The organism is Nocardia sp. NPDC004123 (assembly GCF_053603795.1).
Window position 1 is genome coordinate 57672 of record NZ_JBSGGG010000015.1, and the last position, 112285, is coordinate 169956.

Genomic DNA, 112285 nt, shown 5'->3' on the forward strand with positions numbered 1-112285 from the left:
GGTACACGATCAGCCCGACGAACGCGAAGAACGCCACCGCCCCGGCCAGGTTCGCGGCGGCGAAGCCGCGGTGGCCGAAGAGGGTGAGATCCACCAGCGGATCGGCGTGCCGCCGCTCCCAGCGCACGAACACCACCGTGGCGACGGCGGCCAGCCCGAACGCGGCCAGGATCGGCGCGGAGGCCCAGCCTTGACCGCGGCCCTCGATCAATCCGAACGAGAACGCGGCGATGGCCGTCGTGATCAGGAGCGCGCCCTGCCAGTCGAACCGGCCGGTGGCCGGTGTGCGGGGCAGGCGCGGCACGACCAGCGCGGCGACCGTCGCGAACACGGCGACCAGCGGCACGTTCAGCAGGAGCACCCAGCGCCAGCCCAATCCCGTCACGACGACACCGCCCAGAATCGGCCCCACCGCCAGCGCCAGGCCGGACGAGGTCGACCAGGCCCCGATCGCGACCGCGCGCTCGCGTTCGTCCGGGAAGGCGGCGCGGACGACGGCGAGGCTGGTAGGCACCAGCAGGGCGGGGCCGATGCCCTGAATCACGCGGCCCGCCAACAGCATCGGGACGTTCGGTGCCAGGCCCGCGATCAGCGCGCCGAGTGCGAAGGTCAGCATGCCCAGGAGGAAGACGCCCTTACGGCCGAACCGGTCGCCGAGTCCGCCGCTGAGCATCAGCAGGCTGGCATAGACCAGGACGTAGGCATTGACGATCCACTCGGTGGCGGTGGCGTCCGCGTGCAGGTCACGGCCGATGGTCGGCAGCGCCACGCTCATGACGGTGGTGGACAGGACGGCCAGGAACTGACCGCCGGTGACGGCCACCAGCGTGATCCAGGGATTGGCTGCGGCCGTGGGAGCTTCGGGACGGGCGGGAACGTGCAGTGCGGTCATAGTCGAACGGTAGGACCGCCCGGTCATAGCTTCCACGACCAAAAGTGCTATACACCAATGCCTCTAGAGTTATAAGCGTGGATCTGCTGCAGCTGCGCTATTTCCGGATGGTGGCCCGCACCGAGAACATCACCCGGGTGGCGGAGGAACTCCGGGTGGCCCAGCCCTCGCTGAGCCGGACCATCACCCGGCTCGAAAACGAGCTGGGCGTACCGCTTTTCGACCGGCAGGGACGGCGGCTGCGGCTGAACCGCTTCGGCGCGGCCTTCCTCGCGCGGGTGGATCGCGCCCTGGACGAACTCGACGGTGCCCGCCGGGAGCTCGACGATCTGGCCGGGCTGGAGCGGGGTGCGATCACGATCGGGGCGGAGAATCTGCGCGTTGTCCAGAATGTGATCGCGGACTTCCTGCAGGCGCATCCCGGTGTGCGCGTTCAGCTGTTCTCGGGCACCGCCGCGCAGGTGTCGGCCCGGCTGGCGGCCGGCGACCTCGATCTCGGGGTGGTGTCGCTGACGCCGGACGCACCCGGCCTGGCCGGGCAGGAATTGCTGAACGAGGAAGTGCTGCTGGCCGTTTCGCCCAGCCACCGGCTCGCCGACCGGGATCGGGTCACGGTCGCCGAGCTGGCAACCGAACCCTTCATCACGACCTCACCCGACTACTGGCAACGCACCGTGCTGGATCGCGTCTTCGCCCGCGCCGGGCTGCGCCCCACGATCGTCTGCGAAGGCGACGAGCCGTCCGCGATCCGAGGCCTGATCGCCACCGGCTTCGGCATCGGCCTGCTCCCGGCCATGGCGCGCGATTACTCCGGCCCGGCGGTGGCCTGGCTGCATCTCGACGACGTCTACTGCCGCCGCACCCTGCACCTCGTTTGGCGCACGGACGCCTATCTGCCGCTGGCCGCCAGGCGTTTTCGCGAACTCGCGGCCGACCGCTTCGCGAAGGACCGGCCCGGCGCGCCGGAGTGAATCACCTCCGCGCGCGACCGGTGTAGTTGATCATCCACGGCACCGAGAACTTGTCGGTGACCATGGCGAACGCCTCGGCCCACTGCACCTGGCCCAGCGGCATGGACACGGATCCACCCGGCGCGAGCTCGTTGAACAGCCACTCGGCCTCGGCGGCCGACTCGACCTCGACCTGCACGGTGAAACCCGGCTTGGCGTTGTCGATCTCGCTGCCGGGCGGGCAGTCGGAGACCATGAGGATGTTGGTCTCGCTCAGCGACAGCTGGGCATTGGCGACCATCGGCTCCCGCCCAGGAAGTCCGGGTGAACCGGCAGGGAATTCGGTGGATCAGTCGGTGGCCCGGTGGCGCTGGTAGTAGCGGGCGACCCGGACGCGATTGCCGCACCGCTCGGGCGAGCACCACTGGCGGCGCGGATGCGCGGGCAGGAAGAGCATGACGCAGTCCTCCGCACCGCACTGCCGCAGGCGATCGATGGCCGGATCGGTGAGCAGGGTCGCGGCGGCATCGGCCAGGTGCGCGGCCAGCCGGGCGCCCGGATCGCCGAGACGCGCCACGGTTTCGGTGACGGCATCGCCGTTCCAGTCCAGGCGGCGAATGGCGGGCGCGGCCGATTGCGCCTCGGCGAGGCCGCGCAGTGCGGCGGCCGGCGGGCGGCGGCCGTGCAGCATCGCGTCCAGCGCTGCGGCGGTGTGGTCGCGCACCGCGTGGACGGCGGCCAGGTCGGCCCCGGTGAGGCGCGGGGGCGGCGGCTCGGGTAGGCGATCGGCCTCCAGGCGCAGCCAATCCGCCAGCTGCTCAGGGGTTTCCAGCAGGTCGGCACCGGTGGGCCGGGTGTTCACCAGGTCCAGTGCGAGGGGTTCACCGATCAACGGTTCGAGATCAGCCACGCCGCTAATGCTACCTCGAGCCGTTGACACATTAGCCGGAACCAGCGTAGAACTAATGCAACATCGCCGCCAGAAAGCATGTGAAGCCATGAACGCACCCACCCAGGTCCTGCACCCGCTCTCCACCGTCCGGCACGGCCGCGTCGAGGTCGATGGCGTCGAGGTCTTCTACCGGGAGTCGGCGCCCGCCCGCGCGGACGCCCCGGTCCTGTTGCTCCTGCATGGTTTTCCCACCGCGTCCCACCAGTTCCGCCGCCTCATCGACGCCCTGGGCGACCGCTACCGCCTGATCGCTCCCGACTATCCCGGCTTCGGAAACACCATCGCCCCCGCGGATTTCGACTACAGCTTCGACCACCTGGCCGACATCACCGAGGGTTTCGTCCAGCGGCTGGGCCTGACCAGCTTCGCCATGTACATCTTCGACTTCGGGGCGCCCATCGGCCTGCGCCTGGCCACCCGGCATCCGGAGTGGATCACCGGTCTCATCGTCCAGAACGGCAATGCCTACGAAGCCGGTTTGTCCGAGGCCGCACAGGGTTTCGTGGCCCTGCGCCCTGACCATGAGGGCGACGAGGAGGTCATCCGCGGCCTGCTCACCCTCGAAGGCACCCGCGGCCAATACGAGACCGGAGTCCCCGACCCGGCCCTGCTGGACCCCGCTGCCTGGACCCTGGACCAGCACTACCTCGATCTCCCCGGCCGCAAGGAAGCCCAGGTGGCCCTGGCCTTCGACTACAAGTCGAATGTGGCCCGCTACCCCGAATGGCAGTCCTGGCTGCGCACCTACACTCCCCCCACCCTCATCACGTGGGGCGCGAACGACCCCTTCTTCCCCGCCCCGGGCGCGCACGCCTACCTGGCCGACCTCCCCGATGCCGAACTCCACCTGTTCGATACGGGGCACTTCGCCCTGGAGACCCATGTCTCCGAAATCGCCGGGCTCATCGCCGATTTCCTCGACCGCCTACCCACGCCCGCACGGTGAGGCGAGGAACCTCGCCCCGCCACGACGACAGGCCCCGCGCGGGCGGGGCCTGTCGAATGATGGTGGCGGCGTGGATCAGTGGGCCTCGCGGGGCGCGTGCGGGAGCAGGAAGGCCAGGCAGAAGGCCGTGACGCCGAGCCCGATGCCGACGAGCGTGACGTGCTCCATGCCGATCAGCGCATTGCCGCGCGGGGTGCCGCCGAAGTGGGTGAAGCGGTTGAAGAACACGGTGCCCAGCACCGCGACGCCGAGCGCGCCGGCCAGCTGCTGCACCGATTCCAGCAGGCCCGAGGCCGAGCCGACCTCGTCGTCTTCGATCTCGCCGATGATGATGCTGAACATCGGGACGAACACCATGCCCATACCGAATCCGACCACCAGCAGCGGACCCGCCAGCTCCCAGGCGTTCAGGCCGGTGCCGACCAGGTGCAGCACCGCGTACAGGCCGGCCAGTCCGGCGGTCATGATGCCGACGCCCAGGTGCAGCACCTTGCGTCCCAGCTTCGGCGCCTCCGCGCCGATGGCGGAACCGAAGAAGGAGCCGAGGGCCCAGGCCGCCATGGCGATGCTCGCGCCGATCGGGCTGTAGCCGAAGCCGAGCTGCAGCATCAGGCCCAGGCCGAGCGAGAAGCCGATGATGCCGATGAAGAACACGGTCTCGAAAAGCACTCCGGCACTGTAGGACCGGCGCCCGAACACGCTCAGCCGTACCAGCGGGGTGCGGCCGGCGGCGGTGCGGAACCGCTGCTGCGCAACGAAGATCCCGAGCACCGCGACACCGATCACCGACATGATCAGGCTCCAGACCGGCCAGCCGTGCTCACGACCCTGCATGAGCGGATAGATCAGCAGCCCGACACCCGAACCGGCCAGGACGACACCGAGCAGATCGAGGCCACCGGTGCGGTCCCCGCCGCGCCGGGGCAGCGCCGCGATACCCGCGATCAGGGCGAAGAGCCCGAGCGGCACATTGATCCAGAAGATCGACCGCCAGCCGGTGCCGAGCAGATCCACCTTGATGAACAGCCCGGCGACGATCGGCCCGAGAATGCTGGCGACGCCGAGGGTGGTGCCGAACGCCGCCCATGCCCTGGGCTGATCAGCGATGTCCGGGAACAGATCCCGGATCATCCCCAGGCACTGCGGCACCATCACCGCGGCCGCCGCGGCCTGCGCGACCCGCCCACCGATCAGCGCCTCCGGCGACGCAGCCAGCGAGCAGGCCACCGAGGCGAGCACGAATCCGACTGTGCCGCAGAGGAACATCCGCCGGCGCCCGAACAGGTCGCCGAGCCGTCCACCGGTGAGCAGCCCGACCGCCAGCACCAGCGTGTAGGCCGCGGCGATCCACTGCATCGTGGCGTAGCTGCCGCCCAGATCGCGCCGGATCATCGGCAGCGCGACGTTCACGACATTGGTGTCGAGCATGTTCATCAGCGTCGCGCCGATGATCGCAGACAGCCCCAGCCACCGGCGGGCGGGTGCGGCGATTGGTGTGGATACGGCCGTGACGGGCGGTGTGAGGGCGGTGGCGGTGGACATTGGGGGCTCCCTTCGATGGAGCAATAGTATCTACAACACTAGTTTCCAAGCAACTAGTTTCGAGGATATGCCGAAGCGACCCGGGACCGGCAGCAGGAGGCCGGACCCGCGAGCCGGGATCACGAGGCGGTGTGGCCGATCCCGTTGTCGCTCATGGCATCAATGCTTCCGGTAAACACCGGGCCGCCACATCACGAGGATTCGCTATTCACCGGTGCACCCGGGGCCGTTGCCCGGGAACGCGAAGGGGCCCGCGGAAATCCGCGGGCCCCTTGCCTTTCCGGATGTCTCCGGAGCCGATCAGGAGTTGTAGATCGCGTCCACGTCGGCCGCGTACTGCTTCATGACGACGGCACGCTTGAGCGACAGCTTCGGAGTGAGCTCGCCGCCCTCCTGGGTCCAGTCGACCGGCAGGATGCGGACCTTCTTGATCGCCTCGGCGTGCGACACCAGCTTGTTGGTGGCCGCGACCGCGTCATTGATCTCGCCGACCAGGGCCGGGTTCTCGATGACGTGCTCGATCGGGGTGTCGGCGGGAATCCCGTTGCGCGCCTTCCACGCCGGCAGGGCTTCCGGGTCGAGGGTGACGAGCGCGCCGATGAAGGGCTGGCCGTCGCCGACCACCATGACCTGGCTGATCAGTGCGTTCTGGCGCAGCGAGTCCTCGAGCATGGCCGGGGAGACGTTCTTGCCGCCGGCGGTCACCAGGATTTCCTTCTTGCGGCCGGTGATCGAGACGAAGCCCTGCTCGTCGATGGCGCCGAGGTCGCCGGTCTTGAACCAGCCGTCGGCGTCGAAGGCGTCGGCGCTGGCCTCGGGGTTGTTCCAGTAGCCGCCGAACACGACCGGGCCGCGGATGAGCAGCTCGCCGTCCTCGGCGACCTTGGCGCCGTGGCCGGGCAGCGGGCGGCCGACCGAACCGACCTTGATGAACTTGGGGGTGTTCACGCTGACGGCGGCGGTGGACTCGGTGAGACCGTAGCCCTCGTAGATGGTGACGCCGGCGCCGCGGAAGTAGTGGCCCAGGCGCGCGCCCAGCGGGCCGCCGCCGGAGACGGCGGACTCGCACTGACCGCCCATGGCCTCGCGCAGCTTGGCGAAGACCAGCTTGTCCAACACCATGTGCTGCAGCTTGAGCACGATGTTCGGGCCGCCGTTCTCCAGCGACCGGCTGTACTGGATGGCGATCTCGGTGGCGTAGTCGAAGATCTTGCCCTTGCCGCCGTCGTGCGCCTTCTGCTTGGCGCCGTTGAACACCTTCTCGAAGACGCGCGGCACCGAGAGGATGAAGTTCGGCTTGTACTGCCCGAACTGCTCGACCAGGGTGGACCAGTCGGCGGTGTGGGCCACGGTGACACCGGCGTCGAAGGCGGCCAGCGCGACCGCGCGGGCGAAGACGTGGGCCAGCGGCAGGAACAGCAGCGACTTGCGGCCGGGCAGCAGGAACTCGCTCATGGCGGAGCGGTCGGCGGCCGACTCGGCGTACAGGTTGGCGTGCGAGAGCATGACGCCCTTGGGCCGGCCGGTGGTGCCGGAGGTGTAGATGAGGGTCGCCGGGGAGGCGGCTTTCACCTGGGCGCGGCGGTCGTGCACGACGGCGTCGTCGAGGTCGGCGCCGCGGGCGACGAGGTCGGCGATGGCGCCCTTGTCGATCTGCAGGACTTCCTTCAGATTGCCCAGTCCGCCTTCGATTTCCGCGATGGTGGCACGGTGTTTGTCGTTCTGGACCACGGTGAGCTTGGTGGCCGAGTCCTCGAGGATCCAGCGCGCCTGCTCGGCGGAGGAGGAGTCGTAGATGGCGACGGTGCAGCCGCCGGCCGCCCAGATGGCGAAGTCGAGCACGACCCACTCGTAGCTGGTCTGGGCCATGATGGCGACGCGGTCACCGAGCTCGACGCCGGAGGCCACCAGGCCCTTGGCCACCTCGGTGACGGTCTTCGCGAACGTCGCCGCCGTGACGTCGTTCCAGCCGCCCTTGCCGTCCGGGGTGTTGAAGACGACCAGGTTGGGGGTCTTCTCCGCATGCCGGAACGCGCCGTCCGACATGTTGGCGTTCTCCGGAATGGTGTAGGTAGCCGGGACTTCGAACTCTCGCATCGCTGCCCTTCCACAGTGGGTTTACTGGCGGGTAATCTACGCCACGCTCAGGGGTAACTCCCGGCGGACCGCCCGAACCGGTTATCGGACGGTCCCGCGTTATGTCTTTTCCCTATCCTATTGACCGGCTCTGCGCTGGTCGAAGGGCATGCCGGAGGAACTGCCCGAGCTCGGCGGTCACGGCCGCGGCGGGGGCCACGAGACTCGCCTGCAACTGGGCGACGTGCCACAGTCCGCGGGTCTCGGTGAACTCGGCCGGCACCCCGGCCGCCCGCAGCTGCGCGACCAGCCGCGTGCACTGGGCGTGCAGCAGTTCGTCCACGTCGGCCTGGACATAGGTGGGCGGCAGCCCGGACAGGTCGGCGAGCAGCGGCGCGTACCCGGAGTCGGTGCAGTCGCCCGCACCCAGATAGGCGGCGGCACAGGCCCGCGACCACGGCTTGTTGATGACCAGATCGCGGTCCCGGACCGGTAGCTCGTTCGGGTCGGCCCAGGGCGCGATCAGGCCGAGTGCGGCCGGAACCAGCCGGTGCCGGTCGCGCAGCCGCAGCGCCAGCGCCAGCGAGAGCCCGCCGCCGGCCGAATCACCGGCCACCGCAATGCGTTCCGGCCGGTAGCCGGCGGCCACCAGGTCCAGGAAGGCCGCCTCGGCATCATCGAGCGCCGCCGGGAACGGATGCTCGGGAGCCAGCCGGTAGTCCAGAACCTGGACGGCGCAACCGGTTTCCCGCGCCAGATAGGCCGCCAGCGACCGATGCGTGGCCGGCGAGCAGACGGTGTAACCGCCGCCGTGCAGGTACAGCACGGTGGCGTTGTCGGAGACCGGCCCGACCGTCACGCGTTCGGCCGGGCGGCCACCGAGTTCGACGTGCTCCACGTGGGTGCCCCGCGGCGCGCGCTGCGCCACCGAGCCCCAATCCATCAGCGCCCGTTGGACACCGAAGGGCAGCCGGCGGTTGAGCACGATCCGGAAGAGCGGACTCAACGCGGCGCGGACGATGGGCAACGGCAGTGTCACATCGGGCATGACCGAGCGTCCTTTATTCGTCTCTGGCTTACGGCAGGAAGCGCTTCTGCACCACGGCGGAGATGCGCTGGTAGTACGAGGCGGTGGTGCGCACGAACAGGTCGAGCGCCTTGGCCTCCCAGCCGATGAGCACCCGGCCGTGGCCCTTGCGGACGGCCTCGGTAATGGTCTGCGCGGCCATCTCGGGGGTGTGCAGGGCCAGCTTGCTGTCGAAGAGGGCGGCCACGTTCTTCTGGTTGAGGCCCTCGGCGACGGTGGCATTGCGGGCGACGGCGGTCTTGATGCCGCCGGGGTGCACGCAGGTCACCTTGACCGGGGTGCCATTGATGAGCATTTCCTGGCGCAGCGCCTCGGTGAAGCCGCGGACCGCGAATTTGGCCGAGTTGTAGGCACTCTGGCCGGGGACCGCGATCAGGCCGAAGAGGCTGGACACGTTCACCACGTGGCCGTCGCCGGATTCGATGAGGAACGGCAGGAACGCCTTGGTGCCGTTGACGACGCCCCAGAAGTCGACGTCCATGATGCGTTCGATGTCCTTGAAGGCGGTGTCGAGCACATCGCCGTGGTGGGCGATACCGGCATTGTTGTAGATCTGGTTGACCTTGCCGAAGTGCTTCTTCACCTCGTCGGCGTAGAGCAGCACGGCCTCTCGCTCGGCCACATTGAGCCGGTCGGATTTGATCTCGACGCCGTATTTCTCGCAGCGTCGCACGGTTTCGGCGAGGCCCTCGGCATCGATGTCGGACAGCGCCAGGTGCGCGCCACGCCGGGCCAGGTTCTCCGCCAGGGCGCGGCCGATGCCGGAACCCGCACCGGTGATCACGCAGACCTTGTCCTTGAAGTAAGCGTCATTGCTCACGGTTATCGCCTTCGGTTGTCTGGGTTGGGTGACTAGTCGGCCTGTGCGACAGGCTCGGTGGTCGTGTCGTACGCCGAGACATCGAAGTGCTCGAGCAGAGTGCGGAACCGGAAGGTGAAATCCGGCCACAGTGTGGTGTTGTTGCCGTGCTTGTCGAGATACCAGGAGGCGCAGCCGCCGGTGCTCCACACCGCACCTTCCAGTTTGCGCTGCAGGCCGGCGTTGTATTCGTCCTGCGCGTCCTTGCGGACCTCGACGGTACGCAGGCGCAGCTTGTCGAACTGCGCGATGGCGTCGGAGATGTAGTTGATCTGCGACTCCAGCATGAACACCATCGAGGTGTGCCCCAGGCCCACGTTCGGGCCCAGCATGAAGAACATGTTGGGGTAGTTGTTGATGGCCGAGCCCTTGTAGCCCTGCTGGCCGATGGCGTCGAAGACCTCGGAGAGCGTGCGGCCGTCGCGGCCGGTGACGGTGTCGTAGACCGGCGAGTCGGTGACGTGGAAGCCGGTGGCCACGACGATGGCGTCGACCTCGCGCTCGGCGCCGTCCTTGGTGACGATGGAGCCCGGACGGATCTCCTTGATCCCGTCGGTCACCACGTCGACATTGTCGCGGCTCAGCGCCGGGTAGTACTCGTTGGAGATCAGCATGCGCTTGCAGCCGATGCGGAAGTTCGGGGTGACCTTGCGGCGCAGCTCCGGATCGCGCACCTCGGCGAACAGCTTGGCGCGGGCGACGGCCTCGAGGCCGAGCATGGCGGGCGGGAACTTGGCCAGCCCGACCACCTGGGTCTCGCGGGCGGCGTAGATCCCGGCGCGGTAGAGGCTGCGCAGCGCGGGAATGTGCTTGAGCGCGAACTTCTCCGGGGCCAGGTACTCGCGGTCCACGCGGGGCAGCAGCCAGGGCGCGGTGCGCTGGTAGACGTCCAGGTGCGCGACCTGGCGGGCGATGCTGGGGACGATCTGGATGGCGGAGGCGCCGGTGCCGATGACGGCGACGCGCTTGCCGGTCAGGTCGGAGTCGTGGTTCCAGCGGGCGGAGTGGAAGATCTCGCCCTGGAAGTCGTTGATGCCCTTGATGTCCGGCAGGTTGGGCTCGCAGAGCGCGCCGACGGCGGAGACCAGGATGTCGGCGGTGAAGGGGCCCTGGCTGGTCTGGAGCTCCCAGCGGGCGTCTTCGGCGTTCCACCGGGCGCCGGTCATCTCGCAGTCGAAGATGTGCCGGTCGCGCACGCCGTACTTGTCGGCGACGCCCTGGATGTAGCGCTGGATCTCCGGCTGCTTGGAGAACGAGCGGGACCAGTCCGGGTTGAGCGCGAACGAGTAGGAGTACAGCTGGGAGGGCACGTCGCAGGCCGCGCCCGGGTAGGTGTTGTCGCGCCAGGTGCCGCCGACATCGCTGCCACGCTCCAGCACGAGGTAGTCGGTGCGCCCCTGCTGGCTCAGCCGGATGGCCAGGCCCAGGCCCGAGAACCCGCTGCCGACGATGATCACGCGGGAGTGCCGGACCGGCCGGTTGCCGACAGCTTTGTCTGTAACCTTGCGACTCATGTATCCGAGCGTAGGGTCTTATTGAGCGGGAGTCAACAGTATTGACTCACGTTCAGTAAGACCTGGGACATGACAAGATGGCCTGACGTTGGACCGATGACCAAGGAGCGCGCCGTGAGCAGCAGACCGGACAGCCGGGGCAAACGCGTGCGCCTGAGCCCCGCCGAACGTCGCGAGCAGTTGATCACACTCGGCGCCCGCATGCTGGGTGAGCGTGCCCTGGACGACATCTCCATCGGCGAGATCGCCGAGCAGGCCGGCATCTCGCGCGGCCTACTGTTCCACTACTTCCCCACCAAGCAGGATTTCCACCTGGCGATCATCCAGCACGCCAATGCCGAACTGCTGGAACGCACCTCGCCCGACCCGGCGCTGGCGCTGTTCGACATGCTCCGTGACTCGGTCGAGCGCTACATCGACTACGTCACCGAGAACCGCACGTCCTACCTGGCCCTGCTCCGCGGCCCGGCCAGCGCCAGCCCCGAACTGGTCGCCCTGGTCGACGCCACCCGCATGGCCCTGGTGGACCGCATCATCGCCGAGGCCCCCATCCCCGCCGAGGACCCCGACCGACCCCGTCTGGGCCTGGCCGTTCGCGGCTGGATCGCCTTCGTCGAGGAAACCACCCTGACCTGGCTCCGCGAGGAACCCATCACCCGGGAGTCCCTGGTCGACATGCTCGTCGCCTCCCTCCCGGCCCTGGCCCTCAACGCGGATCTCGCTGCGGCCCTGCGACAGTGACGCGGGAACTGACGAACTCAGACCGCGAACACGGTGGCCGGCTCGTCCCGGTCCGGCCACCGCCCCGTCACGGCAGCGACGATGAGCGCGGCCGCCACTGAGCTGTGGACAAGGGTCAGTGCGCGATAGAGCTCGTCGACCGCTGCACATCCGGACGGTATTTCGGGTGCCGACATCGGTCACACCTCCCGAGAGTTTTGCCCCAGATCCATGATGGGGAGACTCCTCGAGGGTGACACGGTGCGGGTGTACGAACGCCTGAAAAATCAGGTCTCTCAGCAGGATTTCGGAAATCACTCATCCAATTCCGCGAATCGACGCAGTTTTTCGAGGTCCCGGACGTGGACGTGCCGGTTGTTCAGGCGCACCAGGTCGGCCTCCCGCATCTCGCGCATGGCCAGCCCCACCGCGTCCACACCCGCGCCGACGAGATTGCCGAGCTCCTCGTAGGACAGTCGCACGGTGATCTCCCACCCCGCTTCCGCGGGCCGCCCACAGGATTCGACGAATTCGACCAGCAGGCGGGCGAGCCGGATGTGCACGTGGCAGCCGCCGAAGTCCAGGCGGCGCTGATCGGACCAGGCCAGCCGATCCGCCAGCGAGCGGCACAGCACCAGCGAACCGTCCGGATGAGATTCCAGGAACGCCATGAACACCGATCCCGGAATGCGGTGCGCGATGGTGGCGGTGCACACTGTCGCGGTATTGGACCGTGGCGAATCCGGTACCAGCGCACCCAGTTCGCCGATCACGTCGCCGCTGACCCGGATCGCGAAGAGCTTGCCGTCGGCCGCGGTGATCTTCACGCACGCCGACAGCGTGCGATCCCGCGAGCGCAGCAGGTACACCGTGGTGCCGGGTTCACCCTGGCGCATGAGCACGGTGCCCGGCGGGCAGTAGGTCTGCACGCCGAGCTGGAGCAGGTCCTGGCGGCTGCGCGCACACAGCCGTTCCATGAAAGTCCCCGTAGGCCAGGGCCAATCGCCCAGATGCCCGCCGCCTGGTGGGTTCACAGTCGTATCCGGTTCCGTACCGCCGTGGAAGCTGCCCCGATCCATCCACGGTAGGCGAGCGAAACCGGTTGCGACGCAGCGGACGCCGAGGTGTTACGGATTCACGACCGGACGGGGGTCACAGCGCGTGCGCGTCGAGCCAGACCCGGGCGACGGCGGCGGGGACCGCGCCCTGGTCGCGGACCTGGTGGATCATATCGGCCAGGTCGGTGGTGGTGAGTTCGCCGGCGACGTAGTTGAGTTTGCGGACTTGCTGGTCGGTCAGGGCGGATTTGCGGATGACCGGGAGGACCATGGCGGCGCGGAAGGCGTAGTCGGGGTCGGCGAGTGGGGCGAGGTCGGCGCCGCCATCGGGGAGCAAGGCGGGCGGGCCGGGCAGGACGGCCAGCTGGATTTCCCCGTCGGAGAGGGCTTTTCGCAGGTCGGTGTCGGTGTCGAAGGTGACCGGGTGGGTGATCGCGCAGTGGTAGACGGTGCGCAGCGGGTCCAGGACGTCGCGTTGCGGGTCGAGCGGGGCGCGCAGGGCGTCCAGCGGCGCGCCGGTGTCGATGCCGATGGTGAGTTCGGCGCAGCGCCCGCCCAGGTCCCGCAGCGAGGACGGCAGGCCGTCGGGGCGGGCGGCGGCGACCACGGTGGGGCGCAGGTCGGTGCCGTCGGCGGCATCGGAGTCGACGACGCCCTCCGGAAGCGCCTTGGACAGAGCAGCATTCACCTCGTCCGGTTTGGTGGCGGTCGCGGTGGAGTCCAGGGCGGTCAGCAGATCTCCGCTGATATCGCCGAACAGCGCGATCCGGTCGGCGTCGAGGGCCGCGAGCAGATCGGTGCGCTGTCCGATCCGATCCTCGACCCGGGTGCGCAGTCCGGTGCGGGCCAGCGCGCCCGCGTAGATCTCGGCGATCATCATCGATTCCGCCGAATTCCCCGCTCCCACCGTCAATACCGGTCCGGTGCCCGAGCTGCCGCAGGCCACCGCGGCCGCGGCGACCGCGACGACCAGCAGCGCCGACCCGAGGCGGGGCCGCCGCGCGAGGCGGAGCGAGCGGGCGCGACGGCCGAGGGCGCGCGGTGCGGAGGAGTCTGTGCCGGACACGCGCAACAGTCTGCCGCCCCACCCCTCCCCCGTGCGAAACCGACCCGCGCATGAGCGCACGGCGGAGTTCCGCGCAGCTCGAGCCGAGAGGTTCCGCCGCTGGAAACGACCCGGCAGGATGGCTCGACCGTATCCGCCAAATGCCCGAAACCGACCACAGGTAGGCGACGTTCGCAGGAACAGCCGGGCAATATGGACAGTTGAGTCTGTTTCAGGGGTGGAATCCGCCCCGCCCGCGCAGGCACCCCGCTCGGAAGGACGACAGTGCACTCGCTCATCACCACCCGCGCCGACGGCAGGCGCACCGCCCGGACCGTACTCCGAATTCTGGCCGCGTCGGTGGCGCTGGCCGCGGCCATGGCGCTGTCCGCCTGTGGCGGCTCCAAGTCCAATCCGCTCGGCGGTGGCGGCGACTGCGGCAGCGACGCCAACAAGGTGACGGTCGGCTCGGCCAATTTCCCGGAATCCGAGACGGTGGCCGATGTCTACGCGGAAGCCTTGCGTACCAATGGTTTCGGCATCGACACCAAGCTCAATATCGGCAGCCGCGAAGCCTACGTCCCCGCGCTGAAGCAGTGCGCCATCACTCTCATCCCGGACTACACCGGCAATCTGCTGCAGTACCTGGACAAGTCGAGCACCGCCACCACCCCGGACGAGGTGAACGCGGCACTGGCGAAGGCCCTCGGCGATCAGCTCGCCATCGGCGCCCCCGCGCCCGGTGAGGACTCCGACGCCGTCGTGGTCACCAAGGCCACCGCCGACAAGTGGAACCTGACGAGCATCGCCGACCTGGCCGCGCACTCGGCCGAGGTGAAACTGGCGGCGCCCGCGGAGTTCTCCGAGCGCCCCGGCGGCCTGCCCGGCCTGAAGAAGAACTACGGCCTGGACATCGCGGCCGCGAACTTCGTGCCGATCGCCGACGGCGGCGGCCCCGCCACCGTGAAGGCCCTGACCGAGGGCCAGGTCACCGCGGCCGACATCTTCACCACCTCCCCCGCCATCGCCGCCAACAACCTGGTGGTGCTGACCGACCCGAAGCACAACTTCCCGCCGCAGAACGTGGCGCCGCTCTACAACACCGCCAAGAAGAGCGACAAGCTGACGAAGGTGCTCGACGCGGTCTCGGCGAAACTGACCACCGCCGAACTCATCTCGCTCAATACCGCCGTCTCCGGCAGCAGCAAGACCGAACCGGCCGCCGCCGCCAAGCAGTGGGTGGCCGCGCAGGGGCTGGACAAGCCGATCGCCTAGGGAGGGCCGAACACGTTGTCCGACATCGAATTCACCGGCGTCAGCAAGACGTATCCGGACGGCACCACCGCCGTCCACGACCTCGACCTGCGCATCGAATCCGGGTCGTTCACCGTGTTCGTCGGGCCGTCCGGCTGCGGCAAGACCACCTCCATGCGCATGATCAACCGCATGATCGGCCCCACCACGGGCACCATCGCCGTTGGCGGGCAGGACATCTCGCGCAGCAATCCGGTCGAGCTGCGGCTCGGCATCGGCTACGTGATCCAGAACGCGGGCCTGCTGCCGCACCGCACCGTGGTCGACAATGTGGCCACCGTGCCGGTGCTGCGCGGGCAGTCCCGGCGCGCGGCCCGCCGGGCGGCGCTCGAGGTGATGGACCGGGTCGGCCTGGATCGCGGCCTGGCACAACGCTATCCGGCGCAGCTGTCGGGTGGCCAGCAGCAGCGTGTGGGCGTGGCCCGGGCGCTGGCCGCGGACCCGCCGATTCTGCTGATGGACGAACCCTTCAGCGCCGTCGACCCGGTGGTGCGCACCGAACTCCAGAACGAGATGCTGCGGCTGCAGGCCGAACTGCACAAGACCATCGTCTTCGTCACCCATGACATCGACGAGGCCATCAAGCTCGGCGACCACATCGCCGTCTTCGGCCCCGGCGGCCACCTCCAGCAGCACGATGTGCCGCGGACCGTACTCGCCCAGCCCGCCACCGATTTCGTGGCCGGCTTCGTGGGCCGCGACCGCGGCTACCGGGAGCTGTCCTTCCGGACCGCCGATACCGTTCCGCTGCACGAACTCTCGACGGTCACGCCGGACGAGGTGCCCGGCGTCCGGCTGGCGCTGGGCGAATGGCGGCTGGTCATCGACCGGGCCAAGCGGCCCATGGGCTGGATCGACACCACCGGCGTGGAGGGCGTGCGCGCCGGGCACGCGCTGACCGACAGCATGGCCGCGGGCGGCTCGCTCTTCCCGCAGGACGGCGATCTGCGCCAGGCGCTCGACTCCGCCATCTCCTCGCCGTCGGAAATCGGTGTGGCGGTGGATGATTCCGGGGCGGCGGTGGGCGCGATCTACGCGCGCGACGTGCTGGAGCAGCTGCACCGGCAACGCACCGCCGAGGAGGCCGAACGCAATCGGGTCTTCTTCGAGGAGCCCCGGTGAGGTACCTGATCGACAATTTCGACGAGATCGCCGGATACGCCCGCACCCATCTGTATCTGGCCCTGCTGCCGCTGCTGCTGGGCCTGGTGATCGCGATCCCGGCGGGCGCGCTGGCGCATCGGGCGCGCTGGCTGCGGCGGGTCACCACCACGGTGGCCAGTGTCGCGTACACGATTCCGTCGCTGGCGCTGTTCGTCATTCTGCCGCCGCTGCTGGGCCTCGGCGTCATCGATCCGCTGAATGTGGTTATCGCGCTGACCATCTACTCGGTGGCGCTGCTCATCACGGCGGTCCCCACCGCCCTGGATTCGGTGCCCGCCGACACCCTCGACGCCGCCGACGCCATCGGCTACCCGCGCTGGCGGCGGGTGCTCACCGTCGACTTCCCGCTCGCCCTACCGGTTTTCATGGCCAACCTGCGGGTCGTGGCCGTCACCAATATCTCGATGGTGACCGTCGGCGCGCTGATCGGCGTCGGCGGGCTCGGCAAGCTCTTCACCCAGGGCTATCAGCGCGACTATCCCGACGAGATCGTCGCGGGCATCATCGTGGTGCTGGTGCTGGCCCTGATCGTGGATCGCCTGCTGTATCTGCTCGGCCGGGTGGCGACACCGTGGCTGAAAGGGCGTGCGGCATGAGCGGTCAGGCCGCGGAGGAGGCAGCTCGTGTAGCCACGCAGCGGCCCCGCCCATGCCGAATGGAGTCAGCATGAACCTCTTCCTGGATGCCTGGCACTTCCTCACCGACGGCGCGAACTGGTCCGGCCCGGCCGGCATCGGGCGCCGCATTCTCGAACACCTCTGGTACAGCCTGCTGGCCGTGGGCCTGTCGGCCGTGATCGCGGTGCCGATCGGCCTGCTGATCGGGCACACCCGCCGCGGGTCGGCCGTCATCGTCGGCTTCGCCAACTCCATGCGCGCGCTGCCGACCCTGGGCGTGCTGACCTTCGTGGTGCTGCTCATGGGTCTGGGCCTGACCCCGCCGCTGCTGGCGCTGCTCACCGTCGGCATTCCGCCGCTGCTGGCGGGCGCGTACGCGGGCATCGCGAATGTGGACCCGATCGTGGTCGACGCCTCGCGGGCCGTGGGCATGAGCGAGCCCCGGGTGCTGCTGCGGGTCGAGCTGCCCAATGCCATGCCGGTGCTGCTCAGCGGCCTGCGCGCGGCCACCCTGCAGGTGGTGGCGACCGCGACCATCGCCGCGTACGTGAACCTGGGCGGGCTGGGCCGCTACATCTTCGACGGCATCAGCCTGTACCGCTACGACAAGGTGCTCGTGGGCGCGATCCTGGTGGCCGCGCTGGCGCTGATTCTGGACGGTCTGCTGGCGTTCGTGGTGTGGCTGAGCGTGCCGGGAACCGGCCGGTTGCGCCGGGTCACGGGTCGCTTCCGAAACGTGCGCATTGACCTTCCGGTGTGATCGGGGTCACGATGTCTCCTGGCACACCCATCCCGAGACAGGAGGTTGCAGTGAAGGCTCGCGACATCATGCACCGGAGTGCGGAATGCATCCCCGCTGATGAAACCCTGGATCGCGCCGCTCAGCTGATGCGCAACATGGACGTCGGCGCGCTCCCCATCTGTGAGGGCGACACGCTGATCGGCATGCTCACCGACCGTGACATCGTCGTGCACTGCGTCGCCATGGGACACGACCCCAGCCGGGTCCGGGCCGGTGACCTGGCCCAGGGCCGCGTGTGGTCGGTCGATGTCGACACGGATATGAGTACCGTCCTGGACGTCATGGAGCAGAACCAGATCAAGCGCATGCCGGTGCTCGACATGCGCAAGGGCAATCAATTGGTCGGCATGATCTGTGAGTCCGACCTCGCGAAGAACATCACCGACAAGCAGCTGGCGGAATTCATCACCGCCGTGGCTGTCCCGCACTAGAACCAGGGAGGCGTCCCGGTTCGCAGCGGATTCACAGGCGCAGGCCTGAGAATTGCCGGGTGCAACCGGGACGCATTCTTGTCATCGAAGACGCCGAGGCTATTCGGGCCGCGGTAGGAGCCGGACTGTCCGCCGCCGGGCACGAGGTGCTCACCCGTGCGGACGGCGGCCTGCTGGAACAGGACCTGGCCCAGTTCCGGCCCGATGTCGTGGTCCTCGATGTGATGCTGCCCGGCCGCGACGGCTTCGCCCTGCTGGAATCGGTGCGGGCCCGCTCGGCGGCGGGGGTGGTCATGCTCACCGCCCGCGACGGCGTCGAGGACCGGGTGCGCGGACTGCGCGCCGGCTCCGACGACTACGTGGTGAAACCCTTCGACCTCGTCGAACTGGTGGCGCGGGTGGACGCGCTGCTGCGGCGGATGGGAAAACTCCAGAGCCGCATCGTGATCGGCGACCTCGAGGTGGACGTGGACGCCGGCGGCGCACGGCGGGCCGGGCACGAGCTCACCCTCACCGCCACCGAATTCAAACTGCTGGCCTACCTGGCCGCGCAGCGGGACCGGGTGCTCACCAAGACCCAGATCCTCACGGCCGTCTGGGGATACGAGGACTACGACCCCAACCTGGTCGAGGTGCACGTGAGCGCGCTGCGCCGCAAACTCGAGGAACACGGTGAGCGGGTGGTGCACACCGTGCGCGGCCTCGGCTACACGCTGCGGGTGCCGCGGTGAGGACGGTCTCGCTGCGCAGCCGCGTAACCCTCACGGCCGCACTGGTTTCCGGCATCGTTCTGGTGCTGGTCGCGCTGAGCGTGCACGCGCTGTTCGGGGTGGTGGTGACCCGCAGCGAGAACACCGTGCTCACCGACCGTGCCCAGCTGGCCAGACAGCTCGCGCAGGAAGGGGTTTCGCCGGAGAACCTGATCACCCGGGTGGACACGCATTCGGTGCGGGTCCGGCTGGTGCTGCCCGACGGACGCACCTTCGGCAGCCTCGACCACCGGCTGGCGGAGGACAGCACCACCAAGACCCGCCTCATCAAACTCACCGGGCCCGGGACGCTCAACGACAGCCGGCTCACCCTGCAGGTGGACACGCCGCTGATCGCCCGGGTGCAGTCGCGGCTGGGACTGCTGCTGGCCCTGGCCACTACCGGGGCCATCGCGGTGATCGCGCTCGGGCTCTGGCTCGGGGTGCGCCGTGCGCTCGCGCCCCTGGACGCCATGACCCGGCTGGCCCGCGATATCGCGCACGGCCACCTCGGCCGCCGCCTCGAACCATCCCGCACCGATACCGAATTGGGCCGCACCGCAGCCGCTTTCGACGAGATGCTCGATGCCCTGGAGGGCGCGCTGCGCGACACCGCCGCCGCCGAGGCCCGCGCCCGCGCCTCCGAACAGCGCATCCGGGTGTTCGTCGGCGACGCCGCCCATGAACTGCGCACCCCCATCACCGGCGTGCGCTCGCTGGCCGAGGCGGTGTTCCAGCAGCCCGCGGACACCGATCCCGAGGACCGCCAGCGCATGCTGCTGCTCCTGGTCCGCGAGACCCAGCGCGCGGGCCGCCTGGTCGACGACCTGCTGGACCTGGCCCGCATCGACGCCGGCCTGCAGCTCCGACTCGAACCAGTGGACCTGTACGAGCTGACCGCCACGCATCTGGACCGTATGCGAATGCTGCACCCGCACACCGAATTCCGGCTCACCGGCGAGGCGGCCACGGTGCCCGCCGATCCCGAGCGCATCACCCAGATTCTGACCAACCTGTGCAGCAATGCCTGCCAGGCCATGAAGGACGACGGCTGCGTCACCGTCGAGCTGCGCGCGTATGCCGATGCCGTCGACGTCGCCGTCTCCGACAGCGGCCCCGGCATTCCGGCCGAGGATCGCGAGCGTATCTTCGACCGCCTGGTCCGTCTCGACGATGCCCGCCACCATCGCCCGGACGGATCGGGTCTGGGCCTGGCCATCGCGCGCGGCCTGGCCCGGGCGCACGGCGGCGACCTGACCTGTGCCGACCCCGCTCCCGGCACGACCGGAGCCGTCTTCGTCCTCCGCCTGCCCCGCAGCGCACCGCCGGCTCGCCCGTGATCACCGAGGTTGCCAGGGTGTGGCTGAAGATCACCTGAAGATGGCCGGCCGATTCAGGCCGCCTTCAGCTTTCGCGGGCAGATTCGGTGGGGACCACAACCCACGAACCTGGAGTGAGAATGAAACGCACCCTTGCCGCGGCCCTGGTCGGCGCCGCCGGAGCGGCCGCCATCGCCCTGGCCGTGCCGGGCACCGCCTCCGCGGACACGCCGCAGTGCAGCCCGCAGGCCGCCGCCGCGGCCCGCGCGGACGCCGCCCCCAAGGTGGCCGCCTACCTGGCGCAGCACCCGGATGTGGCCGCCGAGATCGCCAAGGTGAAGAGCCTGCCCAAGGACCAGCGCCGCGCCGAACGGCAGGCGTGGCGGCAGGCCAACCCGCAGGAGGCGCAGGACCTCAAGGCCGCCCGTCAGGCCGTGATCGACTACCACAAGGTCTGCGGACGCCACAAGTAAGTGGTCACCACGTACGGGCCCGGTCGAAATGACCGGGCCCCGTGCGTATTTCGGCGCGCTTCCGATCGATCAAACGCGGGACAGATCGAACTTCCCCGCCATGACCGCGCCCACGAACGCATCCCACTGACCGGCGGTGAAGACATGCGCCGGCCCACCGGGATTCTTGGAGTCACGGACACCGACCCGGCCCCCGACCAGAAACGCGGCCTCGACGCACTCCTTACTGCCGCCGCTTCTGCTGCTCTTGAACCAACGTGCGCCGTTGAGTTCGTAGTTCACGCGTTGTACTCCCTTGCTATCTCGCGCACCAGATCTCTGCTGCTCGACTCATCCAGCGCAGCCCGCTGGAGGACTCTGTACGCCTCGATGTAGCGGTCGACGACATCGTGCTTCTCCGAGTACATGTCGCTCGAGTAGCCCTCGCTGTAGATCGTGGTCGGCGCGATGGGCTGGCCACGTCCATCCGGTCCGAAATCGATGATCACGAATGGTCCGGTCTGATCACCGGTCGGCATCCCGGCGGAGAACGGAAGGATGCGGAGGGTCACATTCGGCAAAGTACTTGCCTCGGCGAGACGTTTGAGTTGGTCTGCCATTATCTTCGGCCCGCCGATCACTCTGCGCAACGCAGTTTCTCCGAGCACCATGTTCAGCTGAGGCTTCTTGAGGTTGTGCGTGAGGAGGCGCTGCCGCCTCGCCTTCAACTCCAATCGCCCTGCGAGAGCGGCTTCTCCGTCCTCAGGGTTAGCGGTGTAGGCCAGCACGCGTGCGTAGGGACGCGTTTGGAGGAGTCCGGGGATGAGGTCGGGCTGGTAGGTCGTCAGCATCGTGGCAGCGGATTCCATATCCACATAGATGCGGAAGTCCTCCGGAAGAACGCGGCTGAACTCGTGCCACCATGATTTCCCGGCAGCGGTTTCCGCGAGGCCCCTCAGGTGCGCGGCCTGGCGATCGTCTATCTGGTACAGCCGGATCAGGAGGTCCAGATCGGGACGGCGGATCTTCGCGACCTCTCCGGCCTCATGTCGCTGCAGCTTGCTCTTGCTCCAATCCATCTGTCTGCCAGCCTGTTCCAAAGTGAACCCCGCCTCCTCGCGGGCCGACTTCAGGTACCGGCCGAGCTGGCGGCGGGTGAGAGTGCTTTCGCTTTCGGACATGGAATTTCCCGTTCTCGGGTCATCATGTTTCCCGCTCCGAGACGGCGATGATTCCCGGAGCGGGAAAATCATCTCACGCTCTGAGGGTCGAATCCTGGTGAAACAGTGAGAAAATCCGGATTCCCGCTTTTCACTTCCCAAGTCCTCGTCGCCTCGATGCACTTGATGCATGGCAACCCAGCAACCGAGCAAGGAGCCCGAGCACACGAGATCCTGGGTCGACGACGACTGCCAGAACGGTTCAATTCACCCCATCACCCGGGCGCGAGCCGAAGGCATCAGCGCGATCCACGCCAACTGCGAGCCGCCGTGCCCGCGCGCGGAGAGCGCCCGAAAGTACCTGACACGGGAAGGAATTCACCATGCCGGTGCAACGCATGACCGGTGAGACTCCGGTCGAACGGCGGGTGTGGCTGTACCGGGAGCTCTACGGTCTGCCCTGTCGGATATCGGGCACCCGAATCACGCTGTCCACCAGCGATGTCAGCGCGATCAATGCGCCGAGCGGCCTGGCGGCGCTGATCGACGATGAGCTGTTCTGGAGCAAGAAGGTCACGCCGATCCTGGACGAGGGCACCGGCAGCGGCGGCCTGATCCTCCTGGCCGCCCCGAGCCCGCTCGACATGACCGGCTGCGCCGCCGATCTCCGCCGCCGCGCGCAATGCGAGTTCCTGCCGCCGGGAAGGCAAATCACCCTCCCCTCCACGCTCCCGCCCAGCGGACCCGAGCCCCACTGGTTCAGATACCCGCACTCGGAGCGGCTCCAGCCCATCACGGCGGTCCTGCGCGCGATCCGCATCGTCCTCCGCGATATCCCCCGCACCTACCCCGCCTAGCCACGAGAGGACCTCATGCTCACCGAAATAATCACCACCGCAACAACTTTCATGTTCCTCGCATGGCATCTCGCGCAGACCGGCCGACGATACCTCCCCAGCCCCCGCATCCCCGACCACCGCTCGGTCGCCGCAATCCGAGCCCGCATCGAAGGCGAAAAGCGCGTCGCCGCTGCCTCGAGACGCGAGGCCGCCCGATTGGCGACCCAACTCACGACCGCAACATGACAACCCACCCGACCGCCACCCCAGAACCGTTCCACCTTCGGCATACAAAGCTCGGGCAACGGCATCCACGGCGGAATCGACGTCTTGTTCGGCCGGGCCTACGGAGGCGGCGGCGGCAACCCCCTACCCCCTGCGGATAGAGCTACCGCCCCACGAAAATGAGCGCACTACGATTTCTTGTCCGCTTGTAGTTCCCGCGCTTCCCGCTCCATGATTCGTACCCCGGGACCGCTATTGTGCCTTCGGCAGGCCCTGTCCACCGTGCACCCTCAGGCGCATACTCGAACGATGCACACCGTTCTGATCCTGGGTGCGGGATTCGGTGGGCTCGAACTCGCCGCCAGCCTGTCCCGGTCCGTCCCGGACGAGGTCCGGGTGACACTCCTCGACCGTGCCGACGGATTCGTATTCGGTTTCTCCAAGTTGGACGTGCTGTTCCGGGGCCGCACTGTCGACGACGTCCGGATTCCGTACGACACTCTCAACCTTCCGGCCGTGGAGTTCCGCCGCGAAACGGTCACCGCGATCGACCCCGCCAACCGAAAGGTCACCACCGACAGTGGCGGGTACGCGCCGGACACGCTCGTCGTCGCACTGGGTGCGGAGTACGACTGCGGTGCCACCCCCGGATTCGTCGAGGACGGTCACGAGTACTACTCGCTCGAGGGGGTCCACCGGCTACGCCAACGCCTCGACGCCTTCACCGGCGGCACTGTCCTGCTGTCGATCCTCAGCGTCCCGTTCAAGTGCCCACCGGCACCGTACGAAGGTGCACTGCTGCTCCACGAGGAACTCGTGCGACGCAACCTGCGCAGTGCGACCCGCATGCGACTGGTCACCCCGATGGACTCCCCCATCCCGGTGTCCCCCAGCTCCAACACCGCGATCGTCGGCGCACTCGCGGATCGCGACATCGAGTACACGACCGGAACGCGGGTGCGCGCCCTGGATCCGGCCACGCACACCGCGTCGACGCGCGAGGGCGACCTCGCCTATGACCTGTTCGTCGGGGTCCCCCGCCACCGGGTTCCGGATGTCGTGCAGGCCTCCGGACTGACGGAGGGCGGGGTGGACGGCTGGATCCATGTCGACGCGGCCACCCTTGCGACCCCGTACCCGGGGGTGTACGCGCTGGGCGACTGTGCGGACGCCCCCGTGCCCCGGGCGGGCGTGTTCGCCGAGACGGCGGCGCGGACCGTCGCGGCGGACATCATCGCCCGCCTGCACGACAGCCCGCACGGCGGCAGATACCTGGGACAGGGCACGTGCCACATCGAGTTCGGCGGCGGCCTCGTCGGAAAGGTGGAAGCGGACTTCCTGTCCGGCCCGGCCCCGGTGGCTCCGTTCCTCGGACCGTCCGTCGAATTCGCCAGGGAGAAAGCGGAGTTCGCAGCAGACCGTCGGCGGCGCTGGTTCGGGTCCTGAGATGCCGCGACCGGCGGGGCCCGAAGAGGCAACGGCACCCGCCGCGAACGCACTATGAGTCGTCACACCGCGCGGCGCTCCAATTGGGTACCGCGGCGCGGCCCAATCGACATCAGGTCGCTCGGCTCGTCCAGTTCCAGACGGTGCCAACGGCCGCGCGGTACGACGTAGGCGCGGCCGGCTGTCAAACGGACGAGATCCTCTGCCGCGCCGACGGTCTCGGGCCGGAGATACATGCGGATGCTGCCGGTCAGCACGCTCACCAGTTCGTCACCTGCGGGATGCATCTCCCACAGGTCGCCGTGGACATCCACATCGGTCTCGGCGTGGAACATGGCTACTGTCCAGCCGTCCATATCGCCCTGCATGCGGCGTTGCTCGGTCAGCAGTCGCCCGTCGGCGAGTAGTCGCGCTCCGTGCTCGAACAAGTTGACGACGCCGGATTCCATTGGTGTTGCCTTTCTTTCGAGTTGGTCGGCCACGGGAGTCGGCAGTTGGCAACAGTGTGCCCAGCAGGGCGAGGGTGGCCGGGGCAGCCAATCCACCTGCCGGCGAGGCCATCCCGAACGCCAACATGAACCGTGCCATGGCGATCACACCCGGCGCAGTTGATCCGGGTACTTTGTATACACGTACACAAAGTACCCGACGCATGCTCTACCTGTCGATACCCTCGTGCCAAGATGATCGAGTGAGCACTCGCACCGGACGCCCCTCCCGCCTGTCGCGCGCTCAGATCGTGTCCGCGGCGCGCGACCTCGTCGAGGCACAGGGCGTCGAGACGCTGACCATGCGCCGCCTCGCGACCGAACTGGGCGCGACCCCGATGGCCGTATACCGGCATGTACGCGACAAGCAGGAACTGCTCCTGCTCGTCCTCGAGGACATCGCCGCAGGAATGCGCCGCCCCGAACTGCCCGTCGACCCGCGGGACCGCGTCGTGGTCACCGCGCTGGCCATGCACGCCACCCTGGCCGAGGTGCCCTGGATCGTCGAGGTCCTCACCGGCGACGAGTTCTTCGCCCCCGCAGCGCTCTGGTACAGCGAGACGATCGTCGACGCCGCCATGACCTGCGGCCTCAGCGCCGACGACGCGGTATACGCCTATCGAACGATCTGGTACTACACCGCGGGGAACCTGATCGTCCGCGCCTCCACAGCCGGCCGTGACACGGACCGGATCACCTTCCGCGACAAGGTGTTCGCCGAACTGGACCCGGAAACCCTGCCGCGCTTGGCCGCACTCGGCGAACGCTACGCGGAACTCGCCGCCAGGGACACCTACGAGCAGGGCCTGCGCGCCCTGGTCGCGGGTCTGCTCGGACAGCCCACCTGAACCCGCACCGCATACCGCGCTGACCGAACCAGCCAGCGCGAGCGCCCCAAAAATCAACGAGCTCAGATCATCTCGCCCGATCGGGCCCGCCTGGACCTGGATCAGGTCCTGGCCGGGATCCGATCCTGACACCAGTCCCTTACCAGCCGAATGCAGCGCGTGTTGTCGGCCGCTCGGACCCGGCGCGCCTCAGCAGCGGGGACGCGATCAGCTCTCGTGCCGGGCCGCGTCCACGATCCACGCCGCGATCTGGGCGCGAGAGGTGAACCCGAGCTTGGTCAGGATGTGCTCGACGTGAGCATCCGCGGTGCGCTGGGAGATCACCAGGCGGGATGCTATCTGCTTGTTGGTGAGCCCGTCGGCGACCAGGTCCGCCACCTGGCGCTCACGTTTGGTCAGTGTCGTCCCGCCGGCGGACGGGGTGCCGGCCGGTTGTTCTTCGTTCAGCGCGTAGGCGACCACGGCGTTGATTCTCATTGCATGGCCGCGTCGCCACGCCGCATCGAAGCGCGCTCCACCGAGCGCGCGGCGCACGACACGCTCGCAGTCGAGGTGGGCCTCGACCATCTGCGGGAAGTAGATCGCCGCGCCCGGGGCGGTCTGCATCATGTTCGCCGCGGCGCCCATCAGCACGGCGGATCGCTGGTCGTCGGTGCCGGCCGCGATCCATGCGAGCACTTCGAGATCGAGCGCCGCGACGAGAAGGCTGCGCATGCACTGGTTGAGCCGCAGCGATTCCCGCAGCAAATCCTGTGCGCGGGAGCTCTCACCCTGCTGCCACGCCGCGATCCCGGTCATCCCCAGAACGGTCGACCGGAACAGCGACTCGCCGCACGCCTCGGTGATGGCCAGGATCCGCTGATGGCACTCGGCCGCCCGTCCGGTGTCGCCCTGCTGCGCGTACGCCACACCGAGCAACAGCAGCGCGACAACGTGCAGACATCCTCGCGGGTTGGAGCTCAGCACCTCGATGGCTCGATCGATACACGACACCGCGCGCGCGGGCTCATTGAGATAGAGAGCCAGATCACCCTCAGCAAAGGCCATCAGCGCCTGATTCATGGGCGTGGGATCGCGCTCGGCGAGCACCCGCCCCTGCTCTAGCAGGGTGGCTGCCGTCTGGAGGTCCCATTGCCGCGTGGCCATGAAGACGCTGGCGTGCAGCGCCCGGACCTGGTCGGTTGTCGAACGCGCGCAGGGATGGGCCAGGGCGCGGTCGAGCCAGCGGCGGCCTTCACCGAACAAGCCGCGGAAACTCCAGAACACGAAGGAGGCGGCGGTGATGCGCAACCCCGCTTCGGCCGACTGCTCGGTCTGGTCGGACATGCAGAATTCGAGCACCGCACGGATGTTCCCCTGCTCGCGGTCGAGCCGGGCCATCCAGTCGAGTTGCCGGTCGCTGATCAAGTCGGCCTCGGCATCGAGCACCAGCCGTCGGTACCAGTCCCGGTGCCGACGCCGCAGATCCTCGTCCGCGCCGGCCTCCCGCAGCTTGTCCTGCCCGTAGGCCCGTACGGTGTCGAGCATCCGGAAGCGGACCGCACCCGCGGGTTCTTCCCTGATCACAACCGATTTGTCCACCAGCCAGGACAGCACATCGAGCAGCTCTGCCGCCTCGATATCGGTACCGCACACCGCCTCGACGGCGTCGAGTTCGAAACCACCGGCGAACACCGACAACCGGGCCCACAGCTCCTGCTCGGCCGGGCTGCACAGCTGATAGCTCCAGTCGATGCACCACCGCAGGGTCTGCTGCCGTGTCGGCGCGGTGCGGTGGCCCCGGGTGAGCAGCGCGAACCGGTCGGTGAGCCGCTGCAGGATCTGGTCCGGCGACATGGTGCGCATCCGAGCCGCCGCGAGCTCGATCGCCAGTGGCAACCCGTCCAGCCGGGAACAGATCCCGACCACCGCGGCCTTGTTCTCCTCGGTCAGCGCGAATCCGGGCACGACCGCCGCGGCGCGATCGCCGAACAGCATCACCGCATCGTATTTGCGCAGCTCGCGCAACGTCGGCTCACGGCCGGCGGCAGGAACGCTCAGCGGCAACAACCGCCGCACCGCTTCTCCGCCGATATCCAGCGGCTCGCGGCTGGTGACCAGGATCCGCAATCCCGGACACGCCGACAACAACGTCTGGGCCAGGCTTGCCATCGGCTCGGTAACCTGCTCGCAATTGTCCACGAGGAGCAGGGTTTCCCGGGATCGCAGAAACTCGACCAGGGTGTCATGGACCGGCCGGGCCGAATCGACCCGCACGCCGAGCGAGGCAGCGACGATGGGAGCCACCAGCGACGGATCACGCACGTCGGCCAGATCGATCGCCCAGACCCCATCGGCGAAATCGCCTCGAACAGCCGCGGCCGCCTGCAGCGCCAGCCGCGTCTTGCCCACGCCGCCCATCCCGGCCAGCGTCACCAGCCTCGACACGGTCAGCAAGTGCTTGAGCTCGGTCAGCTCGGCGCGCCTGTTGACGAAGCTGGTCAACTCGGGCAGCACGTTGCCGCTGCGTCCTATGCTTCGCGACGAGGTTCCGGTCGCACGCAACTCCTCCGCTACCGTCATGCTCACGTCACGGCGGGTACGGTTCGCGGCGTCGTCGATCATGAGCCGCGTGCAATCCTCTCGGTATCGCTGTGAGCACCGGACATGATCAACTCACCCTTTCGACGGTGCCCAGCCTATCGCCCATAACCAGCGGACATCCAGCTATTCGAAGGTTGCGGCACGGCTATCCACGGGCGCCTCCGCGCCGACCGCGAACACCGGGCAGCAATCCCATGGCGTCGATATCCGAGGTCCTCAGCACCGCCCGGGTACATCGCGACCACGACCGGCAGACGGCGCGGTGGCCACCGACGTCGGCGTGGCCGTGTTCCGCACAACGGCCCTGAAGGTCCTTATCAGCTCGAGAAGATCCGTTGACTGGCTCGAGAAGATCCGTTGGCGGTCAACGGTTCTCGTGCCGGTCGGGACGCACATGCGCGCGCGCATTCTATCGCTTGCGGCAAGATCCGGGGGCGCCGAGCAACCGAAAGCCCGGTCGGCTACTCCTGGGGCTTCGCCCAGCGGCCGCGGGCCTGCTGGATGTGGTCGCGCAGGAAGTGTTCGACAGCGTCCTGATCGCGGGATTCGAGTAGGTCGACGATGGTGAGATGCTCGCGGGCGACGTCGACCAGTTCGCCTTTCTGGGCCAGGGAGGCGAGGCCGAACAGGCGGGTGTGGTCGCGCAGATCGGAGACCAGGTCGTTGAGGCGCGGGTTGTCGGCGTAGCCGAGCAGGGTCAGATGGAAGATCTGGTCGGCCGCCGTGTATTCCACCAGGTCTCCGCTTTCGGCGCCTTCGACGATCTTCTCGGCGAGGGCGCGCAGGTGGGGTATATCCGATTCGGGAATCAGCGGGGTGACCTCGCGGACCACCGGCGGTTCCAGCAGCAGCCGGATGCGGGTGATGTCGTCGAGGTCCTTCTCGGCCACCTCGGTGACCCGGAATCCCTTGTTGGGCACAATCGAGATGAGGTTCTCCCGGGCCAGATCCTGCATGGCCTCGCGGACCGGGGTGGCCGACACCCCGAACCGCGCGCCGAGCGTGGGTGCGGAATACACCACGCCGGGCTCCATTTCACCGGCGATGATGGCCGCGCGCAGTGCCCGCGAGACCTTCTCGCGCAGGCTGACCTTCTCCACCTGGGTGAACTGGTCGATACTCACGTGGTCGGCTCCCCTGCCCGTGATCGATGGATTCGATCGGTTCACGACATTCTATGCCATGTCACGTGGCATAGCCGTCGCCCCCGCGATACCCGGCCCGCAGTCGGCGCAGGCGTCCTCATCGCGCGGCCTCGGCATCGACCGACCGCAGCGACGTGCCTGCGGTCTCCTTCGCCAGCCCGACCGCCAGCACCGAGATCGCCGCGGCCACAATCAGATACAGCGAGATCGGCACCGAACTGTGGAAGCGGTCGAAGAGGCTGATGGCGATCAGCGGGGCCAGCGATCCGGCCAGAATCGGCGCGACCTGATAGCAGAACGACAGGGCCGTATATCGCACATGCGTCGGGAACATCTCGGTCATGAGCGCGGAATACGGTGCGTAGGTGAGGGATTCGACGGCCAGACCGAGGGTGATGGCCACGATGATGACGGCGTAGTTCCCGGTGTCCATCATCGGGAAGGCCAGGAAACCCCAGCCGGCGGTGAGCACGGCCCCGGTGAGATAGACCGGCCGCCGCCCGATCACATCCGACAGCAGGCCCGCCGCCGGAATCATGAAGAAGTGCAACAGGTGCGCCACCAGCATGAGCGCCAGGATCGGCGCGGTGTCCACGTGCACGGCGAGTTTGAGGTAAGTGATCGAGAAGGTCACCACGAGGTAGTAGAGGATGTTCTCGGCGAAGCGCGCGCCGATCCCGATCAGCACCTGTCGCCAGTGATGGCGCAGTACTTCGACGATGCCGAGCGCGTGGCGTCGGTCGGCGTCCGACCGCTGCTGCGCCTCGCGGAAGATCGGTGCGTCATCGACGCTGGAGCGCACCCAGTAGCCGATCAGCACGACGACGGCCGACAGCCAGAAGCCGATCCGCCAGCCCCACGAAAGAAACTGCGCGTCGGACAGATTCGCCGACAGCACCAGCATGACCACGGTCGCCAGGACATTGCCCAGCGGCACGCCCGACTGCGGCCAGCTCGCCCAGAACCCACGGCGATGGTCGGGGCTGTGCTCGCTGACCAAGAGCACCGCCCCGCCCCATTCGCCGCCGAACGCGAAGCCCTGGATCAGGCGCAGCGTCACCAGCAGCGCCGGGGCCCAGTAGCCGATGGCGGCGAAGGTGGGCAGGCAGCCCATCAGAAACGTGGTGATGCCCACCACGACCAGGCTCAGCTGTAGCAAGGCCTTGCGTCCGACGCGATCTCCGAAGTGCCCGAACAGGATTCCGCCGAAGGGCCGGGCCAGGAACCCGACGGCATAGAGCGCGAAGGCGGCGATGATCCCGTCGACGGCATTGCCGCTGGAGCGGAAGAACACCTCCCCGAAGACCAGCGCGGATGCGGTGCCGTAGAGGAAGAATTCGTACCACTCGGCGACCGCGCCGACCATGGCCGCGGCCACGATCCGGCGCAGCGCGCTCGGTGGGGTAGTCGTGCCTGGATCGGATTGCCGTGCTGTCGCGGAGTCGTCAACTGCGGTCATACGCCACCTTCATCTGTGATGTGTGACATTGCACCATAGGGTGGTGACCCCGATCACGCAAGTGGTTGACCGGGTATGACTCCATCGCTTACGGTCTGTGCAATGTCACACGTCACATAGTGACAGGCGGCCGGGGCGCTCTCCCCGGACTCTCACCCGATGGAGGCTCACATGTCCGAAACCACCACGTCGCCGGCGAACAAGCCCTGGCACGGGGTGATCGTCGCGACCACCCTGCCGTTCACCGAGGATCTCTCGGTCGACTACGACGCCTACGCCGAGCACGTACGGTGGCTGGCGGCCAACGGCTGCCACGGCGTGAGCCCCAACGGCTCGCTCGGGGAGTACCAGACCCTCGACGACACCGAACGCGCCCGGGTGGTAACCACCGCCATCGAGGCCGCGCCGCAAGGCTTCACGGTCATGCCCGGCATCGCCGCCTACGGCGCGCTGCAAGCGCGTAAATGGGCCGAGCAGGCCGCCGAGGCCGGCGCCCAGTGCGTCATGCTGTTGCCGCCCAACATCTATCGGGGCAATCGCGAGGTCGTCCTCGATCACTATCGGACGGTGGCCGCGGTCGGTCTGCCCGTCGTGGCCTACAACAATCCGATCGACACCCGCATCGACCTCACCCCGGATCTGCTGGCCGAACTGCACGCCGAGGGGCTGATCGTCGGCGTCAAGGAGTTCACCGGCGATGTCCGGCGCTTCTACGAAATCAAGGAACTGGCACCGGAACTCGACGTGCTGATCGGTTCCGACGACGTGGTGCTGGAACTGGGCATCGCGGGCGCGGTCGGCTGGGTGGCCGGCTATCCCAACGCCATTCCGCAGGTGACCGTGGAGCTGTACAACGCGGCGGTCAACCGCGATCTGGACAAGGCCCTGCCGCTGTACCGGGAACTGCATCCGCTGCTGCGCTGGGACTCCAAAACCGAATTCGTCCATGCCATCAAGCTGTCGATGGACCTGGCCGGGCGACCCGGCGGCGCGTGCCGGCCGCCGCGGATTCCGCTCGCCCCCGGGCTGACCGCCCAGATCACCGCCGACACCGCGGCGGTGCTGGCCAAGGGTTACCGGTAATCCACAGGCGAACAGGCGAATTCGGGAAACGAGGACAACACGATGATCGACACGACAGCCGGATCGATCGCCGACACCACGGCGGCCGAGGCCGACGCCACGGTCGCCGCCGCGGCCGCGGCCGCCCCGGCGTGGGCGGCGCTGGGTGCGGCCGGTCGCGCCCGGGCGCTGACCGACCTCGCCGACCGGCTCGACAGCCGCGCCGCGGAGCTCATCGCCATGGCGCGGAACGAAACCCGGTTGACCGAGGCGCGGCTGACCGGCGAATTGCGGCGCACCACGTTTCAGCTGCGCCTGTTCGCCGAGACCGTGCGCGACGGCGGCTACCTCGACGTACGCATCGACACCGCCGACAACGAGTGGCCGATGGGTGCGCCGCGCCCGGACCTGCGCCGGATGAACATTCCGCTCGGCCCGGTCGTCAATTTCGCGGCGAGCAATTTCCCCTTCGCCTTCTCCGTCGCGGGTGGCGATACGGCCGCCGCGCTGGCCGCCGGGTGCCCGGTCATCGTCAAGGCCAGCCCGGGCCATCCATTGCTCTCACGCGCGGTCGGCGCGATCGTCACCGAGGCGCTGACCGAAAACCATGCTCCGAGCGGAACTTTCGGCCTGGTGTTCGGTGTCGACGCGGGTGTGCGGGTGCTGACCCATACCGCCGTCACCGCGGCCGCGTTCACCGGCTCCACCCGGGGCGGGCGCGCACTGTTCGACATCGCGGCCGCGCGTCCGGTGCCGATTCCCTTCTACGGTGAATTGGGTTCCGTCAACCCGGTTTTCGTCACCGCTGCGGCCGCGGAATCACAGGCCGCTGAGATCGCGGCCGGACTGCTGGGCACACTGTCGGCCAGTGCCGGGCAGCTGTGCACCAAGCCGGGGATCATCGCGGTCCCGGACGGGTCGCCACTGCTCGCCGAACTGGCCCGGTCGGCACCCGAGCCGACCGGTGACATGCTCAATGCCGCAATCGAGGCCGGATTCGTCGGGGCCGTCGAACAATTGCGCACGCACCCGCGGGTGCGGATCCTGAGCGGCGGCGCGGCGGGGCGCACCCTGCTGCTGACCACCACCGCCCAGGACGTGCTCACCGATCCGGACACGCTGATACACGAGATGTTCGGCCCCGCAGCACTGGTGGTGACCTATCGGGAGACCGCCGAACTGCTCGAGCTGGCCCGCGCGGTGAGCGGGCAGCTGACGGTCTCGGTCTTCGGCGACCAGGCCGACGGCACCGCTCGCGCCCTGCTCGGCGAGGCGGCGGGCGCGGCGGGCCGGGTGTTGTGGAACAGCTGGCCCACCGGCCTGTCGGTGACCTACGCGCAGCAGCACGGCGGTCCGTATCCGGCGACCACCGCGCCCGCGGCGACCTCGGTGGGCACCGCCTCGATCGCCCGGTTCCTGCGTCCGGTGGTGTTCCAGTCGGTGCCGCCGGAGCTGTTGCCGCCGGAATTGCGCGACGACAATCCGCTGGGTGTGCCTCGGTCGGTGAACGGGGCACGGGCGCAATGACATTCGACACGTCCGGCACATCGTCCGTGAGGGGGACCGATGTGCTGATCATCGGCGGCGGCATGATCGGCTGCGCGCTCGCCGACGGGCTCGCCGTGGCGGGCCTGTCGGTGCGGATCTGTGAGGCGGGCGAGGTGGCGTCCGGGACCACGGCGCACGGCGAGGGCAACGTGCTGGTCTCGGACAAGGGCCCCGGTCCGGAGCTGGAGCTGGCGCGACTGTCGCGGCGGCTGTGGCCCGAGACGCTCGCGCGCATCGCCGAACGGCTGCCCGGTGCGGTCGCGGCCGTCGAGTGGGAACCCAAGGGTGGCATCGTCGTTGCGACCACCGACGCGGGTGCGTCGGCACTCGCCGCCTTCGCCGGCAGCCAGCGCGCGGTCGGTGTGTACTGCGCCGATCTCGATGCGGCCGCACTCGCGGCGGCCGAGCCGGCCCTCACCACCGAAGTGAGCGGCGCGGTCCACTACCCCGACGACGCGCAGGTCCAGCCGGCCGGCGCGGCCTCGGCACTGCTCGCCGCCGCGACCGCGGGCGGGGCGATCGTCGAAACCCGGTGCACTGTCACCGGTCCGATCGTCAATGGCGATCGGCTGCTGGGCGTGCGGACCACGCGCGGCGACCGGTTCGCCGATGTGGTGATCAATGCCGCCGGGCCGTGGTCGGGTCCGGTGGCGGCGGTGCTGGGCGCGCCGATCGCGGTCAAACCGCGCCGCGGCGATGTGCTGATCACCGCTCCGCTGCCGCCGACCGTCTTCCACAAGGTCTACGACGCGGATTACGTCGGCGCGGTGGGCAGTTCGGATACCGCGCTGCAATCCTCGGCCGTGGTGGAGTCCACCCGGGGTGGCCCGCTGCTGATCGGATCCTCGCGGCGGCAGGCCGGATTCGACGACCGGATCCGCCCCGACAGTCTCGCCGCCATCGCACGCAAGGCACTGCGCCTGTTCCCGATGCTCGCGGACGTCGCGATCATGCGCGCCTACGGCGGTTTCCGTCCCTACGTCGACGACCACCTCCCGGTGATCGGCCCGGATCCGCGCCTGCCCGGACTGTGGCACGCGACCGGCCACGAGGGCGCGGGCATCGGGCTCGCGCTCGGCACCGCGCAGCTGGTCGCCGCCGCCCTCACCGGCCGGCCCGGCGAGGTCGACATCGCGGCCTTCACCGTCGACCGACCGGCGGTCATCACCTCGAGCACGGAGTACGTCTCACCATGAGCCCCAATCTGATTCCCCCGGACCGCGACCGCCTCGGCCGTGCCGACCGGCCGCTGACCATCCGCGCCGACGGCGTCGAGGTGGCGGGTGTGCACGGTCAGACCTTGGCCACCGTGCTGCTCGCCGCCGGGCGCACACACTGGCGCACCGCGCGCGACGGCGGTGGCCGCGGCGTGTTCTGCGGTATCGGCATCTGCTTCGACTGCGTGGCGACCGTCAACGGCGTGCCGGACGTGCGCCTGTGCCGCCGCCCGGCGCGTGACGGCGACACCGTCATCAGTCAGAGCCGAGCGGGCGGGAGCGAGCGATGAACCGGCATGTGGTGGTCATCGGTGGTGGTCCGGCGGGCACGGCGGCCGCGGAAGCGGCGCTGCGGCACGGCGCGTCGGTGACGCTGATCGACTCCAACGAGGCGCTCGGCGGCCAGTACCACCGCCGCATACCGGCGGCCTACGGAGTCCGCCGGCCGCTGGCCATCGGGCACGGGTACGCGGCCGCCGAGCGCCGGGCCCGGCTCCTGGCCGAGCATCCGCGCTGCGAGTATCTGGCGCGGGCGGCGGTGTACCACCTCGAACGGCACCCCGAGGGCGGTTGTCCCACAGTGCGATTGCTCATCGGCGTCGAGGGTGATCGCCGTACGCATCGGGCGGTGCGCGGGGACGCGCTGATCATCGCGACCGGAGCCTACGACCGCGTGTGCCCCTTCCCCGGCTGGGATCTGCCCGGCGTCTACACCGGCGGGGCCGCGCAGACCCTCGCGAAAACCCAGCGGCTGCTCATCGGGCGGTCCGTGCTGGTGTCGGGCACCGGGCCGTTCCTGCTCCCGGTCGCTCACTCCCTGGCCGATGGCGGCGCGCGGGTCCGGGCGGTGCTCGAGGCCAATCCGGCCCGGGCGATCCTGCGGCACTGGGTCGCCCGGCCGTGGGAGCTGCGGCACAGTGCCGGCAAGGCGGCCGAACTGATCGAGTACGCGGGTTCCGGTCTGCGCCATCGAATTCCGGTGCGCACCTCGACCGCGGTGGTCGCGGTCGCGGGCGACGGCCGGGTCGAAGAGGCGACCGTGGCCCGGCTCGACGAACACTGGGCACCGGTGCCGGGCAGCCATACGACCATCGCGGTGGACGCGGTCGCGGTCTCGCACGGCTTCACCCCGCAGCACGAACTCGCGGTAGCCGCGGGCGCGCGCCTGACGCCCGACGGGTTCGTCAGCGTCGACCGGGATCAGCGGACGAGCGCCGACATGGTCTGGGCGGCAGGTGAACTCACCGGAATCGGTGGGGCGCAGGTCGCGGCGGTCGAGGGCGTCGTCGCCGGGATCGCGGCCGCGGGTGGCGATCCGAGCGCCGAGCGCGGCCTGCGCACCCGCCACCGCACCGCCCGGCGGTTCATCGCCCGGCTCGCCGCCGCGCACCCGATCGGCACCGAGGCGGTGGCCTGGTCCCGCCCCGACACCGTGATCTGCCGGTGCGAGAACACCACCCGGGAGGAGCTGACCACGGCCTGGGCGGGCGCTGCGGGCGAGAGCTACCGGGCCGCCAAACTGGCCACCCGCGCCGGGCTCGGGCCGTGCCAGGGCCGCATCTGCGGGACCGCCGTCGCCGCCCTGCGCGCCGCCCAGTCGGCCGGTACCGACGGTGCGGCCTCAGGCGGCCAATGCCGCTACGGCACAGCGGATCTCGCTCCCCTCGGCCTGGCCGCCCCCACCTCCGCCCGGCGTCCCCTGGCCGCCGTCGTGCGATTGCGCGAACTCGCCGAACTCGACACCGAAGGGCAATCCTGATGCACAGCAGCAGAATCATCTCCGCCATCGACACTCACACCGAGGGTATGCCCACCCGGGTGGTCACCGGCGGGGTCGGTCCGATTCCGGGTGACACCATGGCCGATCGGCGCGACTACTTCCTCGAGAATCTGGACGGCCTGCGGAAATTCCTGGTCAACGAGCCGCGCGGGCACGCGTCGATGAGCGGGGCCATCCTGCAACCGGCCACCACCGCCGACGGGCACTACGGGGTGCTGTTCATCGAGGTGAGCGGGCTGCTGCCGATGTGCGGGCACGGGACCATCGGCGTGGCGACCGCGCTGGTGGAGGCCGGCATGGTGGCGGTGACCGAACCGGTCACGGAGATCCGCCTGGACACTCCCGCCGGACGCGTCGTCGCGACCGTGAACATCACTGCGGGCCACGCCGATTCGGTGGCGCTGCGTAATGTCCCGGCCTACTGCGACAGCCTCGACAACGAGGTGCAGGTACCCGGGATCGGCACCGTCCGCTACGACATGGCCTACGGTGGAAACTTCTACGCCATCGTCGATCTCGGCAAGCTCGGGATACCGTTCGACCGCACCCAACAGGATCGGATTCTCGACGCGGGGCTGCGAATCATGGCCGCCATCAATGAATTCCAGCGTCCGGTGCATCTGGAGGACGAGCGGATCGGCGGATGCAAACACGTCCTGTTCCTGGATCCGGCCTCCGAACCCGCGCACACCCGCAATGCCATGGCCATCCACCCGGGCTGGTTCGACCGCTCGCCCTGCGGCACCGGCACCTCCGCGCTGCTGGCCCGTCAGCACGCCCGCGGTCTGCTCTCCGATGGACAAGTGCTGCGCAATGACTCGTTCATCGGCACCACCTTCCACGCCCGCGCGATCGAGACCGTCGACGTCGCCGGACATCCCGCCGTGGTGCCGGAGATCACCGGTCGCGCGTGGTTGACCGGCACGGCCAATTACCTGCTCGACCCGGCCGATCCGTTCCCCGAGGGTTTCGTCTTCTGAGGCTCGCCACTCCCCCGCCGTCCACCACCCCTAGTTGAAGAATCACCACCTGAAAGGCGCGACAATGTCTGTCGTCACCCGCCACCCACGCCCGCCCATCACCCTCGCCGGAGTCATGCGGCGAATGCCTGTCACCGATGCCGATTCCGGCGATTTCACCAAGAGCATGGGCCTGTGGCAACTGGTCGCGCTGAGCCTGGGCGGCCTGGTCGGCGCGGGAGTGTTCTCCCTGGCCGGTGTGGTGGCCAACCAGGTGGCGGGTCCGGCCGTGCTGATCTCCTTCGCCATCGCGGTAGTGGCCTCCGGCGCGGCGGGACTCTGCTACGCCGAATTCGCGGGCATGGTGCCGAAAGCCGGTTCGGCCTACACGTATTCGTATGTGGCGCTGGGCGAGATCATCGGATTCATGATCGGCTGGGATCTGCTGCTCGAGTACACCGCCATCGTGTCGGTGGTGGCGATCGCGGTCTCGGGCTACCTGAACTACATCACCCATTACATCGGATTCGATCTGCCGACCTGGGCGCTCGGCGCGCCCGGCACCGGCGAGGGCCACAAGATCGACCTGTTCGCGGTCGTTCTCTGCCTGTTGCTGGCCTATCTGCTCTCGCGTGGCACCCGTGAATCCGCCCGTGTGCAAACGGGATTGGTGGCGGTGAAGGTGTTGATCGTGGCCATTGTCGTCGTCGCCGGCGCATTCCACATCAAGGCCGGCAACTACACGCCGTTCTTCCCGTTCGGGGTCGGCGGCGCGGTCTCCGGTGCGGCACTGGCGTTCTTCGCGGTCTACGGTTACGACGCCATGAGCGCGGCCGCTGAGGAATCCAAGGACGGCAAGAAGCTGCTGCCCAAGGCCATCCTGATCAGTCTCGGCATCGCCTCGGTCGTCTACCTGCTGGTGTGCCTGGTCATCGTCGGCATGGTGAACTACACCGAAATCGATGTGGCCGCGCCGTTCTCCAGCGCCTTCGACACCGTGGGCATGGGCATCCTGGGCCTGGTCATCGCGGTCGGCGCGGTCGTCGGCGTCACCACCTCCGCGTTCGCCAATATGCTCGCTGTCACCCGCGTCGGCTTCGCCATGAGCCGAGACGGCCTGCTGCCCAACTACTTCGGCAAGACCAGCGAACGCAAGGTACCCACCCGCGTCATCTGGCCGGTCGGCATCGTCTCCGCGCTCATCGCCGGCTTCCTCCCGATCCGCGAGGCCGCCGAACTCACCAACGTCGGCATCCTCATGGCCTTCATCGTGGTGGCGCTCGGCGTCATGCGCCTGCGCCGCACCCGCCCCGACGCCGACCGCACCTTCCGCACCCCCTGGGTGCCGGTCGTCCCCCTCATCGGCATCGGCTTCTCGATCTGGCTCATCAGCCACCTCGACATCGTCACCTGGATCCGCTTCGTCGTCTGGCTGCTCCTCGGTCTCGCCCTCTACGCCACCTTCGGCTACCGCAACTCGACGCTGAACCGAACCGGGATCGGCACCGCCCCTGTGCCGATCGAGAACTGAGCCCCGCCACAGCACAGCGTCGCCCACGGGACAACTGCCCGTGGGCGACTCGTGGATCCGCCCACTCCGCGCAGTGGACTTTCCCTGTGGGACAACATGTCTCAGAGGGGGTTCGTCCAGCGCTTCGGGGCCGCGGCTGCCGAATCGACCAGTCGGCCGCTATTTCACCTGCCCGTGATCACGGCTGGTTGGTGACCCACCCCTGTACGGCCTCGATGAAGTCCGGGCCGCCCATGACGTATCCGCCGACGGTCGCACCGATCAGCGCACCCACGGGGATGCTGAGACCCCAAATCAGGGGAATCATCGCCCCGAGGATGCCGCCCACGATGGCGCCGACGGCGATGCCGGGCAGGTTCTTGTTGACCTGCTCCTTGAGCCGGTCGTAGGAGGTGATGTCCTTCAGTTGCGCAATATCTTCCGCCGTCGGAGTCGGCGTCAGCGTCAGGGTGCGGCCGTCCGCACCGATCTGCTGTGCCATCGCGATCGAACGCCCGTCGACGGCGAGCCATTGCGGCACTTCGGTCACCGCCGCTCCGTCGCCGGACTCGAGCACCACCGCACCATTCTGCGCGACCTCGAACTTGCCATTCTCGACCGTGGCGACAACTGCCCTGTCGACCGGCGAAACGGTGATCTGGTAATTGATTCCATGATCCACACCGGAAGTCGTGTCCTCCGCAGACACCGCGGTCGGCTGTTCTGTTAGGGCCGGCTCCGCATGGGCGGTTGCCGCACTGATACCCACGGCCGAGATTGCCATGAAAACGGCAGCGGTGATTTTCTCGAACGTCATTCGTCGAACCCTCCACTCAGCTACCCCTGATGGGCGGACCGAGTCAGAACCTTAGACGTCGAATTCAATGGTGTGTGGTACGCCACACGCAGTTCGAAGTCGCCGCACTCCCATTTCCCATGCGACCGGCCGAAAAGCCGCATTCCGCGCGGCCCGAATCGGACAGAGCGGACGCGACCGGCAGCGAGACCAAATGCGCCCCACGACATCCTCATTCTGCCGAATGCCGTCCGCCACGCAGGCAGCGATCACTCTCGGTCGTGCGCTTGGCTAACATCTGACCGTTCGCGTTGTGTTGATGCGGCGGGTCGCGATGGAAAGACTCGCAGGGGGGCAGATGAGGCAGATCTTGTTCGCGGCGATGATCGCTCTGGCAGTGTCGATCACGTTGACGCCGCTGTTGATCCGGTTGTTCACCCGGAAGAAACTCGGTCAGGAGATCCGCGCCGAAGGACCCAGCAGCCACCAAGCCAAGCGCGGAACGCCCACCATGGGCGGGATCGCGATCGTGATCGGTATGTGGGCGGGATACCTGGGCTCGCATCTGATCGGCCTGCGCTATCACGCATCCGGAGTCACGGCCTCCGGACTGCTGGTTCTGGGTCTGGCTACCGCGCTGGGCCTGGTCGGATTTCTCGACGATTTCATCAAACTCTACAAGCGGCGCAATCTCGGGCTGACCGCCCGCGGCAAGTACGTCGGCCAATTCGGTGCCGCGATCATTTTCGGCGTGCTGGCACTCCGTTTCCCCGATAGCACCGGCCTGACCCCGGCCAGCAGGCACCTGTCGATCCTGCGCGATGTCGGCTGGCTGTCGTTCGTCCCGGCGTTGTTCCTGCTGGCGGTGTGCATCATGGTGGTCGCGTGGTCGAATGCCGTGAACATCACCGACGGGCTCGACGGTCTGGCCGCGGGATCGATGGGCCTGACGCTAGGTGCCTATGTGCTGATCACGTTCTGGCAGTTCACCAACGCGTGCACCACCCGTCCCGGGGTGGGGTGCTACACGGTTCGCGACCCGCTCGATCTGGCCCTGGTCAGCGCGGCGGCGGGCGGGGCCTGCGTCGGCTTCCTCTGGTGGAACGCGGCACCGGCGAAGATCTTCATGGGCGATACCGGATCGCTGGCGTTGGGTGGGCTGCTGGCCGGGCTGTCCATCACGACCCGCACCGAACTGCTCATGGTCGTGATCGGTGCATTGTTCTGCGCCGAGATCCTCTCGGTTCTGTTGCAGATCGTCGTCTTCCGGACCACCCGCCGACGGCTGTTCCGCATAGCCCCGATGCACCACCACTTCGAACTCAGCAGCTGGCCCGAGACCACGGTATCCATCCGATTCTGGCTGCTCACAGCAATTTCCGCGGCTACCGGCCTGATGCTGTTCTACGGAGAACACCTGGCAGCGACCCGATAGTGAAAACCTGTTCGGACCGGCCACGGGTGAGCTGACATTGCGACGGCGCCGGCACAATGCGGAACCGGCTGCCCTACGAAGGTTCGGAATCCGCCACTGCCGGAGCATCGGTGTGGACCAGGTCGTAGACGTACGACCGATCGCCCTTGCAGCTCACCCACACTCCTTCGGGCGGAAGTTCACCTCGCCCGGCATCATCGAATGGACGACTCGACACTGCCGCCTCCGCAGTGCACACCACCCATCCGAAATCGGGAAGCCGCCGACACCAGATGTCGAGGTCGACCCGCTTGTACGACGGAAATCCGTACGCGTCCCCGTCCCGAACGAACTCATAGGTCACCCCATCCACCCGCCGCACGAACCGCATACCCAGCATCGAGCCATCCTCGACGACGAACTTTGCCGAGATCAACCGGGTATTGGGAGCGAAGGTACCCCGAGCGCACTCATCTACCGTGTCCCGCGCGTTCTGTACCGGCTAGCGCCAACCGGCCGTCTACGAGACCCAGTAGTGGCTCGAGAACATCCGCCGGGATCCGCACCGGGTCCCGTTGAGATGACGGCCCTTTCCTCTAGGCCGCGCCTCAGCAGCGGTGGGTCACTTGACCGAGCCGAACCACGACCGGACGCTACGCTGGATGCTCGACCGGGGTGGAGGTTCAGCACGTCGTGAGAGACGGTATGCAGCCGCGCATGGTGGTGAGTATCGGGGAGTTGGCGCGCAGGACCGGGATTGCGGTGCGCACGATCCGGTTCTATTGCGACGAGGGCATTCTGGAATCGTGCCGCAGCTCAGGTGGGCATCGGATGTTCGATGCGCAGATCGCGACTGAGCGGCTGCTGCTGGTTCGACGGCTGCGCGCGCTCGGTCTCGGCCTGGGTTCGATCTCCGATGTGCTCCACGCACGGCGGTCGATCGCTGAGGCGATCGCTGCCGAAAGCGCGCGAGTCGATGCCGAATTCAGGTCGTTGGCCTGGCGGCGCGCATCGCTGCGGGCCCTGGGCGCAGCCGGACCGACGCAGCTGGCGCAGCGAATGGCATTGCTGGCCGCCGCAGAGGACGGCGATACGGCACACGACTACCTCCTCCGATTCTGGCGGCGTGTCCTCGCACCGATACCGCAACGCGACTTCGATATCTACATGTACTGGAATGTCCCGGAACCGCCGGGCGATCCCTCTGTCGAGGAGGTTGTCGCGTATGCCGAGTTGGCGGCCCTCGTCAGCGATCCCGCGATGGACAGCGTTGTGCGACAGCAACTCTGGCGAGGCCAACCGGAGCTGATCCGTGACCGTCGCGGCTTGTACACCGATGTGGGTGACATTCTGGTGGATGTGGTGTCACTGGTCATGGAAGGAGTGCGGCCACACGGCGGCAGTGAACTCGATCGATTCGTCGGCGCTCACGCCGGTGCACGCGGTGAACGCGACACTCCGCGTTTCCGAGAGCAATTGCTGATCGACGCGACCGACAGCGACCATCGGATTCGACGGTACTGGGCCCTCACCGGTCAATTCCTCGGAACTCGCGTCACTGTCGGGCAGGCCCACCACTGGCTGTTCGACGCCCTGAGCAGCTGCACCGACCCAGTGAACGGGCCAACAGCTTGGCAATCCGCACTTGTCTCAGGTGATCTGAGCGGTTCCGGCAACGAGCCCGACAGCGCACGACGTCGCGCCGGCCGACGGGCCGAACTGCTCCGACACCTGCTGTAGCACCAGCCCGCATCTCGACTCGCCACGAGGACGAGTGCAACTATCGTGCCGCTTACGGCTGGATCCCCAGCGGTCCAAGCGGTGGCCGATCAGTGGTGTTGGCAGCATCGTTCGCTGCGCGGCTACCGTGGCGAGGTGAATTTCATCCAAGGGGGACTGATGATCGATCAACGCCCGCTGTCGGGGTGGGGCCGTACCGCATCGTCTGTGGCGCAGGTACTTTGCACTCCCGACCTCGACAGGGTCGCCAAAGCCGTCGGCGCTGCCGGACCGCGCGGGGTCATCGCCCGGGGGCTCGGTCGCAGTTACGGTGATCCCGCCCAGAACGGCGGCGGCCTGGTCGTCGACATGACCGCCTTCGACCGCATCCACGACATCGATCGCGACACCGGCGTGGTCGACATCGACGCCGGCGTCAGTCTCGACACCCTCATGAAAGCGGCTCTGCCCCAGGGCCTGTGGGTTCCGGTCCTCCCCGGCACCCGTCAAGTCACCGTGGGCGGCGCGATCGCCTCCGACATCCACGGCAAGAACCATCACTCCCATGGCAGTTTCGGCAACCATGTCCTCTCGATGGAACTGCTCACCGCGGACGGCACGCTACGCACCCTCACTCCCGCAGGAGCCGACGCGGATCTGTTCTGGGCCACCGTCGGTGGCATGGGGCTGACCGGCATCGTCGTGCGCGCCCGGGTACGGATGAAACGCACCGAAACCGCGTACTTCCTCGTCGACAACGACCGCACCGACAATCTCGAACAGACCATGGAACTGCTCACCGGCGGCTCCGACGACGGTTACGAATACTCGATGTCGGTCCCTGACACCATCAGCACCGGCCCGAAACTCGGCCGCGCGGGCTTCAGCCGCGGCTCCCTGGCCACCCTGGATCAGCTCCCGCCCAAATTGCGCCGCGACCCGCTGAAATTCGATGCACCCCAACTGCTCACGGTGCCCGACGTCTTTCCCAACGGCATGGTCAACAACCTCACCATCCGCATCGCCGCCGAAGCCGCGCACCGGGTGTATCCGAGGCAGGCGCGCGGGCGCATCCAGAACCTCACGCAGTTCTATCACCCCCTGGATCTGCTGGGTGAATGGAACCGCGCCTACGGCCGCCGCGGGTTCCTGCAATATCAGTTCTCCATGCCCTTCGGCGCCGAACCACAGCTCGCGGCCGCGGTGCGCGCGATCGCACACTCCGGCCACCGGTCGTTCCTGAACGTGTTCAAGCGCATGGGCGCCGCCAACCCGGCCCCACTGTCGTGGCCGCACCCAGGGTTCATGCTCAGCCTGGACTTCCCACTCAAACCCGGACTCGGCGAATTCTGTGCCGAACTCGACCAGCGGGTCCTCGACGCAGGCGGACGCTTGTACTTCGCCAAAGACTCCCGCACCACCCCGGAAATGGTCCGCGCGATGTACCCGCGGCTCGAGGAATGGCGGCGTATCCGCGACAGTATCGACCCCGAACGGATCTTCGTCTCCGACCTCGCCCGCCGCCTGCACCTCATCGACGACAACCTCGCCCACACAGGCCACTGATCACCGGCAAGCGTTGCCCACCAGGAAAATACGGGTAGGCAACGCCTAGCCCAAACGCCCTCTTCTACCGCATGACGCGCTGACCGAACCGGCCAGCGCGTGGTGTCGGAGATCAACGGGCAGAGCGTCGTACGACCCGCCGGCAGTGCGCGCTCATGCCGATGTGCGGACGCAACTCCTGCGGTCGGCAGCTGCTGGCTTGTTACCGAACTGTGCGCAGGGCGATCGGACGCGACATGAGGCTGCGGCAACCCGGCGAGAAGGTCCCGCGGCTCCTTCACCCGAGCGCGAGCCGGGGCAGTGACCGGGACCGCCTCACCTCTGTCGCTGCCACAGCGCCAACGTCGCGCCGCCGGGTTCGTCGATCACGACCACCGACCCTGACGGAAGGTCGGTGCGGGGCTTGACGATTCGGGCGCCAGCAGATGACGACGGCCTGAACGGGTAGCACGCGGTCAGCGCGGGCCCGGCTGGTCGGGCTCGGTTACATCGATGAACAGGGGGCGTAGGGAGTGGATCACGTCGTCGACCGGGTCGATCGACCCATCGACGCGACTGAGCACCACTGCGCCTTCGATCGCTGCCACCGCTAGGTTCGACAAGCGTCGGGCTGTGGCCGGTGCCGCGCCGTGGTCGCGCAGCACCGACTCCAAGGCGGTGCGCCAGGCTGTGAAGGCCCGGCCGGCTGCGTCGACCACACCCGGTGTGCGGTCGGCGGATTCGATGGCGGCCGCCAATATGGGGCAGCCCGAACGGAATTCGCCGGAGATCAGGCTTTCGCGCCAGGAGCCGGCGAAAGAATCGAAGACCTCGACCATGCTGCGTTCGCCGGCATCGCCGAGGATTCGGTCGATACCGCCACCGGCGATATCGACCGCCTCCTCGATGAGTTGGTCACGTCCGCCAGGGAAGTGGTGGTACAGCGAGCCGCGTGGTGCGCCGCTGTGGGCGAGAATCTCATCGAGACTGGTGCCCGACGCACCGGCGCGGCGGATCAGGGCGATGGCGCTGGTCAGCATGCGTTCGCGCGCATCGGAACGGCGTGGACTCATCGCTGCCGTGTGGTCAGGGTCCGGCGGGGATCGAGCTGTGCGGAGATGCCGCGCGCGGGAAAGCCGAGCCCCGACCTCCACCAGCGGCCCCAGCCCCGGGGTCGCAACGCGATCGCGGCGAAGAGAGGCAGAGGATCCAGGTAGGTCACCCGGCCGCGCACCAGACCGTCCTCGAACCAGAAGCGGTCGCAGGCATCCCACGTCAACGGCCTGCCACCGACGGTCCCGGTGAGCCGCACCTCGATGTACACGCCGCCGTCGAACACATTGGCCGCGAGGACCTCTCCACGCATGTCCGGAGCCAACGCGTAGACCCGCGCGAAGAAGTCGAGCAGCCCCGCCGGGCCCACCGCCGGTGGAGTTCCCGGCTGCACCGCAACGTAATCCGGATGCGTCACCAGGGCCAGGTCGGCCACCACATCGAAACGACCGGCGGCGAAGGCCGCGGTGAACAGCTCTACCCAGTGCCCCGGGTCGCGCACCCGATCAGGAAAGGGCCGATGGTCGACAGGTGTGGATTTCACGAGAACCCCTCCGGTCCAACGTATTATGTTATATGGCATAATATATAGTCCATGGGCTGAAGAGGTCAACGGTCCACCCCACGTCGAGCGATGACCGCAACAGCCGGAAGGTCGTTGTTCGGCTGTCTCTCCAAGTGAGGTCGCGTCGACGAACCAGGTGACCCATGGCGATCTCGGTTCGTTCCACATCCACCTGGCGCGCGACGACATCGGAGCCTTCACCGGACTCGCGTTGGCCAACCCGGCCGGTTGTCGCGGCCGGAGGTTGGACCCGGACCAGCCGTCTGGGTGAATTGTGTTCGCGCCCCTGATTTTTGGGGCATCCCACCCACAAGCGCTCCGATAACGCCTGCCTGACTGGACCCGATGACCAGTTTGTCCTTCCGTTTGGATGGAAGTCGGGGATGGCGTATCGATGCGAGGAGAAATATGAAGGCCAGACCAGTGCTGTTCGCCGCGTTCGCCACCGCCCTCGTGGCCGCCGCGAGCGGATGCTCCGCCAACTCGTCGACCCAGGCGGGAACAGCGAGCACGACAGTCGCCGCGTCCCAAGCGACGACCGTACCGGCGCAGGGCAACCAGTCGGCTCCGCCGCCCGCCCAGGCCCCGGGCGGCCAGGACGGCAATCCATCTGCGGGCGAACCCAATTCGCCACAGCCCGCACCTGCCACCAGTGCCGCGACCGACACGCCGCAGCCCACGATCGTGCCGGTGACCACGAATCCGGCACCCAACGGCAGCGGCCACGGACTGTGCTTCGACCTCAATTCCGGGCTCGCCAACTCGGCGATCAAAAGTCTCGCCCCGACCGCGAACGGCGGATGGGGCAATCCGTCGGCGAGCAATGACCCGATCTCGGCGGGCTGCGATGGCGTGCTGTCGTGGATGACGGTGGAATCGGGCAATATTCACCCCTACATCCATGTCCTGTTCTTCACCAACGGCACCTACCTGGGTACCGCGACGTCCAACCCCTACGGCTACACCGAGGTCATCGGAAAAACCGCGAATACCGTCTCGGTGCAGTACAAGTGGGCGAAATCCAGTGACGCCCTGTGCTGCCCGAGCGGCGGACCCAGCGTGGTGACCTTCACACTCTCGGGTGGCAAGGTGGTGGCGAAGGGGCAGTTCCCGCCGAGCAATTGAGCATCGGCGAGTTGGACCAGCAGCGCGTGCCGTGCAGGGATGTCGGTTCGGCTCGCCCGGGGCACTGGCGGTGACGCGGGCGATGCCGAGGATCATCCGGCGCGCTGATCATGCGGGACGAGCCACATGTTTGGTGGCTCGAGATGTGTTGAGGCACAGACTATTCGGAATAACGCGAGTGCGATATCGGCCGCAGTGTGGCGGGGACCCTTCTGCGGTGGGAGCAGCTCATGTCGATGACCCTGTTGGTGACAATCGCGATCCTCATGCCCGTGGTGGCGGTGGCCGCCGCCTACGCGACGGTCGCGGCGACCTACTGGTGGGAAAGCCGCCGCCGGGCAACACCGCTGATCGCGCCCGAACGCACTGTATTGCCGAGTTCCGTGCAGCGCGCGCAATGGGCTTCATCGTGCAAAGTCCCATGTAGGTCATCAGTTTTCCGACGGTGGCTCGGCCTGATTGCACGTTCAGGACCACTCGAAGCCTGGCCCGTTGCTGGACCACAACGACAGACGCTCACGCGGCACGCCGAGTATCCGCTCCCTGCGGCTTCCCACGCTGGAGGGAGCTGCGTATCAAGGGTGAGCGGATGCCCATTGGTCTTGCCGATGTGGAGGGCCCTTTGATGTATCCGAGTGGAGCGCAAGCCGGACGATCGTGGCCGACGCGCCGGCGCCGCACGGAATTCACCGAAGTTTGGTGGGCCGCCGGAGGACGGGTCAGAAGCATTGGGGGTTCATCGGGTATGGGCCGGGACCGTACGGCAGCGAAAGCGACGGTGCCGCCGAGCTGACCGGTGACGGTCAGGCATCGCATGCAGATGCCATGGTGGGCACAGACTTCGGCGCTCAACGTGTTGCGCTGCTCATACTTGAACACGTTCAAAAAATGACCTAGTCTCGCAGTTGAACACGTTCAAATCAGCGGGGAGCTGGGACAATGAATCTTGTCGTCGTCACATATGCGATCTACACGACCGTCAGTTTGGCGGTCACGTTCTGGGTGGCGCGGGTCTTGCATCGCACCGGCGCACGATTTCTGGTGGATGTCATGAATGGAGACAGCGACCTGGCCGAAGCCGTGAATCATCTGCTGGTCATCGGGTTCTGGCTCGTCAACGCAGGCTTCGTGGCACTGGCTTTGCGCATCAGCGTCCCAGTCGACGATGCGCGCGTCGCAATCGAGGAACTCGCCATGAAACTTGGCAGGGTCCTGCTCGTACTGGGCGGCATGCACTTCGCAAACCTGATCGCCCTGAACAAGATCCGCCGCAGCCGGCACAAGGAGCAGCAGGCCGGCGTCCCGCCGGTTCCGGTCGACGCCGCCCAGCTAGCCTGAGCCCCATGCCCCGCCCCGAGCCCGCGACCGCACGCGGCGAGGAAACTCGCCAGCAGATCATCGACGCCGCCCTGCGCCTGTTCGAGCAGAACGGCTATACGAAGACCACCATGCGCGCGATCGCGGGCGAAGCCGGTGTCAGCGTCGGCAACGCCTACTACTACTTCACATCCAAGGAACACCTGGTCCAGGGTTTCTACCAGCACATCCAGGCCCTGCACCAACAGCGGGTCGAGCAAGGGCCCCGCAGCGACTCCCTCGCCGCCCGATGGCTGACGATGGAACTGGCCTTCGTCGATGTAGCCGCGCCCTACCACGAGTTCGGCGGCAAATTCTTCGCCATCGCCGCCGAACCCACCAGCCCGCTCAGCCCATTCAGCGACGAAAGCCGACCCGCCCGACAGACATCCACTGCCATCATCAGCGACATGGTCATCGGCACAGATGTCAAGGGCGACAAGCGGCTGATGGCCGAGCTACCGAATCTGCTGTGGCTGGCCCACATGGGCATCGTCCTGTTCTGGGTCCACGACCGCAGCCCTGACCAGGAACGCACCCGACTGCTGATCCGCCGAACCGCCCCACTGGTCGAACGCATCGTGGCGCTGTCGAGACTCCGTCCACTGCGCCCCGTCCTATACCCAGCCCTGGATCTCATCCAGGACCTCAGCAACTAACAGGCACACCGCCGACGAAGGCATCAGCCCCATCGCCGAAGCGGGTAGCCGAAGGTCTACGGGCCGAGATCATCTCGGCCCGCCGAACGCACTGATCTGCCGAATGCAGGGCGATCGATGCTTGACCACAATGTGTTTCGGCTTGCCGACTCGTCGCGGGTGCCACTGTCGCAGCCACACAGCCTCGCGCGGCGCCACCGCAAGGCCGCAACCGTCAACGTCGCACACACCGGCGGCAGGGCTCTCCGCGACGAGGAACAACTCCGGCATCGCGGTCCAGTGAGGATGACCGGAAAGGAAGGATCGAGGGAGTTCACGCCTGGTGTGGGTGGTGGCCCGTCCGCCTGTCTCAATCGGTGCGACGGTCACTCTGAAATAGATGTCAGTCACTTTCGATAGGCTGCGCCAGTCCCCTTGATACATGGGGATTTTCGACAACCGGGGAGTGAAGTATGAGAATGTCGGTCCTTGCTCGTTCGACCGTCGGTCTCGCCGCAGTCGCGGCGATGGGGGTGGCCACCATCGTTTCGGCTACGACCGCATCAGCAGCCATGACCATTACCCCGTCGCAAGCCTATTGCGTCGGCACCACTTACACGATCACCCTGCCAGCCGCCGATGCCGCAGCGCTGGAGACGAACCCGTCGCTGGATCAGATCGATTTCAACTACAACTACACCGGCACCGGCGGCACCATTGGCCTGGTGACCTGGACCAAGGGCCAGGACGTCACAGTGCAGTGGACGCCTTCCCAGGCTGCGCAGACCACCGTCTCCGCAGTCGCCTACGGCGAATGGACCGGTGTGGGCACCGTACGGCTGTCGATGGCACCGATCAACGTTGTCCAGAGCGCTCCCGCTGGTTCGAGCTGCACAGCCCCTCCGGCTGGAACCGGAACGGGAACCGGTAGTGCGAGTTCCATTCCGGTGATCGGCGGTCTCCTCAGCAGCCTTTCGGCCCAGAAGTAGTAACACCCTGCCGGAAGCCCTGGCTTGTCAGGGCTTTCGACAGTCCGCAGAGCGTCCGCGGTAGCGCCACGCGTCGCTCTGCTGACCAACGTCACCAACGCTGGCTTCAAGACCATTTTCGCCGCCTACGGGCGGCACGGGGAGGTAACCATGAACGTCAAGAACGCACTCGTCCGTACGGCGTTGGGCACGGCCGCTATCGCCGCCGCCATCGTGACCAACGCTGGCACCGCGGGTGCCGATGTGCAGCTGCAGCCGATCAACAACGGCACCCAGCAGAACTCCGACATCAGCGGGTACGGCTCGGGTAGCGCCGCGGGCTCCGGCCACGCCATCGGCGACATGATCGGAAGGCTGTTGTTCCACAACGACAACTGACCCGCGGGTCCGTGCCCCTGCCTCGTCCGGCAGTAGCGTCGAGACGATGAGTCGAGACTGACCTGGACGGGTTGCTCCGGCGACGAGCCCATCATCGACTCACCACAGGTTCCAAAGTCACCCCGACTGTGTGGTTGAGACACAAGAAAGCCCTGACCATTTCACATGGTCAGGGCCATTCTTCTATTCAGGGAGGGGTGAGAGTGCACCACCTGATGCGATATGGCCGCATACCGAGAAGGACCACAAATGGTGGGATCACCCGGCGCTCGACTACTCGGCACCCAACGTCCTACACTGCCGCTGGTCGCGCTGACCGAATCGGTCAGCGCGGCACCGCGGAAGATCAACCGGCCGTTGCCGATCCGAGGCCGGCCAGTGTCTACACATGCCGCGTTTCGTTCGACCGGTGCAATCCCGCACGATCCGCTGTAGAACAGCAATTTCGCGCCAATTCCTCAGCTGTAGTGCATGTTTAGAACGGTTGGGCTGGCCGTCCATGCCCGCGTGGCAGCGCACGCTCCTGCCGCGTAGCGCGCGGCTCGGATCGGCCACGCGCGATTCACCTGCCCACCCCAGTCCGCCCATCGGTGTCCTGCACAGCATGCGATCGTGCCTGAGACGACCCGATCTGAGCAACCACATTTTCGTGGCCCGAACCGTGGTGTTCGATCACGCACCGGACACCCAGCAAACGCACGCTATTGCCATATACCGCGCTGATCGTACCGGCCGGCGGGCATCGGAAGATCTACTGGCCGTGCCGATCCGAGGCCGGCGGAACGTCCGCTACTGCCGAGGACCGGACATTCCGATGCTGATGAAGCTGTCCGGGTACACATCGGTTCGCAGCCTCGCGAAGTACTCGAGGGTCTCCCGATGAGGGTTTCTGAACTTCTGCGCCGATACCGAACTCGCCGCGCGCCGCCACGCCGCCGGTCGACGAACAGTCTTTCAGCCCGAGAGGAACACGACGAGTACTGAGATATCTATCCCGTTGTGCGAAACGGCATTTCATGGCTTGTGCCAAGGGCACGAGCCCACTGCCAACACCATGACCTGGGGTGGGCCACCTCTGGTGACGGATCGAGTGCGTGACATTGCCGGTGAAGGTGGCCCGTTCGACCTTCCCGTTGTGCAAAGCGGCATTTTATGTCTTCTGAGGCAGGCCAATAACGTCGGATTCATGGAGTGGAATTTTCGGTCGGCCGAAGAGCTTTCAGCTGCGTTGGGTGCCGGTGAGGTGACATCGGTGGAACTGACCGACGAGGCGATCGCCCGTATCGAGCGGGACGACAAGGCGATCAACGCGATCTGTGTGCCGGATTTCGATCGTGCGCGGGCCGCCGCACATCGTGCCGACCAGGCGCGCGCCCGCGGCGAGGACCGGCCGTTGCTCGGTATCCCGGTGACGGTCAAGGAGTCCTACGACATGGCCGGGCTGCCCACGACCTGGGGCATGCCGCAGCAGGCGAACTATGTCCCGGCCGAGGACGCGGTACAGGTGTCGCGGCTGAAGGCGGCCGGCGCGGTGGTGCTCGGGAAGACGAATGTGCCGTTGATGCTGCGAGATATCCAGAGCTTCAACGAGATCTACGGCACCACCAACAACCCGTGGGATCACGGCCGCACGTCGGGCGGATCCTCCGGCGGGTCGGCGGCGGCCCTGGCGTGCGGATTCGGCGCGCTGTCCATCGGCTCGGACCTCGCCGGTTCGCTGCGCACCCCCGCGCATTTCTGCGGCATCTACGCACACAAGCCGACACTCGGACTGGCGCCGACCCGCGGCATGGTCGCGCCGCCCGCGCAGGCCATGCCGATCGACCTCGACCTTGCTGTTGTCGGCCCGATGGCGCGCACCGCCCGCGACCTCACGCTGCTGCTCGACGTGATGGCCGGACCGGACCCGCTGACCCACGGCGTCGCCTACGACATCGCACTGCCGCCCGCGCGCCACGAGCGGCTGGCCGACTTCCGTGTCCTGATCATCGAGGACCATCCGCTCATTCCGACCGGATCGGCGGTGCGGGCGGGCGTGAACCGGGTCGCCGAGGCGCTCGTCGACGGGGGCGCCCGCGTCGAACGGCACAGTCCGCTGCTGCCCGATCCGACCGAAGCGGCGACGCTCTACATGCAACTGATGCTGTCGAACGCCGCCGCAAGTCTTTCCGTCGACGTGTACGAACAGCTGCAGACCCACGCCGCCGCCCTGAGCGCGGACGACCGGAGTCTCGATGCGGCGCGGCTGCGCGGCATGGTGCTCAGCCACCGCGGCTGGGTCGAGGCGAACAACCGTCGCGAACTCCACCGCCACGGCTGGCGGCAGCTCTTCGCCGAGTTCGATGCCGTGGTGTGCCCCATCACACCCACTCCCGCCTTCCCGCACAACCACAACGGAGGTCTGGAGAACCGGCACATCGACATCGACGGCGTCGAGTACCCGTACTTCGACCAGCTCGTCTGGGCCGGTATGGCCACCATGCCCGGCCTGCCCGCCACCGCCATCCCAGCGGGCCGGTCACCCGAGGGGCTGCCGGTAGGAGTGCAGCTCATCGGTCCGATGTTCGAGGACCGCACCCCGCTGCGACTGGCCGAACTACTCGAGCAGAAGATCGGCGGCTTCCAGGCGCCGAGTTAAGGCGCACCACCGGGTGTCCACCCGGGGACGAAGCGCCCGCCGAAATCGCAACCGACCACAACGAACCGAGAATCGTCACAGAAGTCCCGCGCGGTCCGAGTCAGCCATGCGCCCTATCGGAAATCAACGCACCGAACTCATCTCGGCTCGAAGCCAGTTCGCCTGGTCGATCGCCGAGTGGCGCCTCTTGGAGGCGATTTCGAGCAAATCGTCTCCAGGGTGTGCCACTCGATGGCTGGGCTGCAGGCTAGTTGGCCGATGAACGCACTGAACTGCCGCATACCGCGCTGACCGAACCGGCCAGCGCGACACCACGGAAGATCAACGGGCCGCAGGCATCCCGGGCGGCCGACCCTCCGCTGGCGTGGGTGTGGCGCGGGCTAGGGCCTCAGAACGATTTTGCCGTGGGTGTGTCTGCGTTCGAGTTCGGTGTAGGCCTGACGAACCTGCGTCAACGGGTAGACGTTCGCGATCGGGACTTCGAGGTGTCCGTCGGCGATCAGGCCGGCCAGTTCGGCGAGGACCTCGGCGCCCGGCCTGCCGTTGGGCCCGGGTTCGGTTTTGACCCCATACTTTGCGGCTGCTGGGAAATCGATGATGGTGTCGATCCGCTCGATTGCGACGCCGAGAGCGAGGGCAAGTTCGACGTACCCGTCGCCGTAGGTGTCGATGAAAGCATGGATGCCGCCCGGTGCGGCGGCCTTGATCCGGTCCATGACGCCGTCACCGTATGCGACGGGGATTACGCCGTGGCTTTGCAGCCACTCGTGGTTGCGCTCGCTCGCCAGACCGATAACCGTGGCTCCGGCACGACGCGCGAGCTGAACGGCGAGTGAGCCGACTCCTCCGGCGGCTCCGGAGACGACGACGCTCTCGCCCTGCTCAAGCTGTACGGAATGTACTGCCCCCCATGCAGTCACGCCGGCAATGTATAGCCCGCCCGCCACTTCCCATGGGACGTTCTTCGGTTTGGGGGTGAGGTTGTCGACATCGACGAGGACCAGCTCGGCCTGGGCGCTTCGCCGCTCGGAGAATCCGATCACCTCGTCACCGGGCGCGAATCGGCCAGCTTCGGCGCCGATCTCGACGACGACTCCGGCGAGATCGCTGCCCTGCCCGGAGGGAAAGATGGAGGGAAAGATGTCCGTCATCGCGCCGGTGCGCAATGCCGCCTCACCGGGGTTGATGCCGGCTGCTCTCACCTGCACGAGGACCTGTCCTTCCCCGGGCACGGGACGGTCGACCTCCTCGATCCGCAGGACGTCGATTCCGCCGAATTCGTCGTACCTGACTGCTTTTGTCATTGTCTTGCTTCTCCTCCGGAGCGCCATGCGCGGCTGACTTCGAGAACGGGAATGGCTCGCACCGGCGTGCCGATCACCAGGGCACTGTTCCGGCGTCGTCGAAGAATCCGCCGGTCGGTCCGTCGTCGGGCAGGGTCGCGAGGTGAATCGCGATCGCCGCCCCCTGCTGTGGTGTGCGGACGCCTTGGAAGCCGTTGAGATCGGTGGCGGTGAAACCGGGGCAGCCGGAATTGATCAGGATGTTGGTGCCGCTCAGTTCCTTGACGTATTGGATAGTGACGGCGTTGAGGAACGTCTTCGAGGCCAAGTACGCAGTGGGAACCGGGCCCATGTCGATACCGGGCGTGGTGTGCAGGGCGAGCGAGCCGACACTGCTGGACATGTTGACGATTCGCGGTGAGGCCGAGGCGCGCAGCAGCGGCAGCATCGCGTTGGTGACCCGGATGACCCCGATCACGTTGGTTTCCACGACAGCTCGCACGGTCGCGGGATCGACCGTGGTCGGTGTCTGCGGCGAACCACCGGTGATCGCGGCATTGTTGACCAGAACATCGAGCCCTCCGGCATGGTCGGCGATCAACTCGGCCGCCGCTGCCACACTCGCGTCGTCGGTCACATCGAGCGGCACGGCGAACGCATCGGTTCCGGCCGCGCGCAACTTCTCCACCGCGGTCTCGCGGCGTTGCCGATCTCTCGCGCCCACACCGATTCGCCAGCCGAGGGCGCCCAGGCCCGCCGCGATCTCGTATCCGATTCCTTTGTTCGCGCCGGTCACCAGCGCAATCGTCGGTTCACTCATGCCGTCGATCATGCTGTGGACTCGGGTGGGGCATCCAACACCGATCGGGTGGGCGACGATACCGCACGGGTATTGGTCGTGGTGAGCGCCGGATACGATGACACGGTGGAGACGCGGGAGTTGCGATACTTCGTCGCCGTCGCCGAAGAATTGCACTTCGGGCGGGCGGCGCAACGGCTCTCGATGGCGCAACCACCGCTGTCGCGGGCGATCCAGCAGCTGGAACGGCGGCTCGGAGTCGTTCTGCTGCACCGCAATTCCCGCGCGATCACGTTGACCAAGGCCGGGTCGGTGCTGCTGCGGGAGGCCCGCCTCGCCCTCGAAGCGGTCGAAGCCGCCGAGCGCCGCACCCGCCGCGCCGCTGCCGACCGGCCCGGCGTGGTGCTGGCCACCAAGGCAGGAGCGTCCAGCGAACTGTTGTCGAAGCTGCTGGACGCCTACGCCGCCGACCCCTGCGCTGTCGCGGTCGAGGTGGTGCTGTGCGGGCCCGGCGAACCGGAAAACCTGCTACGCAACGGGCGTGCCGACGTTGCTCTGCTCCTCCGGCCCTACGACACGACGGCCGGATTCGACACCGAGGACCTGCACACCGAACAACAGGTCGTGGTCCTGCCCGCCGGGCACCCCCTCGCCAACCGACCCCACATGTCGATGGCCGAGGTCAACGCCCTGACGGACCTGCCCCTGCCGCGCTGGCCTCGACCGGATGGAAGTTATCCGGACGGCCCCGGCCCACAGGTTCGCGACCACACCCAGTTGATCCAGCTGATCAGGCTCGGACGGGCCTGCGCGGTCATGCCCGAGTCGCTCCGAGCCCAACTACGCGACGATCACGCCATCGTGCCGGTGCCGGACGCACCGGCCGTCACGACCGTCATCGCCTGGCCACCACACAGCAGATCCAAAGCCATCGCCGACCTCGTCCGTACGGCGATACGCCTCTAGCCGATAACATCCGCAGATGCCGTGCACCGCGCTGACCGAACCGGCCGGCGCGTACCCGGCCGGCGCCGAGAATGCTCGCGGCTCAAAACGTCCGTTTTGCCGAATTCCAGTGCGGGAACACGTGGCATCGACGGTCCCGAGCTGTTCGCATGCGGGCGATTATTCCGACGCCCCGGGACTTGGCCATGACCACGATGCCGGATCGGGGATCCGCCATGGCGGGTTCAGGCGATTGGCTCCGGCGTAGAAGAGGCAAAGACGGTGGCCGTCGGGATCGCGCAGCCATGCCTCTCGCCACAGCCACGACATGTCGGCGGGCAGGCTGTCGAAATCCACGCCCGCAGCGCGTAGCCGGGCGCATTGGTCGTCGAGGTCATCGGACTCGAAGTAGATGGACACCTGCGCGCCGCCGGGCACGGAGTCCACCAGCTCGACCGAAAACGTGCTGTCGCCCTCAGGACATTGGAACCGCAGGTAGTGGTCATTTTTGACGATCAGCTGGAGTCCGAGCAGTTCATAGAACCGCTCGGACCGGCGCAGGTCGGTGGTACCGATCGTGATCTGATTCAGCCGCATCCGGCCACTGTGCAACCTCGAGCGCGGTTCAGGTCAACCGTTCACGTGAGGTTGCGAGCGAGATCGATGTCTGTTGCCGCACAACCGATGACGCGGCCGCTTCACCGATTCCGGTTGCACGCCACCGCTGCGGCCAGCCTGTTCAGCGGAAGAATTCGCGCAGTACGCCGGCCACCGCGGGGACGTCGTCGGGGTGATGACGTTGACCGGGCAAGGTGACGGTGCGGGCATCGGGCAGCGCCCCCTGGAGTAGGTCAACGCTGGCTGTGCCGTACGGATCGGTGATCTCGCCGGCGAGGAGAAGGGTGGGCAACTCGATGGCCGACCAGGATGCGATATCGGGGTCCATCGCCGTGAGGCATTCGAGATCGGCGACCAATCCGGCCGCGCGGAAGGCGAGAGCGTCCGCGAGCGGTTGCAGGGCCGCGCGGGGAGGGACGGGATCGGTAATGGCGGTGAAGAATTCGATGATCGCGTCCTCGGGCCGTCCGCTCTCCATATGGAGCCGAACCTTCTCGAGCGTCGGCGTCAATGGAGAGCCGGCGAGCGCGACCGGGGGCTCGTACAGTGCAAGACGCCGCACCATCGACGCATCCCGCTGCATCGCCTCCAAGGTGACCAGACCGCCCGCCGAGTGCCCGAAGACGAAAGCAGGTTCACCCACCGCGGCCAGGACCGCCGCCAGATCGGCGGCTTGCGCGGCGAACTCCGCTGGGCGCGGGCCGTTTCCGCTCGATCCGTATTCACGTCGTTCGATCACGACGACCCGGTAATCCGGAGCCAGCAGCCCGGCCAGCTCCAGATACGTGTCCAAGGTGACCAACGCGCCGGGAACGATCACCAGCGCCGGCCCCGCCCCTTGCGTCTGAAAGACAATGCGCGTCCCGTCGGCCGACACGACGCTCTCGATGCAAACCGCCACGTTTCGATCTTGACATACATCTGCGGGTCCGCAGAGACACGAAGCATTCGCGCAGCCCGTCAGTGCAAACCCCAATGTTGTTCGCCCACCGCGCATTCCGACAACCGGCAAGACTCACATGTCACTCGCGAACCAGATACACGGCCGCGCAGCACATCCTCTTCTGCAGCGGGCCGCGCTGACCGAACCGGCCAGCGCGGGGATCGGAAGATCAACGGGCAGAGCGCTGTACGACCGCCAGCGGTGCGCGCTCATGTCGAATGCCGTACATCGGAGCGGCTCAGGTGTTGATCCACCAGGCGAGAGGGTTGTCGTCTTCGTCGTAGACGTTGCCGTACCCCCATGCACAGCCGTGCTCGGTCGCCCATCCCTCGATTACATCCTCTATCGCAGGAAAACCGACCGCGACCGGCACTGTGATCACGATGAAGCGTCGGTCGGGTGGCATCTCGACCAGGCCGCCGAGTCGCTCGAATCCCGCAGTGAGAGTGTTGATCCCGGCATCGGAGGGCGGCATGGCCGTCGGGTAGGCCCGCAGGCAGAGGTTTCCCCCACGGCGCAGTACCTCGAAACCGCCGTCGTCGAACACGCGAAGATGGTCTCCGGCGGCGAAATCGTAGGTCAGGCCGGGACTGCCGAGAATCTCATAGTCGTTGTGTTCCAGTAGCTTTGCGGGAAGTACCTCGTAGACGGGTTCCCCCGAAGCGCCTGCCCCAGCAAGCACCCGGACGTGCGTATGGCCGCGGGCACTCTGATCATCTGACACGGGTGGATTCTGTCATCACACTCTCACGACACCCAGGCAGCCCCGAACGTGCGGCACCAGAGTTCTGATCTCGCTCCGTGGCATCCGGGTGCCGAGCCTCCGCGAAAACCGGTTGGCGGACCGCGGCGACCACTGCTACTTTCCTGAAGGCCGTGCCGGAGAACGAGGAGGTGGTACCCGTGAACGCAGTATCGACATGGGTGCTCCCCTCAGGGGTCACGGTCGGGCGATAGGTCGTCCGGGAGCGCCGTTCAGCAGCACTCCCGAAAGGCACGACCGTGCAATTCAATTCCGAAAAGCGCCTGGACGACAACGTCCGCGAGCGTGAATTCACCCTCGGCGAGATCCCCGGCATCCTGTGGACGCCCGCATCCGCATCCGCGCCAACCCCGCTGATCCTGCTCGGCCACCCTGGTGGACTGCAGAAGATGTACCCCCGACTGGTGGCCCGGGCCCGGCACGCCGTGGCGGAAGGCTTCGCCGCGGCCACGATCGAACTCCCCGGCGGCGGTGACCGGCCCCGTTCCGCAGTCACCGATCAGGCTCGCGCCGACCTGCACCGGGCGTTGAAGGCCGGCGAACCGGTCAACGACGAAATCGTCGAACGCCTCATTCTCCCGCTGGTCGAACAGGCAGTTCCCGAGTGGCGAGCCACCCTGGACGCCCTCCTGGCGTTGCCCGAGATCGGCGGCCCGGTCGGGTACGCGGGAGGGGTGATCGCCCTCGGCCTCCGGCTGGCGGTGGTCGAGCCGCGCATCTGCGCCGCCCTGCTGTTCGCCGGGAGTTTCGTGCCCCGCAGCATGTTCGCCGAGGCCCGGCAGGTCACCATTCCGCTGCACGTCCTGTTGCAGTGGGACGACGAGGGAAACGACCGGCAGCTGGCCTTGGACCTGTTCGACGCCTTCGGCTCCGAGGAGAAGGCGCTGCACGCCAATATGGGCGGGCATACCGGCGTCCCGGCGTCCGAGGCGGACGGCGGGAGCCGGTTCTTCGCCCGGCACCTGAAGTGAGGCCGGCCCGCCGGGTCGGCAGCAGACGGTAGGAGCTGTCGGCCAGGATGCCGCCATCGAGGACAGGTCCCGACCCTCCTCGATGGCGGTGGCGCCATATGCGAGTTACCTTGTGCCAGAACATGTCCAGGATCAACCTGGCAAGATCATCGTGAACATGGGGGTGGGTTGTGTTTCTGGTTCGAGCGTGGCGGCTACTAGTGTCGTTCGCCGCGATCCTAGCCGCGGGCGCCATCGGTCAGGCGACAGCAATGTGGCTCGGCTTCACGGTGCTCTTCGCAATTCTGATCGGCGGAATCATGTTCGAGAACCGCGTCATTCGTCGCAAGCTGAGGTGACCCACTCCGAACCGGCCAAGCACGACCGCTCGGACGATCAACCGGGCCGCCTCCGGATACCGTGATGTCGTCAGTGGGGACGGTCGGGGTGTACGAGGCCGTGTTGGTGGGCGTAGACGACGGCGTGGATGCGGTCGCGCACACCGAGTTTGGCGAGGACTCGGGAGACGTGGGTTTTGACCGTTTCCTCGCCGACGCCCAGGGCGGCGGCGATCTCGCTGTTGCTGCGGGCATCTGCCACCAGTAGGAGTACCTCACGTTCGCGGGCCGTGAGTTGTGCCAGCTCCGGTGGCTCGACCGGCGGGGCGATGCCGGTCATCAGGCGGGTGGCCAGGCGGCGCGTCATGGACGGGTCGATGACGGCGTCGCCGCGCACGGCCACCCGGATGGCGGCCACGAGTTCCTCGGGCGGAAGGCTTTTCAGCAGGAAGCCGCTGGCCCCGGCCGACAGCGCGCGGTGCAGGTTGGCCTCGCTGTCGTAGGTGGTGAGCACCAGCACCCGGGTGCCGCCCGCCGCCACGATGGCGGCGGTGGCGGCGAGCCCGTCCAGCTTCGGCATGCGCACATCCAGGATCGCCACGTCCGGATGGGTGCGGGCGGCCGCTTCGATGGCGGCGCGGCCGTCGCCCACCTCGGCCACGCACTCCAGATCCGGGTGCGCGTCCACCACCGCGCGCAGACCGGAGCGGAACACGGTGTGGTCGTCGGCGATCAGGATGGTGATGCTCATGTGGCTCCGATCGGCTCTGCGGTCCCCATGAGCATCATGCGGACCCGATGGGCACGGAAACCCGGATGACCCAACGGGTTCCGGACGGGTCGGCACCGTAGGCGACGGTGCCGTCGAACAGTTCGACCCGGCGGCGGATCCCGTCCAGGCCGCGCGGCACCCCGGTGGTGCTCTCCAGGGCCGCAATGGGATTCGTCTCGCGTAACTCCACCGCGCCCGGGAGATAACCGATCTCCAGCGCGGCCGCATCACGCCCGTGCCGCAGCGCATTGGTCAGCAGCTCCTGGACCACCCGGTAGAGCATGACGTCCAGCGACTCCGGCAGCACCGGCGGCTCACCCGAAACCGTCACGTGCACAGTCAATCCGGCGTCCCGCACCCGCTGTACCAGATCCTCGATATCGGCCAGGCCGGGCTGCCGCTCGCCCTCGTCGTCGCGGCCGTGCAGCAGGTCCAGCTGCCGGCGCAGATCCACCATGGCGGCGCGGCTGCTCGACTCCACCGCGGACACCGACCGCGCCGCCGCCTCGGTATCGGTGCGGGACAGCGCCATTCGCGCCACCCCGGCATGAATCCCGATGGCGCTCACATGATGCGAGATGACGTCGTGCAGATCCCGGGCGATGGCCTCACGCTCATCGGCCAGCGCCCGGTCCAGCGCCGCCCGCTGCTCCTGCTGCCGCAGGCTCTCCCGCTGCTCCAGCTCCGCGATATAGGCCCCGCGCGCCGCGGTGTACCGGCCCACCAGCCAGGGCACCACGCCCGCGCCCAGCGCGAAGGTCGCCAGCCGGATCGGATTGTTGGCGCCCGCGATGGCCGCCACCAGATTCACCGTCAGCGAGCCGCCGGCCAGCAGCAGCACGGTCAGCACCGAGCTGAGCCCGCTCAGCCACGCACCCGCCTGATACCCCGCGACCAGGAAGCCGACATCGAAAACCCGTGCGGTGATGCCGTAGTGGTGGGCGAACAGCGCCACCGCCACCTTCACCACCACCTGCGCCACCGCCACCGCGGCCGCCGTCGAGGCGGGCGCGGCCAGCGCCAGATCCGCGGCCAGCGTGGCCAGCGTCAGGATCGCGGCCAGCGCGGGCGCGGCGCCGAAGGCCCCACACATCACCATCTGGGCGCTGTCCAGCGCCGCCGCGACGGCGGCCACCAGCAGCGACTGCCGGGCCAGCGACCTGGTCACATCCATGGCCGCACGGTACCCCGGGGACCGCCCGTCCCCCGTGTGGGGGACGCGGAATCCCCCGTCGGCGCGACGATCCGCGCGCGCCACCGCACTAGCGTCGAGCACATGCCAGCAGCCCGACCGCCCCGCCGAGGAGCACGACCGTGAATGCCGACCTGTTCATCTACGCCCTGCCGGCGTTCGCGCTGCTCATGTTGATCGAATGGATCGACAACCGGCGCGACCCGGACCGCCCGGCCAATGGCATCGACCGGCGCGACACCACCTCCAACATCGCCACCTTCGTGCTCGGCCGCATTGCCAAACCGATTCTGGCGCAGGTGATTCCGTTCTCCGGCGTGGTGCTGGCCGCGCGCTTCACCCCGCTGCACCTGTCACCGGCGCACTGGTGGGTGTGGGTGCTGGGCCTGATCGTCACCGATTTCTGCTACTACTGGGCGCACCGCGCCGACCACCGGGTGCGGCTGCTGTGGACCTCGCACAGCGTCCACCACTCCAGCCGGTTCTTCAACTTCTCCACCGCCATCCGGCTGCCCTGGGCGCATCCGGCCGCCAATATCGTGCGCGGCCTGTGCTGGGTGCCCGCGGCACTGCTGGGCTTCCCGGCCTGGATGGTGTTCGCCCTGCAGTCGCTGGGGCTGCTCTACCAGTTCCCGATCCACACCCAGCGCGTGAAAACCCTGTGGCGGCCCCTCGAATTCGTGTTCAACACCCCGGCCCACCACCGTGTGCACCACGGCTCCAACCAGCCGTATCTGGACACCAATTACGGTGGCATCCTGATCATCTGGGATCGCCTGTTCGGCAGCTTCGCCGCGGAAACCGAACCGATTCGCTACGGGTTGACCAAGGACATCGAAACCGACAATCCGATCAAGGTCAATTACACCGAACTCGTCGATCTCGTCCGTGATGTCCGGACTGCCCGAACCTGGCGCGGCCGTCTCGGATATATCTTCGGCCCGCCCGGCTGGCACGAGAATGCCGCCACCCCCGACCTCGAAAAGGTCTCGGCCGCGGTCTAGCCCAATAAGAAAAGGGGCGCTTCGTCTTACGACGAAGCGCCCCTTTCGCTGCTCGGCGAGTGGCTACGCCACACCCTCCGCGCGAGCCGCGTTGCCGACGGCCTCGGCGACGGCCGGCGCGACCCGCGGGTCCAGCGGGCTCGGGATGATCTTGTCCGCGGACAGCTCACTTGCCACCACGTTGAAGATCGCCTCGGCCGCGGCCACCTTCATGCCCTCGGTGATGCGGCGCGCACCGGCGTCCAGCGCGCCCTTGAACACGCCCGGGAAGGCCAGCACATTGTTGATCTGGTTCGGGAAGTCGCTGCGGCCGGTGGCCACGATGGCGGCGTACTTCTTGGCCACCTCGGGGTGGATCTCCGGGTCCGGGTTCGACATGGCGAACACGATGGACTCGGGAGCCATGGACGCGATGAGCTCCTCGGCGATGGTGCCCGCCGACAGGCCCAGGAACACGTCCGCGCCCTCGAGCGCCTCGGCCGCGCCGCCGGTGAGGCCGCGCGGGTTGGTGCGCTGCGCCAGTTCGGCCTTCACGTTGTTGAGGTCGCCGCGATCCCGGCTCACGATGCCCTTGGAGTCGAGCACGACGATGTCGGAAACCCCGGCGGCCAGCAGGATGTCGGTGCACGCCACACCGGCCGCGCCGGCGCCGGACACCACGACCTTCAGGCCGGACATGTCGCGGCCCTGCACCGCGGCCGCACCCTTGAGGGCGGCCAGCACCACGATGGCGGTGCCGTGCTGGTCGTCGTGCATGACCGGGCAGTCGAGGGCCTCGACGACGCGCTTCTCGATCTCGAAGCAGCGCGGCGCGGAGATGTCCTCCAGGTTGACCGCGCCGAAGCTCGGGCGCAGGCGGATCAGGGTCTCGACGATCTCGTCGACGTCCTTGGTGTCCAGCACGATCGGGATCGAGTCCAGACCGGCGAACTTCTTGAACAGCGCCGCCTTGCCCTCCATCACCGGCAGCGAGGCGCGCGGGCCGATGTCGCCCAGGCCCAGCACGGCGGTGCCGTCGGAGACGACCACGACCAGGCGCTCGGCCCAGGTGTAGGTCTTGGCCAGACTCTCGTCCTTGTGAATGCCGCGGCAGACCTGCGCCACACCCGGGGTGTAGGCGATGGACAGATCACGCTGGGTGTCGAGCGGAGCGGTGAGTTCGACCGAGAGCTTGCCGCCAAGGTGCCCGGCGAAAATTTCTTCCGTGGTGATGTCGGACAGGTTCGCCCCATTGGACGCGGGGGCCTCGGTGGCATTCACTGCTTCAGTCACGGATGACACGATTTCACTCCTGATCGGTTCGGACTCAACCGTTTGACGGTTACCGTTCGGTAATAGCGGAATTTGTGGTTTCGGTGCTCATATATCTTTTGCCGCAGCCGCGTTCAGCGACGTCGACACCACTTCCGAGCCACTTCGTGGAAACCTTGCCACCTCATCGTGGCGACGCATACAAAGTATTACGGCATTGCGAGAAGTGTGTCGCGGCAGCGCAGATCGTCGAGCGAGAACCGGAGGGGTGTGTCCGGGCGATACAGCCGGGGTGACCTCGTGTGAACCCGCGAGTCGGGGTTCGTGATCACCGAGTGTCCCGGGCCGGGCGGTGGCTGCGGCCGGGATCGGCCCATTCTGCCAGTCGCTGCGACGGCCTGCCAAATCGCCCCCGGGTCCGTCGCGTCGCCTCACCATCGTTGAAGGGTAAGGCAGTCGAATCACGCCGAGATGAACAGGAACTCGCTGGTCGGAACCTGAACTCGGAGAACTGTCACAACGCGGTCGCGACGGCGGCTGTGAGCTGTCAAGCGGGGGTTGCACCCACCGCTGTGAGGTCCGGCCGGACCCAGACGCTGCCGAGACCCCCGGAGAGCAACCGTACGCGCCAGTCGCTTCCGGCGCCCGGATGGTCGGTGCGGCGATGCATGCCGCGGGTCTCGGTGCGGGCCAGGGCGGAGTACTTGGTCCAGCGGGCGACGGCCAGCAGCGCGGCGGCCTGCCGGGCGGGCAGGCGATCGGGTCCCTTTCCGCCGAGCGCCAATTCGACGCCGGGCCACATGCCGTCCAGTTCGCCGATGCTGTCGCGCAGGCTGCCGTCGCTGCGCCAGTAGCTGCGCCGCAGCGGCAGCGTGTGCTCCTGGACCAGGCCGACCACCGCGCGCGGATCGAGGCGCGCCCGGTCGCCCAGGCCCGCGCCGGGCACCGGGCGCGCCTTGCCGAGCTTGCGACGGCCCACGGCGAAATCGGCCGCACCCGCGCCCGCCCAGACGCCGGAGGCGATGGCCCACGCGCCGTTCTGACCGCCGAACCCGCTGACCGCCCCGGTGATGGGCTCCCGGGTGGTGACGTCACCTGCGCCGTACAGGCCGGGAACCGTGGTCGCGCAGTCGGGTCCGGTCAGCCGCAGCCCGCCGGTGCCGCGCACCGTGCCCTGCAGCACCGCGCACAGCGGCACCTGACCGGTCAGGCTCGGCCCGTGCCGCAGCAGCTCCGCACGCACCGCCTCGGGCAGTTCGTCCAGCGCGGCGTAGACCCGCCGCCCGTCGGCGATGGCCGCGAAAGCCTGTGCCCGCGAACCGCATCCCTGCCCCCACAGCACCGCCCGCGACTCGTCGTAGAGGGTGGCGAAGTGCATGACCTGGTCGGAGGCGAATACCGCGGCGACCGGGCGGCCGCCCAGCAGCGGCGAATCGGCCACCGGGGTCAGCGAATACGCGTTGGAGAACTCCATGCCGGACAGCTCGGCCCCCGCTTCCGCCCCCATCAGCAGCCCGTCACCGGTGTCCACATCGGTGCCGGCGCCACCGGAGAGGAAGGCACAGCCGCCGGTGGCCAGCACCACCGCGCGCGCCCGGACGGTCCAGCCGCGGAACTCGCCACCCTGCGTCACACCCGCCGCGCCGGACACGACGCCGTCACGGTCGGTGATGAGCTGGAGTGCGGGATGGTGGTCGAGGATGCGGATCCCCGCGATCACCATGCTGCGCCGCAGCCGGCCCAGATACTTCGCGCCGTCGAGATAGACCCGCGCCGGGCGCTCGGCGTGTTCACCCCGGAACCGGAAGCCGCCGGTCACCAGCTGGGCGACACGCCGATGGGTCTCCTCCAGCACCCGGTACATCCACTCCGGGTCCCCCAGCCCGCCGCCGTGCGCGAAGTTCTGCCGCACGGCCTCCTCCCGAGCCGGACCGGCCGGAATGTTCCACAGCGTGACCCCGCCCCGCGCCGTCGGGCCGCTGCTGCCGCAACGGCTCTTGTCGGCGACCAATACCCGCGCGCCCGCAGCGGCAGCAGCCAGCGCGGCCCAGGCTCCGGCCGGGCCACCTCCCAGCACCAGCACATCGGCGTCGAATTCGGTCATAACGACAAATGTTCGACGACGGTTCACTCACTCGCAACCGTTATGGGTATTTCAATTCCACCACTGCGCCCAGAGCAGATATCCGGCTATCACGAAAACGACCAAACATCCGAAAAAAGCCGCAAAACCCCGATGTCTATCCGCATAAATTTGGGCGGCCAGCACGGATGCCGCCGCGGTCACATGCCACGTCACCGCCGCCCATCCGGGGCCCGGAAAACCGCGCCGAGCACCGATGATCGCGGTGGTGACGACCGTGGCCGCCAGCACCAGCGTGCCCCCGGCGACCACTCCGCTCAGGCCCCGGACCACTTTCATGCGGTGATCACCGGGACGCCGCTCGCTTTGCCCACGATTTCCTCGAATTGCGTTGGGTCGGTGGTGAATTCGCCGAGCCGAATGGTCTTGTTGGCGCCGTGGTAATCCGAGGAGCCGGTCGTCAGCAAACCCAGCTCGGCGGCCAGCCGGCGCAGCACCTCGCGGTCCTCCGCACTGTGGTCGGGGTGATCGAGTTCCAGGCCGCCCAGCCCGAACTCGGTCAGCTCGCGAATGTGATCCAGCGCCAGCAGCCGCCCGCGCTTGCGAGCCCGGGCGTGCGCCACCACGCTCACGCCGCCGGCCGAGGCCACCATTTCGACGGCGCGCCGCAGCGGCGTGTCGGCCTTCTCGACGTAGTAGCGGCCGTGCGGGGCCAGCAGATCCTCGAACGCGGCGTCCACGCTCGGCACCACCCCGGCCTGCACCAGCGCCCGGGCCAGATGCGGGCGACCCGCCGACGGGCCCACGGAGGCCATGACCGCGTCCGGATCGATGGGCAGACCGTCGGCGGCCATCTGCTCGGCCATGGCCCGCAGCCGCACCACCCGCTCGGCGCGCAACCGCTCCCGCTCCTGCGCGAAGGACTCGTCCTCGGGGTCGAACAGGTAGGCCAGCAGGTGCACAGGCACCGGATAGCCGTCCTCCCCCAGCCCGACACACGACATCTCCATGCCGCGCACCAGCGTCAGGCCCGGAGGGAGCGCGGCGGCGGCCTCGGCCCAGCCGGAGGTGGTGTCGTGGTCGGTCAGGGCCACGACGTCGAGACCGGCAGCGGCGGCGTTCGCGATCAGTTCGGCCGGGGTGTCCGTGCCGTCGGACGCGTTGGAATGGGTGTGGAGATCGATGCGCACGCCCCCTATATTGCCTGCGGCCCGAACCATTGCCAGGGGGCGGGACGATTAGCATCCCTGATGTGTCCTCGATTCCGCCGCTGCCGTCCTTCCACTGGCCCGGGCGGTCCGGCGAGCCGCGAGACCCCGCCAGGATGCCCGTCCATCACAGCCGGATCGTCGACTGCGCGGTCTACGTCGACGGGGTGCGGCTGTTCGAGCACAGCTCCTACAAGAACGCGCTGGCCGAAGTGCGCGAACGCCACGAAGGATTCGTCTGGCTCGGACTGCTCGAACCCGGCAAGGAACTCATGGCCGATATCGCGCAGACCTTCGGCCTGCACGAACTCGCCGTCGAGGACGCGGTCAAGGCGCAGCAGCGGCCCAAACTCGAACGCTACGACGACATCCTGTTCCTGGTGCTGCGCACGGTGCGCTACGTCGAGCACGAGCTCAGCACGGTCAGCGAGATCGTCGACACCGGCGAGATCATGGTGTTCGCGGGACCAGATTTCGTGATCACCGTCCGCCACGGTGAGCACACCGAATTGAGCGGTGTACGCAAGGATCTCGAAGCCGACCCGCGCCAGCTCGCGCTGGGGCCCGGCGCGGTCCTGCACGCGGTGGCCGACCGCGTGGTCGACTCCTACGTGGAGGTCACGGCGGCGATCGAGGAGGATGTGGACGCCATCGAGGAGGCCGTCTTCACCCCCGCGAACAAGCTCCAGATCGACGCCATCTACCAGCTGAAACGTGAAGTGGTGGAACTGCGCCGGGCCGTCAAGCCGCTCGGGCTGCCGCTGCAGGTGCTCACCCACGACACCACCCTGCCGCTGCCCAAGGAGATCCGCCGCTACCTGCGCGACGTGACCGACCACCACACCGCGGTCACCGAGCAGATCATCGATTTCAACGAATCCCTCAGCGCCCTCATCAACGCCGCGCTGGCCAAGGTGAGCGTGCAGCAGAACACCGATATGCGCAAGATCTCCGCCTACGCCGCCATGGCCGCCGTGCCGACCATGATCGCGGGCGTCTACGGCATGAATTTCGAACACATGCCGGAACTCACGTGGACCTATGGCTACCCCATCGTGATCGTGGCGATGATCGCGCTGTGCGCCCTGCTGTACGCGAATTTCCATCGCAACAACTGGCTTTGAGCACCGCACGCCACCGGCGGCTTTGCCGGCCGCCTCGACGCGCCCGCCGCCGGGTTGCTATGAATTCGACTGTGTTCGTGATGAGGACTTCGCCGATCCGCGGCCGGATGGCTTGGTGGACAGCAATATTCGGGCTTCTCCTGGCCGTGCCGGTGCCCGCCTCGGCCGGCCCGGCAGCCGACTCCTACATCGACGCCCTCGCCGATGCCGCACCGGCACCCACCCTGCAGTGGACCGACTGCGATTCCGGATACTCCTGTGCGACAGCGCGAGTGCCACTGGACTACGCGCATCCCGAGGCCCGATCGATCGACCTGGCCGTGATCAAACTCCCCGCCACCGACCCGGCCCGGCGGATCGGCACGCTCTTCGTCAACTTCGGCGGCCCCGGCCGGTCCGGGGTGCAGCGGCTGCGGGAACGGGCGCACTGGTCGTGGCTGTTCTCCGACGAGCTGCGCGCCCGCTTCGATCTGGTGTCCTGGGATACCCGCGGCAGCGCGAACAGCGCACCGGTGCACTGTTTTCCGGATGCGACCGCGCAACAGCTGTTCTTCGCCACCTATCCCCCGATGCCGGGCACACCCGACACGGAGCCGCCGTTCTTCGCGGCCGCGAAGACGCTGGCGGACAACTGCGGACAGCGTGCCGCCGACCTGCTGCCGCACCTGTCGACCGAGAACACGGCACGGGATCTGGATCTGCTGCGCCGGGCCGTCGGCGACGACAAGCTGACATACCACGGCATTTCGTACGGCACCTACCTCGGCGCGTTGTACGCCAACATGTTTCCCGGCCGGGTCCGCGCCCTCGCGCTGGACGGTTCGATGGACTTCCGCGGCAATGCCCTCGGTCTCGACGACGCTGCCGCCGACCAGCCCATCGACACCCGTCAGGATGTGGCCACCGGAATCGCGGGCGCGTTCGACGCCATGCTCGACGCCTGCGTGGCGGCCGGGCCCGAATGCGCCTTCTCCCAGGGAGATCCGCGGGACAAATGGCAGCGGATCCTGGAACGGGTACGGCGCGAACCGATCTCGTGGGACGGCAAACGCTACGACTACGGCACCGTGGTGGCCGCGGCGGGCCAGCTGTCCAATCCGGCCGGCTGGCCGCAGGTCGCCGCCACCCTGCAACTTCTCTACGACCTGCGCGACACACCGTATCGGCCGACCGATGTGCTCGCCGAGACCGCGGCCCTGGTGCGGCAGGTGGCCGATATCGGCACGGGCAGCTCGCAGGGCCTGGGCGGCACCGGCGCCAACACCTACGACGACAACTACACCGAGGCCTTCCACGGCGTCCAGTGCGCCGACAGCCGGGTGCCGCGCGACGAGCGGCGCTACAGCGCCCTCGCGATCAGTGAGGACCAGCGGGTGCCCGTCTTCGGCCGGCTCGGCGTCCTGGACGCGCTGACCTGCGCCTACTGGCCGCAGACCGCCGTGCACCCCTACTCCGGACCGTGGAATCGGCCGACCGCCCCGATCCTGATGATCAACAGTCGCAACGATCCCGCGACACCGCTGGCCGGAGCCGCCGCCGGCGCGGCGGAACTGTCGGACGCGCACCTATTGGTGGTGGAGGGAGCCGGGCACAGCAGCATGTACGTGCACAGCACCTGCTCCGAGGCCGCGAAACGCGACTATCTCATCGCGGGAACGCTTCCGGTCGCCGGCGCGACCTGTCCGATCGACGGCAACCCGTTCGAGTAGCGCGCGTTCGAGTAGCGCGACGCGGCGGTCGATCAGAGCGACGCTGCGGCCCGGGCGGGATCGCGCACATCGATTCCCGCCTCGGCCCAGGCGTCGCGCAACGCCGCCGCACCGCGAATCCGCACCCACGCCGCCTCCGTCGCGGTGATCGGCGCGACCGTCAGGAACCGCACGGGCTCAGCGGGTTCCGGCAGCGCCACCTCCGGGATGTCGCTCGCACCCAGCAGCACCGCGGTGAACGGCGCGTTGGTCCACAACGGTTCTCCCAGATCGAGCAGCGCATCCGCCTGCAGCACAACACCTTCCACCGCGGGCGCCGCCACCAGCACGCCCAGCGTGCGGGTCAGCCCCGAACCCGCGCCCGCACCGCCGCGCAGCGTCAGCACCAGCTCCGCGCGCGGCCCGCGCACCGGATCGGCCAGCGCCGCGGCCGGATCCGTCATCGGATGCCGGGAACCGCCCAGCGTGGCGTAGTGCACGAACTCACCGTCCGGGATACGCAGGATGTCGATGGGCTCCAAACCCAGGAACGTCACCGATGCCGCGTCCGCGGACTCCACCTCGAAATGACCGAGCACCGCGGCCCGGACCTGATCCAGTACCTCCATGGATCTAGATGGCCAGCCTGGCGAGCATGTCGCGCGCCTGCTCGGCGGTCTTCGGGTCGCACAGCACGTCGTAGCGGCCGGCCACCAGCTGCATGGTGGAGGCGAAGTCGCGCTGGCCCCGGGTGGCCGCGTACGGGATGGACGCGGAGATGAGGCCGAAGATGATGCCGCCGACCAGGCCGACCACCAGCGGGCCGATCGTCCCGCCGGGGGTGAACATGCTCAGCAGCAGACCCAGGAACAGGCCCAGCCAGGCGCCCGAAACCATGCCCCCGCCAATGACCTTGCCCCAGGTCAGCCGGTACAGCACGCGCTCGACCTGCATGAGGTCGACGCCGACGATGGTCACGCCCTCCACCGGGAACTGGTTGTCGGCCAGGTAGTCGACCGCCCGCTGCGCCTCGGCATAGGTCGGGTAGGAGCCGACCGGCCAGCCCGACGGTGGCGTCGGCAGGCCAGGACGGCCCCGGCTCGGATTCCCCATGGGATTCGTCATGACTCCATCATGCTATTTCGCGTCGACGGACGCCGATTCGCCGTGCCCGATTCACAGAGCAGGCGTGGTTCGCGCCATTCCGGCCGCCCTGCCCTTGTCAGCGATCACCTGAGCCATCTTCGCGCTGGCCTCGTCGATCATCTCGTCGCCGAGCATCACCGCGCCCCGCGCGCCGCCCTCGGCCGAGGTGTGGAACGCGTAGGCGTCGAGGATCTCCTCGGCCCGGTCGTAGTCGGCCTGGCGCGGGCTGAAGATCTCGTTGCAGGCGGTGATCTGATCCGGGTGCAGCACCCACTTGCCGTCGAAACCCAGTGCGGCCGTGCGGGATGCGTTGCGACGGAAGCCGTCGATATCGCGGACCGCCAGGTAGGGGCCGTCGATGGCCTGCAGGCCGTGGGCGCGGGCCGCCAGCAGGATCGTCATATAGATGTGGTGATAGGCGTCACCCGGCTCGTAGCCCTCGGGCTGCTCGCCCACCACCAGGGTGCGCATATTGATCGAGGCCATGAAGTCGGCGGGCCCGAACACCAGGGTCTGCACCCGCGGGCTCGCGGTGGCGATGGCGTCGATATTGCGCAGCCCGAGCGCGTTCTCGATCTGCGGTTCGATCCCGATCCGGCCGACCGGCAGCCCGTTGGCCTTCTCCAGCTGGGTCAGCAGCAGGTCCAGGGCCTGAACCTGCCCGGCGTCGGTGACCTTCGGCAGCAGGATGGCGTCCAGCTCCGAGCCCGCGCCCTCCACCACCGTGATGACGTCGGCATAGGTGTGCTCGGTGGTCCAATCGTTGACCCGCACAACGCGGATCTGGGCGCCCCAGCCGCCGGAGTTGAGGGCCGCCACGATATTCGCCCGCGCGGCCTCCTTCGCCGCCGGCGCGACCGCGTCCTCGAGATCCAGGAACACCTCGTCGGCGGGCAGTCCCTTGGCCTTCTCGATCATGCGCGGGTTGCTGCCGGGGACGGCGAGCACCGATCGGCGCGATGTCATGGCTCACTCCTTCACGTGGCGCGACATTTAGGACGCGTTTGACCCACTAGCCTTACCAAACATGGCAGCGACGAAGGTTTTCGCCGCCCGGTTGGCGGGCTTGGTGGTACTGGGACCGGACGGCGAGTCTATCGGCCGCCTCCGCGACATCGTGATCTCGATACGCTACGACCGCCAGCAACCCAGGGTGCTGGGCGTACTCGTCGAACTCCCCACCCGCAAGCGCATTTTCGTGCCCATGCTGCGGGTCCAGGCCATCGAACCGGGCGCGGTCACCCTCACCACCGGCACCATCAGCGTGCGCCGCTTCGAGCAGCGGCCCGGCGAGCTGCTGGCCATCGCGCAGATTCTCGACTCCACGGTCCGCGTCTCCGATCCCGAGCTGCCACAGCTGGCGAGCACGGACGTGGTGGTGGTCGACCTGGGCATCGAGCAGGGCCGCACCCGCGACTGGGTGGTGTCCCGGGTCGCCGTGCGCGAACGCCGCCGCCTCGGCGTGGGCTTCGGCCGGCGCGGCGCGGTGCACGTGGTCGACTGGGCGCAGGTGCGCGGCCTCACCCAGACCGAGCTGAACCTGCCCGGCCAGGACGTCACCCAGCTGCTCGGGCAGTTCGAGGGCATGCGAGCCGCCGACGTCGCGCACATGCTGCGCGAACTGCCGCTCAAGCGCCGCATCGAGGTGGCGGCCGCCTTCGACGACGAGCGGCTGGCCGACGTGGTCCAGGAGCTGCCCGAGAACGACCAGGTGGAACTGCTCGAGCAGCTCGGTGTGGAACGCGCGGCCGATCTGCTCGAGGCCATGGACCCCGACGACGCCGCCGACCTGCTGGGCGAGCTGCCCGAGGGCGAGGCGGAATCGCTGCTGGCGCTGATGGATCCGGAGGACTCCGAACCGGTGCGCCGCCTGCTCGAACACGCGCCCTACACCGCCGGTGGTCTGATGACACCCGACGCGATCGTCATCACCGCCTCCACCACGGTCGCCGAGGCGCTGGCCCGCATCCGCGATCCCGAGCTGACGCCGGCCCTGGCGTCCATGGCCTTCGTGGTGCGTCCGCCCACGGCCACCCCGACCGGCCGCTACCTCGGCTGCGTGCACTTCCAGCAGCTGCTGCGGGAACCGCCCGCGAACCTGGTCGGCGGCATCGTCGACACCGATCTGGTGCAGCTGCGGCCCGATGCCCCCCTCACCGCCGTGACCCGATATTTCGCGACCTACAACCTGGTGTGCGGGCCGGTGGTGGACGCGGAGAATCATCTCTTGGGAGCCGTCACCGTCGATGACGTGCTCGACCACCTGCTGCCCGAGGACTGGCGCGAGCAGGACGAAGACCATCACGATGCGCACGGCATGCCCGTGATCGAGGGGACGGGAGGCCGCGCATGAGCGAACGGCTCGAAAAACTCAGCGCCCGCCAGCGTTTGGAGACTCCGGTCCAGAGTCGCTTCCGCGGCCTCGACTGGGATCCCGAGGCGATGGCCCGTTCCAGCGAGAAGGTGGCCCGCTTCCTGGGCACCGGCCGCTACCTGGTGATCCAGACCGTCATCGTGGTGGTGTGGATCCTGCTCAATGTGTTCGCGCTGCGGCTGCAGTGGGACCCGTATCCGTTCATCCTGTTGAATCTGGCGTTCTCCACCCAGGCCGCCTACGCCGCGCCGCTGATCCTGCTGGCGCAGAACCGCCAGGACAATCGCGACCGGGTCTCGCTCGAGGAGGACCGGACACGAGCGGCTCAGACGAAAGCCGACACCGAATTCCTGGCGCGTGAGCTCGCCGCGCTGCGGCTGGCCGTGGGCGAGGTCGCCACGCGCGACTACGTGCGCCGGGAGCTGGACGACATCAAGGAGTCCCTGGTCAGATTGGAAAAACTGACAGTCGGCGACGAGGTCGCGAAGGTCAAGAAAGCAAAGAAGGGTACCGATCGGAAGCCTGATGAGGTCGCAATTTCGCCACGAAAAGATGGCGACTGACCACCGAAGTTGTTCCGATCCAGCTGACTCATGGGTAACCTGGATCACGTTGCTCCGAGCGACCGACCCAGACACAGCCGCTGTATGAGTGTCACCACGGGGCACCGGCCGCACGACTGAGGGGATTGTGTGGTGGCGAAGAGAATTTCTGCTCCGGTGACAGCGTCGGCACTGTTGATCGCGGGCCTGGTCACCGCCGGTTCTGCCACCAATATGACCGTCCACACCGTGGCCCCGCAGGCCGCCCCGGACGCATTGCTGGCAGCCGCCTCCACGCACAACGGGAGTGTGAACAGTCCCGCCGACACCCCCTCCGACCAGACCGTCGGCCTGGTTCCGGCGGCTCCGGAGGCCCCCCGCAAACTCAGCGCAATGACCCCGCCCGCCGACGGCTCGCCGCTCTTCGGCGGCACCGTGCCGCTGCAGGACATCGCGCTGCCCGGCGGCAGTGGCGTGCTGGGCATTCCGGAGATCGTGCTGGCCGCCTACCGCAATGCCGAACTGGCGCTGCAGTCTTCGGACCCGAACTGTCATCTGCCCTGGTACCTGCTGGCCGGCATCGGCCGGATCGAGTCCAACCACGCCAACAACGGCCGCACCGACGCCGCGGGCACCACGGTCTCGCCGATCTACGGCCCGGCCCTGGACGGGACGCTGCCCGGCAACGAGATCATCAAGGCCAGTGACGGCAGTTTCGTGCGGGCTATCGGCCCCATGCAGTTCCTGCCCAGCACCTGGTCGGTGTACGCCGCCAATGGAAAGGGCAGCGGCACACCGGATCCCAACAATGTCTTCGACGCCGCGCTGGCGGCGGGCAAGTACCTGTGCTCGGGCGGCATGGATCTGGCCGATCCGCAGCAGCAGCTCAGGGCCGTGCTGCGCTACAACAATTCGGTGTCGTACGCGGCCAACGTGCTCAGCTGGGCCAACGCCTACAAGACCGGCGGCGCCCCGCAGCAGGTGAGCATCTCGCCGGATCTGGTGCCCAACAACTACATTCCGGTCAACGGCCCGGATATCACGGTGGCCTCCACCACGATTCCGGCCACCGCGGCGCCCGACACCGCGCGGCAGTCCACCACGCCGACGCCGACCCAGGTGATGATCACCATCCCGGGCCTGCCGCCGATCCCGTGCGGGATCTTCTGCCCGGCTCCGGTGATGCCCGCGAATCCCTGTGAGCAGGTGATGGTTCCGGTGCCGCAGCCGGATCAGAAGGCCGACAAGGTCCCCGGCGACCCGGACACCGATGACAAGACCAAGCCCGAGGACGCCGCCAAGGCCGAGAACGGCAAGCCGGCCGAGCAGCAGTTCGGACCCGACGGCAAGCCGGTGGTCAAGGATCAGCCCGCCGTCACCACCTGCAACACCCAGACGGGTCAGCAAGGCCAGAAGCCGCAGGATCAGCCGCAGCAGGCCGTCCAGCAACCGCAGGACCAGCAAACGGTCACGCCCTCCGCGACGCCCGAACCCGAGGCCGCGGCCCCGGCCGAAACCACGCCGGACGCCACCACGACCACCACCCCGGCCCCCGGCATCACGCTGCCGTTCGGCATCACGATTCCGCTTCCGGCGCCGGCCCCCGCGCCCGCACCGTAGCGATTGTGTGATTCGCGAGTTACGGCGCGCCGCTCCGGAACTCGCGTCTGACTTGCGTTTCCTTCAAATCCTGAGAGTTGGTCACGAAGGGGTAACAGGAAGGTCTCGGATAAGGTAACGTGGCCTTCGTTGCATCACCCCGGTATCAACCGATGGCAATGGAGGGTCACCACACAGTGGGTCGTCACCGCAAACCCCCGGTCCCGAAAGTTCGCCGTGGATCGGTCATCGCATTGACCGGGCTCGTGCCCGCCGGACTGGCCACAGTTACCGGAGCCGGCGACGGGAACATCGCCGACAAGCTCGCGGCTACCGTTCAGCACCAGCTGTCGAACGACAGCGAGGAACAACTGCCCACACCCGAGGTAGCCGTAATACCGGCCGCCGCACCGGAACCGCTGCTGCACGAGGCCAAACAGGTTGCGCCCATTGGCCCTCCGGAGGTCAAGTCCGTCGCGCAGCCGGACGGCCGGGTACCGTCGGCGCGCGCCGCCGGGCCGCTCGGCATGCCGGGCGTCGCGCAGGACGCCTACGAGAACGCGGAACACATTCTCGCCGTGGAGAATCCGACCTGCAATATGCCGTGGAACCTGCTGGCCGGTATCGGCCGGGTCGAATCCACCCACGGCTACGGCAAAATCGACGACAACGGCTATCCGCTCGAATCCGTCTACGGCCCGATCCTGGACGGCAGGCTGGCCGGGAACAACGTGGTCGCGACCTCCGACGGCGGCGACCTGGACGGCTTGTCCGGCAGCTACCGCCGCGCCGTGGGCCCGATGCAGTTCCTGCCCGAGACCTGGCGCAAGTACGCGGCCGACGGCAATGGCGACGGCGTCGCCGATCCGCAGAACATGTACGACGCCGCGCTCACCGCCGGCAAGTACCTCTGCTCGGGCGGCCTCGACATGCGTGATCCGGGCCAGCAGACCCGGGCCATCCTGCGCTACAACAACTCCATGGCCTATGTCGCGAACGTCATGGCGTGGGAGACCGCGTACGGCTCGGGAATCTCCCCGGCGGCCGCCGCGCTGCCTCGCATCTAGACCGCGCCACCCACGCATCCGACCACGCCCTGCACACCCGCCCCGGGTATAAGCGGAGGGCGAAAACGACACGGCCGACGGCGCTCCTAGACTTGGGCACATGCCAGTGGTTATGGAATCGGATGTGCGGGTCGCGCTCGCGAAGGTGATCGACCCGGAGATCCGGAAGCCGATCACCGAGCTGGGCATGGTGAAGAGCGTCGAAGTCGGCGCGGATAGCGGTGTCCACGTTGTGATCTACCTGACGACATCGGCCTGCCCGATGAAATCCGCCATCCAGGAACGGGTCACGAAGGCCGTCGCCGACGTGGCCGGAGTGGGCGCCATCACGGTCGAGCTGGACGTCATGAGCGACGAGCAGCGCACCGAACTGCGTCGCAAGCTGCGCGGTGATGCCGCGGAACCGGTCATCCCCTTCGCCCAGCCCGGCTCGCTCACCCGCGTCTACGCGGTCGCCTCCGGCAAGGGCGGCGTCGGAAAGTCCTCGGTCACCGTCAATCTCGCCGCCGCCATGGCCGCCAAGGGCCTCTCGGTGGGCGTGCTCGACGCCGACATCTACGGCCACAGCGTGCCGCGCATGCTGGGCACCGAGCAGCGGCCCACCCAGGTCGAGCGCATGATCCTGCCGCCCATCGCGCACGACGTGAAGGTCATCTCGATCTCCATGTTCACCCAGGGCAACACCCCCGTGGTGTGGCGCGGCCCGATGCTGCACCGCGCGCTGCAGCAGTTCCTGGCCGACGTCTTCTGGGGCGACCTCGACATCCTGCTGCTGGACCTGCCGCCCGGTACCGGCGACGTGGCCATCTCGCTGGCCCAGCTCATTCCGAACGCGGAGATCCTGGTCGTGACGACCCCGCAGCTGGCCGCCGCCGAGGTCGCCGAGCGGGCGGGCTCCATCGCCCTGCAGACCCGCCAGCGCATCGCCGGTGTCATCGAGAACATGTCCTGGCTCGATCTGCCCGACGGCTCCCGCATGGAGCTCTACGGCGCCGGCGGCGGGCAGACCGTGGCCGACAACCTGACCCGCGCCATCGGCGCGAATGTCCCGCTGCTGGGCCAGATCCCGATCGAGCAGCAGATGCGCGAGGCCGGCGACGAGGGCACCCCCATCGTGCTGCGCGCCCCGGAGAGCTCGTCGGGCAAGGCCCTGCTCGACATCGCCGACAAACTGTCCGTCCGCCGTCGCGGCCTGGCCGGCATGTCCCTCTCCATCGACACCACCCGACACCTGTAGCAATCACGATCAGGGAGCTCTCAGCGCGGAATTCGCCCGAATCCCGCGCCGAGAGCTCCCTGACTTTGTTCTCCCTTTGGGGGAGTGCGGAATTCGAGGGCGCGTTTCCGCCAGGGGTACGGGCGGACTGCGTCGCGGGCGGGCCCTAAGCTCGGGGCATGCTCACGATGCTGCTGTACGTGCTGATCGTCGGATTGGTCGCCGCGCTGCTGTTCCTGGTGGCCAGTGCGATCTTCGGGCGGTCGGAGGAGCTCGGGCCGCTGCCGGAGGGGACGACCGTCACCGTGCTGCCCGCGGCGGGGATCAGCGGCTGCGATGTGCGGGCACTGCGCTTCCAGCAGGTGTTCCGGGGGTACAAGGCGGGCGAGGTGGACTGGGCCCTGACCCGGCTCGCCGCACGCATCGACGAACTCGAGGGCGAACTCGCCCGCGCGACCGGAACGGAGGCCGCGGCGGAGCCGGTGGCCGAGCCCGGCGCCGATGCGCAGTCCGGGCCGAGCGAGGCGGCGGCCCCCCAGGTGCTCCCGGCCGAACCGGCCGTCGCGACAGAGCACGGCGAAGAGCCGGGCGCACGATGACCGCAGACGCGAGCACCGACGGACTGATTCGGTGCGGATGGGCGGAAGGCTCCCAGCTTTATCGGGATTACCACGATCAGGAGTGGGGACGACCGCTGCACGGCGATGACGCGCTATTCGAACGAATGTGCCTCGAGGCGTTTCAGTCGGGGTTGGCGTGGATCACGATTTTGCGGAAGCGGCCCGCCTTCCGGACCGCATTCCAGGGCTTCGCGATCGAACGGGTGGCGGGGTTCGGGGATGCCGATGTGGAACGCCTCATGGCGGATGCCAGCATTGTTCGCAATCGGGCCAAAATACTGGCGAGCGTCCACAATGCGCGGGTTGCCCGCGATCTCGGCGAGAGCCTGGACGCCCTGCTCTGGTCCTATGCCCCGGCCCCGCGCAAGCGCCCGCGGAGCATGTCCGATGTGCCCGCGGTGACCACCGAAAGCACTGCTCTCGCAAAAGAACTCAAGCGACGCGGGTTCAAATTCGTGGGACCCACGACCGCATACGCACTCATGCAGGCGACGGGGATGGTAGACGATCACATCGCCGATTGCTGGGTGAATGTCGGTACTCGCTGAACGCCACGACGGTCGGTTTTTGGAACTCAGGTACCCGCCTCGATCCGCGATAGGGAAGAATGGGCATGGTGTAGCCCGCCACATGCCGGCGGGCTGCCTGGTTGGTGACAACTGGAGTTCCATGAAAGTGCGCAGCAGACCGCGCAGATCTGGAGGGAGCAGAGGATGGCGGCCATGAAGCCCCGCACCGGGGACGGTCCCCTCGAGGCAACCAAGGAAGGGCGTGGAATCGTGATGCGGGTTCCACTCGAGGGTGGCGGGCGTCTGGTCGTCGAGCTCACGCCGGATGAAGCCGCGGCGCTCGGTGACGAACTCGTCAAAGTCACCAGCTGATCGATCGACTCGCCGGTGCCGGTGAGCCCAACTCCCGGGACTCTCAGGGGCTTCGCCCCCGAACCCCCTCGAGAATCCCGGGGGCTCCCAGGCTTACCGGTACCACGGTGAACAACAACTCATATCCCCCCATAGTCGGCACTGCCGAGCCCTCCCCCGCGGAACGGCTTCTGGCCTGCGCCGACCTGCTGGCCTGCCCACAGTGCGGCCTGCCCCTCACGGCTCCCGGCGCCGACCCCGCGGCCGGCGACCCGCCCGTCCGTACCTTGCGCTGCCCGCACGGCCACAGCTTCGACCTGGCCAAGCAGGGCTACATCAGCCTCCTCACCGGCGCGTCCACCAAAATGACCGGCGACACCCCGGCCATGCTCGACGCCCGCACCGCCTTTCAGGCCGCAGGGCATTTCGCCCCCATCGCCGCCGCCCTGGCCGAGACCGTCGCAGCAGCCCTCCCCCACCGCGACACCACCCCCCGCCCCGTAACCGATTCCGACACAGCAGTATTCGGAGCGGACTCCCCCACGGCTGCCACCTCGCCGGCCACGTCGACCCGGCATCGACGCCTCCGTCCCGGAACCCTCGCACCCGGAATGACCGTCACTGCGGCCTCCGCAGTACGACTCACCACCACCCTCCTCTCCGCGGGCGGCGGCCCGGCACTGCTCGAGATCGGGGCGGGGACCGGGTATTACTTGGCGGCTGTGTTGGATGCGGTGCCGGGAGCTCGGGGAATCGCGCTGGATGTGTCGAAGGCGGCGGCGCGGCGGGCGACTCGGACGCATGCGCGGGGCGGGTCGGTGCTGGCCGATGCGTGGCGGGGGCTGCCGGTGCGGGATGGCGTGATGGGGGCGGTGGTGTCGGTGTTCGCGCCGCGGAATGCGGACGAGGTGGCGCGGGTACTGGGGGACGAGGGGCGGTTCGTGGTGGTGACGCCGACCTCGCGGCATCTGGGTGAGCTGATCGAGCCGCTCGGGATGGTGAGTGTGGATGCGGCCAAGGCGGATCGGCTCGCCGAATCGCTCGGGGAGCGGTTCGAGCTGGTGGAACACGATGCGGTCGAGTACACGATGGAGCTCTCGCACGAGGATGTGGCGAACGTGGCGGCCATGGGGCCGTCGGCATTTCATGCGGCCGAGGGGCGAGCGGAACAGATTGCGGCCCTGCCCGATCCGATGCCGGTGACCGCGTCGGTCACGATCTCGGTGTATCGCCCACGCTGAGCCCGAGCGGTTCAAGAGGTTTCGGGCGGTTCGGGAGCAGGTCGAGAAGATTGCGGACCAGGGGGCGGGTGTCGTCCGCCCGGGTGGCGATGTAAATCGTTGTGGCCGCGTCGGTTTCGGCGAGGGGGATGATGCGGACCGAGTCGGGGGCGGTGAAGGTGGCGCTGCGTGGGGCGATAGTGACGCCGAGGCCCGCGGCGACCAGGTAGAGGATGATGGTCCAGTTGGTGGCCTCCTGGACGATGCGAGGGGGGCGGCCGGACTCCAGGAGCGGCGCGAGGTTCTTCTCGTAGGCGAGTCCGCCCGCCGCGCGGGGAAAGAAGACCAGCGGGTTCTCGGCGAGTTCGGCTCCGGTGAGCGCGGCGCGTCCGGCGTCGGGGTGGTCGGCGGGGAGGATCGCCATGAACGGCTCGGTCATGAGGGGGACGGTGACGGTGCCGGGTTGCTCGTCGGGGTCGCGGACGATGGCCATGTCGAGAGTGCCGTTGGCGAGGCGCTCCATCAGGTGGCTGGTGAACCCTTCGACCAGGTCGATCTGCACGAGCGGAAAGCGTTCGCGGAATTCGCGGACCCCGCGCAGTGGTTCGAGCGGCAGCACCGAGGGGACGAAGCCCAGGTAGAGCGTGCCCTGACTGCCCTGGCCGATGCGGGTGACCTCGGCCAGATCGCGTTCGGCGTGACCGAGCAGGGCGTGGGCGCGCTCGCGCAGCACGATTCCCGCGGCAGTGAGCGCGACGGTGCGCGAGGTCCGGTCGAAGAGCCGGGTTCCGAGCAGGGTTTCCAGGCGCTGGATCTGCTGGGTGAGGGCGGGCTGGGCGATGTGCAGGCGGGCGGCGGCCCGCCCGAAGTGCAGTTCCTCCGCGACCGCCAGGAAGTAGCGCAGGTGCCGCAGCTCCACACCGGGGTTCATAAGTGGATCATATCGATCGCAGCTATCCAGTATTGGACGTTATGGTTCCACGTCCGACATGCTTTCCTGGTGACTCAGCAGACGGAAGCCCGCGCCCCGGAACTCGATTCGATCGTGGTCGCGCCGATGTCCTCGCCCGACGACGCCCGCGCCTTCAAGGACCTGAACCTGGAGTGGATCGAGACCATCTTCTCGGTCGAGCCCGCCGACCTGGCCACCCTCGACGATCCGCAGGCCATCGTCGATCACGGCGGCGAGGTGCTGATCGCCCGGCTGGACGGCGAGGCCGTCGGCTGTGTCGCCCTGGTCCAGGAGGAGCCGGGCGTGTTCGAACTGTCGAAAATGGCCGTCTCGCCCCGCTTCCGGGGGCGCGGCATCGGCCGGGTGGTGCTGGCCACCGCCATCGAGCGGATGCGCGATCTGGGCGCGACGGAGTTCTTCCTGGCCAGCAATGCCCGGCTGGCCAGTGCCGTGCACCTGTACGAGGCCATGGGTTTCGTGCACGTGCCGCCCTCGGAGCTGCCGCCCAGTCCCTATGACCGGGCCGACGTGTTCATGCGGTATCCCCTGACCGCCTGAACCGGCGCCCGGCTATCCCTTGCGGACCAGGTCGTAGATGTGCGCGGTGCGCGCGGCGATCCGGTTCCAGTCGAAGGCGCCGATCGCCCGGTCGCGGCCGGCCGCCCCCATCGCGGCGGCCATGACCGGGTCCGCCGCAACGGTGTTCACGGCGCGGGCCAGGCCACGCTCGTAGTCCCGGGGCGCGGTCTCGTCATAGTGGACCAGCCGCCCGGTCTCCCCGGGCACCACCACCTCCGGAATCCCGCCCACATCCGAGGCCACCACCGCGGTCCCGCAGGCCATCGCCTCCAGATTCACGATGCCCAGCGGCTCGTACACCGACGGGCACACGAAAACCGTTGCCGCCGCGAGCACCTGCCGCACCAGCTCGGTGGGCAGCATCTCCTTGATCCAGAACACGCCGTCGCGGTCGGCCCGCAACGCCCGCACCGACGCCGCCACCTCGGCCTCCATGGCGGGTGTGTCCGCGGCCCCGGCCAGCAGCACCAGCTGAATGCCCGGATCCAGATGCCGGGCCGCGGCCAGCAGATGCGAGACGCCCTTCTGCCGGGTGATGCGCCCGACGAACGCCGCGATGGGCCGCCCCCGGGACACGCCGAGCTCGGTGAGCACGTCCCGCGAGCCGGACGCGGGACCGCCCGGATGCCAGACGTCGGCGTCGATGCCGTTGTGCACCACGTGGACTTTGGCGGGATCGATATCGGGGTAGGCGGCGAGCACATCGGCGCGCATGCCCGCGCTCACCGCGATGACGGCGTCGGCGTGGGTCATGGCATTGTGTTCCGACCACGAGGACAGCCGGTAGCCCCCGCCGAGTTGCTCCGCCTTCCACGGCCGTCGCGGTTCCAGTGAGTGCGCGGTCAGCACGTGCGGAATCCCGTACAGCTCCCCGGCCAGATGCCCCGCGAGCCCGGTGTACCAGGTGTGCGAGTGCACCACGTCGGCGAAGCTCGCGGCCTCGGCCATGCGCAGCTGCGCGGACATCATCTGCAACGCGGAATTCGCCGCGTAGAGCATCGGATCCGGTTGGTGCACCACGGCATCCGCGCGCGCGACCCCCATGCAGTGCACGGTGACATCGCACAGCCGCCGCAACCGCGGTACGAGTTCGGTGACGTGCACCCCCGCCCCGCCGTACACTTCCGGCGGGTATTCGCGGGTCATCAGGGCCACTCGCAGTCCGCGAGCTCCGTCCGCGCGGTAACTCACCGGTCCAAACTAAACGTTAGCTCGCGGGCTAACCAATCGAGGTGGCTCGCAAGATCGCGATGAACACGGCACCAGCTGGACATTCCGTGTTCGGGCACAACCGGTAGTTTCAGAAGTGTGAGGAGCCAGCCGCACGTACTCGGGATCGTGCTCGCCGGTGGCGAGGGCAAGCGACTCTTTCCGCTCACCAAGGACCGCGCCAAGCCCGCGGTTCCCTTCGGCGGCGCGTACCGGCTCATCGACTTCGTGCTGTCGAATCTGGTGAATGCGGGTTATCTGCGCATTTGCGTACTGACGCAGTACAAGTCGCATTCGCTGGACCGGCACATCTCCCAGACCTGGCGGCTGTCGGGCTTCGGCGGGGAGTACATCACCCCGGTGCCGGCCCAGCAGCGGCTGGGCCCGCGCTGGTACACCGGCAGCGCGGACGCGATCATGCAGTCGCTGAACCTGATCTACGACGAGGACCCGGAGTACATCGTGGTCTTCGGCGCCGACCACGTGTACCGGATGGATCCGGAGCAGATGGTGCAGGCGCACATCGACTCCGGGGCGGGCGTGACGGTGGCGGGCATCCGGGTGCCGCGCAGTACGGCGAGCGCCTTCGGCTGCATCGATTCCGACGAATCCGGCCGCATCATCGGCTTTCTGGAGAAGCCGGTGCACCCGCCCGGCACCCCCGATGATCCGAATGTCACCTTCGCCTCCATGGGCAACTACGTGTTCAGCACCAAGGTGCTGGTGGATGCCATTCGCGCCGACGCCGACGACAACGACTCCGACCACGACATGGGCGGCGACATCATTCCGAGCCTGGTGCGGTCGGGCGCGGCCGCGGTCTACGACTTCTCCACCAATGTGGTGCCCGGCGCGACCGAGCGCAGCCGCGGCTACTGGCGCGATGTCGGCACCATCGACGCCTTCTACGAGGCGCACATGGATCTGGTGTCGGTGGATCCGGTCTTCGATCTCTACAACAAGCACTGGCCGATTCGCGGTGCGGCCGAGAATCTGCCGCCCGCCAAGTTCGGCCGCGGCGGCCTGGCCCAGGAGTCGATCGTGGGCGCGGGCAGCATTCTGTCGGCGGCGACGGTGCGCAATTCGGTGCTGTTCTCGAATGTGCTGGTCGAAGACGGTGCGACGGTGGAGGGCAGTGTGCTCATGCCGGGCGCGCGGATCGGCCGGGGTGCGGTGGTGCGGCACGCCATTCTGGACAAGAACGTGGTGGTGACGGAGGGCGAGATCATCGGCGTGGATCTGGACCGGGATCGAGAACGTTTCGCGGTGAGCAATGGCGGCGTGGTGACCGTCGGCAAGGGCATCTGGGTCTGACTACCAGGTGTTTCAATCCATCCGGCCGCGCGAGCGACACGGATAAGAGTGGACATCCGGCCGATGCTGGTCCGAAAATCTGTGCATGGAGCGCCGCCGCCGACGGGCCGCGCGGGAGGGATCACCATGCGCCGTCCGGCACGTGTCGTCACCGCCATCACCTGCCTCACCTTGACCGTCCTGCTGTCCGGATGCGGTAGGTCCGGCACCCCGGTTCCCGGTGAGCTGGATGTCCGCACCCTGGACACCGGGTCCTATCCGGTGAACCGCTACACCTACGACCGCAACAACGCCGGTAAGGGCAACACCCTCGAGGGGATCCGGATGACCGCGGCCGTCGCCCCGGCGGTGAAGATCGACTCCCACCTCAATATCGGCCGCGGCGGCGTGGTGCTGTCCACGGTCGACGATGTGGTGAATGTCAGCCACCTGTCCTCCGCGGTCAAGGGCGTGCTGACCAACCGCGGCTTCGTGGCCGGTTTCGCGGCCAGCGGCTCGGACCGCGAGGACGTCAACGACAATCCGGATCCGAACGGCACCACCATCACCACCCGCGTGCTGCGCTTCCCGTCCGCCGACAATGCCAAGCTGGCCGCCCGCGAACTCGAGGACACCGACTTCAATGTCGCGCTGAACGTGAACCAGAAGCTCACCCTGCCCGACTATCCGGACGCCTACGCGCACTGGCGGCCGGGCGTGCCGAACATCGGATTGACCATGGCGCGCAAGGACTTCGTGATCTCGCTGTTCATCCTGCGCCCCAGCGCCGATCAGAAGGATCTGCTGTCCTGGGCCAAGAAGACCCTCGATGCCCAGGTCCCGACGCTGGACGCCTTCCAGGAGACCCCGAACGACCAGATCTCGCAGCTGCCGGTCGATCCCGATCGTCTGCTGGCCCGCACCCTGGTGACCGACCGCGACCACAAGACCGTCGATCCCGACAATTTCGCGGTGTTCCCGGCCAATTGGCTGATCCTGCCCTCCGACGACATGGCCTACTGGACCAAGCTGGTGTCCGATGGCGGTGCCGACGAAATGTCCAGTGCCGACGGCAATTTCGTCATCCGACTGCGAGATGGCAAGGCGGGCGCGGATTTCGTGACCGGCATGATCAGCAACCTGCAGGAGTCCGCGACCAGCGGGCCGGACAAGGTGCCCGACGTCAAGTGCGTGCACCGCACCTCGGACAAGACGCCGAGCCGCTGCTACGTCAGCTACAAGCAGTACGTGGGCGTGGTGAACGGGACCAATGATTCCGACGCCCAGCGGAAGGCGGCCGCGCAGTACGCGCTGCTGGCCAACAGCCTGTAGCGGATCCGGTGCGGCGCTTCAGAATCGGAGGACGTCCGCGTCCAGCAGCCGCCAGGCGGCGGGCCGGGACGCGGGACGGTGCGACCGCTCCTCGTGCGGCTGCGGAGTGACATCGGCCGGCGCTCGATCCCCGGCGCACCGGCAATCCGGCTCCGCTGCCGCGCAGTCCTTGTCGCAGGCGTCCGGGCGCACCGCGGCCGCGCTCCGCGAGACCGCGTGCCCGGTGCGGCTGCGCCCGCTGCGCGGCGAACTGTCGTCGCGGAACCAGTAGTCGCGAAAACCGAACGGCTGCAGCAGCGCTCGCAGGAAGGCCGCGCCGTCCTCGGGCTGCACGGTGCGGTTCTCGCCGAGAACGTCGACGCCCTGGTGGTACCAGACGCGGGCGACCAGTCCTTCGACCGGGTCCACCGTCCGGAAGGTGGCGCGACCGTCCGCGGCGAGCCGGAATTCGGCGATGCGCCGCCACTGCCCGGCCTCGCGGAAGTACAACCCGACCACGGCCGGGATCCGCTGCCCCATGGGTACCCCCACTCGTCGAACTATTCCCGTGGAGTATCCGCGCCGACGGTCCGGAAACCTCGATGCGACCGTTCAGTTCGGATATCCGGGCACCGGAGTACGCGCACCGCAGAACGGTTCACACGTACTGGTCGTCGTGGGCACGTACCGCGACGCGTGGTCGTCGAAACGCGCTCCGCTGATCAGTAGCAGTACCAGCAGCCCCAGGCAGATGATGCCGCCGAAGAAAACCAGTGCGGGCCAGAGCCATCCGGCCGGTAGGTGTACCCCGAGGGCCAGTCCCTCGAACATATCCCCCACCTCCTAGCAAAAATCGATCCCCCTCTGCTGTACCACCGCGTCACCGGCCGAATCCAGACCTCAGCACTGCCCCTGCACCGCCCACCCCGCCCGATCGCCGTACCCGCACCGGCAACCGAGGATTCGCCGGCGACCGAACGCGGGGCCACCCGGCACACCGGGTCACCGCGAACGCCCGCATCGGCGGGTCCGGTGCGGGCGTTCGCGGGGGTGTCGCGTTAGGCGGATCGGAGATCGCGGCGGCGGAATGCCATGAGCCCCACCGTGATCAATGCCACGTCCACGAGCACGAGCACCACCAGCGGGGTGGCGGTGAACGCCTCGCCGGGCACCTTCGGGGCGTGCTCGAACGGGTTCAGATCGCGGAACCACTGGGGTGCGCCCGCGAGCGAGCCCAGCAGGAAGACCGCGATGGCGGCGGTGAGGAAACCCCACGCCACGGTCGACCAGCGTGGCAGCAGACCGAACAACAGGACGGTGATGGCGGTGAAGGTCCACACCGCAGGCACCTGCACCAGCGCGGCCCCCAGCACCTGACCGGTCTTCTGACCGACGTCACCGGCAGCGCGACCGTAGATCAGGCCGCCGAGCAGGCCCGACACCACGAGCGCCAGTGCGGGTCCGAGCAGGGCGAACGTCAGATGCGAAGCCACCCAACGGGTTCGGGAGACCGCGCCGGTGAGCACGGCTTCCGCGTGCGCGGTGCTCTCCTCGGAGTGCAGCCGCAGCGCCGCCGACACCGAGTAGGCCGCCGCACCCAGCGCGACCATGGTGAACGCGTAGCTGATCAGCGACTTCTCCAGCGATTCGGAACCGCCCATGCGGGTGATCAGATCGCGAATGGTCTGGCTGCTGCCCAGTTGCTTGCCGACGCCGTTCGTCACGCTGCCGATCATCAACCCGTACAGCCCGAGTCCGACCGTCCAGACCAGCAGCGTCCCGCGCTGCAGCCGCCAGGCGAGTCCGAGCGGGCCGCCCAGCGTGGGCCCGGCCTGAAGTGCGCCCGGCCGCTCCGCGATCAGGCCGGCACCGGTATCCCGGTGCGCCAGTAGGTAATACGCGACGCCGGTCAGCACGGTCGCGGCGAGCAGGTGCAGCAGCAGCACCGCGAAGTGATCGCCCGCGAACGCCCGCACCTGCAGCGACCAGCCCTGCGGGGCCAGCCAGGTGAGCGGGCTGGTCGGGCCCGCCGCGGCACGCACGTCACCGACTGCGCGCAGCGTGTACGTCACACCCAGCACCGCGAAGGCGATACCGCGCGCCACCCGGGCGCTGGCCGACAGCTGGGCGGCGATCGCGGCCACCGAGGCGAACACGATGCCCGACCCGGCCAGCGCCAGACCGAAGGCCAGCGAGCCGGAGCGCGGCACGGACGTGCTCGCGATGCTGGCGAATCCGATCAGCCCGGTGGCCAGCGCGCCACCGTAGGCCACGATCAGCGCCGCGGTCAGTCCGGCGAACCGCCCGACCCGCGTCGAGGCCAGCAGTTCGGTGCGCCCGGTCTCCTCGTCGGCCCGGGTGTGCCGGATGACGGTCAGGATGGTGGCCACGCCGATGAGCGTGAAGAACATCCCGGCTTTCCAGACGCCCGAGGCGCCGAGGCTGGTGTTGTAGATCGGCCCGTACATCGCCAGTTCGGCAGGGTTCGACAGGATGCCGTCGGCGAAGCCCTGGAAGTCGGCGGGCGTGTGGTAGATCTTCTCGAGGCTCTTGATGTACACGCTGCCCAGCGGCAGCGACAACAACAGCACCCACAGCGGCAGAATGATCCGGTCGCGCCGCAGATGCAGCCGCAGCAGCTGCCAGGTCCCGGTGAAATCCCCCGCGAATGACGGCGTTTCGAACGCGCGGGGCGCGGTGGCGGTGACCGCGGTCATTTCGACACCCGCTCGCGCGCGTCGGCCGGAGCCCGACCATCGAGCGAATAGTGGCGCAGGAAAAGCTCTTCCAGCGTCGGCGGCTGGCTGACCAGGCTGCGCACACCGGCGTCGCCGAGTACCCGGATCAACTCACCCAGGTGTTCACTGTCCACCTGGGCATGCAGGGTATTGCCCTCGACGCTGATGTCCTCGACTCCCGGGATGCGGCTGAGATCGCCTGGGCTGCCGATCATTTCGGCGGTGATCGAGGTGCGCGAGAGATGCCGCATCTGGGCCAGCGTGCCGGTCTCGACGGTCTTGCCCGCCCGGATGATGGTCACCCGCTCACACAGCCGCTCCACCTCGGACAGAATGTGGCTGGACAGCAGCACCGTGGTGCCGCGCGCCACCGCCTCGGCCACGCACTCGTTGAACACCTGCTCCATCAATGGATCCAGGCCCGAGGTCGGCTCGTCCAGCAGGAACAGCCGGGCGTGCGACGAGAACGCCGACACCAGAGCCACTTTCTGCCGGTTGCCCTTGGAATAGGTGCGCGCCTTCTTGCTCGGATCCAGCTCGAAACGCTGGATCAGCTCGGCGCGGCGATCCTGATCGATCCCGCCGCGCATGCGCGCCAGCAGATCGATGGTCTCACCGCCGGACAGCGACGGCCACAGCGTGACATCGCCCGGGACATAGGCGATGTCGCGGTGCAGCGCGACCGCGTCCGTCCACGGATCCCGGCCCAGCACCACGGCCTCACCGGAGGTGCGCGACAGGATGCCCAGCAGGATGCGGATGGTGGTGGACTTCCCGGCCCCGTTCGGCCCGAGGAAACCGTGCACCTCGCCCTCGGCGACCTCGAGGTCGAGGCCGTCCAGGGCTCGCACCTGCCCGAAGTTCTTGTGCAGATCCCGGACTTCGATCACGGGATTGGCAGGAACGTTCATCGAATCTCCTTGTAGGAAAACGACGTTGATGGGTTATTGCTCAGTACTGGTCAATGCGTCCAGCGCCGTGGAATCGGTGAGCATGCCGTGGGTGTAGATCTCCAGCGCGGGCAGCATCATGCGGTCGGCGTATTCCCGCAGCGCCTTGCGGAAATCGATGGGACCCGGCTGTTCGGCGGCGTAGAGCTGCAGGAACATCATCATGCCGCCGCCGTTGTTGGTGGCCACGTAACGCGCGGTGGCCCGCACGTCACGCATCGGCTTGACGGACCCGCCCGCGACGCCCGCGCGCAGGTACTGCTCGGTGTCCTCGACCATGTGCTCGAAGAAGGTCTTCATCAGAGACCCGCCGGCCTGAAAGCTGCGCATCAGGTAGGCCATGCCCGGGGCGAACTCCTCGATCTCGGCCAGCTGGCGCATGAGCCCGCCGGGCGAGGGGTTCTCGATGTACTCCATCTTGGCGGCCCGGATCGTTTCCCGGACCCACTCGTCGCACGCCTCCCGCAGCCCGTCCTTGGACCCGAAATGGTGATTGACCAGCCCGGCGGAGACTCCCGCCGCGGCCGCGATGGCCCGCACGCCGACCCCGAACCCTTGCTCCCCGAACACGGTGATCGCGGCGTCGCGAATCCGGGCCCGAGTTGTCAGATCGTCGGTTGAACGCATGTTTAGTACCTTAAACACGCGTTCAAGCGAAGGGCAAGGGCCTTTCGACTCGAGTCGCGAGGATTTACGAAATCCAGACGTCCGGGCACTTCGTCACCGGAGACTTTCCGCGCCAGGAAAGATTTTCGAACGCAGTTATTGCCGCGCGGACTATCGCCGCGCGGAACGCCACGCCGGAATCGAATTCCACACCGGGCGTTGAGTTTTCACCCGCGCGCAGCGCAGAATCTACCCGCGCGCAGCGCAGAATCTACCCGCGCGCAGCGCAGAATCTACCCGCGCGCAGCGCAGAGCAGCCCGTCGCCGACCGGGATCAGCACGCTCGTCAGGTCCGGATCCTCGGCGATCGCGCGGGTCGCCGCCCGCACGGCCATGGTCTGCGGGTCGCGCTGGGCGGGGTCCGGGACCCGGCCCCCGAGCAGGGCATTGTGCAGCAGGATCGCGCCACCGTCCCGCAGCAGCCGCACCGCCTGCGCCACATACTGCGGGTGCTCGAGCGGCGCGGCATCGATGAAGACCAGGTCGTAGGCCCCATCGGCGAGCCGCGGCAGCACATCCAGGGCCCGCCCGTTGATGAGCCGGGTGCGCGCCGGCGCGATCTCGGCCGACCGGAACGCCTCGCGGGCCGCACGCTGATGCTCGGGCTCGGAGTCGATGGTGGTCAGGGTGCCGTCCTCGCGCATGCCGTCCAGCAGCCACAGCCCGCTCACCCCGGCCCCGGTGCCGACCTCGACCACGGCCCGCGCCCCGAGCAGCTGGGAATACATGCTGAGCAGCGCGCCGACCGCCGGCGCGACCGGGGCCGCGCCGAGTTCGAGGGCGCGCTCGCGCGCACCGACGAGGATGTCGTCCTCGGCGACGGATTCCTCCACGTAGGCGAGGTTGCGCTGCAGGTTCTGTGCCGCGGGAGTCTGGCTCACGAAGTAGAGGCTAATGGCGATACACCGGTAAGGCGTGGCGGTGACCGGCCGGTGTGGCGATTTTTCTCAGGTGTCCCTCAGCCTCTGCATACAGCGGCCACATCACGACCGACCAGAGTAATGCTCACGCCAGGCCAGCGACCGCTGGCTCGGAATCGGGAACAGCTGATCCAGCAGATTGGTTGTCCCCGATATCGGGTCCACGGTCCCGAGTAGGAGGTAACCCCATCCACATGGTCGACGCGGCGCGTGAACACGCCAACACTCTGCACCCGCAGATCAAGCCGCTGGACAGCGACACCGCGCTGGACAGCGACCTTCTCCTGTCCCCCGCCGACGACGAAGCCGCCCTGTCCGGGACCGCGGCCTTCGACGCCACCGGCGATCGCTCTGTGATGCCGACCTGGGACGAGCTGGTCCGCGAGCACGCCGATCGCGTGTATCGCCTGGCCTACCGCCTCACCGGTGATCCGCAGGACGCCGAGGATCTGACCCAGGAAACCTTCATCCGGGTCTTCCGGTCCCTGCAGAACTATCAGCCCGGCACCTTCGAGGGCTGGCTGCACCGCATCACCACGAACCTGTTCCTGGACATGGTCCGCCGCCGCAACCGCATCCGCATGGAGGCGCTGCCGGAGGACTACGACCGGGTGCCCTCCGAGGGCCCGGGTCCCGAGCAGGCCTATCACGACGCCAACCTGGATCCGGACCTGCAGTCCGCGCTGGACTCGCTGGCCCCGGAGTTCCGCGCCGCGGTCGTGCTCTGTGACATCGAAGGTCTGTCGTACGAGGAGATCGGCGCGACGCTGGGCGTCAAGCTGGGTACCGTGCGCAGCCGGATCCACCGAGGACGTCAGGCACTGCGCGAGCACCTCGAGCATAATGGGATTGAGCGGCGATTCGCCGCCACCGAAAACGTCGGGTGAGCCGCGGGCACTGCGCCCGCGCTTCCTGGACACCACGCCCGCGGGCAGGTGTCGCCCGAACAGCTCGAGTCGTCCGGAAGGGTGTGCAGCGTATGAGTGGCGAGGACTTACCGCACCGTCGTCCCCCGCGTTTCGCCCCCACCGAGCACCTGGCCAGTGAGGCCATCGCCGCCTATGTGGACGGCGAGCTGCGGATGAACGCGTACCTGCGTGCTGCCCACCATATTTCCGTGTGCCGCGAGTGCGCGGCCGAGGTGGATGCCCAGCAGCAGGCCCGGATCGCGCTGCGGCAGTCCTCGGATCAGATCTCCGCGCCGCTGAGCCTGCACGACACGCTGAGCCGGATTCCGCGGGCGTTGCTGCAGGAGTGCGGTAATCACCAGACTCCCGACCCCGCCGACCGCGATCGGGGTCCGCTGGCGCGCGGCATGAGTTCCTTCGGCCTGCGCCAAGATTCGTTCGACAGCAGGCGGTGGACCTCATGGTGGCGCAAGTAGAGTCCATAGCGTGACCACCGAATCGAAGAACACGGGCCCGGGGCCCGAGCGGGATGCGGTTTCCGATTCGGCGGCCAATCGGGGGAACCTGAGGCCGTCGGACGCACCGGTGCTGGGGCCGCGGCCGGTCCTGCGGCCACATGTGGACACCCACACCGCGCGTGCCTTCCGCCGCCCGAACGGTCAGCACGGCTCGTTCGCGGCGCGGTCGGCGGGTGCCGCGGGGGCGGCGCCGCAGGGGGATACCGAGATTCGGAATCGCCCGCCGGACGCGGTGCTGGCGGAGGCGTTCGGTCGTCCGGAGGGTTCGACCGACCTGCTGCAGCGGGACCCGGAGGCAAAGACCGAGACCACCGCCCCGGCCGCGCCCGCCGATCCGTGGCGGGACCCGAATTCGGCCGCGCGCCTGGGCACTCCGGCGGTGGCACAGGCCCGGCCGCAGGCGCTGACGCCCGGACCCAAGCTGGGTGCGCGGGAGGTGCTGTTCGGTGGCCGGGTGTCCTGGCAGGCGCTGGCGCTGCTCGCGGTCATCGCGGCGGTCATCGGTTTGCTCGGCGGGTTCGTCGGGGCGTTCACCGGCTCGTCGACCTCCGCGCTGACCTCGCGCAAGGTGGCGCTGCAGTCCGCGCCCGCGGCCAGCGAATCGCACAACCAGATCACCAAGGTGGTCAATGCCGTCATGCCCGCGGTGGTCACCGTCCGGGCGTGGCTGGGCGACACCGGATCCACGGGCTCCGGGGTGGTGATCGACGGGGCCGGCTACATCGTCACCAACAACCACGTGATCTCGCTGGCCGCCAATGACAAGTCGGGCAAGGCCAAGCTGGATGTGGTGTTCTCCGACGGCTCGCGGGTGCCGACCCAGATCGTGGGCCGCGACACCAAGTCGGACCTGGCGGTGCTCAAGGTCGACGTGAAGAACCTGTCGGTGATCCAGCTCGGCAATTCCAGTGACGTGCAGGTCGGCGACGACGTGCTGGCCCTGGGTTCGCCGCTGGGCCTGGAGAAGACGGTCACCTCCGGCATCGTGTCGGCGCTGCACCGGCCGGTGAAGGTGGGCGGCGAGGGCACCGACACCGATGCCACCCTGGACGCCGTGCAGACCGACGCCGCCATCAACCACGGCAACTCCGGTGGCGCGCTGGTGGATATGCAGGGCCGACTGATCGGCATCAACTCGGCCATCAAGTCCGAGAGCGGCGGTTCGGTGGGCCTGGGCTTCGCGATTCCGGTGGATCAGGTCAAGCGGATCTCGCAGGCATTGATCCGGGACGGCTCGGTGCACCACCCGCGGCTGGGAGTCAGCGCCAAGACCAAGATCGTCGCCAATGACGTGATGAGCGGCGCGGCGGTGGCCGATGTGCAGGCCGGTAGCCCGGCGGCCAAGGCGGGCATCGTGGAGGGCGACGTGATCGTGAAGGTCGGCGACCGCGATGTGTCGGGTCCGGAGGAACTGACGGTTGCGGTGCAGTCGCACGAGATCGGGCAGACCGTGACGGTGCGCCTGATTCGCGACGGCCGCGAGGTCGATGTCCCGGTCACCCTGGAATCGGACTAGAGGTCAAACTGGGAAGAATGTTCCGCCCAGAGTTCGCGGCCCGCCCCGGTCTGGACTGACGGAGCGGGGGAGCGAACGGCTCCATAGACCTGCGCCTTGGCGGAGCGGAGGAGGGAAGACCGGGGTAACAGGGCCGCGAACCGCCTGGAGCGAAGCGGAAGGCAAAATAGATACTGTGTTCAGCAATATCGGCTGGGGCGAGATGCTCATTCTGCTCGTCGCCGCACTTGTGATTCTGGGTCCGGAGCGTCTGCCCGGCGCCGTTCGCTGGACCGCGCACGCTCTCAAACAGGCGCGCGATTACGCCACCGGCGCGACTCAGCAATTGCGCAATGAGCTCGGCCCGGAATTCGACGAGATCCGGAAACCGTTGGAGCAGTTGAACGAACTGCGCAGTATGAATCCGCGATCCATGGTCACCAAACACCTGCTCGACGGGGACGATTCGATCCTGAACAGCTTCAATGACCTGACCAGTTTCGACAAGCCGGTGAGCTCCCCGAACAGCGGAAACGGTTACACGAACAGCGGATCCGGCCCGGTTTCGATGCCGAAGGAACAAAAACCGCTGGAGCGCAACGAACGTCCGCCGGTGGATCCGGACGCCACCTGAGATCAAATATGTCGAGCGTACTTGACGCATGATGCTGTCCAGCTATCTAGACTGCGCACATGTCGGCCGACGAGGTGGCCCGGGTATTCGCGATCGAGGACAAGGTCGAACGCCTGAAAGCCGCCACCGAAGGCGTGGCAGCCGCGCAGCAGCAGATCAATGAGCTGACTCGCATCCGCCGCGCCGTCATCCGCGAACTACATGCCGAGGGCTGGACGTTCGCGAGAATAGGTGCGGCCGCGGGACTTTCCCGCGCCCGCATCCACCAGGTGAGTACCCAAGGGCCAGTACCGGAAGGTTTGTTCTTCGGGCACGGACCGCTCACCATCCTCACCCCGGACGTCCGCAGCACGACGCGCGCCATCGCCCTCGTGGGCGCGCCCGATGCCGCGGCGCCGCACCGGCTGGTCGAGCTACTGCGGGAACTCGGCTTCACCGCCAATGTCCAGCGCTTCCTGCCGGGTCGTCCACTCGACCTCGACCGGGACGGCCTGATCGTGCTCGGCGGGCCCGAATTGTCGCCCAGTCTGCGGTATCTCGTGGCCGCGGACCCGCGCCTGCGCCGCACGGTGGCGCGCGCCGGGCGGGTGCGCCGGGGCATCGAGGACCGGGCCGCCCGCCGCGTCTACCGCCCGGGCGGCACCGAGCCCTACGACATCGCCTACCTGGCCCGCCTCCCTCGCCCGGACGGCAAGGGCAGCGTGCTGGTCATCGACGGCCTGCATCCGCCCGCCTCGCTGGGCGCAATCCGGTTGCTGGCAACCAGACTCGCGACCCTGCACGAGCGCGCGAGCACCCATCCGTTCTCGGCGGTGGTCGGCGTCCGGTACGACCGCTCCACCGGCGAACCGATCGAGGCCGACCTGCTGACGCCGATCTACCGCCACGACCGCTAGCCGGATCCATGGCCGGCATGATGGCGCGCAACGGAATCCAGCGAGGCGGCGCGGGCGAGGGCAGTGCGCCGCCGCCCGGCCCCTCGAGGTCAGGCGGCGGCCTCCTCCGGGCGGAGGGTGTTCATCGGGGGTCGGTCGGCCAGCGAGACTTCGGTGGCGTGGGCGATGAATTCGCCTGCGACCATGGGGAACTGGGTCAGGGCAGCGCCGGAGTCCTGAATTCCGCTGCGGCCCAGGACGGTGCCCAGGATCTGGCGGCTCATGACGCCCAGGTCGGCCAGCGGGCGGTTGCGGTGCTGGCGGACGCCGAGATTGACCTGGCCGATGCTGGACAGGCCCAGCAGGTCGTAAGTGTCGAGCAGCAGGCCGATTTCGACGCCGTAGCCCGGCGCGAACGGTACCGAGGTGAGCAGTTCGCGGGTGCCGGCGTACTCACCGCCCAAGGGCTGCAGCACATTCGACAGTTCGGGCCGCAGCGCGGCCAGCAGCGGGCGGGCCACCAGTTCGGTGACGCGGCCGCCGCCGTGGTGGTCCACCGATTCGCCGGTGCGCAGCGGGCGGCGGTAGTACGCCTTGACCAGGTGCATGCCGTCGACGGTGAGCAGCGGGCCCAGCAGCCTGGGGACGAAGTTGGGGTCGGGGTCGATGAGGTCGGAGTCCACGAAGGCGATGATGTCGCCGCTGGTGACTGCCAGCGAGCGCCACAGGCATTCGCCCTTGCCGGGGACGGGGTCGAGTTCGGGGACGGCTTGTTCGCGGGTCACCACCGTGGCTCCGGCCGCCTGCGCACGGGCGGCGGTGGCGTCGGTGGACCCGGAGTCGAGGACGACGAGTTCGTCCACCAGCGTGCCGAGCAGGGGCCGGACGCTGGCCACCACGGCGGCGACGGTGGCTTCCTCGTTGAGGGCGGGCAGCACCACCGAGACGGTGCGGTCGCCCTTGGCGGCGGTGAGTTCCGCCACCGTCCAGTCGGGGCTGTCGAAGGTGTTGGTGTTCACCCAGTCTGTTTTCATGCGAGACCTCGCAGGGTACGGGCGGGTGGGCGGTGACCCTGGATGGCGGCGATCATGTCCACCACCCGGCGGGTGTGAGCCACCTCGTGCACTCGAAAGACGCGAGCACCCGCGGCGGCCGACCAAGCAGTCGCTGCCAATGTGCCCTCCAATCGTTCGGACAGCTCGACGACACCAAGAGTCTCTCCGATGAAATCCTTATTGCTCAGCGCCATCAAGACGGGCCATCCGGTTTTCACAAGAACGTCTATCGCACGCAACAATTCGAGCCCGTGATAGGTGTTTTTGCCGAAATCATGGGTCGGATCGATCAAAATCGAGTCCTTGGCCACCCCTGCCGCCGCAGCATTTTCGGCCGCGGCCACTACCGTCTCGGTGACCTGGGTCACCACATCGGTGTACCGGACCCGGTGCGGACGGGTCCGCGGAATCGCACCCCCGGTGTGTGAGCACACAATTCCTACGCCCAGTTCGGCGGCGACGCCGACCAGTTCCGGGTCCGCCCCCGCCCAGGTGTCGTTGATCAGATCCGCGCCCTCGGCGACCGCGGCCCGGGCCACGTCGGCTCGCCAGGTGTCCACGCTGATGAGCAGATCCGGGTAGCGCTCGCGAATGGCCGCCACGAACGGCACCACCCGGCGGGCCTCCTCGACGTTGTCCACCTCGGCGCCCGGACCGGCCTTGACTCCGCCGATATCGACCAGATCCGCGCCCTCGGCGACGGCCCTGTCGACGGCCCGCATGGCGGCCTCGTCGCTGAACGTCGCGCCTCGGTCATAGAAGGAGTCCGGCGTCCGGTTCACGATCGCCATGACAAGCGCCCGATCCGTCGCCACCGGCTTCCCGCACAATGTCGGCAACGGCGCACACATGCCCTCGACTGTACCGAGGGCTGTGGCGCCACTGCTGGGCAGCCGACCGGAACAGGGCTCCGACCGGCTGCTGTTCAGTTGCCGGGCGCGCGCCCCGCGGCGACGTCGGCGGCGTATTCGGTGTACGCGGGAATGTAGCCCTCGGTGCGGCCCGCGAGGACGTAGAGGGTGCTCTCGTCGTCGGGGGTGTAGCCCTGCTTGCGCAGTTCCACCTTCCGGTTCTTGAAGGTGGAGGTCTGCTCCAGCTCCGGCACCACGCGGATGAACAGCGGCACGGCGTAGGCCGGCAGATGGTCGTAGAGCACCTTGGCGGCGACCTTGCCGTCGAAGTGCCCACCCTCGTGCAGCGTCACCGCGGCCATGCCCGCCTTGCCGTCGGCGCCCGGGATGTCGACGCCGAAAACGACCGCCTGCGCAACGGAGTCGATGCCGTCGAAGGCGCCCTCGACCTCGGTGGTGGCGACGTTCTCGCCCTTCCAGCGGAAGGTGTCGCCGAGGCGGTCCACGAACGCGATGTGGCCCCAGCGCTGGTCGCGCACCAGGTCGCCGGTGTCGAACCAGCAGTCGCCCGGCTCGAAACCGTCTCGCACGAGCTTGGATTCGGTGGCGGAGGCGTCGGTGTAGCCGTCGAAGGGCGAGCTGGTGGTGACCTTGGCGAGCAGCAGCCCGACCCCGCCCGGCGGCACCCGGCGCAGACGGCCGTCCGGGTGGCGCAACGCCTTGCCGGTGGCGTCGTCGTATTCGACGATGGCGAAGGGCAGCGGGGTGAAGCCGGCGGTCCGGGCAACCGAGAAGGCGTTGATGAAGGCGACGTTTCCCTCACTGGCCCCGTAGAACTCGACGATCCGCTCGATGCCGAAGCGCTGCTGGAACTCGTCCCAGAGCTCGGGCCGCAGGCCGTTGCCGACGCAGAGCCGGACGGTGTGCGCGCGGTCGGCGGGCCGGGCCGGCTGGTTGAGCAGGTAGCGGCACAGCTCACCGATGTAGATGAAGGCGGTGGCCTGATTGGCGATGGCCTCGTCCCAGAAGCGGGTGGCCGAGAACTTGCGCCCCAGCGCGAAGGTGGCACCGCCCGCGATCACCGAGGACAGCGCCACCGTGAGCGCGTTGTTGTGGTACAGCGGCAGACAGCAGTACAGCGTGTCCCGGCCCTCGAGCCGGACGCCGAGCCCGCCGATGCCGGCCATGGACTTGGTCCAGCGCAGGTGGGTCATGACGCTGGCCTTGGGCAGCCCGGTGGTGCCGGAGGTGAAGATCAGGTAGGCGCGTTCCTTGGCGGTGATCTGTTCGGTCACAGCCGGATTCGAGGCGTCGGCGGCGCGGGCCTCGGCGGCCAGCTGCTCGGACCAGAGCAGGGCGGGCCGGGCCTCGGTGAGGGTGTCGAGGGCGTCGGCGCACTCCTCGCCGATCACGTCCAGCACCGAGTTCAGCAGCCCGAAGCTGTGCTGCAGCACCACGTCCCGCTGATTGTGGTTGAGCAGGCCCGCGGTGGCGCCGAGCTTCACGGTGGCGAGCACGGTGAACAGCGCCTCGGCACGATTGACCATCAGGATGCCGACCACGTCGCCGCGCTCGACCCCGTGCGCGGCGAGCACCTTCGCGTACCGGTTGACTTCGGCATTTGCCTCGCCCCAGGTGTACACGCGCCCTTCGAATTTCAGGAAGGGCCGGTCCGGGTGCCTGGCCGCGCCGCGCTGGAAGAACAGCCCGATGGACGCCTTGTCGCCGGATTTCACCAGCATGTGCACGACATTGCGGAGCATGCCGGGGGCCTGCATCGCCATGCCGGGCAGACCGCGGACCAGGTCGAGCAGGCTCACCGTCGAACGGACATCGGTATTCACTTCGCTGTGCTCCTCGCGCTCACGTCCCCCGATGTCACCCTTACCGATTCGCCCGATCTTGTCGAGTGAAACCATTCGGTTTCTCAACGGCCGGGACGCAGCGCCTCGAAAGCGGAGTCGAAGTCCTTGGTCACCAGCACCCGATCGACCGCGTCGCGGCCCGCGTACCCGCGCAGCCGCAGGCCCTCGACCCACTCGAACAGGCCCGCGTAGTGGTCCTGCGGATCGAGCACCACCACCGGCTTGGCGTGCACGCCCAGGTAGGCCCCGGTCCAGGTCTCGAAGAGTTCCTCGAGCGTGCCGATGCCGCCGGGCAGGGTCAGGAAGGCGTCGGCGCGGTCGTCCATGACCTGTTTGCGCTCGCGCATGGTGTCGGTGACGATCAGCTCGTCTGCGTCGGTATCGGCGACCTCGCGGTGCACCAGCTTCTTGGGGATCACCCCGACGGTCCTGGCCCCGGCGGCCCGGGCCGCCTGCGCGACCGCGCCCATCATGGACACATTGCCGCCGCCGGACACCAATTGCCAACCGCGACGGCCGATCTCGTCGCCGACCCGGGTGGCCAGATCGAGCGCCACCGGATCGTCCACGCTGGCCGAGCAGTACACGCAGACCGCGTAGGCGGTGCTCACCACTGGTCCTCCACGCCCGCCTCGTCCAGCTCGCGGCGAGCCTGTGCGGCCTCCGCCACGATCCGCACCACCTCGTCCACGCTGTCGGTGACGTGCAGCAGCCCCAGGTCGCCCGGGGCGACCTTGGCCGAGCCGAGCAGCGAGTCGCGCATCCAATCCATCAGTCCCGCCCAGTATTTGGTGCCGAACAGGATGATCGGGAAGCGGGTGATCTTGCGGGTCTGCACCAGGGTCAGCGCCTCGAACAGTTCGTCGAGGGTGCCGAAACCGCCAGGGAGGCAGACGAATGCCTGGGCGTACTTCACGAACATGGTCTTGCGCGCGAAGAAGTACCGGAAGTTGATGCCGAGGTCGACCCACTCGTTGAGGTGCTGCTCGAAGGGCAGCTCGATACCGAGGCCGATGGAGTATCCGCCCGCCTCCGACGCGCCCCGGTTGGCCGCCTCCATGGCGCCCGGTCCGCCGCCGGTGATGACCGCGAAACCCGCTCGGGCCAAGGCACTTCCGATGGCCATGCCGGCCTGGTACTCGGCCGACTCGGCGAGGGTGCGGGCGGAGCCGAAGACCGCCACCGCGGCCGGCGCCTCCGCCAAAGCGCCGAAGCCCTCGACGAATTCGGCCTGGATGCGCAGTACGCGCCAGGGGTCGGTGTGCACCCAGTCGGCCGGGCCGCGCTCGTCCAGCAGATGCTGATCGGTGGTGCCTATGCCCTTCTTGCGATCCCGCCGCAGCATGATCGGCCCGCGGAATCGTGGCGTCTTGGGCGAGCGCACACCCTCGTACTCGGCGTCAGCAGACATGCAGCCAACCGTACAGGCAGCGGGTGACCCCCGCCGGTCGCTCGATCAGCGGGGTGTTGAACAACTGCTCAGCCTTTGGCGCCGGTGAGGTAACTGCGCAGCATCGACGTCACCTGGGTGATCTGGTCGACGGGCAGGTGCTCGTCGCGCTTGTGGGCCAGATTCGGGTCGCCCGGGCCGAAATTGACGGCCGGGATGCCGCGGGCGGCGAACCGCGAGACATCGGTCCAGCCGTACTTGGCGCGGACGCCGCCGCTGCCGTGCGCATGCACGATCTCGATCAGGTCCTTGGCAGCCGGATTGGACAGGCCGGGCAGCGCGCCGGGCGCGCCGTCGGTACGCTCGAAATCCAGTTCCAGACCGGCGAATACCTCGCGCACGTGCTCGGTGGCCTGATCCAGGGTGCGGTCGGGGGCGAAGCGGAAGTTCACGTCCACGGTGGCCACGTCCGGCACCACATTGCCGGCCACGCCGCCCTCGACGCGGACCGCGGACAGGCCCTCGCGGTAGGTGCAGCCGTCGATCTCGACCGCGCGCGCCCGGTAGCGGGCCAGCCGCTCCAGGATCGGGGCGAGACGGTGAATGGCGTTGTCCCCCAGCCAGGCTCGCGCGGTGTGCGCACGCACGCCGGAGGTGGTCAGCCGCACCCGCAGGGTGCCCTGGCAGCCGGCCTCGATCCAGCCGCCGGAGGGCTCGCCGAGAATGGCCAGATCGCCCGCGAGCCACTCGGGCAGTTCGCGTTCGATGCGGCCCAGGCCGTTGAACTCGGCCGCGATCTCCTCGCAGTCGTAGAAGATCAGGGTCAGGTCGTGGACCGGATCGGCCACGGTGGCCGCCAGGTGCAGGAAGACCGCGTCACCGGACTTCATGTCGACGCTGCCGCAACCCCACAGTTGCCGTTCGCCGTCCGCGGTGGTCTCGAAGCGGCCGGGGACATTGTCGGCGATGGGCACGGTGTCCAGATGTCCGGCGAGAATGACCCGGGTGGGCAGCCCCCGATTGGTGCGCGCCAGCACGGTATTGCCGTGCCGCAGGATTTCGAATCCGGTGGTCTGTTCGTGCAGCGCCGTTTCGACGATGTCGGCGATGACCTTCTCGTTCTTCGACACGCTCGGAATGTCCACGAGCGCGGCGGTGAGTGAAATGGGATCGGCACTCAGATCGATGGTCACTCGATCCACCATAAAGGAGGAATTACCTCCGTTCTCCGCACGGTCGCTGCGTTGGCACAAATCGGCACCGCATTCGGTATGAATTCACAGCCCGGTAACGTAGGGGGACGTGAGTACACAGGGAGCATCTGCAGTCGGCCTAGCCACCATCACCGTCAACGGCACAGTCCTGGACACCTGGTACCCGTATCCCAGCCTCGGGACCTTCTCCGCCGACGAGGTCGGCACCGTCCGGCTCGATGCCTCGGATCCCGAATTCGCGAAGTTCGCCGCGTCGGTCGGCACCGACGAGGCACGCCGCGTGGAGGTCGTCGCGGTGCGCACCGTCATCGCCGACCTGGCCGCCGCGCCGATCGACACGCACGACGCGTACCTGCGTCTGCACCTGATCTCGCACCGGCTGATCCGCCCGCACGGCGCGAACCTGGACGGCATCTTCGGCCTGCTGGCCAATGTGGTGTGGACCAACCACGGCCCCTGCTCCAACGAGGAATTCGAGCTGACCCGGCTCAAGCTGCTCGCCCGCGGCCCGGTCACCGTGTACGGCGTGGACAAGTTCCCGCGCCTGGTCGACTACGTGTTGCCGTCGGGGGTGCGCATCGCCGACGCCGACCGGGTGCGGCTGGGCGCGCACCTGGCCTCGGGCACCACGGTCATGCACGAGGGCTTCGTCAACTTCAATGCCGGCACGCTCGGCAACTCCATGGTGGAGGGCCGGATCTCGGCCGGTGTGGTGGTCGGCGACGGCTCCGACGTCGGCGGCGGCGCGTCCATCATGGGCACCCTGTCCGGCGGCGGCAAGCAGGTCATCTCGCTCGGTGAGCGCTGCCTGCTGGGCGCGAACTCGGGCCTGGGCATCTCGCTCGGCGACGACTGCGTGGTGGAGGCGGGACTGTACGTCACCGCCGGCACCAAGGTCGCGCTGCCGGACGGCACGGTCGTGAAGGCCGGTGAGCTGTCGGGCAAGTCGAACCTGCTGTTCATCCGCAACTCGCTGACCGGCGCGGTCGAGGTCCGGCCCCGCAAGGGCACCGGCATCGAGCTGAACGCGGCGCTGCACGCCAACGACTGACTCCAGTGCCGCGAAAACCCCTGCTGGCTTGCGCCGCAGGGGTTTTCGTCATTTCGCGCTCAGTGGTAGAGGCCGCACCAGGGCGCCGCGGAGCCGTCCATGACGGGGAACGGGATGCTGCCGGAGTTGCACTGGCCCGACCCGGTCTGGAAGGCCTTGATCAGGTTCGACGAGCCGGTGGACGACGGGTCGAAGGATCCGGTGCCGGTGGGCCCGGTGTTCACCGAGCCGGTGCCGGTGGTGCCGGCGATCTGCTCGGTCGGCTGCTGCATGGGGGTGAGGGGCAGCGCATCGGCGGTGGCCGCGGCGGCGGGAGCGAGCAGGCCGGCGAAGACGGCGGCGGCCGCCACGGTGGTGCGCAGAGAGGTGTGCATCGAGCGGATCTCCTTGGGAACGTGACTGTTTCGCTTCACGTAAGCTAGACGTTCGCTCATCGACCCGACGAGACCCCGAAACCTCCGGCACCGGAACTCCGGTGTCAGAGGCCGAAGGCGATGACCCGTTCGGGGGTGATGCGGATCAGCTCCGGGGACAGGCCCGGGTACCACGGCTCCACGCCCCGCAACGCCTGCGCGGTGCCGCGGACTTCGAGGCACCGCACCGTCCAGGGGTCGACGGAGGGGACATCGTCGACCACGAAGGCGACCCGCTCCTCCTTCAGCAGATTGCGGAACTTCTGGCTCGCGCCCAGATCGCGTCCACCGATGTCGATGGTGCCCAGGGCCGCGTTGTAGCGGAAGCCCACCGGATTGTTCTGCGGTGCGCCGTCGGGACGGATGGTGGCCAGCCGCCCCAGTCGCTGGCTGTTCAGGTACTCGATCTGGGCGGGCGACAGAGATGCGGTCATACCGATCACGGTAGGACCTCGAGTGCACTCGAGGTCAAGACAGCAGTTTCTTCTGGACCTTGCCCATGGCATTGCGCGGCAGGCCGTCCACCACGCGTACCTCGCGCGGCCGCTTGTGCGCCGAAAGTTCGCCCGCCACATGGGCGATGAGCTCGTCGGCGATCGCCGCGCCCGCCCCGGGCCGGAGCACGACATAGGCGACGATGCGCTGCCCCAGATCGTCGTCGGGGACGCCGACGACCGCGGTCTCGGCCACCGCCGGATGCCCCAGCAGCGCGGTCTCGATCTCGCCCGCGCCGATGCGATAGCCGCCGGACTTGATCAGGTCCACCGATTCCCGGCCCACGATGCGGTGGAAGCCCTCGGCATCGATGACCGCCACGTCGCCGGTCCGGAACCAGCCGTCGGCGGTGAAGTTCTCGGCGGTGACCTCCGGCTTGTTCAGATAGCCGTCGAAGAGCATGGGGCCGCGCACCTGGAGTCCGCCGACGCTCTCCCCGTCGTGCGGCACCGGGTCGCCCGCCTCGTCGCGCAGCCGGGTCTCGACGCCCGCCACCGGGGTGCCGACCCAGCCCGGGCGGCGTTCGCCGTCGGGCCTCGTGGAGAGGGTGATCATGGTTTCGCTCATGCCGTAGCGCTCGATCGGAGCGTGCCCGGTGACTTCGGCGAGCCGCTCGAACACCGGTACGGGCAGCGGCGCGCTGCCGGAGATCAGGATCCGCGCCTTCGCCAATTCCCTTGCAGCGTCGGGATCTTCGGTGATTCGCGACCACACGGTGGGCACGCCGAAGTACATGGTGCCGTGCGCGTCGGCGTACGCCTTCGGGGTGGGCTTGCCGGTGTGGACGAGCGGGCTGCCGGCGCGTAGCGGGCCCAGCACACCGAGGATCAGGCCGTGCACGTGGAAAAGCGGAAGACCGTGCACCAGAACATCTTTCGAGGTCCAGCCCCATGCCTCGATGAGCGCGTCCAGGCCCGCCGCGATGGCGTCGCGACTGAGCATCACGCCCTTCGGCGCGCCGGTGGTGCCGGAGGTGTAGAGGATGAAAGCCGTTGCCTTCCCGGCGGGTTCGGCGTATCGATGCCAGGACCGCGCGTGCTTGCGCACCGGGATCACCGGCAGCTCGGAGCTCTCGGGAGCCTTGCCCAGCCAGGCCTGTGCACCCGAATCCCGCAAGATGTGCGCCAGTTCCGCGCTACCCGAGTCCGGCGGCACCGGCACCACGGTCACCCCGGCGATCAGGCAGCCCACCACGGCGAGCACGGTGGTCACGGTCGGTTCGGCCAGCACGGCCACCCGGCGCGCCTGGGCCACGCGTTCGGCGACGGAGGTGGCCGCGCCGAGCAGATCACTGCGCGACAACGTCTCCCCGTCGATGGTGACGGCATCCGGGATATCGGCTCCGGCGGCGATGGCGGCCGGGTTCAACGAGCTCAGCAACAGCGGCGACACGGGCCCACGCTACCGGAGCCGCTCGGCAACGAATCGCTTGCGAACCCGCCGAGCCGGTTGACAGGGGACACGAGTGGGTAAGAAAGTTTCTATATAACTTTCTCACCCGAGGATGTGGTCGACGATGACCAGGCCGCTGCCCGACCGGTTCGAATCCGCAGCCCCCGCACCGGAGATCGACGTCCGCCGCTATCTGGACGGTGCGGCGGGCTTCTTCGGCGCGGCGGCGAACGTGATCATGCAGCTCTCCCACCCGCCGGTCGGCTACGGCGTGGTGGAGAGCCCGGTGGAATCCGGGAATGTCATGGTCCATCCCCTCAAACGGCTGCGCACCACCCTCACCTACCTGGCCGTGGCCCTGCTGGGCACCGAGGAAGACCGCGCGGCCTATCGGGAGGCCGTCGATTCCGTACACAAGTACGTCCGGTCCAGCACGAGCAGCACCGTGAAGTACAACGCCTTCGACCCCCGGCTGCAGCTCTGGGTCGCGGCCTGCCTGTACTGGGGTGCGCGTGATCTCTACGAGCGCATGCACGGACCCATGGACGACTACGCCGCCGACGCCTTCTACCTCCACGCCGCAAGGCTCGGCACCACGCTGCAGGTGCGCTCGGACATGTGGCCCGCCGATCGCGCCGCCTTCGACCGCTATTGGGACGAGAACCTCGCCAAGACCCGCATCGACCCCAAGATCCGGGCCTACTTCGAGGATCTCATCGACCTGAAGATGCTGCCCCGCCCGTTCCAGCTGGCCTTCGGCGGCGTACACCGCTTCTTCGTGACCGGCCTGCTGCCACCGCATCTCCGCGACGAGATGGGCATGACCTGGACGCCGCGGCAGGACCGCGCGCTGGCCCGGATGCTGCGGCTGGCCGGTGCGGCCGAATCGGTCGTGCCGCCGTCACTGCGAGCCTTCCCGCTGAACGTCTATCTCACCGATATGCGTCTGCGGCGCCGGCTGGGCCTGCGGCTGGTGTGAAACCCGGTGCGGGTCAGAGGATCCGGAATCCGGGAATGATGTGGTCGCGAGCGAACTGTCGCAGCGCGACAGGGTCGTCGAGCGGAATGACCGTCTGCGGCGTCAGCGCCAGCGACAGCGCCGCGCGCGCGATGATCTCGGCCAGCGGCAGCGGATCGTATTGCGGCAGTTTGTCTTCCGCCTGCAGGCGGGCGATGAACTCGGCAAGGTAATCGCGCCCGAGTTCGATGACCGGCGCGCCCTGCACGGTCAGATAGGGCAGCACCACCTCGGGTTCGGTCTTGAGCAGGCGGCCCAGCAGCTGATTGCCGCGCAGGCCCTCGATGAACGCGATGAACAGGACGGTGATCTGCTCCTCGGCGCTGGCGTCGCGTTCGACCGGAACCTGCACCGCGGCGTCGATGTCCTCGACGAGCTGGCGGGCCTGACGCAGCCCGACGGCCTGGATGAGATCGTTCTTGCCCGCGAATCGGCGGTAGAGGGTGGCCAGCGACAGCCCGCCACGGCGAGCGACCTCCACCATGCTGGTGCGTTTGATACCGAAGTCCAGGAACGCCATGAGCGCGGCATCGAGGACCTTGGCCTGATTGTGATCCTCGGGGCCGGATCCGCGGACGAGCGGCAGCAGTTTGGCCAGTTTGGCCATGGTCCGGGCCCTTTCCGGTCGCAAAGAAACGGTGAGGCACTAATCTTCGCACATTGACATGACCACACCGCGATGAGAGGGTGAGTGGCGAAATTTCTCACACTCTCCTCATGGGCGAGGAGTGACGACGAGGAGCCGAGTCAACGATGACCGCCCCCCTGCGCAAGTTCGACGAGTTCCCGCCGGCCTACGAGCCGATGACCCCGGAATCCGTGCGTGAGCACATCGACGGTGTCGCGGCCTTCCTCGGCGGCGCGGCCAATGTCGTCATGCAGCTGTCGCTGAAACCCGTCGCGTACGGCGTCATGGAGAGCGACGTCGACAGTGGCAAGGTGACGCTGCACCCGATCAAGCGGCTGCGCACCACCCTCACCTATCTGTCGGTCGCACTGCTCGGGAACGACGACGATCGCCGCGACTACCGCGAGGCCGTGAACCGCTCGCACCGCAGCGTCCACTCCAAGCCCGGCAGCGCGGTCAAGTACAACGCCTTCGACCCCGAGCTGCAGCTGTGGGTGGCGGCCTGCCTCTACTGGGGCGTCGACGACCTCTACCACCGCATGCGCGGCCCCATGAATCCCGAACTGGCGGAAGCCTTCTACCAGTACTGCGCGCGGCTGGGCACCACCCTGCAGATGCGTCCCGAGATGTGGCCCGCCACCCGCGACGAGTTCTACGTGTACTGGGAGGAGAACCTCGCGACCAAGTCGATCGACGGTCCCACCCGCAAGTACTTCAACGACCTCACCGACCTGAAGATGCTGCCCTGGCCCCTGCAGATCACCCTGGGCGGCCTGCATCGCTTCATCGTCACCGCCCTGCTCCCCCCGCACCTGCGCGAGGAGATGGCCATGACCTGGTCCGCCCGCGACGAGCGCATCTTCGCCGGCTTCCTGCGCCTGATCTCCGCGATCTGGACCCGCATGCCCACCCCGATCCGCCTGTTCCCCTACAACTTCTACCTCGCCGACATGCGCCTCCGCCGCCGCCTCGGCCGCCCCCTGGTCTGAACCAACTCTCGGGCTCTCAGGGGTGTCACCCCTGAAACCCCGTCCGGGGGGGAGCGCCGGGAACGACCCGCGACCGCGAATTCTCAGGCGCGGTCGGCTAGGGCGCGGAGGAAGAAGCCGAGGTTGGCGGGGCGTTCGGCGAGGCGGCGCATGAGGTAGCCGTACCACTGGGTGCCGTAGGGGATGTAGACGCGCAGCGAGTGGCCGTCCGCGACAAGGCGGCGCTGTTCGGCGTCGCGGATGCCGTAGAGCATCTGGAACTCGAAATCTCCGGGGTTGCGGTGGTTTTCGATGGCGAGGGCGAGGGCCGCGTCGATCATGGCCGGGTCGTGGGAGGCGATCATGGGGTACCAGGCGCTGCGAAAGAGGACATCGAGGCAGCGCAGGTAGGAGACGTCGACCTCGGCGCGGCGCTGATAGGCGACGGTCGCCGGTTCCTGGTACGCGCCCTTGCAGAGGCGGACTCGGGTGCCGTCGGCGGCCAGGTCGCGGGCGCGGTCCTCGGCCTGACGCAGGTAGGTCTGCAAAGCGACGGCGAGCCAGGGGAATTCGGCGCGGGCCTGGCGGACCGCCTCCAGGGTGCCGGCGGTGGTGGTGTGGTCCTCGGCGTCGACGGTCACCCAGACGTGGCGCTCGACGGCCTTGGCGCACAGCTTGTGCAGGTTCTCCGCGGCGATGGCCGGCCCCTCCTGCCCCAGCGACTGGCCGAGCGCCGACAGCTTGAGCGAGACCTCCACCCGGGGAATGTCGGTGTGCCCGCCGGGCCTCATCTGGTCGGCCTCGGCCAGATCGTCGATGAGCGAAAGGTATTCCGCCACCGCGGCATCGGCCTGGGCATGTTCGATGGTGTACTCGCCCAGGAAGTCGACGCTCACCGCGCGGCCGCTCGCCAGCAGCTCGCGCGCCACCGGGACCAGCTCGGCCCGGGTCTCCCCGGCCACGAACCGCCGGACCACCGCGGCGGTGACCGGCACCCGGGTGATGGCGTCCTTCATCCGCGACGATCCGGCCGCGGCCAGGATCGCGGGCCGCAGCGGATTCATCGCGTCTCCATGTGTGGGTAGCGGTAGTCGGTCGGTGGAACGAAGGTCTCCTTGAGCGTGCGGGGCGCGACCCAGCGCAGCAGGTTGAGGTAGGAGCCCGCCTTGTCGTCGGTGCCGGAGGCGCGGGCCCCGCCGAAGGGCTGCTGCCCGACCACCGCGCCGGTGGGCTTGTCGTTGATGTAGAAGTTGCCCGCGGCGAATCGCAGTGCGTCCGCGGCGGTTTCCACGGCCTTGCGGTCGCGGGCGAAGATCGCGCCGGTGAGAGCGTAGGGCGAGGTCCCGTCCACCACCTCGAGGATCTCGGCGAACGAGTCTGGGGCGCTGTCGTCGTAGACGTACACCGACAGAATGGGCCCGAAGTACTCGGTGGCGAAGGCATCGTCGCCCGGGTCCTCGCCGAGCAGCACGGTCGGCCGGACGAACCAGCCCTCGCTGTCGTCGTAGCCACCGCCCGCGGGGACCGTGAGCCCTCGGTCCTTCGCCTTCTCGATGGCGGCCACGCACTTGTCGTAGGCACGGTTGTCGATCACGGCCCCACCGAAATTCGACAGATCGGCGACATCGCCGTAGGTCAGCGACTCCACCTCGGACAGGAAGTCCTGCCCCATGCGCTGCCACACCGACCGGGCGATATAGGCGCGCGAGGCGGCCGAGCATTTCTGCCCCTGGTATTCGTAGGCACCGCGAATCATGGCCGTGCGCAAGGCATCCGGGTCGGCGGACGGGTGAGCGAGGATGAAGTCCTTCCCGCCGGTCTCCCCCACCAGCCGCGGATATCCGTGGTAGTGGCCGATATTCGAGCCGACGCTCTGCCACAGGTACTGGAAGGTGCGGGTGGAACCGGTGAAGTGGATGCCCGCCAGCCGCGGATCGGCCAGCGCCACCTCCGAGAGCTGCGCACCGCTGCCGGTCACCATATTGATGACCCCGGGCGGCAGGCCCGCCTCCTCCAGCAGCTTCATCGTGTAGTACGCCGAAAGTGTCTGTGCCGAGGAAGGTTTCCAGACGACGGTATTGCCCATGAGCGCGGGCGCGGTGGGCAGGTTCCCGGCGATGGCGGTGAAGTTGAACGGCGTGATGGCGTAGACGAAGCCCTCCAGGGGCCGGTAGTCCATCCGATTCCACACGCCCGCAGCCGATTCCGGCTGAACCGCCAGAATCTGCCGGGCGAAGGCGACATTGAAGCGCCAGAAGTCCACCAGCTCGCAGGGTGCGTCGATTTCGGCCTGCTGCACCGTTTTCGACTGGCCGAGCATGGTGGCGGCGGCCAGGGTCTCGCGCCAGGGCCCGGCCAGCAGGTCGGCGGCCCGCAGCAGAATGGCGGCCCGTTCCTCGAAGGGCATGGCCTGCCAGCCGGGCGCGGCGGCCGTCGCCGCCGCGATGGCCGCGCGCGCTTCGTCGTGGGTGGTGTGGGTGTAGGTCCCGAGTGCCTGGCGGTGCCGGTGCGGCATCACGATGGTGTGCCGCTCGCCGCCACCGGGCTGATGCTTGCCGCCGATGACGAGCGGCACATCCACGGGGTCGGCGGCGAGAGCGGCGAGCCTGCCGGCCAGCAGCTCGCGTTCGCGACTGCCGGGGGCATAGGTGTGCACCGGTTCATTGCCGGGAGCAGGGACAACCGTGACAGCGTCCATATCCAAGGCTAACGCGATCGCCGCTGCCCGACCGGAACGAACACGCCCCGGCCGGCCCCGCCGACGGAATTTCTCCGTCGACGGGGCCGCTTCCTCAGTGGAAGTCCTGCGAAATGATCGTCTCGATATTGCGTTCCGCGAGCGCGGTGATCGTGACGAACGGGTTGACGGTGGTGAGGCCCGGAATCAGGGAGCCGTCGATGACGTACAGGCCCGGGTACTGGGTGAGCCGCCCGTAGTTGTCGGTGGACACGTTCAGCACGCAGCCGCCGAGCGGGTGATAGGCGAAATCGTCGCCCCAGGTCTTGTATTCGCCGAACAGGTCGGTCCGGTAGATGGTGCCTTCCTTGCTGTTGATCTTGTCGAAGATGCGCTTGGCGCAATCGATGCTGGGCTGGTTCCAGGCGGTCTGCCAGTTCAGGTCCACGCCACCGGTTCCCGAGTTGTAGGAGAAGGTGCCGCGATTGGGGTTCTTGGTGATGGCCAGGTACAGGCTGGCGAAGGTCTCGATGCCGGCCGGGAACGGCGACACCTCCGCGAAGGCCGGGCCGCCGCTGTCGGCCCAGTTGTCGATGCCGACGCAGGGGATGCAGGACTGCAGGCTGCCGGTGGCGTCCCAGGCCTGGTTCTGCCGGGCCACCATGACATTGCCGTTGTTGCCCCAGCCGGCGCCGATCGAGTCCGGCAGATTGCCCAGCTTGCCGGTGGCCTTCTGGGTAACCAACAGCTTGCTGGTGCCGACACTGCCGGCCGCGAAGAAGACCTTCTGCGCCGTAACGGTTTTCGCCTTGACGGTGTTGCCGCTGGTGTCGATCTGGTTCATCGACACCGAGTAGCCGCCGCCATTGGCCGGCGACACGGTGGTGACCACGTGCTGCGGCACGATGGTCACCTTGCCGGTGCCCGACGCCGCCGCCAGATAGGTCTTGTCCAGCGAGTTCTTGCCGTAGTTGTTGCCGTAGATGACCTCGGCGTTGAGCGCCGACCGCGGGGCGGTGCTGGCCTGCTCCTGCTTCATGTAGTTGAAGTCGTAGACATTGGGCACGAAGGTGTACGCGAACCCGGACCGCTGCGCCTGCTTGATGCCGACCCGCGCGAACTGATAGCAGTCCGCGCCCTGGAACCAGGTCTGGTCGATGTTGTTCACCTTCAGCCCGGCATTGGCGCGCGGGTAGTAGGTGCTGTACATCGAGCCGGCGTCCACCGACGGCAGGATGCTGGCGAAGTTCTCCTGCTTGGGCGTCACCGCCATACCGCCGTTGACCAGCGAGCCGCCGCCCACGCCGCGGCCCTGGTAGATCCGGATCCCGCTGAACTGCTCGGAATCCAGCACACCGGTGTATTTGGAGATGGACTTGTTGTAGGGCGCGCCCATGAAGTGGTTGATCGGCTGGTCGGTCTCGGTGCGCAGCCAGAAGGACCGGCCGTCCGGATTCAGCATGTTGCAGAAGACCTTGCCGTCGGACCCGGGCTGGGTCCAGGACATGCCCTTCTCGACCATGATCACGTTCTGCCCGGCCTGCGCGAGCCGCAGCGCCGCGACCGCGCCGCCGTAGCCGGTGCCGATGACCAGGATCGGCATCGTGTCACCGTCATTGATCGATCCCGTGGGTAGCGCCC

At 68.1% G+C, this 112285-nt stretch carries 111 protein-coding genes (1 of these 111 running past the window's edge); 56 read left to right on the forward strand and 55 right to left on the reverse strand.

All coding sequences use genetic code 11. The annotated features are described in order from the left end of the window. Positions 1-892, reverse strand: the 5' portion of a protein-coding gene (locus tag ACWEQQ_RS22450; protein ID WP_452349556.1) for a DHA2 family efflux MFS transporter permease subunit. Its footprint begins 515 nt before the window's first position; only the first 892 of its 1407 coding nucleotides appear in the window; the start codon lies at positions 890-892; its stop codon lies off the left edge, out of view. A gap of 77 nt (positions 893-969) precedes the next feature. Between ACWEQQ_RS22450 and ACWEQQ_RS22455 the strand changes: the two genes are divergently transcribed. Then, positions 970-1863, forward strand: coding sequence for a LysR family transcriptional regulator (locus ACWEQQ_RS22455; protein ID WP_452349557.1), 894 nt, complete (start codon positions 970-972; stop codon positions 1861-1863). Position 1864: 1 nt separating this feature from the next. On the opposite strand, the gene ACWEQQ_RS22460 is transcribed toward ACWEQQ_RS22455, so the two are convergent. Beyond that, complete coding sequence (locus ACWEQQ_RS22460; RefSeq protein ID WP_452349558.1) at positions 1865-2143, reverse strand: hypothetical protein; 279 nt, start codon at positions 2141-2143, stop codon at positions 1865-1867. Between the two features lie 48 nt (positions 2144-2191). Further along, positions 2192-2752, reverse strand: coding sequence for a CGNR zinc finger domain-containing protein (locus ACWEQQ_RS22465; protein ID WP_452343649.1), 561 nt, complete (start codon positions 2750-2752; stop codon positions 2192-2194). A gap of 88 nt (positions 2753-2840) precedes the next feature. Between ACWEQQ_RS22465 and ACWEQQ_RS22470 the strand changes: the two genes are divergently transcribed. After that, positions 2841-3740 (forward strand): alpha/beta fold hydrolase, encoded by a 900-nt coding sequence (locus tag ACWEQQ_RS22470; protein ID WP_452349559.1) that lies wholly within the window; start codon positions 2841-2843, stop codon positions 3738-3740. A 75-nt stretch (positions 3741-3815) separates the two neighbouring features. Here the strand turns inward: ACWEQQ_RS22470 and ACWEQQ_RS22475 are convergent, their stop codons facing one another. From ACWEQQ_RS22475 to ACWEQQ_RS22495, 5 genes are all read right to left on the reverse strand, one after another. Beyond that, complete coding sequence (locus tag ACWEQQ_RS22475; protein ID WP_452349560.1) at positions 3816-5282, reverse strand: MFS transporter; 1467 nt, start codon at positions 5280-5282, stop codon at positions 3816-3818. Between the two features lie 300 nt (positions 5283-5582). Further along, entirely contained in the window at positions 5583-7379 is a 1797-nt protein-coding gene (locus ACWEQQ_RS22480; RefSeq protein ID WP_452349561.1) for an AMP-dependent synthetase/ligase, read from the reverse strand. Between the two features lie 112 nt (positions 7380-7491). After that, positions 7492-8406 carry an alpha/beta hydrolase gene (locus tag ACWEQQ_RS22485; RefSeq protein ID WP_452349562.1) on the reverse strand — a complete coding sequence of 305 codons (915 nt, stop codon included), beginning with the start codon at positions 8404-8406 and terminating at the stop codon, positions 7492-7494. A 28-nt stretch (positions 8407-8434) separates the two neighbouring features. After that, positions 8435-9265 (reverse strand): SDR family NAD(P)-dependent oxidoreductase, encoded by an 831-nt coding sequence (locus ACWEQQ_RS22490; protein ID WP_452343644.1) that lies wholly within the window; start codon positions 9263-9265, stop codon positions 8435-8437. 32 nt (positions 9266-9297) lie between these two features. Then, on the reverse strand, positions 9298-10818 hold the full coding sequence (locus tag ACWEQQ_RS22495) for a flavin-containing monooxygenase (RefSeq protein WP_452349563.1): 1521 nt from the start codon (positions 10816-10818) through the stop codon (positions 9298-9300). A 114-nt stretch (positions 10819-10932) separates the two neighbouring features. Here ACWEQQ_RS22495 and ACWEQQ_RS22500 point away from each other — a divergent pair, with 114 nt between their 5' ends. Next, a complete protein-coding gene (locus tag ACWEQQ_RS22500; protein WP_452349564.1) occupies positions 10933-11559 on the forward strand; it encodes a TetR/AcrR family transcriptional regulator in 627 nt (208 codons plus the stop codon). A gap of 17 nt (positions 11560-11576) precedes the next feature. On the opposite strand, the gene ACWEQQ_RS22505 is transcribed toward ACWEQQ_RS22500, so the two are convergent. From ACWEQQ_RS22505 to ACWEQQ_RS22515, 3 genes are all read right to left on the reverse strand, one after another. After that, positions 11577-11735 carry a hypothetical protein gene (locus tag ACWEQQ_RS22505; protein ID WP_452343641.1) on the reverse strand — a complete coding sequence of 53 codons (159 nt, stop codon included), beginning with the start codon at positions 11733-11735 and terminating at the stop codon, positions 11577-11579. A gap of 117 nt (positions 11736-11852) precedes the next feature. Continuing rightward, a complete protein-coding gene (locus ACWEQQ_RS22510; protein WP_379394083.1) occupies positions 11853-12515 on the reverse strand; it encodes a Crp/Fnr family transcriptional regulator in 663 nt (220 codons plus the stop codon). 175 nt (positions 12516-12690) lie between these two features. Continuing rightward, entirely contained in the window at positions 12691-13662 is a 972-nt protein-coding gene (locus ACWEQQ_RS22515; RefSeq protein WP_452349565.1) for a glycine betaine ABC transporter substrate-binding protein, read from the reverse strand. 357 nt (positions 13663-14019) lie between these two features. Between ACWEQQ_RS22515 and ACWEQQ_RS22520 the strand changes: the two genes are divergently transcribed. From ACWEQQ_RS22520 to ACWEQQ_RS22555, 8 genes are all read left to right on the forward strand, one after another. Further along, positions 14020-14916, forward strand: a complete 897-nt coding sequence (locus ACWEQQ_RS22520; protein WP_452349677.1) for an ABC transporter substrate-binding protein — start codon at positions 14020-14022, stop codon at positions 14914-14916. A gap of 15 nt (positions 14917-14931) precedes the next feature. Next, on the forward strand, positions 14932-16077 hold the full coding sequence (locus ACWEQQ_RS22525) for an ABC transporter ATP-binding protein (protein WP_452349566.1): 1146 nt from the start codon (positions 14932-14934) through the stop codon (positions 16075-16077). Beyond that, positions 16074-16715 (forward strand): ABC transporter permease, encoded by a 642-nt coding sequence (locus ACWEQQ_RS22530; RefSeq protein WP_452343638.1) that lies wholly within the window; start codon positions 16074-16076, stop codon positions 16713-16715. Before ACWEQQ_RS22525 ends, ACWEQQ_RS22530 begins: the two co-directional genes overlap by 4 nt. 70 nt (positions 16716-16785) lie before the next feature. Beyond that, complete coding sequence (locus ACWEQQ_RS22535; RefSeq protein WP_452349567.1) at positions 16786-17496, forward strand: ABC transporter permease; 711 nt, start codon at positions 16786-16788, stop codon at positions 17494-17496. Between the two features lie 50 nt (positions 17497-17546). Then, a complete protein-coding gene (locus tag ACWEQQ_RS22540) occupies positions 17547-17969 on the forward strand; it encodes a CBS domain-containing protein (protein WP_364607204.1) in 423 nt (140 codons plus the stop codon). A gap of 59 nt (positions 17970-18028) precedes the next feature. Further along, entirely contained in the window at positions 18029-18700 is a 672-nt protein-coding gene (locus ACWEQQ_RS22545) for a response regulator transcription factor (RefSeq protein WP_364607201.1), read from the forward strand. Continuing rightward, positions 18697-20058 carry a sensor histidine kinase gene (locus tag ACWEQQ_RS22550; RefSeq protein ID WP_452349568.1) on the forward strand — a complete coding sequence of 454 codons (1362 nt, stop codon included), beginning with the start codon at positions 18697-18699 and terminating at the stop codon, positions 20056-20058. The genes ACWEQQ_RS22545 and ACWEQQ_RS22550 overlap by 4 nt, the downstream gene beginning before the upstream one ends. 119 nt (positions 20059-20177) lie before the next feature. Next, entirely contained in the window at positions 20178-20510 is a 333-nt protein-coding gene (locus tag ACWEQQ_RS22555; protein ID WP_452349569.1) for a hemophore-related protein, read from the forward strand. Between the two features lie 69 nt (positions 20511-20579). Here the strand turns inward: ACWEQQ_RS22555 and ACWEQQ_RS22560 are convergent, their stop codons facing one another. Both ACWEQQ_RS22560 and ACWEQQ_RS22565 read right to left on the reverse strand, forming a co-directional pair. Then, positions 20580-20792: a DUF397 domain-containing protein gene (locus ACWEQQ_RS22560; protein ID WP_452343634.1), complete on the reverse strand. Its 213-nt coding sequence runs from the start codon at positions 20790-20792 to the stop codon at positions 20580-20582. Then, a complete protein-coding gene (locus tag ACWEQQ_RS22565; RefSeq protein WP_364607189.1) occupies positions 20789-21670 on the reverse strand; it encodes a helix-turn-helix domain-containing protein in 882 nt (293 codons plus the stop codon). The genes ACWEQQ_RS22560 and ACWEQQ_RS22565 overlap by 4 nt, the downstream gene beginning before the upstream one ends. A 362-nt stretch (positions 21671-22032) precedes the next feature. Here ACWEQQ_RS22565 and ACWEQQ_RS22570 point away from each other — a divergent pair, with 362 nt between their 5' ends. Both ACWEQQ_RS22570 and ACWEQQ_RS22575 read left to right on the forward strand, forming a co-directional pair. Further along, positions 22033-22506 carry a hypothetical protein gene (locus ACWEQQ_RS22570; protein ID WP_452349570.1) on the forward strand — a complete coding sequence of 158 codons (474 nt, stop codon included), beginning with the start codon at positions 22033-22035 and terminating at the stop codon, positions 22504-22506. Positions 22507-23022: 516 nt separating this feature from the next. Then, positions 23023-24159: an NAD(P)/FAD-dependent oxidoreductase gene (locus tag ACWEQQ_RS22575; RefSeq protein WP_452349571.1), complete on the forward strand. Its 1137-nt coding sequence runs from the start codon at positions 23023-23025 to the stop codon at positions 24157-24159. A gap of 62 nt (positions 24160-24221) precedes the next feature. On the opposite strand, the gene ACWEQQ_RS22580 is transcribed toward ACWEQQ_RS22575, so the two are convergent. After that, positions 24222-24608 carry a cupin gene (locus ACWEQQ_RS22580; RefSeq protein ID WP_452349572.1) on the reverse strand — a complete coding sequence of 129 codons (387 nt, stop codon included), beginning with the start codon at positions 24606-24608 and terminating at the stop codon, positions 24222-24224. 242 nt (positions 24609-24850) lie between these two features. Here ACWEQQ_RS22580 and ACWEQQ_RS22585 point away from each other — a divergent pair, with 242 nt between their 5' ends. Next, positions 24851-25495 carry a TetR/AcrR family transcriptional regulator gene (locus tag ACWEQQ_RS22585; protein ID WP_452343630.1) on the forward strand — a complete coding sequence of 215 codons (645 nt, stop codon included), beginning with the start codon at positions 24851-24853 and terminating at the stop codon, positions 25493-25495. Between the two features lie 207 nt (positions 25496-25702). Here ACWEQQ_RS22585 and ACWEQQ_RS22590 read toward each other — a convergent pair whose 3' ends face one another. The 3 genes from ACWEQQ_RS22590 to ACWEQQ_RS22600 all read right to left on the reverse strand — a co-directional run bounded on the left by ACWEQQ_RS22590 (position 25703) and on the right by ACWEQQ_RS22600 (position 30682). Further along, positions 25703-28099: an ATP-binding protein gene (locus ACWEQQ_RS22590; RefSeq protein ID WP_452349573.1), complete on the reverse strand. Its 2397-nt coding sequence runs from the start codon at positions 28097-28099 to the stop codon at positions 25703-25705. 440 nt (positions 28100-28539) lie between these two features. Next, on the reverse strand, positions 28540-29202 hold the full coding sequence (locus ACWEQQ_RS22595) for a GntR family transcriptional regulator (RefSeq protein WP_379444528.1): 663 nt from the start codon (positions 29200-29202) through the stop codon (positions 28540-28542). A 118-nt stretch (positions 29203-29320) separates the two neighbouring features. Continuing rightward, a complete protein-coding gene (locus ACWEQQ_RS22600) occupies positions 29321-30682 on the reverse strand; it encodes an MFS transporter (protein WP_452349574.1) in 1362 nt (453 codons plus the stop codon). A 171-nt stretch (positions 30683-30853) separates the two neighbouring features. Between ACWEQQ_RS22600 and ACWEQQ_RS22605 the strand changes: the two genes are divergently transcribed. The 7 genes from ACWEQQ_RS22605 (at position 30854) to ACWEQQ_RS22635 (ending at position 38779) form a co-directional block, all read left to right on the forward strand. Next, positions 30854-31765 carry a dihydrodipicolinate synthase family protein gene (locus ACWEQQ_RS22605; RefSeq protein WP_379379794.1) on the forward strand — a complete coding sequence of 304 codons (912 nt, stop codon included), beginning with the start codon at positions 30854-30856 and terminating at the stop codon, positions 31763-31765. Positions 31766-31807: 42 nt separating this feature from the next. Next, complete coding sequence (locus tag ACWEQQ_RS22610) at positions 31808-33271, forward strand: aldehyde dehydrogenase family protein (protein WP_452349575.1); 1464 nt, start codon at positions 31808-31810, stop codon at positions 33269-33271. A 26-nt stretch (positions 33272-33297) separates the two neighbouring features. Then, positions 33298-34488, forward strand: coding sequence for an NAD(P)/FAD-dependent oxidoreductase (locus tag ACWEQQ_RS22615; protein WP_452343624.1), 1191 nt, complete (start codon positions 33298-33300; stop codon positions 34486-34488). After that, positions 34485-34799, forward strand: a complete 315-nt coding sequence (locus ACWEQQ_RS22620) for a (2Fe-2S)-binding protein (RefSeq protein ID WP_452349576.1) — start codon at positions 34485-34487, stop codon at positions 34797-34799. The genes ACWEQQ_RS22615 and ACWEQQ_RS22620 overlap by 4 nt, the downstream gene beginning before the upstream one ends. Next, positions 34796-36268, forward strand: a complete 1473-nt coding sequence (locus ACWEQQ_RS22625; protein ID WP_452349577.1) for an FAD-dependent oxidoreductase — start codon at positions 34796-34798, stop codon at positions 36266-36268. Before ACWEQQ_RS22620 ends, ACWEQQ_RS22625 begins: the two co-directional genes overlap by 4 nt. Beyond that, on the forward strand, positions 36268-37269 hold the full coding sequence (locus ACWEQQ_RS22630) for a proline racemase family protein (RefSeq protein WP_452349578.1): 1002 nt from the start codon (positions 36268-36270) through the stop codon (positions 37267-37269). Before ACWEQQ_RS22625 ends, ACWEQQ_RS22630 begins: the two co-directional genes overlap by 1 nt. 64 nt (positions 37270-37333) lie before the next feature. After that, positions 37334-38779: an amino acid permease gene (locus ACWEQQ_RS22635; RefSeq protein ID WP_452349579.1), complete on the forward strand. Its 1446-nt coding sequence runs from the start codon at positions 37334-37336 to the stop codon at positions 38777-38779. A 178-nt stretch (positions 38780-38957) separates the two neighbouring features. On the opposite strand, the gene ACWEQQ_RS22640 is transcribed toward ACWEQQ_RS22635, so the two are convergent. Further along, positions 38958-39575 (reverse strand): hypothetical protein, encoded by a 618-nt coding sequence (locus ACWEQQ_RS22640; RefSeq protein ID WP_452349580.1) that lies wholly within the window; start codon positions 39573-39575, stop codon positions 38958-38960. Between the two features lie 337 nt (positions 39576-39912). Here ACWEQQ_RS22640 and mraY point away from each other — a divergent pair, with 337 nt between their 5' ends. The 3 genes from mraY (at position 39913) to ACWEQQ_RS22655 (ending at position 44253) form a co-directional block, all read left to right on the forward strand. Then, positions 39913-40989 carry a phospho-N-acetylmuramoyl-pentapeptide-transferase gene (gene mraY / locus ACWEQQ_RS22645; protein ID WP_452343619.1) on the forward strand — a complete coding sequence of 359 codons (1077 nt, stop codon included), beginning with the start codon at positions 39913-39915 and terminating at the stop codon, positions 40987-40989. A gap of 696 nt (positions 40990-41685) precedes the next feature. Then, positions 41686-42708 (forward strand): MerR family transcriptional regulator, encoded by a 1023-nt coding sequence (locus ACWEQQ_RS22650; protein WP_452349678.1) that lies wholly within the window; start codon positions 41686-41688, stop codon positions 42706-42708. A gap of 159 nt (positions 42709-42867) precedes the next feature. Further along, positions 42868-44253 (forward strand): FAD-binding protein, encoded by a 1386-nt coding sequence (locus ACWEQQ_RS22655; protein WP_452349581.1) that lies wholly within the window; start codon positions 42868-42870, stop codon positions 44251-44253. A 455-nt stretch (positions 44254-44708) separates the two neighbouring features. Here ACWEQQ_RS22655 and ACWEQQ_RS22660 read toward each other — a convergent pair whose 3' ends face one another. Then, on the reverse strand, positions 44709-45305 hold the full coding sequence (locus tag ACWEQQ_RS22660) for a TetR/AcrR family transcriptional regulator (protein ID WP_452349582.1): 597 nt from the start codon (positions 45303-45305) through the stop codon (positions 44709-44711). Then, positions 45302-45829 carry a nuclear transport factor 2 family protein gene (locus tag ACWEQQ_RS22665; RefSeq protein WP_452349583.1) on the reverse strand — a complete coding sequence of 176 codons (528 nt, stop codon included), beginning with the start codon at positions 45827-45829 and terminating at the stop codon, positions 45302-45304. Before ACWEQQ_RS22665 ends, ACWEQQ_RS22660 begins: the two co-directional genes overlap by 4 nt. A gap of 429 nt (positions 45830-46258) precedes the next feature. On the opposite strand from ACWEQQ_RS22665, the gene ACWEQQ_RS22670 reads away from it, so the two are divergent. The 6 genes from ACWEQQ_RS22670 (at position 46259) to ACWEQQ_RS22695 (ending at position 52974) form a co-directional block, all read left to right on the forward strand. Further along, entirely contained in the window at positions 46259-46975 is a 717-nt protein-coding gene (locus ACWEQQ_RS22670; protein ID WP_452349584.1) for an LppP/LprE family lipoprotein, read from the forward strand. A gap of 939 nt (positions 46976-47914) precedes the next feature. Beyond that, positions 47915-48313 carry a hypothetical protein gene (locus ACWEQQ_RS22675; RefSeq protein WP_452349585.1) on the forward strand — a complete coding sequence of 133 codons (399 nt, stop codon included), beginning with the start codon at positions 47915-47917 and terminating at the stop codon, positions 48311-48313. Positions 48314-48318: 5 nt separating this feature from the next. After that, a complete protein-coding gene (locus ACWEQQ_RS22680) occupies positions 48319-48990 on the forward strand; it encodes a TetR family transcriptional regulator (RefSeq protein ID WP_452349586.1) in 672 nt (223 codons plus the stop codon). Between the two features lie 452 nt (positions 48991-49442). Beyond that, positions 49443-49958, forward strand: a complete 516-nt coding sequence (locus ACWEQQ_RS22685; RefSeq protein ID WP_452346049.1) for a hypothetical protein — start codon at positions 49443-49445, stop codon at positions 49956-49958. 150 nt (positions 49959-50108) lie between these two features. Further along, positions 50109-50336, forward strand: coding sequence for a hypothetical protein (locus ACWEQQ_RS22690; protein WP_452349587.1), 228 nt, complete (start codon positions 50109-50111; stop codon positions 50334-50336). A gap of 1090 nt (positions 50337-51426) precedes the next feature. Further along, complete coding sequence (locus tag ACWEQQ_RS22695) at positions 51427-52974, forward strand: amidase (protein ID WP_452349588.1); 1548 nt, start codon at positions 51427-51429, stop codon at positions 52972-52974. Positions 52975-53354: 380 nt separating this feature from the next. On the opposite strand, the gene ACWEQQ_RS22700 is transcribed toward ACWEQQ_RS22695, so the two are convergent. Together ACWEQQ_RS22700 and ACWEQQ_RS22705 are read right to left on the reverse strand one after the other, a co-directional pair. Continuing rightward, positions 53355-54278, reverse strand: coding sequence for an NADP-dependent oxidoreductase (locus ACWEQQ_RS22700; protein ID WP_452349589.1), 924 nt, complete (start codon positions 54276-54278; stop codon positions 53355-53357). Positions 54279-54351: 73 nt separating this feature from the next. Further along, entirely contained in the window at positions 54352-55077 is a 726-nt protein-coding gene (locus tag ACWEQQ_RS22705) for an SDR family oxidoreductase (RefSeq protein WP_452346046.1), read from the reverse strand. Between the two features lie 48 nt (positions 55078-55125). Between ACWEQQ_RS22705 and ACWEQQ_RS22710 the strand changes: the two genes are divergently transcribed. Continuing rightward, positions 55126-56022: a LysR family transcriptional regulator gene (locus tag ACWEQQ_RS22710; protein ID WP_452349590.1), complete on the forward strand. Its 897-nt coding sequence runs from the start codon at positions 55126-55128 to the stop codon at positions 56020-56022. 159 nt (positions 56023-56181) lie between these two features. Here the strand turns inward: ACWEQQ_RS22710 and ACWEQQ_RS22715 are convergent, their stop codons facing one another. The 3 genes from ACWEQQ_RS22715 to ACWEQQ_RS22725 all read right to left on the reverse strand — a co-directional run bounded on the left by ACWEQQ_RS22715 (position 56182) and on the right by ACWEQQ_RS22725 (position 58286). Beyond that, entirely contained in the window at positions 56182-56598 is a 417-nt protein-coding gene (locus tag ACWEQQ_RS22715) for a VOC family protein (protein WP_452349591.1), read from the reverse strand. A gap of 142 nt (positions 56599-56740) precedes the next feature. Next, the gene (locus ACWEQQ_RS22720) at positions 56741-57520 is read right to left on the reverse strand and encodes an alpha/beta fold hydrolase (protein WP_452349592.1); all 780 of its coding nucleotides are present in this window, start codon (positions 57518-57520) and stop codon (positions 56741-56743) included. Between the two features lie 280 nt (positions 57521-57800). Beyond that, a complete protein-coding gene (locus ACWEQQ_RS22725) occupies positions 57801-58286 on the reverse strand; it encodes a DUF4265 domain-containing protein (RefSeq protein ID WP_452349593.1) in 486 nt (161 codons plus the stop codon). A gap of 278 nt (positions 58287-58564) precedes the next feature. Here ACWEQQ_RS22725 and ACWEQQ_RS22730 point away from each other — a divergent pair, with 278 nt between their 5' ends. Further along, positions 58565-59296: an alpha/beta hydrolase gene (locus tag ACWEQQ_RS22730; RefSeq protein ID WP_452349594.1), complete on the forward strand. Its 732-nt coding sequence runs from the start codon at positions 58565-58567 to the stop codon at positions 59294-59296. A gap of 200 nt (positions 59297-59496) precedes the next feature. Beyond that, positions 59497-59634 (forward strand): hypothetical protein, encoded by a 138-nt coding sequence (locus tag ACWEQQ_RS22735; protein ID WP_452349595.1) that lies wholly within the window; start codon positions 59497-59499, stop codon positions 59632-59634. A gap of 70 nt (positions 59635-59704) precedes the next feature. Here the strand turns inward: ACWEQQ_RS22735 and ACWEQQ_RS22740 are convergent, their stop codons facing one another. Both ACWEQQ_RS22740 and ACWEQQ_RS22745 read right to left on the reverse strand, forming a co-directional pair. Beyond that, positions 59705-60364 (reverse strand): response regulator, encoded by a 660-nt coding sequence (locus ACWEQQ_RS22740; RefSeq protein WP_379427292.1) that lies wholly within the window; start codon positions 60362-60364, stop codon positions 59705-59707. A gap of 34 nt (positions 60365-60398) precedes the next feature. Next, positions 60399-61559: a sensor histidine kinase gene (locus ACWEQQ_RS22745; protein ID WP_452349596.1), complete on the reverse strand. Its 1161-nt coding sequence runs from the start codon at positions 61557-61559 to the stop codon at positions 60399-60401. Between the two features lie 140 nt (positions 61560-61699). On the opposite strand from ACWEQQ_RS22745, the gene ACWEQQ_RS22750 reads away from it, so the two are divergent. Further along, on the forward strand, positions 61700-62581 hold the full coding sequence (locus ACWEQQ_RS22750; protein ID WP_452349597.1) for a sterol desaturase family protein: 882 nt from the start codon (positions 61700-61702) through the stop codon (positions 62579-62581). Positions 62582-62644: 63 nt separating this feature from the next. Here the strand turns inward: ACWEQQ_RS22750 and ACWEQQ_RS22755 are convergent, their stop codons facing one another. From ACWEQQ_RS22755 to ACWEQQ_RS22770, 4 genes are all read right to left on the reverse strand, one after another. Next, entirely contained in the window at positions 62645-63853 is a 1209-nt protein-coding gene (locus ACWEQQ_RS22755) for an NAD(P)-dependent malic enzyme (protein ID WP_452349598.1), read from the reverse strand. A gap of 526 nt (positions 63854-64379) precedes the next feature. Beyond that, complete coding sequence (locus tag ACWEQQ_RS22760; protein WP_452344257.1) at positions 64380-65936, reverse strand: FAD-binding protein; 1557 nt, start codon at positions 65934-65936, stop codon at positions 64380-64382. Positions 65937-65987: 51 nt separating this feature from the next. Continuing rightward, positions 65988-66254 (reverse strand): hypothetical protein, encoded by a 267-nt coding sequence (locus ACWEQQ_RS22765; protein WP_452349599.1) that lies wholly within the window; start codon positions 66252-66254, stop codon positions 65988-65990. Continuing rightward, positions 66251-67105 (reverse strand): PHP domain-containing protein, encoded by an 855-nt coding sequence (locus ACWEQQ_RS22770; RefSeq protein WP_452349600.1) that lies wholly within the window; start codon positions 67103-67105, stop codon positions 66251-66253. Before ACWEQQ_RS22770 ends, ACWEQQ_RS22765 begins: the two co-directional genes overlap by 4 nt. Before the next feature lie 71 nt (positions 67106-67176). Here ACWEQQ_RS22770 and corA point away from each other — a divergent pair, with 71 nt between their 5' ends. Both corA and ACWEQQ_RS22780 read left to right on the forward strand, forming a co-directional pair. Further along, on the forward strand, positions 67177-68247 hold the full coding sequence (corA, locus tag ACWEQQ_RS22775) for a magnesium/cobalt transporter CorA (protein ID WP_452349679.1): 1071 nt from the start codon (positions 67177-67179) through the stop codon (positions 68245-68247). Positions 68248-68327: 80 nt separating this feature from the next. Further along, positions 68328-69956 carry an alpha/beta hydrolase gene (locus ACWEQQ_RS22780; RefSeq protein WP_452349601.1) on the forward strand — a complete coding sequence of 543 codons (1629 nt, stop codon included), beginning with the start codon at positions 68328-68330 and terminating at the stop codon, positions 69954-69956. Between the two features lie 32 nt (positions 69957-69988). Here ACWEQQ_RS22780 and ACWEQQ_RS22785 read toward each other — a convergent pair whose 3' ends face one another. The 3 genes from ACWEQQ_RS22785 to ACWEQQ_RS22795 are packed head-to-tail and all read right to left on the reverse strand — an operon-like array spanning position 69989 to position 72047. Then, positions 69989-70564 carry a suppressor of fused domain protein gene (locus ACWEQQ_RS22785; RefSeq protein ID WP_379441106.1) on the reverse strand — a complete coding sequence of 192 codons (576 nt, stop codon included), beginning with the start codon at positions 70562-70564 and terminating at the stop codon, positions 69989-69991. Positions 70565-70568: 4 nt separating this feature from the next. Further along, complete coding sequence (locus ACWEQQ_RS22790; RefSeq protein WP_452344261.1) at positions 70569-71060, reverse strand: general stress protein; 492 nt, start codon at positions 71058-71060, stop codon at positions 70569-70571. A 51-nt stretch (positions 71061-71111) separates the two neighbouring features. Further along, complete coding sequence (locus ACWEQQ_RS22795) at positions 71112-72047, reverse strand: HpcH/HpaI aldolase/citrate lyase family protein (protein WP_452344262.1); 936 nt, start codon at positions 72045-72047, stop codon at positions 71112-71114. 61 nt (positions 72048-72108) lie between these two features. Here ACWEQQ_RS22795 and ACWEQQ_RS22800 point away from each other — a divergent pair, with 61 nt between their 5' ends. From ACWEQQ_RS22800 to ACWEQQ_RS22840, 9 genes are all read left to right on the forward strand, one after another. Next, a complete protein-coding gene (locus ACWEQQ_RS22800; RefSeq protein WP_452344263.1) occupies positions 72109-73434 on the forward strand; it encodes a magnesium transporter MgtE N-terminal domain-containing protein in 1326 nt (441 codons plus the stop codon). Continuing rightward, the gene (locus tag ACWEQQ_RS22805) at positions 73431-74018 is read left to right on the forward strand and encodes a DUF1003 domain-containing protein (protein WP_452349602.1); all 588 of its coding nucleotides are present in this window, start codon (positions 73431-73433) and stop codon (positions 74016-74018) included. The genes ACWEQQ_RS22800 and ACWEQQ_RS22805 overlap by 4 nt, the downstream gene beginning before the upstream one ends. Positions 74019-74174: 156 nt before the next feature. Continuing rightward, the gene (locus tag ACWEQQ_RS22810) at positions 74175-75617 is read left to right on the forward strand and encodes a lytic murein transglycosylase (protein WP_452349603.1); all 1443 of its coding nucleotides are present in this window, start codon (positions 74175-74177) and stop codon (positions 75615-75617) included. 176 nt (positions 75618-75793) lie between these two features. Continuing rightward, entirely contained in the window at positions 75794-76663 is an 870-nt protein-coding gene (locus tag ACWEQQ_RS22815) for a lytic transglycosylase domain-containing protein (RefSeq protein ID WP_452349604.1), read from the forward strand. Between the two features lie 100 nt (positions 76664-76763). Continuing rightward, positions 76764-77900 carry an Mrp/NBP35 family ATP-binding protein gene (locus tag ACWEQQ_RS22820; RefSeq protein WP_452349605.1) on the forward strand — a complete coding sequence of 379 codons (1137 nt, stop codon included), beginning with the start codon at positions 76764-76766 and terminating at the stop codon, positions 77898-77900. Positions 77901-78058: 158 nt separating this feature from the next. Beyond that, a complete protein-coding gene (locus ACWEQQ_RS22825) occupies positions 78059-78478 on the forward strand; it encodes a DivIVA domain-containing protein (protein ID WP_452344268.1) in 420 nt (139 codons plus the stop codon). Next, a complete protein-coding gene (locus tag ACWEQQ_RS22830) occupies positions 78475-79047 on the forward strand; it encodes a DNA-3-methyladenine glycosylase I (RefSeq protein WP_452344269.1) in 573 nt (190 codons plus the stop codon). The genes ACWEQQ_RS22825 and ACWEQQ_RS22830 overlap by 4 nt, the downstream gene beginning before the upstream one ends. Before the next feature lie 165 nt (positions 79048-79212). After that, positions 79213-79380 carry a DUF3117 domain-containing protein gene (locus ACWEQQ_RS22835; RefSeq protein ID WP_083869218.1) on the forward strand — a complete coding sequence of 56 codons (168 nt, stop codon included), beginning with the start codon at positions 79213-79215 and terminating at the stop codon, positions 79378-79380. Positions 79381-79487: 107 nt separating this feature from the next. After that, positions 79488-80600 carry a putative RNA methyltransferase gene (locus ACWEQQ_RS22840; protein WP_452349606.1) on the forward strand — a complete coding sequence of 371 codons (1113 nt, stop codon included), beginning with the start codon at positions 79488-79490 and terminating at the stop codon, positions 80598-80600. On the opposite strand, the gene ACWEQQ_RS22845 is transcribed toward ACWEQQ_RS22840, so the two are convergent. Further along, the gene (locus ACWEQQ_RS22845) at positions 80572-81510 is read right to left on the reverse strand and encodes a LysR family transcriptional regulator (protein WP_452349607.1); all 939 of its coding nucleotides are present in this window, start codon (positions 81508-81510) and stop codon (positions 80572-80574) included. The genes ACWEQQ_RS22840 and ACWEQQ_RS22845 overlap by 29 nt on opposite strands. Positions 81511-81579: 69 nt before the next feature. On the opposite strand from ACWEQQ_RS22845, the gene ACWEQQ_RS22850 reads away from it, so the two are divergent. Further along, positions 81580-82089: a GNAT family N-acetyltransferase gene (locus ACWEQQ_RS22850; RefSeq protein WP_452349608.1), complete on the forward strand. Its 510-nt coding sequence runs from the start codon at positions 81580-81582 to the stop codon at positions 82087-82089. Positions 82090-82101: 12 nt separating this feature from the next. On the opposite strand, the gene glgA is transcribed toward ACWEQQ_RS22850, so the two are convergent. Continuing rightward, entirely contained in the window at positions 82102-83271 is a 1170-nt protein-coding gene (gene glgA, locus ACWEQQ_RS22855) for a glycogen synthase (RefSeq protein ID WP_452349680.1), read from the reverse strand. Positions 83272-83418: 147 nt separating this feature from the next. On the opposite strand from glgA, the gene glgC reads away from it, so the two are divergent. Both glgC and ACWEQQ_RS22865 read left to right on the forward strand, forming a co-directional pair. Next, positions 83419-84633 carry a glucose-1-phosphate adenylyltransferase gene (gene glgC, locus ACWEQQ_RS22860; protein ID WP_354833640.1) on the forward strand — a complete coding sequence of 405 codons (1215 nt, stop codon included), beginning with the start codon at positions 83419-83421 and terminating at the stop codon, positions 84631-84633. Between the two features lie 126 nt (positions 84634-84759). Further along, positions 84760-85944, forward strand: coding sequence for a DUF7373 family lipoprotein (locus tag ACWEQQ_RS22865; RefSeq protein ID WP_452344273.1), 1185 nt, complete (start codon positions 84760-84762; stop codon positions 85942-85944). An 18-nt stretch (positions 85945-85962) separates the two neighbouring features. Here ACWEQQ_RS22865 and ACWEQQ_RS22870 read toward each other — a convergent pair whose 3' ends face one another. From ACWEQQ_RS22870 to ACWEQQ_RS22895, 6 genes are all read right to left on the reverse strand, one after another. After that, positions 85963-86475: a hypothetical protein gene (locus tag ACWEQQ_RS22870; protein ID WP_452344274.1), complete on the reverse strand. Its 513-nt coding sequence runs from the start codon at positions 86473-86475 to the stop codon at positions 85963-85965. A gap of 60 nt (positions 86476-86535) precedes the next feature. Further along, positions 86536-86754, reverse strand: a complete 219-nt coding sequence (locus ACWEQQ_RS22875) for a hypothetical protein (protein ID WP_452344275.1) — start codon at positions 86752-86754, stop codon at positions 86536-86538. A 227-nt stretch (positions 86755-86981) separates the two neighbouring features. Further along, a complete protein-coding gene (locus ACWEQQ_RS22880; RefSeq protein ID WP_452349609.1) occupies positions 86982-88640 on the reverse strand; it encodes an ABC transporter permease in 1659 nt (552 codons plus the stop codon). Beyond that, complete coding sequence (locus tag ACWEQQ_RS22885; RefSeq protein ID WP_452344277.1) at positions 88637-89572, reverse strand: ABC transporter ATP-binding protein; 936 nt, start codon at positions 89570-89572, stop codon at positions 88637-88639. Before ACWEQQ_RS22885 ends, ACWEQQ_RS22880 begins: the two co-directional genes overlap by 4 nt. A gap of 33 nt (positions 89573-89605) precedes the next feature. Continuing rightward, the gene (locus ACWEQQ_RS22890; protein WP_452349610.1) at positions 89606-90238 is read right to left on the reverse strand and encodes a TetR family transcriptional regulator; all 633 of its coding nucleotides are present in this window, start codon (positions 90236-90238) and stop codon (positions 89606-89608) included. A 272-nt stretch (positions 90239-90510) separates the two neighbouring features. After that, on the reverse strand, positions 90511-91158 hold the full coding sequence (locus ACWEQQ_RS22895; protein ID WP_379379867.1) for an O-methyltransferase: 648 nt from the start codon (positions 91156-91158) through the stop codon (positions 90511-90513). Positions 91159-91391: 233 nt separating this feature from the next. Here ACWEQQ_RS22895 and sigE point away from each other — a divergent pair, with 233 nt between their 5' ends. From sigE to ACWEQQ_RS22920, 5 genes are all read left to right on the forward strand, one after another. Then, on the forward strand, positions 91392-92084 hold the full coding sequence (gene sigE, locus ACWEQQ_RS22900) for an RNA polymerase sigma factor SigE (RefSeq protein WP_452349611.1): 693 nt from the start codon (positions 91392-91394) through the stop codon (positions 92082-92084). Positions 92085-92176: 92 nt separating this feature from the next. Continuing rightward, positions 92177-92581 (forward strand): hypothetical protein, encoded by a 405-nt coding sequence (locus tag ACWEQQ_RS22905; protein WP_452344279.1) that lies wholly within the window; start codon positions 92177-92179, stop codon positions 92579-92581. 10 nt (positions 92582-92591) lie between these two features. Continuing rightward, positions 92592-94139 carry a S1C family serine protease gene (locus ACWEQQ_RS22910; RefSeq protein ID WP_452349612.1) on the forward strand — a complete coding sequence of 516 codons (1548 nt, stop codon included), beginning with the start codon at positions 92592-92594 and terminating at the stop codon, positions 94137-94139. Between the two features lie 175 nt (positions 94140-94314). Next, positions 94315-94752, forward strand: coding sequence for a Sec-independent protein translocase protein TatB (gene tatB / locus ACWEQQ_RS22915; RefSeq protein WP_364607029.1), 438 nt, complete (start codon positions 94315-94317; stop codon positions 94750-94752). Between the two features lie 59 nt (positions 94753-94811). Next, positions 94812-95648 carry a hypothetical protein gene (locus ACWEQQ_RS22920; RefSeq protein ID WP_354833617.1) on the forward strand — a complete coding sequence of 279 codons (837 nt, stop codon included), beginning with the start codon at positions 94812-94814 and terminating at the stop codon, positions 95646-95648. Between the two features lie 89 nt (positions 95649-95737). On the opposite strand, the gene ACWEQQ_RS22925 is transcribed toward ACWEQQ_RS22920, so the two are convergent. The 6 genes from ACWEQQ_RS22925 to dapE all read right to left on the reverse strand — a co-directional run bounded on the left by ACWEQQ_RS22925 (position 95738) and on the right by dapE (position 101981). Continuing rightward, complete coding sequence (locus ACWEQQ_RS22925; protein WP_452349613.1) at positions 95738-96661, reverse strand: glucosyl-3-phosphoglycerate synthase; 924 nt, start codon at positions 96659-96661, stop codon at positions 95738-95740. Further along, entirely contained in the window at positions 96658-97533 is an 876-nt protein-coding gene (gene folP, locus ACWEQQ_RS22930) for a dihydropteroate synthase (protein WP_452344281.1), read from the reverse strand. The genes ACWEQQ_RS22925 and folP overlap by 4 nt, the downstream gene beginning before the upstream one ends. Positions 97534-97607: 74 nt before the next feature. Then, complete coding sequence (locus ACWEQQ_RS22935) at positions 97608-99377, reverse strand: long-chain-acyl-CoA synthetase (protein WP_452349681.1); 1770 nt, start codon at positions 99375-99377, stop codon at positions 97608-97610. Between the two features lie 83 nt (positions 99378-99460). Then, positions 99461-100012, reverse strand: coding sequence for an LOG family protein (locus tag ACWEQQ_RS22940; RefSeq protein WP_452344282.1), 552 nt, complete (start codon positions 100010-100012; stop codon positions 99461-99463). Continuing rightward, positions 100006-100809 (reverse strand): LOG family protein, encoded by an 804-nt coding sequence (locus ACWEQQ_RS22945; RefSeq protein ID WP_452349614.1) that lies wholly within the window; start codon positions 100807-100809, stop codon positions 100006-100008. The genes ACWEQQ_RS22940 and ACWEQQ_RS22945 overlap by 7 nt, the downstream gene beginning before the upstream one ends. A gap of 68 nt (positions 100810-100877) precedes the next feature. Further along, positions 100878-101981 (reverse strand): succinyl-diaminopimelate desuccinylase, encoded by a 1104-nt coding sequence (gene dapE / locus ACWEQQ_RS22950; RefSeq protein ID WP_452349615.1) that lies wholly within the window; start codon positions 101979-101981, stop codon positions 100878-100880. 109 nt (positions 101982-102090) lie between these two features. Here dapE and dapD point away from each other — a divergent pair, with 109 nt between their 5' ends. Continuing rightward, positions 102091-103053 carry a 2,3,4,5-tetrahydropyridine-2,6-dicarboxylate N-succinyltransferase gene (gene dapD / locus ACWEQQ_RS22955; protein WP_452344285.1) on the forward strand — a complete coding sequence of 321 codons (963 nt, stop codon included), beginning with the start codon at positions 102091-102093 and terminating at the stop codon, positions 103051-103053. 59 nt (positions 103054-103112) lie between these two features. Here the strand turns inward: dapD and ACWEQQ_RS22960 are convergent, their stop codons facing one another. The 3 genes from ACWEQQ_RS22960 to ACWEQQ_RS22970 all read right to left on the reverse strand — a co-directional run bounded on the left by ACWEQQ_RS22960 (position 103113) and on the right by ACWEQQ_RS22970 (position 105344). After that, positions 103113-103427 carry a hypothetical protein gene (locus tag ACWEQQ_RS22960; RefSeq protein ID WP_452344286.1) on the reverse strand — a complete coding sequence of 105 codons (315 nt, stop codon included), beginning with the start codon at positions 103425-103427 and terminating at the stop codon, positions 103113-103115. A gap of 104 nt (positions 103428-103531) precedes the next feature. Continuing rightward, positions 103532-103900 carry a PPOX class F420-dependent oxidoreductase gene (locus ACWEQQ_RS22965; protein ID WP_452349616.1) on the reverse strand — a complete coding sequence of 123 codons (369 nt, stop codon included), beginning with the start codon at positions 103898-103900 and terminating at the stop codon, positions 103532-103534. Positions 103901-103934: 34 nt separating this feature from the next. Then, the gene (locus ACWEQQ_RS22970; protein ID WP_452349682.1) at positions 103935-105344 is read right to left on the reverse strand and encodes an acyl-CoA synthetase; all 1410 of its coding nucleotides are present in this window, start codon (positions 105342-105344) and stop codon (positions 103935-103937) included. A 133-nt stretch (positions 105345-105477) separates the two neighbouring features. Between ACWEQQ_RS22970 and ACWEQQ_RS22975 the strand changes: the two genes are divergently transcribed. Continuing rightward, complete coding sequence (locus tag ACWEQQ_RS22975) at positions 105478-106332, forward strand: oxygenase MpaB family protein (protein ID WP_452349617.1); 855 nt, start codon at positions 105478-105480, stop codon at positions 106330-106332. Between the two features lie 13 nt (positions 106333-106345). Here ACWEQQ_RS22975 and ACWEQQ_RS22980 read toward each other — a convergent pair whose 3' ends face one another. Continuing rightward, a complete protein-coding gene (locus tag ACWEQQ_RS22980; protein WP_452344289.1) occupies positions 106346-106978 on the reverse strand; it encodes a TetR/AcrR family transcriptional regulator in 633 nt (210 codons plus the stop codon). A 146-nt stretch (positions 106979-107124) separates the two neighbouring features. Here ACWEQQ_RS22980 and ACWEQQ_RS22985 point away from each other — a divergent pair, with 146 nt between their 5' ends. Then, entirely contained in the window at positions 107125-107988 is an 864-nt protein-coding gene (locus tag ACWEQQ_RS22985) for an oxygenase MpaB family protein (protein WP_452349618.1), read from the forward strand. A gap of 83 nt (positions 107989-108071) precedes the next feature. Here the strand turns inward: ACWEQQ_RS22985 and ACWEQQ_RS22990 are convergent, their stop codons facing one another. The 3 genes from ACWEQQ_RS22990 to ACWEQQ_RS23000 form a co-directional block, all read right to left on the reverse strand. Next, complete coding sequence (locus tag ACWEQQ_RS22990; RefSeq protein ID WP_452349619.1) at positions 108072-109031, reverse strand: proline dehydrogenase family protein; 960 nt, start codon at positions 109029-109031, stop codon at positions 108072-108074. Further along, entirely contained in the window at positions 109028-110665 is a 1638-nt protein-coding gene (pruA, locus tag ACWEQQ_RS22995; protein ID WP_452349620.1) for an L-glutamate gamma-semialdehyde dehydrogenase, read from the reverse strand. The genes ACWEQQ_RS22990 and pruA overlap by 4 nt, the downstream gene beginning before the upstream one ends. Positions 110666-110759: 94 nt before the next feature. Continuing rightward, the gene (locus tag ACWEQQ_RS23000; protein ID WP_452349621.1) at positions 110760-112247 is read right to left on the reverse strand and encodes a GMC oxidoreductase; all 1488 of its coding nucleotides are present in this window, start codon (positions 112245-112247) and stop codon (positions 110760-110762) included. Between the last annotated feature and the right edge of the window lie 38 nt (positions 112248-112285).

Excerpts from the sequence above, each read along its gene's own strand:
- ACWEQQ_RS22820 (WP_452349605.1), top strand. The coding sequence starts at position 76,764 with ATGCCAGTGGTTATGGAATCGGATGTGCGGGTCGCGCTCGCGAAGGTG.
- ACWEQQ_RS22945 (WP_452349614.1), bottom strand. The coding sequence starts at position 100,809 with ATGTCTGCTGACGCCGAGTACGAGGGTGTGCGCTCGCCCAAGACGCCA.
- ACWEQQ_RS22610 (WP_452349575.1), top strand. The coding sequence starts at position 31,808 with ATGATCGACACGACAGCCGGATCGATCGCCGACACCACGGCGGCCGAG.
- ACWEQQ_RS22705 (WP_452346046.1), bottom strand. The coding sequence starts at position 55,077 with ATGAGTGAACCGACGATTGCGCTGGTGACCGGCGCGAACAAAGGAATC.
- ACWEQQ_RS22745 (WP_452349596.1), bottom strand. The coding sequence starts at position 61,559 with ATGGATGTGACCAGGTCGCTGGCCCGGCAGTCGCTGCTGGTGGCCGCC.
- pruA (WP_452349620.1), bottom strand. The coding sequence starts at position 110,665 with ATGGACGCTGTCACGGTTGTCCCTGCTCCCGGCAATGAACCGGTGCAC.
- ACWEQQ_RS22795 (WP_452344262.1), bottom strand. The coding sequence starts at position 72,047 with ATGACATCGCGCCGATCGGTGCTCGCCGTCCCCGGCAGCAACCCGCGC.
- ACWEQQ_RS22700 (WP_452349589.1), bottom strand. The coding sequence starts at position 54,278 with ATGACAAAAGCAGTCAGGTACGACGAATTCGGCGGAATCGACGTCCTG.
- ACWEQQ_RS22640 (WP_452349580.1), bottom strand. The coding sequence starts at position 39,575 with ATGACGTTCGAGAAAATCACCGCTGCCGTTTTCATGGCAATCTCGGCC.
- ACWEQQ_RS22520 (WP_452349677.1), top strand. The coding sequence starts at position 14,020 with ATGGCGCTGTCCGCCTGTGGCGGCTCCAAGTCCAATCCGCTCGGCGGT.
- ACWEQQ_RS22485 (WP_452349562.1), bottom strand. The coding sequence starts at position 8,406 with ATGCCCGATGTGACACTGCCGTTGCCCATCGTCCGCGCCGCGTTGAGT.
- folP (WP_452344281.1), bottom strand. The coding sequence starts at position 97,533 with ATGTGTGCGCCGTTGCCGACATTGTGCGGGAAGCCGGTGGCGACGGAT.
- ACWEQQ_RS22625 (WP_452349577.1), top strand. The coding sequence starts at position 34,796 with ATGAACCGGCATGTGGTGGTCATCGGTGGTGGTCCGGCGGGCACGGCG.
- ACWEQQ_RS22660 (WP_452349582.1), bottom strand. The coding sequence starts at position 45,305 with ATGAGTCCACGCCGTTCCGATGCGCGCGAACGCATGCTGACCAGCGCC.
- ACWEQQ_RS22575 (WP_452349571.1), top strand. The coding sequence starts at position 23,023 with ATGCACACCGTTCTGATCCTGGGTGCGGGATTCGGTGGGCTCGAACTC.
- ACWEQQ_RS22975 (WP_452349617.1), top strand. The coding sequence starts at position 105,478 with ATGACCAGGCCGCTGCCCGACCGGTTCGAATCCGCAGCCCCCGCACCG.
- ACWEQQ_RS22480 (WP_452349561.1), bottom strand. The coding sequence starts at position 7,379 with ATGCGAGAGTTCGAAGTCCCGGCTACCTACACCATTCCGGAGAACGCC.
- ACWEQQ_RS22765 (WP_452349599.1), bottom strand. The coding sequence starts at position 66,254 with ATGAAAGTGGTCCGGGGCCTGAGCGGAGTGGTCGCCGGGGGCACGCTG.
- ACWEQQ_RS22880 (WP_452349609.1), bottom strand. The coding sequence starts at position 88,640 with ATGACCGCGGTCACCGCCACCGCGCCCCGCGCGTTCGAAACGCCGTCA.
- ACWEQQ_RS22980 (WP_452344289.1), bottom strand. The coding sequence starts at position 106,978 with ATGGCCAAACTGGCCAAACTGCTGCCGCTCGTCCGCGGATCCGGCCCC.
- ACWEQQ_RS22565 (WP_364607189.1), bottom strand. The coding sequence starts at position 21,670 with ATGTCCGAAAGCGAAAGCACTCTCACCCGCCGCCAGCTCGGCCGGTAC.
- ACWEQQ_RS22635 (WP_452349579.1), top strand. The coding sequence starts at position 37,334 with ATGTCTGTCGTCACCCGCCACCCACGCCCGCCCATCACCCTCGCCGGA.
- ACWEQQ_RS22505 (WP_452343641.1), bottom strand. The coding sequence starts at position 11,735 with ATGTCGGCACCCGAAATACCGTCCGGATGTGCAGCGGTCGACGAGCTC.
- ACWEQQ_RS22535 (WP_452349567.1), top strand. The coding sequence starts at position 16,786 with ATGAACCTCTTCCTGGATGCCTGGCACTTCCTCACCGACGGCGCGAAC.
- ACWEQQ_RS22780 (WP_452349601.1), top strand. The coding sequence starts at position 68,328 with ATGAGGACTTCGCCGATCCGCGGCCGGATGGCTTGGTGGACAGCAATA.
- ACWEQQ_RS22790 (WP_452344261.1), bottom strand. The coding sequence starts at position 71,060 with ATGACGAATCCCATGGGGAATCCGAGCCGGGGCCGTCCTGGCCTGCCG.
- ACWEQQ_RS22650 (WP_452349678.1), top strand. The coding sequence starts at position 41,686 with ATGGTGGTGAGTATCGGGGAGTTGGCGCGCAGGACCGGGATTGCGGTG.
- ACWEQQ_RS22510 (WP_379394083.1), bottom strand. The coding sequence starts at position 12,515 with ATGGAACGGCTGTGTGCGCGCAGCCGCCAGGACCTGCTCCAGCTCGGC.
- ACWEQQ_RS22460 (WP_452349558.1), bottom strand. The coding sequence starts at position 2,143 with ATGGTCGCCAATGCCCAGCTGTCGCTGAGCGAGACCAACATCCTCATG.
- ACWEQQ_RS22670 (WP_452349584.1), top strand. The coding sequence starts at position 46,259 with ATGAAGGCCAGACCAGTGCTGTTCGCCGCGTTCGCCACCGCCCTCGTG.
- ACWEQQ_RS22865 (WP_452344273.1), top strand. The coding sequence starts at position 84,760 with ATGCGCCGTCCGGCACGTGTCGTCACCGCCATCACCTGCCTCACCTTG.
- ACWEQQ_RS22920 (WP_354833617.1), top strand. The coding sequence starts at position 94,812 with ATGTCGGCCGACGAGGTGGCCCGGGTATTCGCGATCGAGGACAAGGTC.
- ACWEQQ_RS22760 (WP_452344257.1), bottom strand. The coding sequence starts at position 65,936 with ATGACCGAATTCGACGCCGATGTGCTGGTGCTGGGAGGTGGCCCGGCC.
- ACWEQQ_RS22630 (WP_452349578.1), top strand. The coding sequence starts at position 36,268 with ATGCACAGCAGCAGAATCATCTCCGCCATCGACACTCACACCGAGGGT.
- ACWEQQ_RS22845 (WP_452349607.1), bottom strand. The coding sequence starts at position 81,510 with ATGAACCCCGGTGTGGAGCTGCGGCACCTGCGCTACTTCCTGGCGGTC.
- ACWEQQ_RS22835 (WP_083869218.1), top strand. The coding sequence starts at position 79,213 with ATGGCGGCCATGAAGCCCCGCACCGGGGACGGTCCCCTCGAGGCAACC.
- ACWEQQ_RS22570 (WP_452349570.1), top strand. The coding sequence starts at position 22,033 with ATGCCGGTGCAACGCATGACCGGTGAGACTCCGGTCGAACGGCGGGTG.
- ACWEQQ_RS22685 (WP_452346049.1), top strand. The coding sequence starts at position 49,443 with ATGAGAATGTCGGTCCTTGCTCGTTCGACCGTCGGTCTCGCCGCAGTC.
- ACWEQQ_RS22800 (WP_452344263.1), top strand. The coding sequence starts at position 72,109 with ATGGCAGCGACGAAGGTTTTCGCCGCCCGGTTGGCGGGCTTGGTGGTA.
- ACWEQQ_RS22555 (WP_452349569.1), top strand. The coding sequence starts at position 20,178 with ATGAAACGCACCCTTGCCGCGGCCCTGGTCGGCGCCGCCGGAGCGGCC.
- ACWEQQ_RS22680 (WP_452349586.1), top strand. The coding sequence starts at position 48,319 with ATGCCCCGCCCCGAGCCCGCGACCGCACGCGGCGAGGAAACTCGCCAG.
- ACWEQQ_RS22825 (WP_452344268.1), top strand. The coding sequence starts at position 78,059 with ATGCTCACGATGCTGCTGTACGTGCTGATCGTCGGATTGGTCGCCGCG.
- ACWEQQ_RS22675 (WP_452349585.1), top strand. The coding sequence starts at position 47,915 with ATGAATCTTGTCGTCGTCACATATGCGATCTACACGACCGTCAGTTTG.
- ACWEQQ_RS22690 (WP_452349587.1), top strand. The coding sequence starts at position 50,109 with ATGAACGTCAAGAACGCACTCGTCCGTACGGCGTTGGGCACGGCCGCT.
- ACWEQQ_RS22990 (WP_452349619.1), bottom strand. The coding sequence starts at position 109,031 with ATGAATCCGCTGCGGCCCGCGATCCTGGCCGCGGCCGGATCGTCGCGG.
- mraY (WP_452343619.1), top strand. The coding sequence starts at position 39,913 with ATGAGGCAGATCTTGTTCGCGGCGATGATCGCTCTGGCAGTGTCGATC.
- ACWEQQ_RS22830 (WP_452344269.1), top strand. The coding sequence starts at position 78,475 with ATGACCGCAGACGCGAGCACCGACGGACTGATTCGGTGCGGATGGGCG.
- ACWEQQ_RS22600 (WP_452349574.1), bottom strand. The coding sequence starts at position 30,682 with ATGACCGCAGTTGACGACTCCGCGACAGCACGGCAATCCGATCCAGGC.
- ACWEQQ_RS22475 (WP_452349560.1), bottom strand. The coding sequence starts at position 5,282 with ATGTCCACCGCCACCGCCCTCACACCGCCCGTCACGGCCGTATCCACA.
- ACWEQQ_RS22620 (WP_452349576.1), top strand. The coding sequence starts at position 34,485 with ATGAGCCCCAATCTGATTCCCCCGGACCGCGACCGCCTCGGCCGTGCC.
- ACWEQQ_RS22470 (WP_452349559.1), top strand. The coding sequence starts at position 2,841 with ATGAACGCACCCACCCAGGTCCTGCACCCGCTCTCCACCGTCCGGCAC.
- ACWEQQ_RS22905 (WP_452344279.1), top strand. The coding sequence starts at position 92,177 with ATGAGTGGCGAGGACTTACCGCACCGTCGTCCCCCGCGTTTCGCCCCC.
- ACWEQQ_RS22655 (WP_452349581.1), top strand. The coding sequence starts at position 42,868 with ATGATCGATCAACGCCCGCTGTCGGGGTGGGGCCGTACCGCATCGTCT.
- ACWEQQ_RS22925 (WP_452349613.1), bottom strand. The coding sequence starts at position 96,661 with ATGAAAACAGACTGGGTGAACACCAACACCTTCGACAGCCCCGACTGG.
- ACWEQQ_RS22875 (WP_452344275.1), bottom strand. The coding sequence starts at position 86,754 with ATGTTCGAGGGACTGGCCCTCGGGGTACACCTACCGGCCGGATGGCTC.
- ACWEQQ_RS22785 (WP_379441106.1), bottom strand. The coding sequence starts at position 70,564 with ATGGAGGTACTGGATCAGGTCCGGGCCGCGGTGCTCGGTCATTTCGAG.
- ACWEQQ_RS22965 (WP_452349616.1), bottom strand. The coding sequence starts at position 103,900 with ATGACCGCATCTCTGTCGCCCGCCCAGATCGAGTACCTGAACAGCCAG.
- ACWEQQ_RS22740 (WP_379427292.1), bottom strand. The coding sequence starts at position 60,364 with ATGAGCATCACCATCCTGATCGCCGACGACCACACCGTGTTCCGCTCC.
- sigE (WP_452349611.1), top strand. The coding sequence starts at position 91,392 with ATGGTCGACGCGGCGCGTGAACACGCCAACACTCTGCACCCGCAGATC.
- ACWEQQ_RS22805 (WP_452349602.1), top strand. The coding sequence starts at position 73,431 with ATGAGCGAACGGCTCGAAAAACTCAGCGCCCGCCAGCGTTTGGAGACT.
- ACWEQQ_RS22890 (WP_452349610.1), bottom strand. The coding sequence starts at position 90,238 with ATGCGTTCAACCGACGATCTGACAACTCGGGCCCGGATTCGCGACGCC.
- ACWEQQ_RS23000 (WP_452349621.1), bottom strand. The coding sequence starts at position 112,247 with ATGCCGATCCTGGTCATCGGCACCGGCTACGGCGGCGCGGTCGCGGCG.
- ACWEQQ_RS22985 (WP_452349618.1), top strand. The coding sequence starts at position 107,125 with ATGACCGCCCCCCTGCGCAAGTTCGACGAGTTCCCGCCGGCCTACGAG.
- ACWEQQ_RS22580 (WP_452349572.1), bottom strand. The coding sequence starts at position 24,608 with ATGGAATCCGGCGTCGTCAACTTGTTCGAGCACGGAGCGCGACTACTC.
- ACWEQQ_RS22495 (WP_452349563.1), bottom strand. The coding sequence starts at position 10,818 with ATGAGTCGCAAGGTTACAGACAAAGCTGTCGGCAACCGGCCGGTCCGG.
- ACWEQQ_RS22960 (WP_452344286.1), bottom strand. The coding sequence starts at position 103,427 with ATGCACACCTCTCTGCGCACCACCGTGGCGGCCGCCGCCGTCTTCGCC.
- ACWEQQ_RS22590 (WP_452349573.1), bottom strand. The coding sequence starts at position 28,099 with ATGATCGACGACGCCGCGAACCGTACCCGCCGTGACGTGAGCATGACG.
- ACWEQQ_RS22715 (WP_452349591.1), bottom strand. The coding sequence starts at position 56,598 with ATGCGGCTGAATCAGATCACGATCGGTACCACCGACCTGCGCCGGTCC.
- ACWEQQ_RS22885 (WP_452344277.1), bottom strand. The coding sequence starts at position 89,572 with ATGAACGTTCCTGCCAATCCCGTGATCGAAGTCCGGGATCTGCACAAG.
- ACWEQQ_RS22605 (WP_379379794.1), top strand. The coding sequence starts at position 30,854 with ATGTCCGAAACCACCACGTCGCCGGCGAACAAGCCCTGGCACGGGGTG.